This is a genomic window from Caballeronia arvi, from assembly GCF_001544695.2.
GTDB classification, from domain to species: domain Bacteria; phylum Pseudomonadota; class Gammaproteobacteria; order Burkholderiales; family Burkholderiaceae; genus Caballeronia; species Caballeronia arvi.
In genome coordinates, this window is record NZ_FCOM02000018.1 from 57,672 (window position 1) to 142,457 (window position 84,786).

Annotated in this window: 74 protein-coding genes, 1 tRNA gene, 1 rRNA gene and 1 pseudogene (1 of these 77 cut by a window edge); 26 read left to right on the forward strand and 51 right to left on the reverse strand. The window is 64.3% G+C overall.

Annotated elements, in window-relative coordinates; genetic code table 11:
- Window positions 1-1,393: the 3' portion of an amidohydrolase family protein gene (locus AWB74_RS20725; protein ID WP_235024638.1), read on the forward strand. It extends 140 nt beyond the left edge of the window; 1,393 of the gene's 1,533 nt are visible here — the last part of the coding sequence; the start codon falls outside the window, past its left edge; it ends in the stop codon at window positions 1,391-1,393.
- Between the two features lie 18 nt (window positions 1,394-1,411).
- Window positions 1,412-3,304, forward strand: a complete 1,893-nt coding sequence (locus tag AWB74_RS20730) for a S41 family peptidase (RefSeq protein ID WP_061148608.1) — start codon at window positions 1,412-1,414, stop codon at window positions 3,302-3,304.
- Between the two features lie 9 nt (window positions 3,305-3,313).
- On the opposite strand, the gene AWB74_RS20735 is transcribed toward AWB74_RS20730, so the two are convergent.
- Both AWB74_RS20735 and AWB74_RS20740 read right to left on the reverse strand, forming a co-directional pair.
- On the reverse strand, window positions 3,314-4,324 hold the full coding sequence (locus AWB74_RS20735; RefSeq protein WP_061148609.1) for a sulfate ABC transporter substrate-binding protein: 1,011 nt from the start codon (window positions 4,322-4,324) through the stop codon (window positions 3,314-3,316).
- A gap of 93 nt (window positions 4,325-4,417) precedes the next feature.
- The gene (locus AWB74_RS20740) at window positions 4,418-5,041 is read right to left on the reverse strand and encodes an RBBP9/YdeN family alpha/beta hydrolase (protein WP_061148678.1); all 624 of its coding nucleotides are present in this window, start codon (window positions 5,039-5,041) and stop codon (window positions 4,418-4,420) included.
- Between the two features lie 126 nt (window positions 5,042-5,167).
- On the opposite strand from AWB74_RS20740, the gene AWB74_RS20745 reads away from it, so the two are divergent.
- From AWB74_RS20745 to AWB74_RS20775, 7 genes are all read left to right on the forward strand, one after another.
- Window positions 5,168-5,953 (forward strand): GntR family transcriptional regulator, encoded by a 786-nt coding sequence (locus tag AWB74_RS20745; RefSeq protein WP_061148679.1) that lies wholly within the window; start codon window positions 5,168-5,170, stop codon window positions 5,951-5,953.
- Window positions 5,954-6,021: 68 nt separating this feature from the next.
- A complete protein-coding gene (locus AWB74_RS20750) occupies window positions 6,022-7,758 on the forward strand; it encodes a fumarate reductase/succinate dehydrogenase flavoprotein subunit (protein WP_061148610.1) in 1,737 nt (578 codons plus the stop codon).
- Between the two features lie 11 nt (window positions 7,759-7,769).
- On the forward strand, window positions 7,770-8,015 hold the full coding sequence (locus tag AWB74_RS20755; protein ID WP_061148611.1) for a 4Fe-4S dicluster domain-containing protein: 246 nt from the start codon (window positions 7,770-7,772) through the stop codon (window positions 8,013-8,015).
- Window positions 8,016-8,033: 18 nt separating this feature from the next.
- A complete protein-coding gene (locus AWB74_RS20760) occupies window positions 8,034-9,440 on the forward strand; it encodes an ABC transporter substrate-binding protein (protein WP_061148612.1) in 1,407 nt (468 codons plus the stop codon).
- A 7-nt stretch (window positions 9,441-9,447) separates the two neighbouring features.
- Window positions 9,448-10,263: an ABC transporter permease gene (locus tag AWB74_RS20765; RefSeq protein ID WP_061148613.1), complete on the forward strand. Its 816-nt coding sequence runs from the start codon at window positions 9,448-9,450 to the stop codon at window positions 10,261-10,263.
- A complete protein-coding gene (locus tag AWB74_RS20770) occupies window positions 10,260-11,090 on the forward strand; it encodes an ABC transporter ATP-binding protein (protein ID WP_061148680.1) in 831 nt (276 codons plus the stop codon). The genes AWB74_RS20765 and AWB74_RS20770 overlap by 4 nt, the downstream gene beginning before the upstream one ends.
- The gene (locus AWB74_RS20775; protein ID WP_061148614.1) at window positions 11,087-12,088 is read left to right on the forward strand and encodes a HEAT repeat domain-containing protein; all 1,002 of its coding nucleotides are present in this window, start codon (window positions 11,087-11,089) and stop codon (window positions 12,086-12,088) included. The genes AWB74_RS20770 and AWB74_RS20775 overlap by 4 nt, the downstream gene beginning before the upstream one ends.
- Here AWB74_RS20775 and AWB74_RS20780 read toward each other — a convergent pair.
- The 5 genes from AWB74_RS20780 to AWB74_RS20800 form a co-directional block, all read right to left on the reverse strand.
- Window positions 12,054-13,841, reverse strand: coding sequence for a RecQ family ATP-dependent DNA helicase (locus tag AWB74_RS20780; protein ID WP_061148615.1), 1,788 nt, complete (start codon window positions 13,839-13,841; stop codon window positions 12,054-12,056). The genes AWB74_RS20775 and AWB74_RS20780 overlap by 35 nt on opposite strands.
- Window positions 13,842-13,955: 114 nt before the next feature.
- Window positions 13,956-14,330 carry an FmdB family zinc ribbon protein gene (locus tag AWB74_RS20785; protein WP_327362181.1) on the reverse strand — a complete coding sequence of 125 codons (375 nt, stop codon included), beginning with the start codon at window positions 14,328-14,330 and terminating at the stop codon, window positions 13,956-13,958.
- A gap of 23 nt (window positions 14,331-14,353) precedes the next feature.
- Window positions 14,354-15,586 (reverse strand): formamidase, encoded by a 1,233-nt coding sequence (fmdA, locus tag AWB74_RS20790; protein ID WP_061148617.1) that lies wholly within the window; start codon window positions 15,584-15,586, stop codon window positions 14,354-14,356.
- Between the two features lie 61 nt (window positions 15,587-15,647).
- Complete coding sequence (locus AWB74_RS20795; RefSeq protein WP_061148681.1) at window positions 15,648-16,160, reverse strand: AmiS/UreI family transporter; 513 nt, start codon at window positions 16,158-16,160, stop codon at window positions 15,648-15,650.
- Between the two features lie 137 nt (window positions 16,161-16,297).
- On the reverse strand, window positions 16,298-17,446 hold the full coding sequence (locus tag AWB74_RS20800) for a helix-turn-helix transcriptional regulator (RefSeq protein ID WP_061148618.1): 1,149 nt from the start codon (window positions 17,444-17,446) through the stop codon (window positions 16,298-16,300).
- A gap of 209 nt (window positions 17,447-17,655) precedes the next feature.
- On the opposite strand from AWB74_RS20800, the gene AWB74_RS20805 reads away from it, so the two are divergent.
- A complete protein-coding gene (locus AWB74_RS20805; protein ID WP_061148619.1) occupies window positions 17,656-20,397 on the forward strand; it encodes an ATP-binding protein in 2,742 nt (913 codons plus the stop codon).
- On the forward strand, window positions 20,394-21,674 hold the full coding sequence (locus tag AWB74_RS46445; protein WP_061148620.1) for an EAL domain-containing protein: 1,281 nt from the start codon (window positions 20,394-20,396) through the stop codon (window positions 21,672-21,674). Before AWB74_RS20805 ends, AWB74_RS46445 begins: the two co-directional genes overlap by 4 nt.
- Before the next feature lies 1 nt (window position 21,675).
- Here the strand turns inward: AWB74_RS46445 and AWB74_RS20815 are convergent, their stop codons facing one another.
- From AWB74_RS20815 to AWB74_RS20825, 3 genes are all read right to left on the reverse strand, one after another.
- A complete protein-coding gene (locus tag AWB74_RS20815; protein WP_061148621.1) occupies window positions 21,676-22,407 on the reverse strand; it encodes an oxygen-binding di-iron domain-containing protein in 732 nt (243 codons plus the stop codon).
- Window positions 22,408-22,425: 18 nt separating this feature from the next.
- Entirely contained in the window at window positions 22,426-23,178 is a 753-nt protein-coding gene (locus AWB74_RS20820) for an SDR family oxidoreductase (RefSeq protein WP_061148622.1), read from the reverse strand.
- Between the two features lie 251 nt (window positions 23,179-23,429).
- Window positions 23,430-24,341 (reverse strand): CHAD domain-containing protein, encoded by a 912-nt coding sequence (locus AWB74_RS20825; RefSeq protein WP_061148623.1) that lies wholly within the window; start codon window positions 24,339-24,341, stop codon window positions 23,430-23,432.
- A 246-nt stretch (window positions 24,342-24,587) separates the two neighbouring features.
- Here AWB74_RS20825 and AWB74_RS20830 point away from each other — a divergent pair, with 246 nt between their 5' ends.
- Window positions 24,588-24,956, forward strand: coding sequence for an NUDIX hydrolase (locus AWB74_RS20830; protein ID WP_061148624.1), 369 nt, complete (start codon window positions 24,588-24,590; stop codon window positions 24,954-24,956).
- A gap of 3 nt (window positions 24,957-24,959) precedes the next feature.
- On the opposite strand, the gene AWB74_RS20835 is transcribed toward AWB74_RS20830, so the two are convergent.
- From AWB74_RS20835 to AWB74_RS20870, 8 genes are read right to left on the reverse strand one after another with little or no spacing between them, the layout of a single operon-like run.
- Window positions 24,960-25,874: a LysR family transcriptional regulator gene (locus AWB74_RS20835; protein WP_061148625.1), complete on the reverse strand. Its 915-nt coding sequence runs from the start codon at window positions 25,872-25,874 to the stop codon at window positions 24,960-24,962.
- 9 nt (window positions 25,875-25,883) lie between these two features.
- Window positions 25,884-26,219, reverse strand: coding sequence for a ferredoxin (fdxA, locus tag AWB74_RS20840; protein WP_061148626.1), 336 nt, complete (start codon window positions 26,217-26,219; stop codon window positions 25,884-25,886).
- Window positions 26,219-26,992: an enoyl-CoA hydratase-related protein gene (locus tag AWB74_RS20845; protein ID WP_061148627.1), complete on the reverse strand. Its 774-nt coding sequence runs from the start codon at window positions 26,990-26,992 to the stop codon at window positions 26,219-26,221. The genes fdxA and AWB74_RS20845 overlap by 1 nt, the downstream gene beginning before the upstream one ends.
- Window positions 26,989-28,158 carry a CaiB/BaiF CoA transferase family protein gene (locus AWB74_RS20850; RefSeq protein WP_200822006.1) on the reverse strand — a complete coding sequence of 390 codons (1,170 nt, stop codon included), beginning with the start codon at window positions 28,156-28,158 and terminating at the stop codon, window positions 26,989-26,991. The genes AWB74_RS20845 and AWB74_RS20850 overlap by 4 nt, the downstream gene beginning before the upstream one ends.
- Window positions 28,155-29,540 (reverse strand): FAD-dependent oxidoreductase, encoded by a 1,386-nt coding sequence (locus AWB74_RS20855; protein ID WP_061148628.1) that lies wholly within the window; start codon window positions 29,538-29,540, stop codon window positions 28,155-28,157. The genes AWB74_RS20850 and AWB74_RS20855 overlap by 4 nt, the downstream gene beginning before the upstream one ends.
- A gap of 37 nt (window positions 29,541-29,577) precedes the next feature.
- Window positions 29,578-30,417 (reverse strand): ABC transporter permease, encoded by an 840-nt coding sequence (locus AWB74_RS20860; protein WP_061148629.1) that lies wholly within the window; start codon window positions 30,415-30,417, stop codon window positions 29,578-29,580.
- On the reverse strand, window positions 30,417-31,250 hold the full coding sequence (locus tag AWB74_RS20865; RefSeq protein WP_061148630.1) for an ABC transporter ATP-binding protein: 834 nt from the start codon (window positions 31,248-31,250) through the stop codon (window positions 30,417-30,419). Before AWB74_RS20865 ends, AWB74_RS20860 begins: the two co-directional genes overlap by 1 nt.
- A 3-nt stretch (window positions 31,251-31,253) precedes the next feature.
- Window positions 31,254-32,282, reverse strand: a complete 1,029-nt coding sequence (locus tag AWB74_RS20870) for an ABC transporter substrate-binding protein (RefSeq protein WP_061148631.1) — start codon at window positions 32,280-32,282, stop codon at window positions 31,254-31,256.
- A gap of 431 nt (window positions 32,283-32,713) precedes the next feature.
- Between AWB74_RS20870 and AWB74_RS20875 the strand changes: the two genes are divergently transcribed.
- From AWB74_RS20875 to AWB74_RS20885, 3 genes are all read left to right on the forward strand, one after another.
- A complete protein-coding gene (locus AWB74_RS20875; protein WP_061148632.1) occupies window positions 32,714-33,841 on the forward strand; it encodes a porin in 1,128 nt (375 codons plus the stop codon).
- Window positions 33,842-33,961: 120 nt separating this feature from the next.
- Complete coding sequence (locus AWB74_RS20880; protein WP_061148633.1) at window positions 33,962-35,368, forward strand: sugar porter family MFS transporter; 1,407 nt, start codon at window positions 33,962-33,964, stop codon at window positions 35,366-35,368.
- A 111-nt stretch (window positions 35,369-35,479) separates the two neighbouring features.
- Window positions 35,480-36,355: a PTS sugar transporter subunit IIA gene (locus AWB74_RS20885; RefSeq protein ID WP_235024639.1), complete on the forward strand. Its 876-nt coding sequence runs from the start codon at window positions 35,480-35,482 to the stop codon at window positions 36,353-36,355.
- A 25-nt stretch (window positions 36,356-36,380) separates the two neighbouring features.
- On the opposite strand, the gene AWB74_RS20890 is transcribed toward AWB74_RS20885, so the two are convergent.
- The 9 genes from AWB74_RS20890 to AWB74_RS46450 form a co-directional block, all read right to left on the reverse strand.
- Window positions 36,381-36,713: a cupin domain-containing protein gene (locus tag AWB74_RS20890; RefSeq protein WP_061148634.1), complete on the reverse strand. Its 333-nt coding sequence runs from the start codon at window positions 36,711-36,713 to the stop codon at window positions 36,381-36,383.
- A 79-nt stretch (window positions 36,714-36,792) separates the two neighbouring features.
- Window positions 36,793-38,115: an MFS transporter gene (locus AWB74_RS20895; protein WP_235024640.1), complete on the reverse strand. Its 1,323-nt coding sequence runs from the start codon at window positions 38,113-38,115 to the stop codon at window positions 36,793-36,795.
- A 160-nt stretch (window positions 38,116-38,275) separates the two neighbouring features.
- Window positions 38,276-38,371, reverse strand: a tRNA-Sec gene (locus AWB74_RS20900).
- Window positions 38,372-38,445: 74 nt separating this feature from the next.
- Window positions 38,446-39,099 carry a DedA family protein gene (locus AWB74_RS20905; RefSeq protein WP_061148636.1) on the reverse strand — a complete coding sequence of 218 codons (654 nt, stop codon included), beginning with the start codon at window positions 39,097-39,099 and terminating at the stop codon, window positions 38,446-38,448.
- A 31-nt stretch (window positions 39,100-39,130) separates the two neighbouring features.
- The gene (locus AWB74_RS20910; protein WP_061148637.1) at window positions 39,131-41,134 is read right to left on the reverse strand and encodes a VTT domain-containing protein; all 2,004 of its coding nucleotides are present in this window, start codon (window positions 41,132-41,134) and stop codon (window positions 39,131-39,133) included.
- Between the two features lie 47 nt (window positions 41,135-41,181).
- Complete coding sequence (selB, locus tag AWB74_RS20915; RefSeq protein ID WP_061148638.1) at window positions 41,182-43,089, reverse strand: selenocysteine-specific translation elongation factor; 1,908 nt, start codon at window positions 43,087-43,089, stop codon at window positions 41,182-41,184.
- Window positions 43,086-44,522 carry an L-seryl-tRNA(Sec) selenium transferase gene (gene selA, locus AWB74_RS20920; protein ID WP_061148639.1) on the reverse strand — a complete coding sequence of 479 codons (1,437 nt, stop codon included), beginning with the start codon at window positions 44,520-44,522 and terminating at the stop codon, window positions 43,086-43,088. Before selA ends, selB begins: the two co-directional genes overlap by 4 nt.
- Window positions 44,519-45,493, reverse strand: coding sequence for a formate dehydrogenase accessory protein FdhE (gene fdhE / locus AWB74_RS20925; protein ID WP_061148640.1), 975 nt, complete (start codon window positions 45,491-45,493; stop codon window positions 44,519-44,521). Before fdhE ends, selA begins: the two co-directional genes overlap by 4 nt.
- Before the next feature lie 38 nt (window positions 45,494-45,531).
- On the reverse strand, window positions 45,532-45,678 hold the full coding sequence (locus AWB74_RS46450; protein WP_160110291.1) for a hypothetical protein: 147 nt from the start codon (window positions 45,676-45,678) through the stop codon (window positions 45,532-45,534).
- A gap of 26 nt (window positions 45,679-45,704) precedes the next feature.
- Here AWB74_RS46450 and AWB74_RS45710 point away from each other — a divergent pair, with 26 nt between their 5' ends.
- The gene (locus tag AWB74_RS45710) at window positions 45,705-45,965 is read left to right on the forward strand and encodes an AbrB/MazE/SpoVT family DNA-binding domain-containing protein (protein ID WP_143749287.1); all 261 of its coding nucleotides are present in this window, start codon (window positions 45,705-45,707) and stop codon (window positions 45,963-45,965) included.
- Between the two features lie 43 nt (window positions 45,966-46,008).
- Here AWB74_RS45710 and AWB74_RS20930 read toward each other — a convergent pair whose 3' ends face one another.
- The 3 genes from AWB74_RS20930 to fdnG are packed head-to-tail and all read right to left on the reverse strand — an operon-like array spanning window position 46,009 to window position 50,669.
- Window positions 46,009-46,659 (reverse strand): formate dehydrogenase subunit gamma, encoded by a 651-nt coding sequence (locus AWB74_RS20930; protein ID WP_061148641.1) that lies wholly within the window; start codon window positions 46,657-46,659, stop codon window positions 46,009-46,011.
- Entirely contained in the window at window positions 46,646-47,590 is a 945-nt protein-coding gene (gene fdxH, locus AWB74_RS20935; RefSeq protein ID WP_061148642.1) for a formate dehydrogenase subunit beta, read from the reverse strand. Before fdxH ends, AWB74_RS20930 begins: the two co-directional genes overlap by 14 nt.
- Window positions 47,591-47,600: 10 nt before the next feature.
- Window positions 47,601-50,669 (reverse strand): formate dehydrogenase-N subunit alpha, encoded by a 3,069-nt coding sequence (gene fdnG / locus AWB74_RS20940; protein ID WP_087039123.1) that lies wholly within the window; start codon window positions 50,667-50,669, stop codon window positions 47,601-47,603.
- A gap of 229 nt (window positions 50,670-50,898) precedes the next feature.
- On the opposite strand from fdnG, the gene AWB74_RS20945 reads away from it, so the two are divergent.
- A complete protein-coding gene (locus tag AWB74_RS20945; protein WP_061148645.1) occupies window positions 50,899-52,248 on the forward strand; it encodes a YhjD/YihY/BrkB family envelope integrity protein in 1,350 nt (449 codons plus the stop codon).
- Window positions 52,249-52,586: 338 nt separating this feature from the next.
- Window positions 52,587-53,747, forward strand: a complete 1,161-nt coding sequence (locus tag AWB74_RS20950; RefSeq protein ID WP_061148684.1) for a porin — start codon at window positions 52,587-52,589, stop codon at window positions 53,745-53,747.
- Window positions 53,748-53,857: 110 nt separating this feature from the next.
- Here the strand turns inward: AWB74_RS20950 and AWB74_RS20955 are convergent, their stop codons facing one another.
- The 4 genes from AWB74_RS20955 to AWB74_RS20970 form a co-directional block, all read right to left on the reverse strand.
- Complete coding sequence (locus AWB74_RS20955; RefSeq protein WP_061148685.1) at window positions 53,858-54,724, reverse strand: proteasome-type protease; 867 nt, start codon at window positions 54,722-54,724, stop codon at window positions 53,858-53,860.
- Between the two features lie 82 nt (window positions 54,725-54,806).
- A complete protein-coding gene (locus tag AWB74_RS20960) occupies window positions 54,807-55,577 on the reverse strand; it encodes a transglutaminase family protein (RefSeq protein ID WP_061148646.1) in 771 nt (256 codons plus the stop codon).
- Between the two features lie 3 nt (window positions 55,578-55,580).
- Window positions 55,581-56,534 (reverse strand): alpha-E domain-containing protein, encoded by a 954-nt coding sequence (locus AWB74_RS20965; RefSeq protein WP_061148647.1) that lies wholly within the window; start codon window positions 56,532-56,534, stop codon window positions 55,581-55,583.
- A gap of 1 nt (window position 56,535) precedes the next feature.
- The gene (locus tag AWB74_RS20970; RefSeq protein WP_061148686.1) at window positions 56,536-57,960 is read right to left on the reverse strand and encodes a circularly permuted type 2 ATP-grasp protein; all 1,425 of its coding nucleotides are present in this window, start codon (window positions 57,958-57,960) and stop codon (window positions 56,536-56,538) included.
- A gap of 139 nt (window positions 57,961-58,099) precedes the next feature.
- On the opposite strand from AWB74_RS20970, the gene AWB74_RS20975 reads away from it, so the two are divergent.
- On the forward strand, window positions 58,100-59,674 hold the full coding sequence (locus tag AWB74_RS20975; RefSeq protein WP_061148648.1) for a 3'-5' exonuclease family protein: 1,575 nt from the start codon (window positions 58,100-58,102) through the stop codon (window positions 59,672-59,674).
- A gap of 7 nt (window positions 59,675-59,681) precedes the next feature.
- Here AWB74_RS20975 and AWB74_RS20980 read toward each other — a convergent pair whose 3' ends face one another.
- Window positions 59,682-60,425 carry an SDR family oxidoreductase gene (locus AWB74_RS20980; protein ID WP_061148649.1) on the reverse strand — a complete coding sequence of 248 codons (744 nt, stop codon included), beginning with the start codon at window positions 60,423-60,425 and terminating at the stop codon, window positions 59,682-59,684.
- 122 nt (window positions 60,426-60,547) lie between these two features.
- Here AWB74_RS20980 and AWB74_RS20985 point away from each other — a divergent pair, with 122 nt between their 5' ends.
- Complete coding sequence (locus AWB74_RS20985) at window positions 60,548-61,444, forward strand: LysR family transcriptional regulator (RefSeq protein ID WP_061148650.1); 897 nt, start codon at window positions 60,548-60,550, stop codon at window positions 61,442-61,444.
- 112 nt (window positions 61,445-61,556) lie between these two features.
- Here the strand turns inward: AWB74_RS20985 and AWB74_RS20990 are convergent, their stop codons facing one another.
- From AWB74_RS20990 to AWB74_RS21000, 3 genes are all read right to left on the reverse strand, one after another.
- A complete protein-coding gene (locus AWB74_RS20990) occupies window positions 61,557-62,015 on the reverse strand; it encodes an HU family DNA-binding protein (RefSeq protein ID WP_061148651.1) in 459 nt (152 codons plus the stop codon).
- 198 nt (window positions 62,016-62,213) lie between these two features.
- Entirely contained in the window at window positions 62,214-62,981 is a 768-nt protein-coding gene (locus AWB74_RS20995) for an endonuclease/exonuclease/phosphatase family protein (RefSeq protein ID WP_061148652.1), read from the reverse strand.
- The gene (locus AWB74_RS21000) at window positions 62,978-65,260 is read right to left on the reverse strand and encodes a VTT domain-containing protein (protein WP_061148653.1); all 2,283 of its coding nucleotides are present in this window, start codon (window positions 65,258-65,260) and stop codon (window positions 62,978-62,980) included. The genes AWB74_RS20995 and AWB74_RS21000 overlap by 4 nt, the downstream gene beginning before the upstream one ends.
- A 118-nt stretch (window positions 65,261-65,378) precedes the next feature.
- On the opposite strand from AWB74_RS21000, the gene clcA reads away from it, so the two are divergent.
- The 5 genes from clcA to AWB74_RS21020 all read left to right on the forward strand — a co-directional run bounded on the left by clcA (window position 65,379) and on the right by AWB74_RS21020 (window position 69,437).
- A complete protein-coding gene (gene clcA, locus AWB74_RS21005; protein WP_061148654.1) occupies window positions 65,379-66,713 on the forward strand; it encodes a H(+)/Cl(-) exchange transporter ClcA in 1,335 nt (444 codons plus the stop codon).
- Between the two features lie 72 nt (window positions 66,714-66,785).
- On the forward strand, window positions 66,786-67,814 hold the full coding sequence (locus tag AWB74_RS21010) for an aldo/keto reductase (protein WP_061148655.1): 1,029 nt from the start codon (window positions 66,786-66,788) through the stop codon (window positions 67,812-67,814).
- Window positions 67,815-67,937: 123 nt separating this feature from the next.
- Window positions 67,938-68,552, forward strand: a complete 615-nt coding sequence (locus AWB74_RS21015) for a LysE family translocator (RefSeq protein WP_061148656.1) — start codon at window positions 67,938-67,940, stop codon at window positions 68,550-68,552.
- A 301-nt stretch (window positions 68,553-68,853) separates the two neighbouring features.
- Window positions 68,854-69,021 (forward strand): hypothetical protein, encoded by a 168-nt coding sequence (locus tag AWB74_RS46455; protein ID WP_160110294.1) that lies wholly within the window; start codon window positions 68,854-68,856, stop codon window positions 69,019-69,021.
- Between the two features lie 254 nt (window positions 69,022-69,275).
- Window positions 69,276-69,437: a DUF1328 family protein gene (locus AWB74_RS21020; protein WP_008352793.1), complete on the forward strand. Its 162-nt coding sequence runs from the start codon at window positions 69,276-69,278 to the stop codon at window positions 69,435-69,437.
- Window positions 69,438-69,498: 61 nt separating this feature from the next.
- Here the strand turns inward: AWB74_RS21020 and AWB74_RS21025 are convergent, their stop codons facing one another.
- The 8 genes from AWB74_RS21025 to AWB74_RS21060 form a co-directional block, all read right to left on the reverse strand.
- Window positions 69,499-70,617 (reverse strand): diguanylate cyclase, encoded by a 1,119-nt coding sequence (locus AWB74_RS21025; protein WP_096032025.1) that lies wholly within the window; start codon window positions 70,615-70,617, stop codon window positions 69,499-69,501.
- 34 nt (window positions 70,618-70,651) lie between these two features.
- Entirely contained in the window at window positions 70,652-71,635 is a 984-nt protein-coding gene (cheB, locus tag AWB74_RS21030) for a chemotaxis response regulator protein-glutamate methylesterase (RefSeq protein ID WP_061148657.1), read from the reverse strand.
- Window positions 71,632-73,902 carry a hybrid sensor histidine kinase/response regulator gene (locus AWB74_RS21035; RefSeq protein ID WP_061148658.1) on the reverse strand — a complete coding sequence of 757 codons (2,271 nt, stop codon included), beginning with the start codon at window positions 73,900-73,902 and terminating at the stop codon, window positions 71,632-71,634. Before AWB74_RS21035 ends, cheB begins: the two co-directional genes overlap by 4 nt.
- The gene (locus AWB74_RS21040; RefSeq protein WP_061148659.1) at window positions 73,899-74,594 is read right to left on the reverse strand and encodes a chemotaxis protein CheW; all 696 of its coding nucleotides are present in this window, start codon (window positions 74,592-74,594) and stop codon (window positions 73,899-73,901) included. The genes AWB74_RS21035 and AWB74_RS21040 overlap by 4 nt, the downstream gene beginning before the upstream one ends.
- Window positions 74,591-75,901 carry a CheR family methyltransferase gene (locus AWB74_RS21045; protein WP_061148660.1) on the reverse strand — a complete coding sequence of 437 codons (1,311 nt, stop codon included), beginning with the start codon at window positions 75,899-75,901 and terminating at the stop codon, window positions 74,591-74,593. Before AWB74_RS21045 ends, AWB74_RS21040 begins: the two co-directional genes overlap by 4 nt.
- A complete protein-coding gene (locus AWB74_RS21050; protein WP_061148661.1) occupies window positions 75,898-76,368 on the reverse strand; it encodes a chemotaxis protein CheW in 471 nt (156 codons plus the stop codon). Before AWB74_RS21050 ends, AWB74_RS21045 begins: the two co-directional genes overlap by 4 nt.
- A gap of 14 nt (window positions 76,369-76,382) precedes the next feature.
- Window positions 76,383-77,948, reverse strand: coding sequence for a methyl-accepting chemotaxis protein (locus AWB74_RS21055; RefSeq protein WP_407642454.1), 1,566 nt, complete (start codon window positions 77,946-77,948; stop codon window positions 76,383-76,385).
- A gap of 186 nt (window positions 77,949-78,134) precedes the next feature.
- Window positions 78,135-79,274 carry an MBL fold metallo-hydrolase gene (locus AWB74_RS21060; protein ID WP_061148663.1) on the reverse strand — a complete coding sequence of 380 codons (1,140 nt, stop codon included), beginning with the start codon at window positions 79,272-79,274 and terminating at the stop codon, window positions 78,135-78,137.
- Window positions 79,275-79,657: 383 nt separating this feature from the next.
- On the opposite strand from AWB74_RS21060, the gene AWB74_RS21065 reads away from it, so the two are divergent.
- On the forward strand, window positions 79,658-79,924 hold the full coding sequence (locus AWB74_RS21065) for a hypothetical protein (RefSeq protein ID WP_235024641.1): 267 nt from the start codon (window positions 79,658-79,660) through the stop codon (window positions 79,922-79,924).
- Window positions 79,925-79,951: 27 nt separating this feature from the next.
- Here AWB74_RS21065 and AWB74_RS21070 read toward each other — a convergent pair.
- The 5 genes and pseudogenes from AWB74_RS21070 to rrf form a co-directional block, all read right to left on the reverse strand.
- Window positions 79,952-80,718 (reverse strand): annotated as a pseudogene (locus tag AWB74_RS21070) (SDR family NAD(P)-dependent oxidoreductase).
- Between the two features lie 10 nt (window positions 80,719-80,728).
- Window positions 80,729-82,513 carry an IlvD/Edd family dehydratase gene (locus AWB74_RS21075; RefSeq protein WP_061148665.1) on the reverse strand — a complete coding sequence of 595 codons (1,785 nt, stop codon included), beginning with the start codon at window positions 82,511-82,513 and terminating at the stop codon, window positions 80,729-80,731.
- Window positions 82,514-82,593: 80 nt separating this feature from the next.
- A complete protein-coding gene (locus AWB74_RS21080; RefSeq protein ID WP_061148666.1) occupies window positions 82,594-83,634 on the reverse strand; it encodes a LacI family DNA-binding transcriptional regulator in 1,041 nt (346 codons plus the stop codon).
- Window positions 83,635-83,665: 31 nt separating this feature from the next.
- Complete coding sequence (locus tag AWB74_RS21085) at window positions 83,666-84,316, reverse strand: hypothetical protein (RefSeq protein WP_061148667.1); 651 nt, start codon at window positions 84,314-84,316, stop codon at window positions 83,666-83,668.
- Window positions 84,317-84,493: 177 nt separating this feature from the next.
- A 5S ribosomal RNA gene (rrf, locus tag AWB74_RS21090) occupies window positions 84,494-84,606 on the reverse strand.
- Window positions 84,607-84,786 lie beyond the last annotated feature (180 nt).

Below are 84,786 nucleotides of genomic sequence, written 5' to 3' on the forward strand. Positions count from 1 at the left end.
CTTCGACAAGGCGGCCAGAGTCGACGCGGGACACGACCTCGTGCTGCCCGGCTTCATCGATCTGCATAGTCATCTCGCCTACGCCACGCTGCCGCTCTGGACCGAGCCGGACCGGACCACGCCGTTTCTTCATCACGATTCGTGGCCGTCCGCGAGCACGTATGCCGCCGACATCACGTGGCCCGCTTACGCGTTCATCGAGGCCGCGCCCGAAGCGCTGCTCGCCTATGCCGAAGTGCGGGCGCTCATCGGCGGCACGACGAGCATTCAGGGCTCGCCGCCGAAAAACCGGCCGCTCGACGGCTGGATGGTGCGCAACGTCGAAGATGAAACGTTCGGCGGCGACATTGCATCGACGCGCGTGCTGGCTTCGACCCTGACGCTCAAGCCCGACGTGCTCGCGACGCGCGCCTCGCAAATGAAAGCAGGCGCGGGCTTCATCTATCACTGCGCCGAAGGCCAGTTGAACTCCATCGTCGCCGGCGAGTATCAGAGCGCGCGCAAATGCGGCTGTCTGCAAAAAGGCTTCGTCGCGATTCACACCAACGCGCTCGATCCCGGCGATTACGCCGCGTGGACCGATCCCGGCACCATCGTCTGGTCGCCCTTCTCGAATCTCTGGCTCTATGGCAGCACGACCGATGTGCCCGCCGCGCTCGCGCGAAAAATCCGCGTATGCGTCGGATCGGACTGGGGACCGTCGGGCACGCGCAACGTGCTCGGCGAGATCAAGGTCGCCGCGCTGGTCAGCAAGCGCCAAGGCTGGAAACTCACACCGTTCGATCTCGTACGCATGATCACCTGCAACCCCGGTGACGCGCTCGCCGGACCGTGGAACGTGCAGGCCGGACGCCTTGAGCCGGATGCGCTCGGCGATGTCGTGATCCTCTCGGCCCGCGCCGCCGCCGATCCGTTCGCGGCCGTGCTCGCCGCGACGGAAAAAGACGTGCGGCTCGTGGTCATCGGCGGGCGGGCGCTCTATGGAGACGCGAAGCCGATGAAGGCGGCGAAGGCCGCGTTTCCATCGAATCTGACGATAGCGGGAACGAAGCGCGTTTTGTCGATGACGCAGCTCGACGACCCTTCCGCGCCGTCGAGCTTCGCGCAGGTGCTCGCGCGTCTGAAACAGGTCCGCGACGATCCGAAGAAAGCGCTCGACGCCGCCGCGAACGCATCCGCCGAAGCCCGCATGGCGGGCGCCGCGCCGCGCTTGCGGCTCGCGCTCGACATGCCGCTCGGCAAGGTGCCGATAGGCGGTCTGCCGAAGAATCTCGGCGAGATCGTCGTGCCGCCGATCCAGCCGCTCGAACATGACGTAGCGTTCTTCGCGTCGATCGCCGGGCGCGGCTTTCATGGCGGCCTGCTCGACGGGCTCGGCAAGTTCTACGCGTGATATCGCGAGCGAATCATCATGGCGACCAGGACACCATCGTTATTGAAATCGCAGACGGGCGTGCTGCTCGCCGAACGCGCGGGGCTTCTCAAATCGCCGCACGCAAAGCTGCCGGCCGCATCCCGCGATCAGCTCGATGCCGCCGAGCGCGAAGTCGTCGTCGATGCGCTTCTCACCGCCATCGCCGGCGCGTACTGTCATCTGCATCAGAAGCGCGCGGGCTATGCCAACGATCCGGTGCAAGCGCTCGAACTGCTGCGCACGCACGCCGCCGACATGAGCGAGGCGGAGTTTCATATGATCGTGACCGGCATCATCGTCGATCTGCGCGACGCGCACACGCTCTATGCCGGGCCAACATCGCTCGCCGGCGCAGTCGCGCAATTGCCGTTTCTGGTCGAGCAATACGGTTCGACGGACGCGCCCTCGTTTCTCGTCACGAAGGTGGCGCACGGCAAGCTCATCGCGGACGCCGCGTTCCGGCCCGGCGTGCTGCTCGACACGTGGAACGGCATGCCGTTCGAGCGCGCGGTCGCGATCCACGCCGACCGCGAAACCGGCGGCCGTCCCGACGCGCGACTTGCCCGCGCGCTGGAATCGCTGACGTTCCGTTCCCTGCAATACGGCGCGCCGCCCGATGAACTGTGGGTCGAGATCGGCTTTCGCGACGGCCCCGGAAAGGCGCGGCGCGAAGTGCGCATTCCGTGGCGCATCGTCTGGCCGGGCCGGCCCGCAACGGGCGTGCGTCCCGGCGCACACACGGCGCTGCGCGTCGCGGTGAGCCCAGCTGGAGAACAGGTGCGGCGCGCAAAGAAGCTGATGTTCTCGGGCAAGGAATGGCGCGCCGAAAATCAGCGCGCGGAAATGGCGCGCGACGCGGGCTGGATCAAGACGCGCTTTCCCGACGCGCTGTCCGCGAGAACGTATGCGACGAAGGCGCTCGGCGAAGTCGGCTACCTGCGCATCTGGACGTTCGATGTCGGCGATCACGAAGCCTTCGTCGCCGAAGTCATCCGCCTCGTGGAGCAGTTGCCCGACACGGGCCTCATCGTCGATGTGCGCGGCAATCCCGGCGGCCTCATCTGGGCGGCGGAGCGTCTCCTGCAATTGTTCACGCCGAACAAGGTTGCGCCGACGCGCTTCAGCCTCGTCGCGACGCCGCTCACGCGCGCGATGGCGAAGAGCGCGTTCAACCGCATGGAGCTGGAGCCGTGGATCGCGTCGCTCGAATCGGCGATCTCGACCGGCGAGGCGTATTCGCAGGCGCTGCCGATCACCGATCCGTCGTGGTGCGACGATGTCGGTCAACGTTACGGTGGCCCGGTCGTCTGCGTCGCCGACGCCAACACGTATTCCTCCGGCGATCTCTTCTGCGCGGGCTTCGTCGACAACGAAATCGGCGCGCTCGTCTGCGTGGGCCAGGCGACCGGCGCGGGCGGCGCGAACGTATGGACGAGCCACGATCTCGCCGACGCGCTCGACGGCACCGACTTCGCGCTGCCGCGCCTGCCCGATGGCGTCAGCTTCACGATGGCGTTTCGCCGCGCGGTGCGTTCCGGTGACGCCGCCGGCGTGCCGATCGAAGACCTGGGCATCGCCGGCATTCCCTATGCGATGACCCGCCGCGATGTGCTCGACGGCAACGCCGATCTCATCGACTGGTGCGCGCAGTTGCTTTCCGGCGCGCCGTATTCGAGCCTGCATGTGGCGCTCGGCAAGTCCGGGCTCACGATCACGACGGCCGGTCTCGACGAGCTCGAACTGTATGTGGACGGCAGGCCCGCCGAAGCCGCGCGCGCGATGGGCGACGGCGTGCTGAAGCTGCCGCGCCCCGCCGCCGGCGCGATGCTCGAAGTCGTGTGCCGCAAGTCCGGCTTCGTGGCGCAGCGCCGCAGGATCGCGCTCGGTTGATGAAGAACGTCAGTTCTTGTCCGCGACGACCTGATCGAACGTGCCGCCATCGGCGAAATGCGTTTTTTGCGCCTGTTGCCAGCTACCGAACATCTGCTCCACGGTGAAGGTCTTCAGCGCCTTGAATTCGCCTGCATGCTTCGCGAGCACATTCGTGTTGCGCGGACGCAGATGATGCTGCGCGATGATCTCCTGCGCGGCGGGCGTGTACAGAAAGTCGAGATATGCCTGCGCTTCCTTGCGCGTGCCGCGCTTGTCCACCACCTTGTCGACGATCGACACCGGCGGCTCCGCGAGCAGGCTCACCGACGGATAGACCGCCTCGAAATCCTTCGCGCCCGGGCCCGCGCTCATCAATCCGACTTCGTTCTCGAACGTAACGAGCACGTCGCCGATGCCGCGCTGTGTGAAGGTCGTCGTCGCGCCTCGGCCGCCCGTATCGAGCACGGGCACGTTTTTGAAGATCGCTTTCTCGAAGTCCTGCGCCTGCGCATCGCTCGCGCCCTGCTGCTTCTTGTAGCCCCACGCGGCGAGATACGTATAGCGCCCGTTGCCCGAGGTCTTCGGATTCGCGATCACGACCTGCACGCCGGATCGCGCAAGATCGTTCCAGTCCTTGATCTGCTTCGGATTGCCCTTGTGGACGAGAAAGACCATCGTCGTCGTGTAGGGCGCGCTGGCATCGGGCAGACGGCTGCGCCAGTTCGCGGGCACGAGCTGACCGCGTTCGGCGAGCAGGTCGATGTCGTTGGGCTGGTTCATCGTCACGACATCGGCCTGAAGCCCTTGCGTGACCGACAACGCCTGCGCGCTCGATGCGCCATGCGACTGCCGCACCGCTACCGTCTCGCCCGTTTTCTTCTTGTAGTCCGCGACGAAAGCCGCGTCGATGTCCTTGTAGAGCTCGCGCGTCACGTCGTAGGACACGTTGAGCAGTGTCGCGTCCGCATGTGCAATGCTCGCCGATGCCGATGCGATGCTGAGCGCAACCGCGATAACCAGCTTGTTATGGACCGCCATTTTTTCTCCGTGACAGGGACAGGGTTTTGGAACCGCACAACAGACAAAGGCCGCCCGAGGGCGGCCATACATGCTTTTTATGAACCAGTGCAATCAGCCGTAAGCGCGTTGCGCCTCCTCTTCGTATTCAGGCGACGCACGGCGCGCGAGCGTTTCGACGAAATGCTTCGCGAGCGGCCAGGGTCCGAAACCCGCAGCCGTGTTGATATGCCCCGCCTTGCCGAGATTCACGAACGCGCTGTTCCAGCGCTGCGCGAGCGTGCGCGCTTCGTCGAGCGGCATCCACGGATCGGTCTCGCTGCCGACGACGAGCGAAAGCGTATCGAGCCTGCGCGCGCTGAACGCGCCCGCGAAACGGAACTTCGCCGGACTCGCGGGCGCGACGAACAGCACGCCCTTCACTTGCGCGGCCTGCGCGTGAAAGGCGCCCGCGTGCGAGAGCGCATGCGCGGTCGCGAGACATCCGAAGCTATGCGCCGCGATCACGACGGGACCGTCGATGCCCGCGATCACATCGCGCACAGCATCGCTCCAGATCGCCAGATTGGGCGTGTCCCAGGCTCGCTGTTCGACGCGCCGCGCGCCGGGCAGCTCGCGTTCCAGCCAGCTCTGCCAATGCGCGTCCTCGCTTCCGTACAGTCCGGGCACGGTCACGAGCGTCACCGACAAAGACGCCGACAACGACGACGTCACGTTCCCCACGCTGCGCTCACTCATCTTCGATCCTCGCTGCGACTCGAACTGGTCAGACTCCATTCTCGATGAGCGCGCGATCGCGGCTAACCAATATTTCGTCATTTGTTTATGGCGATGGGAGGCGAAGCGCATCGCTATAATCGCTCCATGCCGACCCGCCGCCCGACCGTCTCGCTCGACTCGCACGTTCCGCTCTACACGCAAATCAAGGACGTGCTGCGCACCGGCATTCTCGATGGCCGCTATCCGCCGATGAGCCGCATGCCGTCCGAAAGCGAGCTTCAGACGATGTTCGACGTCAGCCGCATCACGATCCGCCAGGCGCTCGGCGATCTGCAAAAGGAAGGGCTGATCTTCAAGGTTCACGGCAAGGGCTCGTTCGTGTCGCAGCCTAAGGCGTTTCAGAACGTGACGTCGTTGCAGGGGTTCGCCGAAGCGATGGCGGAAAGCGGGCACGAGATCGTGAATCGCGTCGTGCAACTGCGCTTCGTGCCCGCGCCCGCCGACGTCGCCGCACGGCTCGACGTTGAAGAAGGCTCGAGCGTCGCCGAGATTCATCGCGTGCGGCTGCTCAATCGCTCGCCCGTTTCCTATGAAGTGACCTTTCTGCCCGAAGCGATCGGCCGGCGTCTGAAGCGCGCGGATCTCGCCACGCGCGATATCTTCCTGATGCTCGAAAACGACTGCGCGGTACCGCTCGGCCATGCGGATCTCGCCATCGACGCCATCGCGGCCGCCTCGGAGATCGCCGCCGCGCTCGATGTGAAGAAAGGCGCACCGCTCTTGCGCATCGAGCGCCTCACGCATGATGCCGCGGGCAAGCCCATCGACTTCGAATATCTGTATTTCCGCGGCGATACGTTCCAGTACCGGCTGCGCATCGATCGCGAGCGCGTTATTCGAAGCAGGCACAAGCAAAGCAAAAACAATTGATTCCAACGCGGTTCGCACGCTTCTAGAATCTGGTCCTGACTTGTCATAACAAGTAGCGATTCCAGATCATGCAGACCCACGAACTCGAATACGACATCGTCGTCGTTGGCGGCGGCACGGCCGGCCCGATGGCTGCCATCAAGGCGAAACTGCGCGACCCGAAGCTGCGCGTGCTGCTCATCGACAAGGCGCACGTGAAGCGCAGCGGCGCGATCTCGATGGGGATGGACGGCCTGAACAACGCCATCATCCCCGGCCATGCGACGCCCGAGCAGTACACGAAGGAAATCACCGTGGCGAACGACGGCATCGTCAATCAGGCCACCGTCTATGCGTATGCGCGGCACAGCTTCAAGACCATCGAAGAGCTCGACCGCTGGGGCGTGAAGTTCGAGAAGGATCACACGGGCGACTATGCGGTGCGCAAGGTGCATCACATGGGCGCCTATGTCCTGCCGATGCCCGAAGGCCACGATGTGAAGAAGGTGCTCTATCGCCAGTTGAAGCGTGCGCGCGTGGAGATCACGAATCGCGTCGTCGCGACGCGTCTGCTCAATGCGCCGAACGGTGAAATAGCCGGCGTGATGGGCTTCGATTGCCGCACTGCCGACTTCTACGTGATCCGCGCGAAAGCCGTGATTCTCTGCTGCGGCGCGGCCGGACGTCTGGGCTTGCCGGCATCGGGCTATCTGATGGGCACCTACGAGAACCCGACCAACGCCGGCGACGGCTACGCGATGGCGTATCACGCGGGCGCGGAGCTCGCGAATCTCGAGTGCTTCCAGATCAATCCGCTCATCAAGGACTACAACGGCCCCGCATGCGCCTACGTGACGGGACCGCTCGGCGGCTATACGGCCAACGGCCGGGGCGAGCGCTTCATCGAATGCGATTACTGGAGCGGTCAGATGATGTGGGAGTTCTATCAGGAACTCCAGAGCGGCAACGGCCCGGTGTTTCTCAAGCTCGATCATCTCGCGGAGGAAACGATACAGACCATCGAGACCATCCTGCACACCAACGAGCGCCCGAGCCGCGGACGCTTTCACGCGCGGCGCGGCAACGACTATCGCACGCGCATGATCGAGATGCATATCTCGGAGATCGGCTTGTGCAGCGGCCACAGCGCATCGGGCGTATGGGTCGACGAGTACGCGCGCACCTCCGTGCAAGGCCTCTACGCAGCAGGCGACATGGCCGCCGTGCCGCACAACTACATGCTCGGCGCGTTCACGTATGGCTGGTTCGCCGGTGAAGATGCCGCCGCGCATGTCGCAGGCCGCGCGTTGCCCGCGCTCGATGTATCGCAGGTCGAACGCGAACGCGCCCGCGTTTTCGCGCCGCTGTCACGCGCGCATGGCCTGCCGCCCGCGCAGGTCGAATACAAGCTGCGCCGCTTCGTGAACGAGTATCTGCAGCCGCCGAAGGTCACGCGCCGCATGGAGATCGGCCTGCAACGCTTCGCCGAGATTCGCGAGGATGTCGAACATCTGGGCGCCGCCGATCCGCACGAGCTGATGCGTGCCGCCGAAGTCGCCGCGATTCTCGATTGCGCCGAGATGGCCGCGCGCGCGTCGCTGTATCGCACGGAGAGCCGCTGGGGGCTGTATCACCATCGCGTCGATCATCCCGAGCGCAACGACGACGAATGGTTCTGTCACACGCATCTGAAGAAGGATGATGCGGGACGCATGACCTCGTTCAAGAAAGCCGTGGAACCCTACGTGGTTCCCATCGACGAGTCCGAGCGCGGCGCGTATTCGCGTCTGCGCGTGGCTCGCGCATCGCAGCCGGTCGCTGCCTAGGAGAAGAAAACATGGCCCTCGTGCCCCGTGAAGCGCGCCTGCGCTCGAGCCTGCCCGTGATGATCGACGAAGACAAGTGCATCGCCGACAAGGGCTGTACCGTCTGTATCGACGTCTGTCCGATGGACCTGCTCGCGATCGATCCCGATACCGGCAAGGCCTTCATGAAGTTCGACGAATGCTGGTACTGCATGCCCTGCGAGCGCGACTGTCCGACCAATGCCGTGCATGTCGACATTCCCTATCTTCTTCGATGACGAGACAAGGATTCGCCCATGAAACGAACGCTCTTTATCGCGCTCGCGGCCGCGCTCTTCGCAGGCGCCGCGGAGGCGGACACGATCCGCATCGCCATCGGCACGCAGGACACGACGATCAACACCGCGGCGGGCGGCGCGCTGATCCGCGAGCTGCATCTGCTCGAAAAGTACCTGCCGCACGATGGCAAATACAAGGACGCGCAATACGACATCCAGTGGAAGAACTTCACGAGCGGCGCGCCGATCACGAATGAAATGGTCGCGGGCAAGCTCGACTTCGGCTCGATGGCGGACTTCCCCGGCGTGTTGAACGGCGTCGCGAACCAGAAGGCGGGCAAGTGCAGCATCTTCATCAGCGTGTTGTCGGGCAGCGTGCGGGGCAGCGGCAACGGCATCGTCGTGCCGACGGACTCGCCCGCGCAGTCCATCGCCGATCTCAAGGGCAAGACCATTTCGGTGCCGTTCGCGTCGACCTCGCACGGCATGCTGCTGCGCGCCGTCGCGGCGCAAGGCTGGGACCCGGAGCGCAACGTGAACATCGTCACGCAGGCGCCGGAAGTGGCCGGGCCCGCGTTGCAGACGCACAAGATCGACGCGCATGCGGACTTCGTGCCCTTCGCCGAGCTGTTTCCGTATCGCGGCTTCGCGCGCAAGATCTACGACGGCTCGCAGGCGGGTGCGGCGACGCTGCACGGCACGCTCGTCGAGAAGGACTATGCGCAGAAGTATCCGGAGATCGTCGTCGCTTATCTGCGCGCGGCGATCGAAGCGAATCGCCTGCTCACGGCGGAGCCCGAGGAATACAGCGAGCTGATCGCGAAGGTCACGGGCATCGAGCCTGAAGTCGATTATCTGTTTCATGGCCCGCTCGGTCTTCAGACGCGCGATCTCACGTGGACGCCCGAGTATCGCAAGGCTGTGCAGACCTCGTTCGACACGCTCAAGCTGCTCAAGCGCGCGGACGGCGATCTGAATGCGAACAGCTTCATCGACGACACGTATCTGCGCGCAGCCTTCAAGGCCGAACATCTCGACTACGAAGCGGCATTGCGCAACTATGCGCCGACGCCGCTCGTCGCGAACGACGCGCTGACCGGCAAGCCGATCGCGAAGACCGATCGCGTTGCGCAGATCTGGGTGCGCGGCGAGCCGAAAGTGCGCAGCTATGCGTCGCCGGAAGAAGCGGTGCGCGAGCTCGTCACGCTCGAACGCGATGGCCGGCAGGTGCGCGCGTTCTATGCGCAGGATCGCGAGAGCGGCATCAAGCTGCTCGGCAATCAGGCGTGGTTCGCGAAGACCGGCGACGGCCAGTTGAACGCGTTTCTGCTGAAGGATCGCGCGCAAGCCTGGGCGAACGCGCATGGCGGACAGGTGCTCGATTTCGCCGCCGTGCGCCAGCCCACCGCGCTCGCGAACCGCTGAGGCGAACATGGCGACGCTCGCTTATTCCACTCCATCGCTGCTTCGCTCGCGCGGCGCGCGCGCCGGCGTGCAGTGGGCGTCGCTCGCGCTGTGCCTTCTGCTCTGGCATCTCGCGACGACGTATCGCTGGAACCTCGGCATCGTCACCTTCGAGAACGTGCCGACGCCAGCCGATACACTCGCGGCCATCGTCGATCTTGCGCATTCGCCGAAGCTGATCTCCGATCTCGCGAGCAGCGTGCGGCGCATCGCGGCGGGTTATGTGGGCGCGGCCGTGAGCGGCGTGTTGCTCGGCCTCGCGATCGGACGTTCGCAATGGTCGCGTCTCGCGCTGCTCACGCCGCTCGAAGTGTTGCGGCCGATTCCCGCCGTCGCGTGGATTCCGCTCGCGATCCTGATGTTCCCATCCTCGGAAATGTCGATGATCTTCATCACCTTCACCGGCGCGTTCTTTCCGATCCTGCTCGGCACGATACACGGCGTCGAAGGCGTCGAGCCGCGGCTCGTGTCGTCGGCGCGCAGCCTGGGCGCGAGCCATCGCGTGATCCTGCGCGAAGTGATCCTGCCGGGCGCCGCGCCCGCGATCGTCACCGGTCTCGCGATCGGCATGGGCACGTCGTGGTTCTGTCTCGTCACCGCCGAGATGATCTCGGGGCAATTCGGCATCGGCTATTACACGTGGCAGTCGTACACGGTGCAGCGTTATCCCGATGTGGTCGTCGGCATGTTGCTGATCGGCCTGCTCGGCATGGGCAGCAGCGCGCTCGTGCGCATCGCCGGAAAGCGCCTCACGCCGTGGCTCGCCGCCGGGAGAAGCCGATGAGCGCGGGCCGCATCGATCTCGAAGCGCTCGGCATCGCACTGGGCGAAGGCGCGCACGCATTCACCGCCGTGCGCGATGTGAACGCGGTCATCGAACCGGGCGAGTTCGTGTGCGTGCTCGGTCCGTCGGGCTGCGGCAAGTCGACCTTGCTCGCGGCGCTGGCAGGCCACGTCGCTGCGAACGCGGGACGCGCGATGCTCGACGGCAAGCCGATCGGCGCACCGCATCCCGAGCGCGGCATGGTTTTTCAGCAGCACACGCTGCTGCCGTGGCGCAAGACGCTCGACAACGTCGCGTTCGGCCTCAAGATGCGCGGCGTGAGCAAGCGCGAGCGGCATCGCCGCGCACAGGCCCTGCTCGATCGCGTCGGGCTCGGCGCGTTCGCGGACCGTTATCCCGAGCAGCTATCGGGCGGCATGCAGCAGCGCGCGGAGATCGCGCGCGCGATGCTCAACGAGCCGCGCGTGCTGTTGATGGACGAGCCTTTCGGCGCACTCGATGCGCAAACGCGCGCAATGATGCAGGCGTTGCTGCTCGATGTATGGAGCGAGCATCGCCCGACTGTCGTGTTCGTCACGCATGACATCGACGAGGCGCTGTTTCTCGCGGACCGCATTCTCGTGATGAGCCAGAGCCCCGGCACCGTGCTCGAAGAACTGCGCGTGCCGTTCGCGCGTCCGCGCGAGCGCGACCTCGTCACGGAGCCCGCATTCGTCGCGTTGAAGCGGCGCTGTCTCGCGTTGCTTCGTCACCCGCAAGCGGGCGCATCGGTTACGTCGAGCGACGCGCCTGCGCGCATCGACATCACACGTTCGGTCTATTCATGACGCACACCCATCCTCGTTTCGATGACATCACCGACGACGCCCTCGCCGCGCGTCTTGCAGCGCGTTTGGCAGACAAGGACGCCGCCGTGCGCCGACTCGCCGTGATCGAAGCCGCCGATCTCGAAGACGAAGCATGGCTGCCTTTGCTCGCCGACGTGTTGCGCCACGACACCGATGCCGATGTGCGCCTGACCGCGGCGCAACGCCTGAGCGCATGGGACACGATCGAAGTCGTCGATGCGCTGTGCGCCGCGCTCGCCGACACCGATACGCCGACACGCGATGCCGCCGCCAATAGCCTCACTGCGCTGAAAGATCCCGCGGCAGGCGAACGCCTGTTGCCGCATCTCGCCGATGCCGATACGTTCGCACGCGCCGCGCTGTTGCGTGCGTTGCGCGAGCTGCGCCTGACGAATGCGGCCGGGCCTGCGCTCGCGGCTTTGTCGGATGCATCGCCCGAGGTGAGGCGCGAGGCCGTCGGCGTGCTGGGCTGGCTGCGTCATGCGAACGCGTTGCCGCAACTGACGCAACTCGCACGCGACGATGATTCCGCCGACGTGCGTCACGCCGCCGTCGGTGCACTCGGATTCGCCACCGACGACAGCGTGCTCGGCCCTTTGATCCACGCGCTATCCGATGACGAATGGCGCGTGCGCGAGGAAGCCGCGGCGACGCTGGGCAAGCTGCGTCTCGCGGCGTCGCGCGATGCGCTCGAAAGCGCGCTCGCCGACGACTACTGGCAAGTCACGCTGCAGGCGGCGCGCGCGCTCGGGCGTCTGCGCGATGCGGCGAGCACGCACGCCGTAGCGGAGTTATTGACGTTTCCGGTCAGCAACGTGCGCAAGGAAGCCGCGCTCGCGCTCGGCGAACTCGGCAATGCCGATGCGCTCGCCGTGCTCGAAGCCGCGCTCGGCGACGGCGATCCCGAAGTGCGCAAGGCCGCGCGCATCGCGATTGCGCAGATCAGCGAGCGGCACGCTTCACATAGCGGGCGATGAACGTGCGCGTGTCGTCGTCGGCGAAACGCACGGCGACGCGCTCGCCGCTGACCATTTCGACGACGCCTTCGCCATAGCGACGCACGCGCACGCGATCGCCCTGCGCGAACTCGGGCGCGTTGCGTTCGGGCGATGCCTTCGCCTTCTCGCGCAATTCACGCGGACTTTCGATCACCTCGGGCGGATGCACGCAGTTGTCACATACGCCGCATGCACCGCCGCCGAGTTCGTCGTCGGGCGCGCGGTAATCGACATCGCTCGCCTTCAACGGCGCCGATGCGCGCGCATCGTTCATGTCGTCGGCGAAGTAATCGAGCAGCATGCGCCAGCGGCATTGCGCGCTCTGCGCATACGCGATCATGCGTTCGAGCACCGCGCGGTCGCGTTCCGAACGTTCAGCATAGAGTTGCGATGCATCATCGAGCTTCGCGAACGTCGCATCGTCGACAACGAGCTTCATGCCGCCGCGCCGCGTGCGCCGTGTCATGCCGATATCGTTGAGCAGCGTGGCCGCCACACGCAGCTTGTTCGCGCCCACGTTCGGCAACGCTTCACGCAGACGCGCAAGCGGCTTCTCCAGCGTGCGGCCGCTGTCCTGCAACGCCAGCTCACGCACTTTCTCCGCGACGCGCATGATCGTTTCCGCGCTCGGATAGCGCCCGCTCATGAAAAACTGCTGCACCTGCCTGTCCTTCATTTCGAAGAGCAGCGTGCAGCGCGCAGGCTCGCCATCGCGTCCGGCGCGGCCTGCTTCCTGATAGTACGCATCGAGACTGCCCGGCATTTGCGCATGAATCACGAAGCGGATATCGGGCTTGTCGATGCCCATGCCGAACGCATTGGTCGCGACCATCACGCGCGCGCGATCCGCCATGAACGCATCCTGCGATTCCGACCGCGCACCCGACGACAACTTGCCGTGATAGCGCTCCGCCTCGACGCCCGCATCGACGAGCGCGGCATGCAGCGCTTCACATTCCGCGACGGTCGCGCAATACACGATGCCGCTGCCTGCTTCGTTCGTCGCTAGCTCGATCGCGCGCTTGCGCTTGTCGTCGGGATTGGTCGACTGCTCGACCGTGAAATGCAGATTGTCGCGATACACGCCCGTGTGAATGACGTGCGGATGCCGCATTTGCAGCTCACGCACGATATCGACGATGACGGCGGGCGTCGCCGTCGCGGTGAGTGCGAGCACGGGCGGGCGTCCGAGCGTCTTGATTGCGTGAATCAGCTCGACGTACGCGGGCCGGAAATCATGACCCCATTGCGAAATGCAGTGCGCCTCGTCGATGACCGCGAGCGCGATGGGCGGCATGTCCTTCGCGGTGAGCTCGGCGTTGAAGCTGGCATCGACGAGCCGTTCGGGCGTGACGAAGAGCATGCGGATTTCATGACGCGCGATCGCCTGCATGGCGTCGCGCTCCTCGCCCGCCGATAGCGCGCTGTTGAGCACGGCGGTCGCGACGCCTGCTTCGATCAGCTTCGTCGCCTGATCGCGCATCAGCGAGATGAGCGGCGACACGATGATCGTCATGCCGTCGAACTGCAGCGCGGGCAACTGATAGCACAGCGACTTGCCCGCGCCCGTGGGCATCACGGCGAGCGTGTCGTGGCCGTCGAGCACGCTGCGAATCACGTCCTCCTGTCCGGGGCGTAAATGCCCAAAGCCGAAGACCTTGCGCAGCGCGGTTTCGAGATCGTGATCGGGCAGCGTGCGCGATCGCGCGGGGATGGCGTGTGAGTCGTTCATGCGTGCCGGGAGCGAGTCGTCTGCCGGTCGCGGAGTGCGACCGATGCGCAAACGGCTTGAGCAAACGCCGTTCCAAGCGCGCCAACCTGTCCCGACGCGTGCTGCGCGGCGCTTCTAGTGGCTAATCATCCACGGACGCCCGCCCGGCGACTTCATCGAAGGTTTCGCCTGATCGCTTGTGGGACTACTCGGTCTGCAACAACTGCATCCCGGTCCGTGACGATAGCCAAGACTCTTCGAGCTCTTTGGCGCATGCGCGCTGCGTTCGTTCGTCGCGTACGCATCGCGCTGGGCTTGCGGCATCAGCGAGAGCATCGCCGTACACGTGATCGCCCGTATCGTCTGCATGCCGCATTCGGGACACATACACGGCAAGTCGCGATCCGCGATACTGCGCATCACGTCGAAGCTGCCGCACGATTCGCATTCGTATTGATAGATCGGCATTGCATTCGCACTCGAAAAAATGGCGCGATGCAAACATCGCATCGCGCCAGTCAAATTGCACGGAATCAGGCCTTGTCTTGCGAGAGCGGAATATCCACGCCGCCCTTCACGGCCTTCACCGGACCGTCCGCGTTCGGACGGATGTCGAAGTCGAAGATCTGCGTGGGCAGCCACAAGGTCGCGCATGCGTTCGGAATATCGACGACCCCGCTGATATGCCCCTGCACCGGCGCCGTCCCCAGAATCGAATACGCCTGCGCGCGCGTGTAGCCGAATTTCGTCAGATATTCGATCGCATTCAGGCACGCCTGCCGATACGCGATGTGCACGTCGAGATAATGCTGCTTGCCCTGCTCGTCGACGGAAATGCCTTCGAAGATCAGGTAGTCGTCATAGCGCGGCGTGATCGGGCTCGGCTTGAAGATCGGATTCTTGATGCCGTATTTCGCCATGCCGTCCTTGATGACGTTCACGCGCATGTGCACCCAACCCGCCATCTCGATCGCGCCGCAGAACGTGATTTCGCCATCGCCCTGACTGAAGTGCAGATCGCCGACGGACAGGCCCGCGCCATCCACATACACCGGGAAGAAGATCTTCGAGCCGCGCGACAGATCCTTGATGTCGCAATTGCCGCCATGCTCGCGCGGCGGCACCGTGCGCGCGCCTTCGGCAGCGGCCTTTTCGCGGGCGTTGCCGGTCATCTTGCCCATATGAGCGGTCGCGGCGAAAGGCGGATTCGCGAGCGGCGGCACGCGGTCGGGCTGCGTCGCGATGAAATCGACTTCGCGCTGATTCCACGTCGCGAGCAGCTTCGGATCGGGCAGGCAGCCGATGAGTCCCGGATGAATCAGCCCCGCGAACGAAACCTGCGGCACGTGGCGCGAGGTCGTATAAAGCCCGTGGAAATCCCAGATGGATTTCTGCGCGAGCGGGAAGTGATCGGTCAGAAAGCCGCCGCCGTTCTTCTTCGAGAAGAAGCCGTTGAAACCCCACTGGCTTTCCTGCTTCGCGCCGATATCGAGCAGGTCCACGACAAGCAGATCGCCGGGCGCCGCGCCATGCACGCCGACCGGTCCCGATAGAAAGTGGACGATCGACAGATCGATGTCGCGCACATCGTCCGCCGAATCGTTGTTCTTGATGAAGCCGCCGGTCCAATCGTAGGTTTCGAGAATGAAGTCGTCGCCGGGTTTGACCCATGCGGTCATCGGAATGTCGGGGTGCCAGCGGTTATGCACCTGCTCGTTGTCGAATGCGGACTGATTCAGGTCGACCTTGATGAGCGTTTCAGCCATGACGAATGTCTCCTTGTCGGATCAGGCCGGCTCGCATGCCGGCATAGGACAGCACTTCGATTCAGCTCAGCGTGCCGTTGAGCAAGAGGTAGCCGGGAAGCCAGCCGGTGACGATGCCCGCGATGACCGTGACCGCGCCCGTCAGCTTCACAATGGGGCGCTGCAGCGCGAGGAGCACGAAGAACAGCAGCCACAGGAACGCCCAGCCGAACCAGCACAGCGCGAACCATAAGGACCATGCGGAGTTCGCATGCGCGATCGAATCGATGCCGACGGGAATGATCGTGATCGCGACGAACAGGCTGAACCAGCCGAGCCCGCGGCCATCGGCGCCGTTATAGCGATTGATTGCTACCCAGAAGTACGTGAACGTGAAGAGCAAAGTGAGCGCGGCCGCCTTGATCGATGCAGCGTCCGCATCGGAGCCGAACGCGAGCTTCAGCGATGCGAGCAACGTGATCCCGCCCGCGAAGACATTGATGACCCATATCTCGCGATCACCGATCCTGCCCAGCAACCAGAGCCCGTTCAGAAACAGTACGGCGCCGACATAGAGCAAGCACAAACCCAGCATGGTGATCTCCTCATCGCGTTCGACGATTGGGACACGACTCATGATAGGGATGCACGGCAACGCGCGAATCCCCCAGCGCGAGGATTTTGATTCGCCCGACTGGGGTAGTCGGTCTCACCCAAATGGGTGAGGTTCGACTAGAGAGAAACGCAGATACGCCCGTGCAGATGCACGAGTTCCATCTGGCTATGGGTATCGGTCTTCTGGAAGATCTGCTTGAGATGACTGCGCGCGGTGTTCTCGGAGACGTGCAGTTCGCGTGCCGCGCTCGCGATGGAATGCCCCGTCACGATCAGCGAGCTCATGCGCGCCTGCGCCGGGCTGAGGCCGAATTGCCGCACGAATGCGCAATCGGCGTGATCGTCGTCAGAAGGCGCGTTGAGCGCCGTGACGATGGCGAGGCGGCGCGTCTCGCCGAGTTCCGCGCTGAACACGGAGCCCGCCGCGCGTATCGATATCACGCTCGGCTGCGATTGCCCCGGCGCCGAAAGCGAAAGCACCAGCGCGGCCTGTTCATCGGCATCGACGGATGCGTGCGTCGCGCGTGTGATGGCGTCCTGCAACACGCGATCGTCCGTGCTCGCGGCCGCGACGATGCGCCCGTCCTCGATGCGCAGGCCCGCCACGGATTCACACGCCCCTTGTGCGCCATCGCCGCCGAACACCATGCGCGCGTTCGAATCGACGAGCATCGCCGCGCGCGCATGCGTGTTCACGATGCGTCTGAGCGCGCGATTCATGTCGTCGGTTTCGCGCAGGCGCCAGCGCAGATCGAGCGCGAGCGTGAGATGCGGCAGCAGCGCGGCGAACGCGCTTCTTTCGCGCGGGCCGAAGCGAGGCTCGTCGGGACCGCGATGCAGGTCGAGGTAATAGACGAGCGTGTTGCGCCGCGCAATCACGCCGCACAGGCGGTGATAGAGACCATGCGGCAGCAACAGGCCGCGATAGAAGTCGGTCTTGACGAGCTCGCGATTGCTGAGCAGTTCATCGCCCGCCATCACGCGGCCTTCGCGATAGGCATCGCTCGAAAGAAACCACGGATTGCGCGATGCGTAATCGGAAAGCGCGGCGCACAGGCGCGGATCGCGCGGCGCGGAATAGAGCGCGAGGCCTTGACGCGTGGAAAAGCTATGACGCGCGAGCGCGGCCCAGCGCACGCGAAAGCGCTCGCGGATTTGCGCGAGCACACTGCACCAGGCGTCGTCGGAATCGCCCGCTGCATGAACGCGATAAACAAGGTCGTCGCTGGCGACAGGTGCCACGGCGCTCGCAAAAAGCGGCGTCATGTCTGCTCCAAGGCGAAAGATGAGGCGTCGGGAAAGATGTACAACGAAGTTCGTTTGCCAGTGTTCGCAGATGCGCACGCACGGTCAATCGGCACAAACCCGCTCCACATTGCGATCGAAGCATTCGCATCAATATTGCGGCGATGCAGCTTTCAGCTAATAATCGGATCGTCCTGTTCAATGGCTTGCGGACCCGGTGGCCGACCGTCATGCGAATCAAACGCGACTATCAATCCTGGGTGGCCAACGAAACACTCGAAGATTACGCGTTGCGTTACGCAGCCAGTTCTTATCGGCGCTGGTCGCCTTTCACGCTCGCCAATACCGCCATCGGCGGCATCTCTTTTCTTGCGCTCGAAGCCATCGGCGCGAGCATCACGCTGAGCTTCGGTTTTCATAACGCGTTTCCTGCGATTCTCGTCGTGTGCGCGCTGATCTTTCTCGTGAGCGTGCCGATCGCGTATTACTCGAGCGTTGCCAATGTCGATATCGATCTGCTCACGCGCGGCGCGGGCTTCGGCTATGTCGGATCGACGATCACGTCGCTGATCTATGCATCGTTCACGTTCATCTTCTTCGCGCTCGAAGCCGCGATACTCGCGCAGGCTCTGGAACTCGCGGCGGGCATCAATATCGTCATCGGTTATCTGCTGTCGTCGCTGCTGATCATTCCGCTCGTGTTCTTCGGCGTCACGCTGATCAACAAGCTGCAGAGATGGACGCAACCGCTGTGGGTGATTCTGCTCGTCGCGCCGTTCATTTTCATTCTTTGGCAGGACCCGGACGTGCTGCGGCGATGGGCCGCGTTTCCCGGTCTCGGCGCCACCGCCGAAGCGAGAGGCGGCAACATCGACGTGCTCTTGTTCGGCGCGGCCGCGGGTGTGCTGTTTTCGCTGATGGGACAGATCGGCGAGCAGGTCGATTATCTGCGCTTCCTGCCGGACCGCACCGCGCGCAACCGCTTGTCATGGTGGACCGCGATGCTCGCAGCCGGTCCCGGATGGATCGTCGTGGGCGGCCTCAAGCTCCTTGCGGGCAGTCTGCTCGCCGTGCTCGCGCTGCAGGATGGCGTGCCCGCCGTCGATGCCGTCGTGCCCGTGCACATGTACGTCACCGCTTACCGGCACGTGTTCGACAGTCCCGCGCTGGCGCTCGCGGTCGCGACCGTGTTCGTCGTGATCTCGCAGGTGAAGATCAACGTGACCAATGCGTATGCGGGCTCGCTCGCGTGGTCCAACGTGTTCGCGCGGCTCACGCACTATCATCCGGGGCGCGTCGTATGGCTCGTGTTCAACGTGATGATCGCGCTTCTGCTCACCTTGCTCGGCATCTTCAAGACGCTCGAAACCGTGCTGTCGGTGTATTCGAATCTCGTCATCGCGTGGCTCGGCGCGCTGGTCGCGGACCTCGTCGTATTGAAGCCGCTCGGGGTCAGCCCGCGGCGCATCGAGTTCAAGCGCGCGCATCTGTATCAGGTGAATCCCGTCGGTTGCGGCGCGATGCTGATTGCATCCGTCGTATCGACGTGCGCGTTCGCCGGATTGTTCGGCGATGTCGCGCGCGCCTATTCCGCGTTCATCGCGCTCTTTCTCGCGTTCGTCAGCGCGATCGCGATCGCCTATGCGACGGGCGGGCGCTATTACATCGCGCGCGCCGACGTGCAACATGCCGATGTACCGCGCACGCAGCTCGTGCGCTGCTGCATCTGCGAGCGCGACTACGAAGCCGCGGACATGGCGTGGTGCCCGTTCAATCAAGGCTCGATCTGCTCGCTGTGCTGCGGTCTCGACAATCATTGCCGCGATCGCTGCAAGATGCCGGTTGCATCGACCGCCGACGAGTTCGCGGAGCCGCCCGGGCCCAGCACGCTCGCGCCGCACTTCGGGCGGCGCATCGGCCGCTTCTTCGGCTTGTTCATCATCGCGTCGACGGCGACGGGCGCGGTGTTCCTGCTGTCGTATCGGCTGATCGAGATCGCCGACGTGATGGCGCGCGCGCAGATCGGCGACGTGCTGCTGCACACGTATGCGGCCACCTTGCCGCTGCTCGCGTTCGGCGCATGGTGGATCGTGCTCTCGCAGGAAAGCCGCGAGCTCACGCAGGCGGACCTGCTCCAGTCGCTGCATAACCTCGAAACGACCCGCAAGGAGCTCGTCGAATCGGAACGCATGGCGTCGCTCGGCGGACTCGTCGCGGGTGTCGCGCACGAGATCAACACGCCGGTGGGGATCGTCGTGAGCGCGGCATCGTATCTGCGCGACCGGACCGAATCCATCAGCGAGAGTCTGAAGCGTCAGGATCTCACCGAAGATGCGCTCGGCAGCTATCTGCGCGATGCAGGCCAATCGACGCGGCTCATGCTGTCCAACGCCGATCGCGCCGCGCGTCTCGTGCAGAGCTTCAAGCAGGTCGCCGTCGATCAGGTCAGCGAAGCGCGCCGCCAGTTCGATCTCGGCGAATATATCCGCGAGACCGTGCTGAGCGTCGAGCCGAAGCTGCGCGGCACGCGCGTGGCGCTGCGTATCGACTGTCCGCCCGGCATTCTGATGGATTCGTTTCCCGGACCGCTCGCACAAGTGCTGACCAACCTGATCCTCAACTCGCTCGTGCATGCGTTCGCGCCGGGCGAGGTCGGGCATATCGTGATCTCGGCGCGGCGCTCGGGCGATACACACGTCGTGCTCGAACATGAAGACGACGGCTGCGGCATTCCCGACGAACTGCATGAGCGCATCTTCGAGCCCTTCTTCACGACGCGGCGCGGCTCGGGCGGCAGCGGCCTCGGCCTGCATCTCGCCTATGCGCTCGTCACGCGCGCGCTCGACGGCACGCTCGCGGTCCGCAACGGCGCGCACGCCGGCAGCGTGTTCGTGCTCACGTTGCCGCGCGTCGCGCGCGCACACGAGGGCGCGATCCATGTCATACCGGGCGCACAGGGAGAACGACAATGACCGCGCCTTCATGGTTGCGCAGCGAAGCGGCGCGCGCCGAGCCATCGGGCACGCTCACGGGACCGCAGGCCCCGCCGTGGCACGTGCTGCTCGTCGACGACGCGCCCGAGATACACGAAGTCACCCGCCTCGTGCTCGCCGATGCCGCGTACTCGGGCAGGCCCGTCGAGCTTTCGAGCGCGCTTTCCGCCGCCGAAGCGCGCGCATATCTGGCCGCGCATTCGGGCACCGCGCTGATCCTGCTCGATGTCGTGATGGAAGCCGACGATGCCGGTCTCGAACTCGTGCGCCATATCCGCGACACGCTCGACGATCACGACGTGCAGATCATCCTGCGCACCGGGCAGCCCGGCATGGCGCCCGAGCGCGACGTCATCACGCGCTACGAGATCAACGGGTACTTCCTGAAGACCGAGCTGACCGCGCAAAAGCTGACGTCGGTCGTGGTGACGGGCTTGCGCACCTACGAGACGATCATGGCATTGCGCCGCGCTCAGACGCTTGCCATCGCGCCCGCGATCGACGACACCGATGCGCCGATCGATCGCGAACGTGAGCGCGCGTTGCGCACGGATCTCGAAGCGGCGCTTCGTGCGGACACGTGGATCGTGCATGCGTTGCCGCAGATCGATCTCGCATCGAATGCGCTCAGGGGTATCGAAATGCAGCCCGTGTGGGCGACGAAAGAAGGCGCGCTGTCGCCCGAACGGATCGCCGCGCTCACGGACGATGCCGCATTGCTGCTGGCGCTCGACAAGGCGATGCTGCACCGCGCCTGCATGCTCGCGCGCGAGTGCCACGACAGCGGCGAAGCGCCCGCGCCACGCATTTCGATGCCGCTCATGTCGAAGCATCTCGGCGACGAACCATTGATCGCGATGGTGCAGGCAGCGCTCGCCGAAGCGAACCTTCACGGCGACGCGCTCGATCTGCAGTTCAGCGGCGCCCTGCTCGACGCGCGACGCGAGGCCGCGCGCGCATTGCAGGCGCTGGGCGTATCGATCACGCTCGCGGACTTCGGTCTCGAACGCATCTCGCTTCCCGATCTTCAGGCACTGCGGCCGAATCGCATCAAGATTCACTCGAAGTTCGTCAGCGACGTCGCGCATCAGCACGAGCGCGCGGTCGTCGCACGCGCGATCGTCGCGCTCGCGCATACGCTCGGCGTCAGTGCGATCGCCGATGGCGTCGCGGACAGCGAAGACCTGCAGTTCTTCCGCTGGGAAGGCTGCGATCTCGGGCAAGGCGATGCGCTCGCGATTGCGCGGCGCGTGTGATTCATTGATGCACGCTCTGCGCCAGTGCGCGCAGGAGTGCCGCGCCGTCGCCGCTCCACGCGCTGCCGTGCATGCAGGCGAGCGTCGTCGGTTCGAGTGCGGCGAGGCGCTCGAACATCGCGTCGGCGTTTCGCGTATGCGAGAAGTAATCCATGCTAAGTCGGAACGATTCGCTCGGGCCCAGAATGTCGGAGGTGGTGAGCGGCGGCAACGTCGCGCCGCCCTGCGTAAAGAGATCGCCGCATAGCAGCGTGCTCGTGCGCTCTTCCATCAAAAAGCCGCATTCCCACGCGTGCGGAAGATGCGGCGTGTCGAACCATCGCACGGTGTGACGGCCGAGGCTCATGGCTTGCTCGTCGGCCAGCGCGACGGGCGCGCGATCCGCCAGATCGGTGATGGACACCATCGCCGCGATCGTGCCGCAGAGCGGCGCGGCATCCGGCGCGATGGCGAGCCACTCGTTGAGCGAACCGCATTCGTCCGCTTCGACATGCGAGAACGCGAGGTAGCGCAGCGTTGCCGGGTCCATGACGCTCGCGACCGCTTCACGCACCAGCGCGAACATCTTGCGCGGCCCGGTGTGGAACAGGAGCGGCGCGTCGTCGACGATCAGGTATTGATTGAATGAAAAGCCGCCCGCGTCGCCGGGCAGCATGACGGGCGTATTGATGCGATACACGCCATCGGCGATTTCCGCGACGTTCGTGCCGGACTGCGAGTTCGTGGTGATCATGGGCGTGTTCCGGTGGAGTCATGCCTTGCGCGAAAGCCGGAACCATTCGTCGAATCCGATGCGGCCGAGACGCGCGTCGCCGAGCGGCACGAGCGACTTTTCTTCGACGATACCGCCGAAGTAACGCGCCTGCGGATCGCGCACGACTTCGCGCTTGTCGCCGGCCGCCTTCAGATAGCGTGCGACGATTTCATCGAAAGGCGCGCGCTCCGGCCCCGCGATTTCGACGATGCCGTTATGCGGTTCTTCGAGCGCGATGCCAGCGACGAACGCGGCGACATCGTCGGCCGCGATGGGCTGGAACAGGCCCGGCGAAACCCGCACGGTGTTCCCTTGCGCGGCGGAATCCGCGATGCCGCCGAGGAATTCAAGGAACTGCGTCGAACGGATGATCGTGAACGGAATGCCGGACGCCTCGATCAGTTTTTCCTGCGCGACCTTGGCGCGGAAATAGCCGTTTTCGGGCGTGCGGTCGGTGCCGACGATCGACAGTGCGACATGATGCCGGACGCCCGCCTCCGCCTCGGCCGCGTGTAGGTTCCGGCCCGACGTTTCGAAGAACCGCAGCACGGCTTCGTCTTCGAATGACGGCGAATTGGCGAGGTCGATCACGACCTGCGCGCCGGCGAGACATTCCTTGAGTCCTTCGCCGGTGAGCGTGTTGACGCCGCTTTTCGGCGACGCAGCGATGACGTCATGCCCGGACTGACGCAGAATGGCCGCAGTCTTCGAACCGATCAGCCCGGTACCGCCGATGATAACGATCTTCATGATTGACCCTCCGTCGTCGATGGTTGAATGCACATCATCAAAACATAGACGTTCCACGGGAAAATGGAAAATCGAGTTGAAAGACGGCGGTAATTGGGGAGTCAACTACTGAAGCGATGCGATAAACACGAGGCGATTCAACCTGGCGATCGAATCCGGGAGACGATCACGACGACAATTATTCAAATCGATTTCTACAGCGCATTAGGCGACATCTACAAGATGGTCGACACGTGGGGGCCGACGTCCCCTCAAATAGCAATAGCCCGGACCCGCCGCGACGCCGCGCGCATACGTCTGCATTTCTGCTCCTCCAGCCATTGCAGCGATGCCTGCACGACTTCAGGCGGAACCGCGTTGAACGATGCACTGCGGATCAGGGTTTCGCTCGCGGCAATGTCGTTGAATTGCCCCAGCTTGTTCTGCACGGACGTCAGGTCCTTGATGGTGCGGCCGTGACCGCCTTTGATCACCGGCTGAAAGAACTCCAGCAGATATCGGAGTTTCTTGCCCGCCTTGCGGACATCGTGAAGATGTTCTTCGTGCGCCGTTTCATTGCGTGCTGCGCGCCTGCTGCGCTTTTGAAGCGCGCGCTGCGCGAGCCGGACTCTCTTTTCGGCGAACGCGCGAATGGGCAGATCGTTGCAACGCGAGTGCAGCGTGGATTGCGCGCGAAGCAGGACATCGTTCAGAAATGCCTCGACATCATCGCTCTTGATCATCGTCTGGCTATGCACCACCGCTTGTGCGCGCTTTTCGCGCGCAGCGTCCACGAGCAGTTCGATCGAGGCACCCGATTCCTGCGCGGCTTTCAGCAGATCGCCCGCAATGTCCCAGTCACGCGTTCCGCCTGCCACCGCAGCAAGACGCTTGAATTCCTCGATGGCTTGCGCCGTCGCTTCTTCTCCGAGGTAAGGGGAATACGCCCAATACAAGGCACGAAGCTTTCGGAATGCCACACGGAGTTGATGAAAACCCTCGGCATCGCTCGTACTGGATAGCTCTCTCGCTCTTTGCACTGCCTCGCTGACGACCGGCGTCGCCAGTGCCGAGAAAGTACTCGCGATGGAACTCGTTTTTGAAAGTGATGAACCAGCCGGCCGCCGGTCGATCTTGAAGAGTGTGGTTGGTCGCGGCAAGCGCCAGTCACCATCCATATCCATGTGGGCCTCTGGTCGGACGAGAAATGAGTTTTGCCCAGACCATAACATATTGGTCATCGTCCGCCCGTTCTATATGACGCTTTGATGAAACGCTTTCGGAGTGTGGCGCGTATGCCGCTTTTGATTTGCGACATCACCGCGCCACGGCTCTTCTGTATTAGCATATCCGGCTAATCAAGCACTGCCCGATACGCTGGCGCTCCGAGCGCGCCTCGAGAATACCTAGAACATAAGTGGGAGATCGGTTTGAAAAAACGCGCCACCGTGATCTGTCGCCGAGGCAAGCGAATTCTTCTGGTCGCACGCAGTCAGTCGAAATGGGCCTTGCCGGGCGGAATACTCAAGCGCGGAGAACAACTCACGGCCGCCGCGCTCCGGGAACTCAAGGAAGAAACGCGGCTCGCCGGAAAGTCGGCAAAATACCTGTTCGATTTCCGTGGCAAGCAAAAACATCATCACGTATTTGCCTGCGACATCCCTGATCGCGCCAAAGCTCGCCCGAGCAACGAGATAGCCAAGTGCCGCTGGGTTCATCTCGACGACATTGCCCGCCTCATGACCAGCGGGCCGACGACGGATATCGTGAAGCTCGTGAATCAGCGGCGCAGGAAATAGCCGTCAAAACTCCCGCAACGTCAGCTCGACGTGTTTCAGCCTGCGCACCATGCGCTCGACGAATTCGCCCGTCACGTGCGGCAGTGCGCGCTGATTGGGAATGATGATGCCGACCGTCAGTTCGTTGACGTTCTCGTCGTCGATGGGGCGCCACATCACATCGCCGCGCGAGAGTTCATCGAGAAACGCGAGCTTCGAAAAGAACGAAATGCCGCGCCCGGAAGCGATGAGCCGCTTGAGCAGCGTCGTCGAATTGCACGTGACGCTCGGCGCCAGCGATTCCCAGAAAGCCGGAAAGTCGTTGCTCGTCACGCCCTGTATCGGCGAGCGGCCTTCGAGGCGCAGGAACGCATGATGCCGGCATTCGTCGAACGTGATGCGCTCCTTCTTCGCGAGCGGATGCGACGACGCCATCACGACGCCCGGCGGCAAGGGCACTTCGGTCACGACATCGAGCCCGGCGGGCAGCTTCGTAATGTAGGTGATGCCTACATCGTATTCGCCGCTCAGCACGCGCATCGGAACGTCGTGCGGCGGCACGGCCGCGATCGAATACGTGACCGCCGGATACGCATCCGAAAACTCTTCGACCGTCGCCGGCAGAAAATCGACGAACAGCGAATCCATCGCCACCACGGATACGTGTCCCTTGCGCTCGCCCTTCAGTTCGTCGAGCTCGCTGCGCATCAGGTGGAAGTCGTTCAGCGTGCCGCGAATGTGCTGCAAGACGCGCTCGCCCGCCGCGTTGAGGCGAATGCCGCTGGGCAGGCGGTCGAAGAGTTCGGTGCCCATCTCCGATTCGAGCTTGAGTATCTGCCGGTTCACCGCGCTCGATGCGACATAGAGGTTCTGCGCGGCCTTGCGGATCGATCCGCACCGCGCGACCTCGACGAAATACCTCAATACGTTCGCGTGCATCTCCTGCCCTCAGTTCGGCACCCGCGCCGGCCATGACATGACCACGGGATGATCGAAGGCTACCTTGCCGACGTCCGATGCGCCACCCGGCGAACCTAGCGCGCTCACGTCCGCATCGAAGAACGCGCGATTCACCGCCGCAAACTCCGCTTCGGCTTGCGGCAGTTCCTCTTCGTGATAGATGGCCTCGGTCGGGCACACCGACACGCACACGCCGCAGTTGATGCATTCCTCCGGATGGATATACAGCGTGCGCCCGCCTTCGTAAATGCAATCGACCGGACAGCACTGCACGCAGGCGCCGTCCTTCACGTCGATGCAAGGCGATCCGATCACATAAGCCATCAGCGTCCCCTCCATTGCGGCTTGCGCTTCTCCTGAAACGCGCGCACGCCTTCATGCGCGTCGTCGGATTGCAGCGCGCTCACGAGCGCGGGCAGCCTCAACGCCTGCGCCTCGCTTGCCGAAAGCGTCGACGTGCGCCGCACGACCTGCTTGATCGCCTGCACCGAGAGCGGCGCACAGGCGAGCACACCGTCGACCCAGCGCTCGACCGCAGCGTCCAGTTCGGCGCGCGGCACGACTTCGTTGACGAGGCCCATCGCGAGCGCATCGCGTGCGGAGATGCGGCGGCCGGTCATCAGCATCGCCATGGCCTGTCGATACGGAATCTGCCGCTGCAGCAGCGTCATGCCGCCGTCGAGCGGCATGCGTCCGACGAGCGCCTCGGGCAAGCCGAAGCTCGCTTCCTCGCACGCGATGACGAGATCGCAGCCGAGCACCATCTCGAAGCCGCCGCCGAGCGCATAGCCGTTCACGCGGGCGATCACCGGCACGTTCAGCGTCTCGCGCAGCGCGATGCCGCCGAAGCCGCCGGGACGCGGCGCGGCCCAGTATTCGAGGCCGCTCATCGACGGGTTCTTCAGGTCCGCGCCGACGCAGAACGCGCGCTCGCCCTCGCCCGTCAGCACGACGACGCGCACGTCGCGGTTATGTTCGAGCTCGGCCCAGATGCGCTGCAACTCGCTTTCCGTTTGCAGGTCGACGGCGTTGAGCGCCTCGGGTCGCGCGAGCGTGACGGTGGCGACGTGTCGATCGATGACGAGGCGCACGCTCATACGGCCTCCGTCGTCGTGACGCCGAGAATTTCGACCGTATGTTGTCCGAGCCGCGGCGGCGCGCGGCGCAGCGTGACGGGCGCATTCGACAATTCGATCGGACTGCCTATCAAACGTACCGTCTGCCCTTCGCCATCGCCTGCCATGATGAGTCCGTTATGCAGCGTCTGCGGATCGACGAGCGCCTCGCGCAGATCGCGCACCGGCGCACACAGCAAGTCCTGTTCTTCGAGCCGCGCGAGCCAGAACTCGCGGCTGTCGCTCGCGAAGCGCTCGCGAAGGACGCGCTGCAATTCGGCCTTGTGCGCGAACTGCTGGTTCAGGTTGCAAAAGCGCGGATCGATGGACATGTCTTCGATCTGCAAGGCCGCGCAGATATCGCGCAGCGGATTCGCCTTGAATGCGCCGACCAGCACGAGCGGCCCGGTCGTCGTATCGAAGACGCCCGAGAGCGGCATCGCGGCCCAGTTCACTTCGGAGTCGGCCATCATGATCATCGCGGCTTCCTGCATCTGCATCGCGAGCATCGAGTTATAGAGCGACACGTTGACCTTTTGCCCCTCGCCCGTGCGTTCGCGATGCAGGAGCGCGAGCAGGATGCCCTGCACCATGTGCATGCCCGCCGAGTAATCCGCGAGCGCGGTCGGATAGACCGAGATGGGCAGCGATTCATCCGCGCGGCGCGCCATCACGCCGCTCATCGCCTGGGCGAGCACATCCTGACCGCCTTTGTGCGCATACGGACCGGTCTCGCCAAAGCCCGTGCCGACCGCATAGATGATGCGCGGATTCAGCGCGCGGCAGTCTTCGTAGCCAATGCCGAGCCGGTCCATGACGCCCGCGCGAAAATTGTTGACGACGACATCCGCGTCCGCGATCAGCGCCTTCAACGCTTCCATCTGCGATGCATCGCGCAGATCGAGCGCGACGCTGCGCTTGTTGCGATTCAGGCTGCAGAAGATCGGGTTATCGGCTCCCGCCACCGGCTCGAACGTCGAGCGGCTCAGATCGCCCGCGCCATGCCGCTCGACCTTGACGACATCCGCGCCGTAGTCGGCGAGCATCTGCGTGCAGACAGGGCCCATCATCACTTGCGTGAGATCGATCACGCGCACGCCAGTCAGTGGAAGCTCGTGTTTCTTCATCTTGTTCTCCGTGTTGCTCATGCTGCTTCTCTCGTTTGCACATGCATCGCGAGCGGCGGAATGTCTGCGTTGCGTCCGCTTTGATCGCCCGGGTCCGCGCCCTGCGCGCGCAGCGTTTTCTGCAGCGCGGGCACGTCGACGTCGCGCACACTCACGCCCGCGCTCAGCGCGAGCGCCGCCGCGACGCCTGCCGCCTCGCCCATCGCCATGCACGGCGGGATTTCGCGCGACATCTTCTGTGCCTGCGACGTCGCCGAATAATGGCGGCCCGCGACGAGCAGGTTGTCGATCTCCTTCGGCAGCAGCACGCGATACGGCATGTAGTAATCGCGGCCGCGCGCAATGCTGTCGGTAAAGCGCGTGCGTTGCGCGAGGTCTTCCTTCGTCATGACGTATTCGCCTTGCAGAAGGCGCGTCTGACGCACGCCGGTCTGCGGCGCGACATCGATCACGTAGCAGTTCTCGAAGCCCGGCAGCTTGTCGCGCGCGAACTCGACGACCGCATGAATGTGCTTGCGTCCCTGCATCTCGGCGCGCGTCAGGTCTTCGGGCTTGAGGCCGTCGAGACCGGCCATGTGCGGGCAGTTGCACCACACGACGCCCGGCAGCGGCGTCTTCAGCCACCAGTAGCCCCACGAGCCGCCGAGAATCCGCTTGATCTGACGATCGAGCGCGGCGAAGGCTTCCGGTTCTTCCGCTTCGAAGCGTTCGGCCGCTTCCGTATCGACGCCGCCGAGACGAAACACCGTCGTCGTGATGTAGCTGCCGCCGACATGCGGCACGCCCGCCGATGCGGCAACATCGAGATCGCCGGTTGCGTCGATGACGACATCGGCGAGAATCGCTTCGCGCCCGTTCTTGGTTTCGCAGATCACGCCCTTGACCTTGCCGTCCTCGACGAGCGTGCGCGAGAACCACGAATGCAGCCGCAGCTCGATGCCGAGCGACTCGACCATTTCGAGCGCGACGCGCTTCATCGCATCGGGATCGAAGGCCGCCGCGAAGCAGACCGGATGCGGGTTTTTCTGGCTATGAAAATCGAACGTGCCCCAGCGTCCCCAGCGGCGGTACGCAGCCGGATCGTCGCCCCATTCGTCCGCGCGCGGGAAGGTCGCCATCTTGCGCGCCGCCATGCGTTCGATGAAGGTCATGCACGTGCCGCGCACCGATATCTCTTGCAGATGGTTGTCCCACATGTCGTCGAGCACGAGCACCATGCCGCCCGATGCAAGACCGCCGAGATGGTTGTAGCGTTCGAGCAGGATCACCTGCGCACCGTTGCGCGCCGCCGCGAGCGCCGCCGACAACCCCGCCGGCCCGCCGCCGACCACGACGACATTGGCCTGCGCCGCCACGCGCACATCGCGTGCGGGTTCCTGAATCCAGTCGCTGATCATGTTCATTTCGTCTCCTGTGACGTTGGTTCGTGTCGTGTCGCGTTCAGCGGGCGCCTTCCGGCTGCCATTTGATGAGCCAGCGCTCCAGCGCCGCGATCACGAGAAAAAAGAAGCCCGAGAGCACGGCGCTCATGATGATCGCCGTATAGAGCAGCGCCGAATCGAAGGCATAGGTCGCCTGAATGATCATTGCGCCGATGCCTTCCGTCGCACCGATCCACTCGCCCACGACCGCGCCGATCACCGACATCGACGCCGCGATGCGCAAGGCCGAGAACAGATATGGCAGCGATGCATAGAGCCGCAGCTTGAAGAAGATCTCGCGCTTGCTGGCGGAGAGGACGTGCATCAGTTCCATCGCTTGCGGATTGACCGCTTCGAGACCGCGCACCATGTTCACGAGCGTCGGGAAGAAGCAGACGATCGCGGCGATGGTGATCTTCGGCTCCAGCCCGTTGCCCATGATGAGCACGAGAATCGGCGCCTTCGCGACGACCGGAATCGAGTTGATCATCACCGCGACCGGATAGAAGATGTCCTGCAGTGTCTTGTTGTGCACGAAGATCGTCGCGAGCACGATGGCCCCGAGATTGCCGAGCAAAAAGCCGAGCGATGCCTCGATGGCGGTCGGCACGAGGTTCTGCAGCAGCACGTCGCTCTTCGCGAACAGCGTTTCGAAGACGAGTGCCGGCGACGGCGCGATGAACGGCTTCACATGAAAGCCCGCGACCACTGCCCACCACGCGAAGATGAGGCTCGCGACGCCGAGCGCCGGCAACATGCGCGCACGCCACATCTGCTGACGACGGCGCGCGCGCCACGCCAGCGATTCCGCGTCCGGCAGGCTCGCCGGCACGTTCAGGTTCATTTCGGACGTAGCCATCAGCAGGTCTCCAGTACACGACGCAGATGCGCAGTGAGTTCGACGAATTCGCGCGTCTCGCGAATATCGAGCGTGCGGTCTTCGGGCAACTCGACCGGCACGATCTCTTTCACGCGTCCCGGATTCGCGGCGAGCATGAGCACGCGCTGGCCGAGGAACGCGGCTTCATAGATGCTGTGCGTGACGAAGAGCGTCGTGAGGCCGAGCTCCTTCCACACGCGGCGCAGTTCCTCGTTGAGTCGGTCGCGCGTGATTTCATCGAGCGCACCGAAGGGCTCGTCCATCAGCAATACTTTCGGGTCGCAGACGAGCGCGCGTGCAATCGCCACGCGCTGACGCATGCCGCCCGACATCTCGTGCGGATAGGCGTCCTCGCGTCCCTTGAGTCCGACGAGTTCGAGCAGCTCGCGCGGCGTCGCGCGGCCGGCGCGCGCCTTGCCTTGCGCGACTTCCAGCGGCAGAGCGACGTTCTGGAGCGCGGTGCGCCACGGCAGGAGCGCCGCGTCCTGAAACACGAAGCCGATATCCCGCCGTTCACGCGCGGCCTGCGGCGCCGAACCGAGCACGTTGATGCTGCCGCGGCTCGGCTTCACGAGATCCGCGACGACGCGCAGAAACGTCGACTTGCCGCAACCGGACGGTCCGAGCAGCGTGAGGAATTCGCCTTGCGCGATATCGAGGCTCAGCCCTTCGATCGCAGTGACGCTGCGGCGGTCGGTGAAAAAGCGCACGTTGATATCGCGGGCGCTGATCGCGCAATCGATGCCCTGCGGCAGCGCGAAGTGCGAACTCGCCCGCTCCGCGCGCGGCGGATTCAGAGTGGCAGCATGCATGGGTTACACCTTCAGGCGAGAGGAATGGGTGGCCTTGAGCACGTCGAGCGTCATGACGTCATCGACTTTCGGTTGCGCCGCGCGGAACTGGCCGAGCTGGCCGTACATTGCGATCTGCTCTTCCCAGACGCTCGCGTCCATCGCGCCCCAGCCTTGCGTCTGCGTGGTCTTGTCGAATGCGTAGGTCATCAGCGAATCGATCGCGACGCGTTCATCCGCGCGATTCAGGTTCGGATACGCCTTCACGAGCATGTCGACGGCCTGATCGCGATTCTGATTCGCGAACATCCAGCCGCGCGCGGTCGCGCGCAAAAAGCCCTGGACCGTTTCCGGATGCTCCTTCAGCATCGACGTCGTCGCGTAATACGGCAGCGCGTAGAGGCGCACGCCGGTATCCCACAGGCGCAGGTCGACGCGGTCCGCGCCGAGCGGCTTGAGCGCCGTCGTGTTGGTCTGCCAGCCGGTCACGGCATCGACCTGGCCCGAGACGAGCGGCATCATGTCCGCGCCGATCGGCACGATCTTCACCTGATTCTCGGGAATCTTGTGCTTCGCGAGCAGCGCGCGCAGCAGCACCATGCCCGTCGACTGAATGCCGATGCGCTTGCCGATCATGTCCTGCGGCGAGCGGATCGGCGCCTTCTTCAGCGAGAAGAACGTATACGGATGCTGCTGCAGCCCGACCGCGATGCACTTGATGGGCAGCCCTTCCGATACCGCCAGCATGATCGACGGGCTCGACGAGATTTCGCCCGCCTGGAAGCGTCCCGACGCGACGATCGCGACGCCGTCGATGTTCGGGCCGCCCGGCTGGATGCGAAAGTCGATGCCCTCCTTCTCGTAGTAGCCGAGCTGTTTCGCGACCACCTCGCCGACCTGATTGCCGCCCGGCACCCAGCCGAGCTGCATGTTCACGGTCGCGAGTCCGCCCGCGACCGCCCGCACCGACAGCAGCCCGCCGCCTGCCGCCAGCGCGCCGGCGCTGAGGGTGCGCAGCACGCGCCGCCGTCCCGCGTTTTCGATGATTGCCATCTTCGTCTCCGATGTTTTTCCGCGATGAGAATGCTGTCCGGCGTTTTTTTGGCTGATGGGTGATGCCGGTTGACCCCATTGTCGGCAGCCAAAAGCGTCCCCGCATAGCATCGTTTTTTGCGTGGAGTGATGCCGAAATTAGAGCGGGCGGGTATACCCGTGAGATGAAGCCCTTCGAAAAGGCGAGCGCGCCGCGTGCGGCTGCTGTGGACATGCGCGCTAAAAATTCGCTCGCTGGTGGCCAAATTCGGTGCTATCCAGCGTGTTTTTTGTTCCGCAAGAATGCATCGCAGCCGGGGCGTTTCGGTGTCGTCGATACATCGGACATCGGGTGAGACGCTGTCGGACGCCGGCAGCGGAAGCCATTCACATCGATTCGGCATCCTTAGTTATCGCCGTGTCTGCGTTCAAACTCAAATCACAGGAACACCATGAAACGACGTTTGCTGGTCATCGCTGCAAGCGCGCTGTGCATCCAGAGCGCGTTCGCTCAGAGCACCGTGACGCTCTATGGACTGGTTTCGACGGGCATCGTCTATGCGAACAATCAACGCGGCGCGGACAAGCAGGGGCACTCGACGTGGCAATTCGCGAGCGGCCCGATGCAGACGCCGCGCTGGGGCATCAAGGGCGCCGAAGATCTCGGCGGCGGCGTGAAGGCCATCTTCACGCTGGAGAACGGCTACAACATCGGCAACGGCACGCTGTCGCAAGGCGGGCGCGAGTTCGGGCGGCAGGCGTTCGTCGGGTTGTCGTCGAATACGCTCGGCACGATCACGTTCGGGCGTCAGTACGACGAGGCGGTCACGCTCTGCATGTTCGAATCGGCGTGCCAGTTCGCGGCGTACGGTACGCATATCGGCGACAACGACAACGTCTTCGATACCTTCCGCATCAACAACGCGGTCCAGTACAAGACGATCGACTACGGCGGCTTTCAGGCGGAAGCGCTGTACGGTTTCTCGAACAAGGCAGGCGGCTTCTCCGACAACAACGCATACAGCGCGGCGATGCAATACCGCAGAGGCCCGCTGTCGCTCGGGGCGGCGTTCCTGCTCGTGAACGAGCCGAACGATCCGAACAATACGAACGGCGCGGTGGTCGGCGATTACGGATTCACGTCGCCATTCGTCACCAATCCCGCGACGGGTTCGGGCGTGCGCCGGCAAATGATGTACGGCGCGGGCGGTGCGTATGCGATCGGCGCGGCGAACGTGTCGTTCCTGTACACGAATGCGCGCTTCGACTATCTCGATCAGTCGAGACTGACGTTGCAGAACTTCGAAGTCTCGCTCACGGACTACGTGCTTCCCGATCTGCTGCTCGGCGCCGCGTATATGTATACGACGGGCCAGTATCATCCGCAGGATTCGTCGCCCGCATGGCATCAGGTGAACGCCGGGCTGAACTATTTCCTCAGCAAGCGGACGGACCTTTTCCTTGTCGGCATCTATCAGCACGCCGCGAAGGACGCGCCGTACGCACAGATTTACACGCTGTCGCCATCGACGACGAAAACACAAGTCTCCGCCGTCGCCGGATTGCGGCATCGCTGGTAGCCCTGCGACGCGCTCATCCAGCGCTAATTCTTATCCTCGATCATGGACGCAGTGGGACGGTTGAGCTATAACACCCGGCCGCCAATGATTGGTATGAGAAAACCCCTGGAGACATCTCAAATGAGCGCTACCGCTGACAGCAGTGTCCTCACACACGCGAAATCCCGACGCTTCGGACTGTTCGTGTGCTTCATGGCAGCGCTCGCCGGGCTGCTTTTCGGCCTCGACATCGGCGTGATTTCAGGGGCGCTGCCCTTCATCGCGAAGCATTTCGTTCTGAGCGACCGCTCGCAGGAATGGATCGTCAGCTCGATGATGGTCGGCGCGGCGATCGGCGCGCTCGGCGCGGGCGCGCTGTCGTGGCGTCTCGGACGACGCTCCGCGCTCGCGCTGGCGGCGGTGCTGTTCATCGTCGGATCGCTGTGGTCCGGATTCGCGGGCAGCCCGGAACAGCTGATCGGCGCACGCCTGCTGCTCGGCCTTGCGGTCGGCATGGCGTCTTTCACGGCGCCGCTTTACCTCTCGGAAGTCGCGCCACGACAGGTTCGCGGGGCCATGATCTCCACGTATCAGTTGATGATCACCGTCGGCATTCTGGCGGCGTTCCTGTCGAACATCGGGCTTTCGTATGTGGCCGACTGGCGCTGGATGCTGGGCGTCATCGCGATTCCCGCCGCGTTCTTTCTCGCGGGCGTTCTCGCCCTTCCGGACAGCCCGCGCTGGCTGCTTCAGCGAAACCGCGCTGCCGAAGCGCGCGCCGTGCTGCAACGCCTCTATAACAATCCCGCCGATGTTCAGGCCGAACTCGATCAGGTCAACGAGGACAGCACGCGGCCCCAGCGTGGATGGAGCCTGCTGCGGGGGAATTCGAACTTTCGCCGTTCGGTGCTGCTCGGCGTGGTGCTCCAGGTCTTTCAGCAACTCACCGGCATCAACGTCGTGATGTACTACGCGCCGCGCATCTTCGAACTGGCCGGTTTCGGGACGCACGAGCAGCAACTCTGGGCGACTGTTATCGTCGGCCTCGTCAACGTGATTGCAACCTTTGGCGCTATCGCCTTCGTCGATCGTTGGGGCCGCAAGCCGATTCTCTATGCGGGCTGCGCGGTCATGGCGTTCGGTATGTGCTCGCTCGGCTTTCTCCTGCATGCCGGCGTCGCGGGTCTCACGGCACAGGTTCTGGCCGTCGCGTCACTGCTGCTTTTCATCGCCGGCTTCGCGATGTCCGCCGGCCCGCTCGTCTGGATTCTCTGCTCGGAGATCCAGCCTCAACAGGGACGCGACTTCGGCATCGCCGTGTCTACGCTGGTCAACTGGGTCGCCAACATGGCGGTCGCGGCCACGTTCCTCAGCTTGCTCTCCACGGTCGGCGAAGCGAATACCTTCGTGCTGTATGCGATCCTCAACGTCGTCTTCGCGATCGTCGTGTTCTTCTATGTGCCCGAGACGCGCGGTGTCTCACTCGAAAAGCTGGGTCGCGACCTGATGGCGGGCAAGCGACTGCGCGATCTGGGCAAAGGAAACTAGGGACGCTTCCAGCATCATCGCCACGTCAGCCGCGCAAATTTGCGCGGCTTTTTCGCTGGCTGCACTATCCTCAATGATGGCTTTCGCACGCTATTCGAAGGGGATGACATCGTGCACACGCTAGCGGACCTGATGAACCTGCTCGGGCTGTCCAGGGCTGTGCCGCATCGGAATCCGATGCCCGGAGGAAGCCGGCATGTCATGGTGCACGTAACCATCGATGCACAGCATGCGACGCCCTTGCGAAGATCGCTCGTGCGCGACTGCGCGGGCGAGCCGTGGACGATGCGCGTGACGCCGCTTCGCGACGCTCATCGGGTCCGGCTCACACTGATTCTGCCGAAGACGGCCATCGGCGGCGCCATTCAGCGCCTTGCGGATCTCGCGCCTTCGGCTCAGGTCAGCAGCCCGCTCGAAGTTCCTGACGCGCCATCCGATGCCTGGCGCAATCTGATGGACCGCAGCGTCCATCGCGGCGGCGACACGCACGAGCATCACGCGGACGTCGCATCGCCCCAGGGCACGCTCGCCAGTCTTTTGAGCGCGGATCACGTGCTGCTCGGCGCCGATGCCGCGAATCGCGATGCGCTCTTCGATCTGATCGGCGGCTTCATCGAACGACGTTATGGCATATCGGCACAAGCCGTCTCATCGTCTCTCGCATCGCGCGAGGCGCTCGGTTCGACGGCGCTGGGCGAAGGCGTGGCCGTTCCGCATGGACGGCTGGACGAAGCCCACGAGCCGATGGCGCTTTACATTCGCCCGACTTCGCCGATCTCGTTCTCCGCGCCCGATGGCAAGCCGGTCAGCGATGTGATCGCGCTCTTCGTGCCCGAGCGCGTGACGATGACGCATCTGCATCTGCTCGGTGAGATCGCCGAACATTTCTGCGATCAGCGCTTTCGCGACCTGCTTCACGAATGCAGCGACGCCGATGCCGTATGCCGTCTGTTTGTGCGGTCGTCCGCGAATCATCTTGCGCGCTGATCGTCGATCGATGAATCAGCGCGATTCAACGCTCGTGATAGATCGCGAGCCAGACGGTCGGCTCGTCGGCATGTGTCCACGCGACGCGATGCCGGCAGTGCGGTTCGATCAGCACGTAGTCGCCGGGACGCATATCGTGTCGCATCGAGCCTTCCTCGAATTCGAGCACGGCCGCACCCGACAGCAGCGCGACCCACTCCGCGCGCGAGTCGTCGTACCAGAACCCTTCGGGGCTCGCGTGTCCCATCGACACGATCCGCTCCACGTTCAGGCGCTGCCCCGTGACGAGCATGTCGATCCGCTCATCCACGCCGCGCTTCGCTTCGATGCTGAACAGGTTGCCTGTCTGTAATTGCATGGCTCGACCTCACGTGTTTCGAAACGGGCAGATCTCTGATGACCTCTGACACATCGTCCGCGGTCCAACGGCACGATGCTTAGCTTGCCTCCGTACTCGCCACCGGCGAGCGCGCGGACAGTCGGAGCGCGTGTCTTGCACTGAGCGCCAGCAACACGCACGACAGCGCGTTGAACAGGAACAGCCCGCTCGGACCGATCAGCGTCATCAGCGCCGAAGCCAATGCCGGGCCGGTCATGCCCCCGAGCGAAAACAGGACCAGCAGCATCGTCGATACCGCGACGCGCAGGTGCGACTCCGTCCGGTCCTGCACGTGCGACACGATGAGTCCGTACTGCGTGAACGTCACCGCGACATAAGCCAGCGTCGCGCACCATGTGACGATGCGAAAATCGAAGCAGAACAACACGATGCTCAGCACCGCCGAGACGGACGCTGTCCAGAGAACGAGACGCCGACGATCGATGCTGTCGGACAGGCGGCCCATCGGGAACTGCGGCAATAGCGCGCCAATGAGCGCGACGCCCATGAAGGTCGCGATTTCATGCGTCGAGAAGCCGGAACGCTGGAGATAAACCGGCATCAGTGCATAGAAGTTGCTGTAGATGAAGCCCGCAAGAATGCAGCCCGGCACGCCGAGCGGGGCCAGGGCCAGCATCTCCCGAAAGCTCTCTCCCCACGAGCGCGCGGGTACGCGGTCGAGGTTGGCGTCGCTAACCTTCACCGGCCAGCCTTCCATCAGCGTGACCGGCAGGACTGCCGCGGCGAAGAGCGCGGCGGCAATCGAGAACTGCTGCGCTCCGGAACCCGCCCCGACATTCAGCAGAAACTGGCCGCCGCCCACCGCGAGATAGTTGATGGCCGCGTACAGGCCGAAAACCTGGCCGCGCTTTTCGTTCTCGACCGTGCCGTTGAGCCAGCTTTCCACGGACGTGTACAGCGCCATGAATGCGATGCCCGTCAGCAGGCGCACGAAACCCAGCAGCCACGGCGACTGCACCGCGCCGAACGCGAGCGCGAGAATCGACGCGGCCGCCGAGAACGCGACGAAAGTCCGGTGCTGACCGATGCGATCGATGAGCTGCCGATTGACGACCGCGCCCAATATGAAGCCCGCGTAATAGCTCGACTGCATCAGACCGGTGAGAAACGTCGGATAACCCGATTCGATGATACGAAGCGGAATCAGCGTCTGAAACAATCCGTTGCCCGCGACGAGCAACGCAAGACCGAGGAGCAGCCCGGCCAGCGCACGCATCGTGCCCGGCGCGCCGGCGCGCGCTTCGTGGCCCGGATTGGCCGCGGCCGAATCGGGCCACGGCGGCGTTTTGCGCCCGAGGAGCGCCGCTTCGTTCAGCGGCCCGGTGCGTCCGACTGCCGACGGGTCGTGCTCGCCGTGCATTTCGGTCCCACGGGCCTCGCTTTCTCGCGCACGACCGTTTGTGTTTGCGCTCGTACTCGATTTCTCGTCTTCGAGATGTGACATGGCACCTTTGGGTTGACTATGGCCGCCCCATGATGACAGATGCCGCGGGTACCGCGTTCGAGTCTCTGAAAACTCATGGCGGAAGGCAGCCGGAGTCGAACCGACCAGAGAGTGTCTGACACCCCCTACCGGGTTTGAAGCCCGGCCGCACCACCGGATACGGATGCCTTCCTTCGCGACACGCGGTCACGCGCGCTCATGCCCGTTTGGGAAAGCGACCGGGCGTCCGATTATAACGACGCATCTTCATCCGCCGCCATCGCGCGGGCCGGGACCGGATGGACCCGACGGCCCCGGACGCGCACGCGGCTCCCGCCGCCGCATCAGCCGATAACAGCAATACAGCAAGGCCACCGCCGCGAGCAGATCGACGACCGTCGCGCCGTGCGATTCGAGCGCCAGCACCGCGAGATGCAGTTGCCGCTCGAAGAGCGCGCCGCCGAGCGTCCAGAACGACGCCCACGCGACGATGCCCGCCGTATCCCAGAAGAAAAATGCGAGCGCGGCGATCTGCGTCGTGCCCATCAGCGGCGGCGTGACAAGGCCAAGCCCCGGCACGAACTTCGACAACGCGACGATCGGCGCGCCGTGCCGCTCGAACAGGTCGCCCGCCGTGCGCATGCCGGTATCGACGGCATACGATCTGCGCGACAGCGCCGCGACGAGCCGCCGCCCGTAGACGCGCCCCGCCGCGAACCACACGCTGTCGCCGAGCAGCGCGCCGCACAGCGCCGCGAGCAACACGTGCGCAAAGGACAATCGTCCGGTCGCCACGACCGATCCGGCGAACACGAGCAACGGCGCGGACGGCACGGGCACGCCCAGCCGCGTCAACAGCACGTTCGCGAACACGGCCGCGCCGCCCCACTGCACGATCGCCGACGGCGGAATCTGGATCAAACGGCACCTCTCGATCGCTGGCTGCGGTGCTTCATTCGGGTTTCGATTCGACGAGCATCACCGGCACGCTCCCACACCCCGCGCTGCTCGCAATTTCGATGCCGCGCCACGGCGAACTCTCGCCGTGATCGATGACCATCGGATCGACACGCCTGTCCGGTCTCAGCACGTTGAAGGGCCAGGACGGACGCCGCAGGCGCTCGTGCACCACCGAGCCGAGCCAGATCGGCGCAGGCGCCGCGCCCGCGCGCTCGCGCACCGCGTAATGCGTCGGCCAGAAGCGCAGCACGTCGCGCTCGTCGGCGCCGTGTGCCGAGCGCGCGAACACCAGCGTCGACGGCTCGCCGTTGTTCAGGCGCGGCAGCGCGGGCAGCTCGATGGCGGGCGCGTTCGGCGACACCACCGACATCACGCTTTTCAGGCTCACATGCGATACCTCGGTCCAGCCGCGCGCGCTCAGTTGCGCGCGAATCTGCACGGGCGTCGCGGCCCATTGCACGGTGATCGGCTCACGGCGATCGCCTTCCATGCTCGAGCGGTAGCAGGAAAACGTGCGCCACACCGAATCCGTCCATTGAATCGGCGAGATGACGATGGTCGACGGCACCGCGCTGTGAGCCTCGGTTTCATCGACCAATTGCAGCGCGACGCTCGCGCAGATCACGGCGAGCACGGCAACCGGCATCAAAGGCCGGGGCTTCGGTTTGGCCGGATTGCGCCAGACCGCGGTGAGCGCGATCAGAAAAACCCACGCGGCGGCGAGCGCGGCGCTGCCGAGCGCATCGGAGATAGTGAAGCGGCCGAAGTACAGCCCCGCGAGGCCGACCGCCGTGACGATCGCCGATGTCGCCGTCGCGACGAACACGCCGGTCAGCATGCCGACGCGCCGCAGCAGGATGAACGCGAGAAAGCCGTAAATCACGACGGTCGCCGCGACATGGCTGCTCGGGAATTCGTGCTCCGTCGGCGCGAAGGAAACGAGGAGCGGCTCGTGCGCCGTGAAGCGGATCGCGACGACGAGCAACTGCGAGAACGCGATCGCCGCGAGCCAGTACGCGACCGTGCGCCAGCGCCGCTCGAAGCTCATCCACACGATGACCATCGCGCCGAGCGCGAGCAGCGTCTGCGTGCTGCCGAGCGTCCCGGCGGCATCGAGGATCGAATCGGTCCAGGTCGAACGGAACGATTGCAGCAGCCGGTAGATCGACACATCCACCTGCACGATCGACGCGCCGCGCGCGACGTTCGCGAGCACCGAGAAGAACAGGATCGCCGACGCGAGCAGCAGCACCGAAATGACGACGATGAGACCCGTCGCCGGATTGCCCGGATCGAGCGCGCGCGCCACGAGCCGCGCGGGCAGGCCGCGGCCCCGCAGCGCCCACGCGAGCAGCTTTTCGCGCGACACGATGGTCCAGCGCCTCGCGTGCGACACGATCACGCGCGTGAGATTGAACACGACCCAGACGATCGCGGTGACGATGATCAGGATCACGACGAGGCGGATCGACACCGCGCCCGCCAGTTCGATCGACGCGCCGAACACAACGCCCGGCAGGATATGCGTCGGCGCCCAGATGAGCGCGCTCAGGATATTGACCACGAGAAAGCGCGTGGCCGTCATGCCGGTGACGCCCGCGACGACCGGCACGACCGCGCGCATCGGCGCCACGAAGCGCGCGAGCACGACACTCTTCGCACCGTGTTTATCGAAGTATTTCTTGCCGGCGACGAGCGCGCCGGGATGCGCGCGAAACGGCCACATCTGCGCGATTCTGTCCGCGTAGCGCTGGCCGAACCAGAAGCTCGCGGCATCGCCGGCGATGGCGCCCGCGATCGCGCAGACGAACACCCAGCCGAGATTCAGCGCACCGGCGCCGACGAGCGCGCCTGCGATGAACATCGCCGTGCTGCCGGGCACGAACGTACCGATGAACGCGACCGATTCGAGAAACGACGCGAGCAAGACGACCGCGAGCGCCCACTCCGGGTGGCCCGACAAGAGGTGCAACAGCTGGAAGTAGGAATGCTCCATCGTGATCGGCAGGCGCAGGCGCGCAACGCATGGACGACGCGCAATCGTCAGACGGACTCGTGCCAGCGGCTATCGGCGCGCAGGAGGTGCAGGTCGCGGTGGAATCGAGTGTACCCAACGCGGTCGAAGAACTCCAAAATCTGTATCGCGCGTTTGCGGCCGAGCGCGCTGACATCGCGGAAAGCGGCCGCGCCGATCGCACCGCCCTGCGCGCCCGCCGCTTGCGCGACGAGTTGCGCAAGCGCGCCGATCGATGCGCGCGCGTAAAACAGATCGCGCACGACCTGAAAAACCTCGCCGCGCCGCGCGAGCTTCTTCAAAAGCCTGCGCATCTCGTCCTCGCCGACGCCGTGCGCGTTCGCCAGATCGCGCACCCACGGCGGATCGAAGCGGCCCGCTTCGAGCGATGCCAGCACCGCGCGAGCCAGCGCCTCTTCCTTTTCGTCGAGCGTCACCGCATGCGACGGCCTGTGCAGCCACGGCCCGCTCTTCGCGATCGATCCGCTCGCCACCGCGTCATCGACGAGCGCGCGCCACAACGCATCCGGCGCGAGCGGCGCGGCCATGCGGCGAAGGCGCGCGGCGTCGGGGCCTTGTTCGTCGGGAAAGCGTTCGTGAAAGGCGGCGAGCGCATCCGTCAGACGCGCTTTCATCGCATCCCAATGACGCGTTGCAATGTAAAGCGTGTCGTCGTGCGTCGATACCGCGCGCAAGCCTTCGGGCGACAAGGATCGGCCGCACAGATGCTCGATCAGCGAGCGTTGCAGGCCATACGGCGCCTGCTCGAACAGCGCATCGGCTCGGCCGGTGTCGAGCATGTCCGTGAGTGCATCGAGCCACGCGCGGCGCTGCGGCGTGCGGCGGCGTCGCGCGGGCGCGAACGGATCGAGCACGCGCCCGCCGCCGACAGTCCGGTTCGCCTGCGCATTGCGCACGATGAAGCGATCGCCGGGCAGCGCGCAAACAGGCGACTCGAAGACGAGCTGCACGCGCGCCGCGTGGCCCGCATCGAGCGTATCGGCTTCGAGCAGCGCGACATGCGCCACGCGATGCGTCGTGCCGAGATGCACGTGCAGCGGCGCCCAGTGCGTGAGCGTCAACTGCGCATCGGCCAGCAGGCTCAATTCGACATCGAGCCGCTCGGACGCGCGCGCAAGCCGTGCATCGACGATCCAGTCGCCGCGCGCGAGCGCATCCTTGTCGATGCCCGCGAGATTGAGCGCGCAACGCTCGCCCGCGCGGCCCGTCTGCGCCGCGCGATTCTGCGCGTGAATGCTGCGCACGCGCACGGGCTCGCCTGCGGACCCGCGCGGCGCGAGCGCGAGCATGTCGCCGACGTTCGCGCGCCCCGCGAACACCGTGCCCGTCGCGATCGTGCCCTGCCCGGTCAGCGTGAACACGCGGTCGACCGCGAGGCGGAAAAAACCGTCGTCCCGGCGCGTGCGCCAGTGCGCCGCGGCATCGTGCAAATGCGCGTTCAGTGCGACGACGCCCGCATCGCTTTCGCGCGTGGCGTCGGTGTCAAACAGGGGCGCATCGCGCAGCGGACCCTGCGCGAGCAGCGCCGCGATTTCGGCGTGGACGTCACGCACGCGCTGCGCATCGACGCGATCGCATTTCGTCACCGCGACTGCGCCGCGCGTCACGCCGAGCAGTTCGAGGATCGCGAGATGCTCGCGCGTTTGCGGCATCACGCCATCGTCGGCGGCGATCACGACGAGCGCGAAGTCGATGCCGCACGCGCCCGCCGTCATCGTATGCACGAGTTTTTCGTGGCCGGGCACGTCGATGAAGCCGAGCACGCCGCCGTCGCTCAACGGCACGTACGCGTAGCCCAGTTCGATGGAAATGCCGCGCGCCTTCTCTTCCTTCAGGCGATCCGTGTCGACGCCCGACAGCGCGCGCACGAGCGTCGTCTTGCCGTGATCGATGTGACCCGCCGTGCCGACGATCATTCGGGTGCGTCCAGTTGCGCGATGAACGCGGCTTCGTCGGCTTCTTCGAGGCAGCGCAGATCGAGCCGCAAGGCGTTATCCGCGATGCGTCCGAGCACCGGCCGCGGCAAGTCGCGCAGCCGCTTCTCGATGCGGTTCAGGTCGCCGCCCGCGCGCTTGACGCTCGACAGGCGCACGGCGAGTCCATAGCTCGGCAGGACATCGACGGGCAACGCGCCGCTGCCGATCTGGCTGAACATCGGCTCGGCGCTCACGGTGAACTTATCGCCGATCATGCGTTGCAGCGCGGGCTCGATGCGCTCGGCAGCGACGCGCATCGCATCGGCGGGACGCGTGAGCAGGCGCAAGGTTGTCAGCCGATCGGCCAGCGTCTCCGGCGTGCGATAGAGACGCAGCACCGCTTCGAGCGCCGCGAGCGTCAGCTTGCCGACGCGCAACGCGCGCTTCAGCGGATGCTTCTTGATCTTCGCGATGAGATCCTTGCGTCCGACGATCAAGCCCGCCTGCGGGCCGCCGAGCAACTTGTCGCCGCTGAAGGTGACGAGATCCGCGCCCGCCGCGACGGTCTCGCGCACCGTCGCTTCGCGCGGCAGGCCCCATTGCGCGAGATCGACGAGCGTGCCGCTGCCGAGATCCACCGCGACGGGCAGGCCGCGCGTCCTCGCGAGCAGCGCGAGTTCGGCGAGCGTCACTTCCTTCGTGAAGCCGCTCACCGCGTAGTTGCTGCAATGGACCTTCATCAGAAGCGCGGTCTTCGGGCCGATCGCTTCGTCATAGTCTTTCAGATGCGTGCGGTTCGTTGTGCCGACTTCGCGCAGCTTCGCGCCCGCTCGGCTCATGATGTCGGGAATGCGGAACGCGCCGCCGATCTCCACCAGTTCGCCGCGCGACACGATCACTTCCTTGCGCGATGCGAGCGCCGACAGCGTCAGCAAAACCGCCGCCGCGTTGTTGTTCACGATGGTCGCCGCCTGCGCGCCCGTCAGCTCGCAAATCAGGCCATTGACGAGATCGTCGCGATCGCCGCGCGCGCCGGTGTCGAGATCGAACTCGAGATTGGCGGGGCGCGTGAGCATCTCCGCGACCGCGCTCACGGCTTCGTCGGGCAACAGCGCGCGGCCGAGATTCGTATGCAGCACCGTGCCCGTCAGATTGAAGACGCTGCGCACCTTGCTTCGCGTGCGCTTCGCGAGCCCTGCGCCGACCGATTGTGCGAGCCGCGCATCGCTCAACGCTTCGACGGATGCGCGGCCCGCTTGCGCATCGGCGCGCCAGGCATCGAGCGTCGCGCGCAAGGTGTCGAGCGTCTGCGTGCGTCCGTAGGCGGCGATCACCGGCTCGAATTCCGCCGATGCCAAAACCCGCTCGACCGATGGCACGCGCGCCATCAATGCGCGCAGCTCGCCGCCGTCGTTTCCTGTGACGTCGCTCATCGATCTTCTTCCGATTGTTCGGGCCACAGCCACGGATTGGGCGCCGCGCGCCGATAGCCCGCATCGCCCATCAGGAGATCGAGCGTGAGGCTCGCGAGGTCATCCGCGTAGGGCTCGAAATCGTAGGCTTTGTCCTGATAGCCGATCTTGCGATACGTGCCGCATTCGTCGCACGACTCCGCCTTGAGCGGCGCGCTTTTCGCAGTCGCGGCTTTCTCGCCCTCGTTTTCGTCACCGCTGCCCATTGCGTGATACGCGATGCCTTTGGTCGAGTCGCAATTCGTGCACTTCGCGCGCACGACGTGGAGTTCCGTCGCACACAGCCCGCATTGCGCATAGCGATAGCCTTCGTAAGCGCCGCCCACGCGCACGATGCTCGCGACCGGCACCGAGCCGCAAACGGGGCATACGCCGGGCGCATCGAGATAGGGCACGTCCTTCGTGTCGATGCGGCTCGCGAGATCGGTCCACACGACCTGCAGCGCGGCCGCGATGAACGGCGCCGCGGCCGGATCGATCTCCGCGAAGCGCAGTGCGAGAATCGCGTCGGCCTGATTGTCGAGCGCGGCGGCGTCGGTGGCGCGCAGGCGGGCGACGAGTTGCGCGAGCGCGGGCGTCAGCGCGCCCGCGGCCTCGATGCCGTCGAGCAGCATGAAAAGCACGTCGCGCCAGGCGGGATCGCGCGTATCGGTTAGCGCGGGAATGATCGGCATCGAATGACGCTGATTCAGCTCGATGGATTCGCGCGAGGGCATCGGCGCGCTGAACCGGGCGAGCACGCGCTGCTGCGCATCGGCGAGCGCGGCCATCAGGCGCAGATAACCGGCGATGGGATTGCCCGCGTCGGCGAGTTGCAGAAGGCGTGCGGCGCGCGCGGCGAAGACCGTTGCGCGCTCGGGGCTGCGCAGACGCGGAATGGCCGATGGATCGAGCGATTCGATTCGCGCGGCTTCGACTATGCGTTGGACCACGGGAGGTTCCTCGCGGGGGGTGACTGAGCGTGAATAGGTCATGCAAGCGCAGGACTGATTCGCTCCGCTTCAATGACCGATACTGAGGCAATCAAGCATATATCAGCATATTGCTGCGTGCCTGAATCGATCAATCTGAACCTACCGCGCACGACGCGAACCTGACCATTGAGTTCCTTGTCCAATGCGTCGATCCAAGGAGATGACGCAGATGAAAATATTTGTTCAAAGTTTTGAAGATCACGTAGTGCTTTGCCTTCCACAATCGTTGCTTGAAAAGGCCCGACTTCAGATCGGCGATGCGTTGATCGTAGATGTACGACCCGAAGGTATCCTTCTAAGACCAACGCGACCGAAATATTCCTTGGAAGAACTCATCGCGAAGTGCGATTTGCATGCGCCGGCCCCTGACGGTGTAGATGAATGGATCAATGTGGGAACAATAGGTCACGAGCTTTCTCTCGCCCGGTGAGGATTGGCGAATCAGGCCCGAAAGCCTCTCATATCCATCACCCCTACTTCCCGATCACATCCCTGAACCACCGCGGATGATGCTTGCGCGCCCATCCATACGTGACCGTGCCGCGCACCATCGCACCGATCGATCCTTTCACCCATAGCCCCGCGTAGACGTGGATGATGATCGTCAGGATCAGCACGAATGCTGTCGCCGCATGCACGACCGACGCCAGGCGAATCACGGTAACCGGAAAGTAGAACGCGAAATACGCGCGCCACATCACGATGCCGCTCAGCAACAGCAGAATCAGGCTCACGAACATCACGAAGAAAACGAGCTTCTGCCCGGCGTTGTATTTGCCGATCGCCGGCAAGCGGTCTTCGCGATTGGCGAGCACGTCGTTCATCTGCTTCATCCACTGGACATCGCTCTTGTCCAGATAGTTGTGATGCCAGAAGCGCAGCGCGAGGATCATGAACGAGATGAACATCACGCAGCCGACGAACGGATGCAGGATGCGCGTCCACTGCCCGCCGCCGAATATCGCGTAAAGCCATGACATCGACGGATGAAACATCGCGAGCCCGGAGAGCGCCAGCAGCACGAACGTGATCGCCGTGATCCAGTGATTCGTGCGCTCGTTCGGCGTGTAGCGCACGATCAGACGATGACCCTTCACGTCACGCAGTTCGCTATCGTGTTTCATCGATACGCTCCTGTCCGCCTTCCCGGCGACGACGCACCTCTTCCGCTTCGCGGTGCGCTTCCACTTCGTCTTCCTCGCTGACTTCGTTCGGGCCGATACGCGTGTAATGGAAGAAGCCCACGAGCGCCGCAATGCCGATGCCGATCATCGCGAGCGGTTTCGTCACGCCCTTCCAGATCGACACGAGCGGACTGATGTGCGGGTCCTTCGCGAGACCGTGATACAGCTCGGGCTGATCCGCATGATGCAGCACGTACATCACATGCGTGCCGCCCACGCCCTGCGGATCGTACAGACCGGCATTGGCGAAACCGCGCTCCTTCAGATCGACGATGCGCTCCGCGGCCTGGTGCTGCATGTCCACTTTGGTGCCGAACATGATCGCGCCGGTCGGGCACGTCTTCACGCACGCGGGTTCCTGTCCGACCGCGACGCGATCCGAACACAACGTGCATTTGTACACGCGATGATCTTCCTTCGACAGACGCGGAATGTTGAACGGGCAACCGGTGATGCAGTATCCGCAGCCGATGCAGTTCTCCTCGTGAAAATCCACGATGCCGTTCGTGTATTGCACGATCGCGCCCGGCGAGGGACACGCCTTCAGACAGCCCGGGTCCTCGCAATGCATACAGCCGTCCTTGCGGATCAGCCATTCGAGATCGCCCTTCGGGTTCTCGTATTCGGTGAAGCGCATCACCGTCCACGAATGTTCCGTCAGGTCGCGCGGGTTGTCGTAGATGCCAGTCGTGTGACCGATATCGTCGCGCAGATCGTTCCATTCCATGCAGGCCGTCTGACACGCCTTGCAGCCGATGCACTTCGACACGTCGATGAGCTTCGCCACCGCGCCCGTCGCCGGCGTGCGTATCTGCGTCTGCGGCACGGTCGTCGCAGAAAGGCGCTTGATATCGAGCGATTGCAGAGCCATCTCGTCCTCCCTATGCCTTCTCGACCTTCACGAGGAACGACTTGAACTCCGGCGTCTGCGAGTTCCCGTCGCCTACGGAAGGCGTGAGTGTGTTGACGAGATAGCCCGGCTGCGCGAGGCCCTTGAAGCCCCAGTGCAGCGGCAGACCGACGGTATGCACCTTCTTGCCCTCTATGGTCAAAGGCTTGATGCGCTTGGTCACGAGCGCCACCGCGACGATATGCCCGCGATTGCTCGACACCTTCACGCGATCGCCCGCGACGACGCCCACTTCCTTCGCATGCTCCTCGCCGATCTCCACGAACTGCTGCGGCTGCACGATCGCGTTCAGGCGCGCATGCTTGGTCCAGTAGTGGAAGTGCTCGGTCAGGCGATACGTGGTCGCCGTGTCCGGGAACTTGTCGGCGGTGCCGAACGCGGCGCGATCGTCGGGAAACACGCGCGCGGCCGGATTGCTCGTCGCCATCTTGTTGTCCGGGAAGAACGGGTTATGGCCGAGCGGCGTCTCGAACGGCTCGTAGTGCGTCGGGAACGGCCCTTCGTTCATACCGTCGCGTGCAAAGAAACGCGCGACGCCCTCCGGATTCATGATGAACGGGCTCATGCCCTTGTCCGGCGCCTCGTCGACCTTGAAGTCGGGCACGTCCGAGCCCGTCCATGCGCGTCCGTTCCACGCGACGAGCTTTCTCGACGGATCGAACGGCTTGCCGTTCACATCGCACGATGCGCGGTTGTACAGCACGCGCCGGTTCGCCGGCCACGCCCACGCCCAGCCGAGCGTCTGGCCGATGCCCGTCGGGTCAGAGTTGTCGCGCCGGCCCATCTGGTTACCGTTCTGCGTCCACGAGCCGCAGAAGATCCAGCAGCCGCTTGCCGTCGAACCGTCGTCGCGCAACTGTGCGAAGCTCGACAACTGCTCGCCGCGCTTGACGAGCACTTTCGTCTGATCCGTCGGGTCGGTGACGTCGGCGAGCGCGCGGCCGTTGTATTCCATCGCGAGCTCTTCGGGCGTCGGGCTCTCCGGGTCCGCGTAGGGCCACGTCATCTTCAGGATCGGATCGGGATACTTGCCGCCCTTCTCCTGATACGCCTTTCTCATGCGCAGCCACAATCCCGACATGATCTCGAGATCGCTTTTCGCAGCACCCGGCGCCGCCGCGCCCTGCCAGTGCCATTGCAGCACGCGCGACGAACTCACGAGCGAGCCGCGTTCCTCGGCGAAACAGGTCGTCGGCAGGCGGAAGACTTCGGTCTGGATCTTCGATGAATCGACATCGTTGAACTCGCCGTGGTTCTTCCAGAACTCGGATGTCTCGGTGGCGAGCGGGTCCATGATGACGAGCCACTTCAGCTTCGACAGTCCCAGCCCGATCTTCGCCTTGTTCGGCGCGGCCGCGAGCGGATTGAAGCCCTGACAGATATAGCCGTTCATCTTGCCCGCGGCCATCAACTCGAACACCTGCAGCATGTCGTAGGACTTGTCGAGCTTGGGCAGATAGTCGTAGCCGAAGTTGTTATCGGCGCTCGCGTTGTCGCCCCACCACGACTTCATGAAGCTCACATAGAACGCGCGATAGTTCTTCCAGTAGCTCAATTGATTCGGCCGCAGCGGCTGCGACGCGCGCTTCTTGATGTACTCGTCGTAGTCCTGTTCGCCTTCCATCGGCAGGGTCATGTAGCCGGTCAGCAGATTCGACATCAAACCGAGATCCGTCAGACCCTGGATGTTCGAATGCCCGCGCAGCGCGTTCATGCCGCCGCCCGCGATGCCGATGTTGCCGAGCAGAAGTTGCACCATCGCGCCCGTGCGGATCATCTGCGCGCCGACCGAGTGATGCGTCCAGCCGAGCGCATAGAGGATCGTGCCCGCGCGATTCGGCGTGGCGGTCGATGCGAGCATCTCGCAGACCTTCAGGAACTTGTCGGTCGGCGTGCCGCAGACCTTCGTCACCATCTCCGGCGTATAGGCGGCGTAATGCTGCTTCAGAAGGTTGTAGACGCAGCGCGGGTCCTGCAGCGTCGGATCGGTCCTGACATAGCCGTCTTCGCCGCGTGCGTAATCCCAGCTCGACTTGTCGTACTTGCGATGCTCGGCGTCATAGCCCGAGAACACGCCGTCCTTGAACGCGAAATCTTCGCGCACGATGAACGACATGTCCGTGTAGTTCTTCACGTACTCGTGCTGGATCTTGTCGTTCGTAAGCAGATAATTGATGATGCCGCCCAGGAACGCGATGTCCGTGCCGGTGCGTATCGGCGCGTAGAAATCCGCGACCGATGCCGTGCGCGTGAAGCGCGGGTCCACGACGATGAGCCGCGCTTTCCGATGCGCCTTCGCTTCCGTCACCCACTTGAAGCCGCACGGATGTGCCTCGGCTGCATTGCCGCCCATCACGAGAATCACGTCCGCGTTCTTGATGTCGACCCAATGGTTCGTCATCGCGCCACGGCCAAACGTCGGGGCAAGACCTGCCACCGTCGGGCCATGTCAGACACGCGCCTGATTGTCGAATGCGAGCATCCCTAAACTGCGGACCGTCTTGTGCGTCAGATAGCCGACCTCGTTGCTGCCCGCCGACGCCGCCAGAAAACCCGTGGTCAGCCAGCGATTGACCTTCTTGCCGTCCTGCGTGGTCTCGACGAAGTTCGCGTCGCGATCTTCCTTCATCAGCACGGCGATGCGATCGAGCGCGTCGTCCCACGCAATCTCCTTCCACTCGCTCGACCCCGGCGCGCGATATTCCGGATACAGCAGCCGGCTCGGGCTATGAATGAAGTCGATGAGCGATGCGCCTTTCGGACAGAGCGTGCCGCGATTGACCGGATGGTCCGGGTCGCCCTCGATATGGATGATGCTCGCCTTGGCGTTCTTCGCGTTGTCGCCGAGGCCGTACATCAGGATGCCGCACCCGACTGAGCAGTACGGGCAGGTGTTACGCGTTTCCGTGGTGCGCGACAGTTTGTATTGCCGGACTTCGGCGAGCGCCGGTGCCGGAGAGAAGCCCATTGCCGCCAGGCTCGATCCGGCGAGCGTGCTCGCGGAAACCTTGAGGAACTGTCGCCGTGACATTTGGAGCATGATTGCCCTCGGCGCGTCTAGGTGGGGTGCTTAAAGTATATGGTGCTCGATGAAACACGACAGACAGATTGCAACCGGATTTGCACGGATGCGCCTTTCCTCCAGTCGCAAATCATGCGGCGTCGATTTAGCAAACCCCGCGCCCGATGCCTATCTGGAATGGAACGTGCTCGAACGCATGCACACTGCGGGGCATTCACGCTCCATTCATCGAACCCGAGAGGCCGTCATGAGTTCCGTGTCAACGCAGAAGATGGAAGCGGTCGTGAAGAAAGACGCTTCGTGGGCGCTCGGCGCGCTCAAGCAGTTCTCGGAAAACCGCTGCGCCGCGATGGCCGCGAGCATCGCGTTCTACTCGGCGTTCTCGCTCGCGCCGACGCTCGTCATGGTGATCGCCGTCGCGGGCTGGATCTTCGGACCGGAAGCCGCGCGCGGGCAGTTGTTTCATCAGGTGAACGGACTCATCGGCGATCAGGCGGCGGCGGGCGTGCAAAGCATCGTCGAGAACGCGCATCGCAGCAGCGGCACGGGCCTCGCCGCGATCATTTCCTTCGTGCTGCTGGCGGTCGGCGCGTCGGCGACGTTTTCATCGCTCAATACCGCGCTCAACATCGTCTGGCCGATATCCGGAGACGCGCGCTCCAGCATCATGACGATGGTGCGCGTGCGGCTCATCTCGTTCGGGCTCGTGCTCGGCGTCGCGTTCCTGCTGATCGTCTCCCTCGTGCTCGATACCGCGATTCAGGCGATCGGCATGTGGCTGTGGGCAGATTCACCGTTCGTGATCGTCGGCGATGTCGTGCAGCTCGTGGTCGGACTCGCGATTCTCACGGTCGCATTCGGCGCGCTGCTGAAGTTTCTGCCCGATGCGCCCGTGCAATGGCGCGATGCGCTCGTCGGCGGGCTCGTCGCCGCGCTGCTGTTTTCGGCCGGGAAAAAACTCTTCGCGCTGTATCTGACGCACGCGGGCACTGCGAGTGCGTTCGGCGCGGCGGGATCGCTCGCGGTGCTGCTCATGTGGCTGTATTTCTCCGCCGCCGTGCTGCTGCTCGGCGCGGAATTTTCAGCGGCGCGCGCGCGGATGCACGATCCGCGCGGCGCGTGGGGCCAGCAGAACAATGGCCGCGTACCGCCGGGAAGCCGCGCGAAAATCGGCTCGCTGCTGGCGGCATCGACGCGCACCGCCGTACCGGTGCAGGCCGCCGCGGCATCCACCGTCGCGCCGGTCACGCCCGCCGGCACGCGCCCGGACGCACCGGTCGCCGCGAGCGCGCGCCGCGCGATCGGTGAGCGGGCGCAGCGCGCGCAGCAGTTGACGGGGCAGGCGCGCAAGAAGGTGTCGGCCGTGGCGCGGGCGCTGGAGTTGTCGCGCAAGCTCGCGCGGGCGGAATCGACGGCCACGCGCGCCACCGCGATCGCGATGGTGGGCGCGAGCCGCAAGGCATCGCACGCGAACGCCGTGGTGCGGCGGCATCCGTGGCGTGCGGTGCTGCTCGCGGCGAGCGCGGGCATGGCGGTCGCCCTTCTTTCGCGCCGCAATGGCGCCCGTCACGACGACGATTCGATTTCACGAAGCTGAATAAAAATGAGTGAGGCTGAGTTTCGCGGGCTTTCGCCGCTGTCCGCCGAAAATGAAAAATCGCGCGCGGAAAACACCGTTTGTTATTTGAATCGACGGTAATCGGATTACGGTGCGGCAACGCACCTTTCGAATTTCGCTTTTGCGCGGAACTTTTCAAAACCCGTCTTGTCTCCCAAAATTCGCCGCCGGCCTGCCGGAAAACCTTGCTAGGCGGGCATCCACACCAAGTGTGTGTTTTTCGAGACAGTCTTTATTTTCCATTTCTAAAGTTACGAAACGTTGCGTTATTCTCTGCGCCGGCAACAACGATTTTAATCATTCGCGTGGAGAATTCGATGAAACGATTCGCACTGACGTCCCTCTCGCTGGCCCTGCTCGGCGCAGCTGGCGCGGCACAGGCACAAACGAGCGTGACGCTGTATGGCGTGATCGACGCAGGCCTCGGCTACGTTAGCCATGCCAACGCAAACGGCGACAAGCTCTTCGGCATGATCAACGGCAACCTGTCTGGCGACCGTTGGGGCTTGAAGGGTCAGGAAGACCTGGGCGGTGGCCTGAAGGCGATCTTCCAGTTGGAAAACGGCTTTGACGTCGGCACCGGTCGTCTCAACCAGGGCGGCCGCGAATTCGGCCGTCAGGCGTTCGTCGGTCTGTCGGGCAACCAGTGGGGCACGGTCACGCTGGGTCGCCAATACGACCCGCTCGTCGACATGGTTCAGGGCATCACGGCTGACAACTACTGGGGCGCGATCGTTGCGACGCCGGGTGACGTCGACAACTACGACAACTCGCTGCGCGTGTCGAACGCCGTCAAGTACGTTTCGCCGAACTTCGCCGGCTTCCAGGTCGAAGGCCTGTATGGCTTCAGCAACCTGGCTGGCACGACCGGCCAAGGTCAGACGTGGTCGGCTGCCGCGACGTACAACAACGGCCCGCTGGCAGTCGCAGGCGGCTACTTCTACGCGAACAACCCGACTGCTGGCCGTCTCACGACGGGCAACGGCTGGAACAGCCCGTCGTCGGACTCGCTGTTCAACAGCCCGATCAACGCTGCCTACTCGACGGCTTCCGCGATCGGCATCGCGCGCGGCGCGATCCAGTACTCGCTCGGTGCGTTCACGTTCGGCGGCTCGTACAGCAACGTGCAATACAAGACGGACGGCTCGTCGCTCCAAGGCTCGGAACACTTCAACGTCGGCAACGGCTTCGTGAACTTCCAGGTCACGCCGGCTCTGTTGACGGGTCTGGGCTATACGTACTCGAAGGCAGGCGGCGACACCTCGGCGACGTACCATCAGGTCAGCCTGGGCGCGGACTACTCGCTGTCGAAGCGCACCGACTTCTACGCTATTGCTGCTTACCAGCACGCCAGCGGCGATCAGCGTAACGCAGACGGCACGACCAACTCGGCGCAAGCCTCGGTCGGTTCGTACGGCTTCGAAAGCGGCCGCAGCCACCAGGAAATCGTCATCCTGGGCGTGCGTCACAAGTTCTAAAAACAACCGGCTGGCGCGGCACGCAAGTGCCGTGTCTTTCGGACAGCAGCACCCTGAACAGCCATCGGCTTGCCGATGGCTGTTTTTTTATGCGCGCTGCTGAATCGCGCCTATTGCTGCGGCGCGTTGCCGGTCGGATTCATGTCCTCGGCGAGCGTCTGAGCGGGCGCGTCCGGGCACGGCAGATCGCCGATGACGAGCCGCGGCACCGTGCTGCGCGTATCGCGCGGGCGCAGCGGCACGTTGTCGAGATCGGTCCACGACGGGTTCGGAATCTCGCCGAAAAGCTGCCGCAGACGCTCGCCCCAGGTCTTGTTGATCATCTGGTAGTACGCGCTGTCGTTGTCGAGCGTGGCGAAGCGCGTCACGCGCAGCGAGTCCTTCTCGTAGACCAGCAGGTCGAGCGGCAAGCCCACCGAGAGATTCGAGCGCAACGTCGAATCCATCGAAATGAGCGCGCATTTGGCGGCTTCGTCGAGCGGCGATGCCGGCGTGATCACGCGATCGATGATCGGCTTGCCGTACTTCGATTCGCCGATCTGAAAATACGGCGACACGCGCGTCGATTCGATGAAATTGCCCGCCGCGTAGATCATGAACATGCGCGGCGGCTGGCCGCAGATTTGTCCGCCGAGAATGAAGCTGCAATTGAAGTCGACGCTGAATTCCGCGAGCGACAACGCATCGCGACGATGCACCTCGCGCACCGCATCGCCGACGATGCGTGCGGCTTCCGCCATCGTCGGGACGCTGTAGAGCGTGGGCGCGTGAGGATCGGACGGCTCCGCGAACAGGTGCATCACCGCCTGCGTCAGCGCCAGATTGCCCGCCGCGAGCAGAACGATCACGCGCTCGCCCGGCTGTTCGAAAACAACCATCTTGCGCGCGGCGCTCACGTGGTCCACGCCGGCGTTGGTGCGCGTGTCGGCCAGGAACACGAGGCCCTCGTCCACGCACATGCCCACGCAATAAGTCATGTCGATCCTTCCTGAAGCAAGCAAACCCTCATTGTACTGAGCGCGTCCGCCCGTCGCATGCCCGATGCGCATGCCCGGTCTTTCATTGATCCGCCCGGGCGTCGATGTCGATGTGAACCGTCAGCGTCTCCTCCTTGCCGCCCACGCGTGCGCCGCGCACCGGCGCCGCCGCCTCGTAATCCCGCGCCACCGCGAGGCGGCAATGGCGCTCGCCCGCGAACGCGGCCTGCGTCGCGTCCACGGACACCCAGCCGTGTTCGATCCACACATCGGCCCAGGCGTGCGCGTCGCTATCGAGATAACCGCTCACGCAGCGCGCGGGCACGCCTCGCGCACGGCAGCACGCGAGCATCAGATGCGCGATATCGCGCGCGTCGCCGCAGCCGTTCGCCAGGGCCCGCGCCGCCGTTCCGGCCGACTCGTTGCGATACCGCACGCATTGCGCGATACGCTCCATCAGCGTGACGAGCGACGCCGCCGTATCGAGCGATGGAACACGTTCGACAAGCTCGCGGATCGCAGCATCGGGCGCGGTCAGCGGCGTCGCGCACGTGAAATGCTCGAGCGGAATCGGACCGGCTTCGTCGAAGAGCCGGCCATCGGCGAGGGCTTCGGTTTCCACTTCGCCCGTCACACTCACGTGCAGCTCGCTGTGCGGCTTCGTCAGCACGAGCGTGTGCAGCGCGTTGCCGTAGGCGTCGCGCGTGAGGTCGAGCTTGTCCGGCGCTTCGACGTGCCAGTGCCGCACGATCTGCGATGCGCCGCTCGCCGGGCTCACGCGAAACTGCTGGATCGAATACGTGACCCGCGCGGCGTAGCGATAACGAATGTCGTGGCGAATGGTGAGCAGCATGATTCACGCGATTGGCAACATGAGGAAGGTGTGCATTACGCGCAGGCCGAGTTCGTCGACGCGCTTCAAAAATTGCGTGAGCCACGCGTGCACGCCCGTTTCCAGAATCTGGCGGATGTCGGCATAGAGCACGTCGGCGCGCAGCTTGCCCGCGAAGCGCTCGCATTCCTTCGACGCATCCGTGCGCAGCTTCGCGAGCGTTTCGCAGACGCCATCGAGCGATGCGATCAGCGAGCGCGGCATCTGCTCGTTGAGAATCAGCAACTCGACGACGCGCGTGGGCGTCACCACATCGCGATACACCTTGCGATAGATCTCCAGCGCCGACACCGAACTCAGAATCGACGTCCAGTAATAAAAGTCTTCGAGCTGACGCGCGGCCTCGCGCGAGTTCGGCGTCGCATCGGCGAAGCGCACGTCGAGAATGCGCGCCGTATTGTCCGCGCGCTCCAGATACGCGCCGAGCTGCATGAAGAAGAACGCGTCGTCGCGCAGCGCCGTGCCCTGCATCACGCCGCGGCATAGATTCGCGCGGTACTTGACCCATTCAAAAAGCGCATCCGGGCTCGTTTCGAGCTCGCTGTTCGCGAGCCGCTGATTGAATTCGAGCCACGTGAAGTTGATCGTCTCCCAGCCGTCCGTCGTGAGCGTGCCGCGCACCGCCCGCGCGTTTTCGCGCGTCGCCTGCAGGCACGAGAGGATGCTCGACGGATTGCGCGCGTCCGCGGCCATGAAATGCAGCATGTCCTCACGCGAGCGCGAGCCGGGATGACGCTCGTCGAACCTGTCTTCCAGCTCCGAAATCTTCAGCACCGAGCGTTGCGTGCGCGCTTCCTGTTCGGGCGTCTGCGGCAGCAGCGCGCCCTGCATGTCGATGTCGAGCATGCGCGCAAGATTCTCCGCGCGCTCCATGTAGCGCGCCATCCAGAACAGGTGATCGGCTGTGCGGCTCAGCATGTCATTCGACCATCCATGTATCTTTCGTGCCTCCGCCCTGCGATGAATTGACGACGAGCGAGCCTTCGCGCAGCGCGACGCGCGTCAGGCCGCCCGCGCACATCGACACTTCGCGGCCGGAGAGCACGAACGGCCGCAAATCGATATGCCGCGGCGCGATGCCCGCATCGACGAAGGTCGGACATGCGGAGAGCGCGAGCGTCGGCTGGGCGATATAGCCTTCGGGCTTCGATATAAGCCGCGCGCGGAAGGCTTCGATTTCATCGTTCGTCGATGCCGGACCGACCAGCATGCCGTAGCCGCCCGCGCCGTGCACTTCCTTCACGACGAGCTCCGGCAGATGCGCGAGCGTGTAGGCGAGATCATCCGGCTTGCGGCATTGATAGGTCGGCACGTTATTCAGAATGGGCTTCTCGCCGAGATAGAACTCGATCATGCCGGGCACGAACGGATAGATCGATTTGTCATCGGCGATGCCGGTGCCCATCGCATTCGCGAGCGTCACGCGCCCCGCGCGATACGACGTCAAAAGTCCCGGAATGCCCAGCGTCGAATCCGCGCGAAAGGCGAGCGGATCGAGAAAGTCGTCATCGACGCGGCGGTAGATCACGTCCACGCGGCGCGGCCCGTGCGTCGTGCGCATGAAGACATAGTTGTCGTCGACGAAGAGATCCTTGCCTTCGACGAGCTCCACGCCCATTTGCTGCGCGAGAAACGTGTGCTCGAAATACGCTGAGTTGTACATGCCCGGCGTCAGCACGACGACCGTGGGATCGTCGACGCCTTCGGGCGCGATCGAGCGCAGCGTGTCCAGCAGCAGATCGGGATAATGCGCGACCGGCGCGACGCGGTTCTGCACGAAGAGCTCTGGAAAGAGCCGCATCATCATCTTGCGGTTTTCGAGCATGTACGAGACGCCCGAGGGCACGCGCAGATTGTCTTCGAGCACGTAGAACTCGCCCGCTTCTCCCGCGCGCACCACGTCGATGCCCGCGATATGCGCGTACACGTCGAGTGGCACGTCGACGTTCTGCATCTCCGGCCGATATTGCGCGTTCGTATAGACCTGCTCGGCCGGAATGCGCCCGGCGAGCACGATGTCGCCGTCGTGATAGATATCGTGCAGAAAGAGATTGAGCGCCTGCACGCGCTGACGCAGGCCGGCTTCGAGCACGCGCCATTCATCGCCGGGGATGATGCGCGGAATCATGTCGAAGGGAATGAGCCGCTCCGTGCCGGACGAGTCGCCGTCCACGCCGTTCACTCCGTTCACCGCGAACGTGATGCCCACGCGCCGGAACAGCACGTCCGCCTCGGCACGTTTGCGCGCGATGGTCTCGGCGCTCTGCATCGCGAGCCAGCGGGAAAACCGTGCGTAGTGGTTGCGCACGGTGTCGTCCTGACGCATTTCATCGTAGATCTGCATCATGTGCGTCCTTCGTTTTTCGACGCGTGTCCATTGCAGTATCGGACGAAAGTGCGTGACATGTGCCACTTTTTTCTCGCGCGTGAATGACGCTCGGGGTTTTCGCGCTAGACTTGCCGCTTGCGTTCAGCGTTTCATCATGTCCGAAGCCCCCCAAGACGAAAACGATTCCCTGGCCGATGCCCTGCTCGCAGGACTCGCGCGTCCCATCGTGTTCGTCGATCTGGAAACCACCGGCTCGAACGCGACCGAAGACCGCATCACCGAAATCGGCGTCGTGGAAGCGAGCACGGCGGGCATCGAACGATGGAGCGTGCTGGTCGATCCGGGTCTGCCGGTGCCGCCGTTCATCTCGCGCCTGACGGGCATCGAAGATGCGATGCTGCGCGGCCAGCCGACTTTCGAATCGCTTGCGCCCGCGCTGGTCGAACGACTGCACGGCAAGCTCTTCGTTGCGCACAACGCGCGCTTCGACTACGGCTTTCTGAAGAACGAATTCCGCCGCGCGGGCATCGCGTTTCGCGCGGATACGCTGTGCACGGTGCGGCTGTCGCGCGCGCTCTTTCCATCGGTCGAACGTCACGGGCTCGATGCGCTCATCGCACGCCTGAATCTCGCGCCCGAAGGACGCCATCGCGCGCTCGCCGACGCCGATCTCCTCTGGCAGTTCTGGCAGAAGATTCACACGTTGTATCCGCAAGATCTCGTCGATGCCGCCATCAAGACGCTCGTGCGGCGCGCGAGCCTGCCCGCCGCGCTGCCCGAAGGCGCGCTCGACGCGCTGCCGTCGTCGCCCGGCGTCTATCTCTTTCACGGCGACGACGACGTGCCGCTCTATGTCGGCAAGAGCATCAACCTGAAACAGCGCGTCGCGGCGCATTTTTCGGGCGATCACAGGCTTCAGAAGGACTTGTCGATCTCGCAGGCCATTCGTCGCATCGAAACCCGCGAGACGGTCGGAGAACTCGGCGCGCTGCTGCTCGAAGCGAAGCTCGTAAAGGATCTGAAGCCGACGCACAATCGCCTGCTCAAACGCGCATCGGGAACGTGCGCGTGGCAATGGCTGCCGGGCGCGAGCGCGCCGGCGCTCGTGAAGGCGAGCAGGCGCGATCTGTCGCGCGAGGAACATCTGTTTGGCGTGTTCGCATCGCGCGCAAAGGCGCTCGCGTTCATGCGTCATTGCGCCGATGAGCACAACCTCTGTCACGCGACGCTCGGCCTCGAAAAAGCGCCGCTGTCGCGTGGCCGCGGCTGTTTCGGCTATCAGGTGAAACGCTGCCTCGGATCGTGCGCGGGAATCGAAACGCTCACGGATCACGCGGCGCGCGCGCTCGATGCGCTGCAAAGCTCGCGGCTCGCGCGATGGCCGCACGAAGGGCCGATCGCGATTGCCGAGCGCGACGAAGCATCGGGCCGCGAGGCGTGGCATGTCATCGATCGATGGTGCTATATCGGCACGTGCGCGACGCGCGACGGCATCGCTTCATTGCTCGCCGATGCGCCCGACCTGCGGCCGTTCGATGCCGATGTCTACGGCCTGATCGCGAAGCGCCTTGCGTCGGGACAACTGACATGGATCGCGTGCGACGCGCGGCCGTCGTTTCATCTCGTCGTACAAGATGCGCCTTCGGTGAACGCCATCGTCACGCGGTCAATGAAACGCGCGACAAGGCACCGCGCGATTGCATCCGATCAATTCGCGCTGACGTTCTAGACACCGCTCAAGCAACGCCGCCGTTCGCGCGCAACACCTGTCCGTTGACCCAGGCCGCATCCGGTCCGACGAGAAACGCGACCACCGCCGCGATATCGTCCGGTTGACCGAGGCGTTCCAGCGGCGGCATCTTCGAGAATGCGGCGATCTGCTCGTCGGTCTTGCCATCGAGGAACAGCGACGTTGCAACCGGTCCCGGCGCAACCGCATTCACCGTGATGCCGCGCCCGCGCAACTCCTTCGCGAACACGTGCGTGAACGATTCGACAGCCGCCTTCGTCGCGTTATAGATCGCGTAGCCAGGCATGTTGAGCGCGAGCGTCGTGCTCGAAAAATTCACGATGCGCCCGCCGCCGTTCATGCGCGCCGCCGCTTCGCGCAGCGTGTTGAAGGTGCCGCGCACATTGATGTCGAACGTCTGATCGTAGAGCGCGTCGCTTGTGTCGGCCAGCGGCACGGTCTTCAGCACGCCCGCGTTGTTGACGAGCGCATCGACCTTGCCGAGCTCGTTCTCGACCGTCTCGAACATGCGGCGCACGTCATCCGCATTCGCGACGTCCGCTTTCACAGCAAGCGCGGCGCTGCCTGCTTCGTGCAACTCGGCAACGAGCGCATCCGCTTCCTTCGCGCTCGCCGCATAGTTCACCGCGACGGCAAAGCCGTCTTGCGCGAGACGCCGCGCGATCTGTGCGCCGATGCCGCGCGACGCACCCGTGACGATTGCAACGCGTTTCGTTTGGGTCTGACTCATGTCGTGCTCCTCAAAGTGGGCTGTTCGATGAGAAGCATGATGAATCATTCCGTTTCCGCGATCATCGCGTCTGGCTTAGTATCATCGTTCCAGTTGCTTCAACAATCGCAGAGCTGATTCCAATGGATCGATTCCAGGAAATGCAGGTGTTCGTGCGCATCGCGGAGCGGCGCAGCTTCACGCAGGCCGCCGACGATCTGCAGATTCCGCGCGCCACCGTCACCAATCTGATGAAGCGTCTGGAAGAACGGCTCGGCGCGCGCCTGCTCGAACGCACGACGCGCTCGGTGCGCCTCACGCACGATGGCGAAGCGCACTACCGTCGCTGCGTGCGTCTGATCGCGGATCTGGAGGAAGCCGAAGGCTCGTTCAGGCATGCCGAGCCGAAAGGTCTCTTGCGCGTGAATCTGCAAGGCACGCTCGCGCGACACTTCATCATGCCGGGACTGCCCGCGTTCCTTGAAAGCCATGCGCAAATCGAACTGCATATCGGCGAGGACGACAGACTCGTCGATCTCGTGCGTGAAGGCGTCGATTGCGTGCTGCGCGCGGGCACGTTGCAGGATTCGTCGATGATCGGCCGGCGCGTCGCGCTGCTTGAACAGGTGACGGTGGCGAGCCCTGCGTATCTGTCGCGCGAAGGCGTGCCGGACGATCTCGAAGCGCTCGCATCGCATCGCGCGGTGAACTATCTGTCGAGCGCGACGGGCCGCGTGCTGCCGCTGGAGTTCACGGTCGACGACGGCATCGAGAGCATCGAATTGCGCGCGACGGTCTCCGTGACGGGCGTCGAGCTCTATACGCAAGCCGCGCTCGCGGGACTCGGCATCGTTCAGGTGCCGCGTTATCACATCGACGATGCGCTCGCCGATGGCCGCCTGCAAGCCGTGCTTCCGAACCTTCCTCCACCGCCGATGCCGGTCTCCGTGCTCTATCCGCATAACCGTCAGCTCTCGGCGCGTGTGCGGGTTTTCGCGGATTGGTTGAGCGAAACTTTCGCCGGGCATAACGCGCGTTGATCAAATACGAAGCAAAAGAGGCCAGCTTCCCTATCAAGGGATAGCTGGCCTCTTTTTCATCGAGCTTCGATTCCGCCAACGAAACCGAAGCATGCAACGCTAACGAACCGACTTAAGCCGCTGCGTCCTTCAGCTTCTTCAGCGCGCGCGCCTTGATGCGAACGCTTGCCGGCTTCGCCGGGAACCAGCGCTCTTCACCCGTGAACGGGTCCTTGCCGAAGCGCTTCTTCTTTGCCGCCACGGCTTGCGCGGTGATCTTCAGAAGGCCCGACAGCGTGAATTCGCCTGCGCCCTTCTTGTGGATCGAGCCGAGGATGGTGTCTTCCAGCGCGACCAGCACGGCCTTCACCGCCTTCACGTCGACAGCCGCGCGCTCGGAGAGATGCGTCGCGAGCGATGCCTTGGTGAACGTATCCTTGATCGGCGAGGGAGCGCCCGTGGTCTTCTTCGCGGCTACCTTCTTTGCGGCAACCTTCGGTGCTGCTGCTTTCTTCGCCGGTGCGGCGGCGGTCTTCGCCGTGGCCTTCTTGGCCGGGGCTTTCTTGGCAGCGGTTTTAGCGGAAGTCGACATGTTTCTCCTACCTGTTTTTGGTCAGTGATGTTCGAATACGTCCGCACCGATGCGTTCGTATCACGCCGGATTCTACATAGACCAAGCGACTTCGTGCGAGTCTTTTGCGCTTTTATATCGTTTTTATAGGGGTTTTTCGTGGTGTCGCGCTGACAGATCATCGTCTTCGATACATCGACGGCGATGACGCGATGCGTTTTAGCCCTGCACAGAAGAGGTAAACGTGCGATGCGCGATATGAGCGATCAACGGATAGTGATCGGACGCGATGCGCGAAAGCCGTGTGCGATGCACGTCGACACGCATCAGACGCTCGCCCGGATGCACCCAGATGCGATCGAGCGCGAAGAGCGGATAGCGCGTCGGAAAGGTGCGCAACGCGCTCGCGCGATGAAAGTGCGTGACGAGCCGCCGCAACGTTCGACCATAAACGAACCACTCGTTGAGATCGCCGAGCAGGATGACGGGCAGCGCGGGCGTATCGAAGCTTTGCAGCACTTGCTCCACTTGCGCGCGCCTTTCGCTCGATGCGAGACCGAGATGCGTCGCGACCACGCGCCACACTTCGCCGCCGCAATCGATGTCGGCATCGAGCGCGCCGCGCGGCTCGCGGCTTCCGAACGAAAGGTCGAGCGTGCGCACCGCGCGCACCGGATAGCGCGTGAGCACCGCGTTGCCGTAACGCCGCTCGGGGCTGTCGAGCGTCGGGCCCGGCACGGCATGCAGGTTGGTCATGCGTTGCAGCATGTCGAGCACATCGGGCGAGCCGCTGCCGCCGAGCGGAACCTCCTGCAACGCAAAGATGTCCGCATCGATTTCGGCGAGCACTGCGCCGATGCGCTCCGGTGCAAACTTCCCGTCGATGCCTACCGCGCCGTGCAAGTTGTAAGTCGCGATGCGCAGCTCCTTCGCACGCGCGTAGCTCATGCCTTCCTGTTCGATGACGGCGTCAGGCATCGGCGTCATGAGTTGACCTCGTCGGGGCGCTCGTTCTTCGATTCGCACGGCATCGTGCCGCTTTCACGCAATGCGTTCGCGCGTTTCGCTTCATCGGTTGCGCGTGGCTTGTCGGCGTCGCTCGGCGCGCCTTCGTGCACCTCGTGACGATCCGCGCGGCCGAGAAAGCGCTGCAACAACAGCGATACACCGATCAGCGCCGCGCCGATGCCGATCAGCACCGCGAACGAGCCGACCGTCGGCCGATGCAGCGAAGCGACGAGCTGATGCGCGAACGCGACCGTCAGAACGATGCCCGGCCCCATGCCGAGCATCGTGCCGATCATGAAGTCGCGCATGCGGATATGCGATGCCCCCGCAACGAGGTTGACGATCGCAAACGGCGCGACCGGCAAGAGCCGCAACACCACGACCGCGACGATGCCGCGCTTGCCCACGCGCTCGGACAGCCGGTTCACGCGTGTGCCCGCGAGCTTGCGCACGGCATCGCGGCCGAGCCAGTTGCCGAGCGAATACGAGATGGCGGCCGCGATCGTCGTGCCGACGAACGCATAGACGCCGCTCCACGGCGCACCGAAGACGACGCCCGTCGTCGCGATGAGCAGCGTGATCGGTACAGCGCTCACGGCTGCGGTCACATAGGCGAGCAGGATCCAGAGCGGCGCGAAAGGCAGCGCTTCGATGCGCCGCGTCGCGTTCGTGAGCGACTTCAGGCTCACATAGTCGGCGAGCGGCGTCCAGTGCCACAGACCCGCGACGACCACGATCATCAGCGCGAGCGCGCCGAGCAGCGCGAAGCGTCCGATGAGCGGGCGCGTCTTTTCCGCGGGCACGAACTGATCGACGAGCTCGTCGGCGCCGATCGGCGTTTCGGGATCGATGAGCGCTTCGGGCGGAATCAACTGATCGAGTTCCGTCGACACTTGCGGGTCGAGCGGCACCAACGTGCGATGTTCGTCGCGCTCGCGCAAGAGCGCGGCAATCGCCGCGTTCATGCCGCCGCGCGCCTGACGTTCGCGCACGACGTCATCGATCGCACAGCCGAGATGCTCGGCGAGCAGCGTGTCACGCATCGTCGCCATCGCGCGGCGGATACGCGCATCGGCGCCCGCATCGATCGACACGTTGCATTCGCTGTCGAGCACCATCGAACGATTGTTCAGGTTGGCCGAGCCGACGATCAGCAATTCGTCGTCGACGATCATCAGCTTGCTGTGCACGTTGACGATCTCGTCGTCGAGCTTCGGCACGGTCGGGCACATCAGGCGATAACGTCCGTGCGTGTCCGCCTTCTTCAGCAGTTCGTGCAGGCGCGCGCGCAGCACGCCCATCGTCACTTCCTGCAACCATCCGCTTTGATTGCGCGGCACGACGATGGCGAGATCGGGGCCATCCTCGCGCGCGAGCGAATCGGCGAGTGCAGCGCCCACCGTACCCGACGTGAAGTATTGATTCTCGATGTAGATGCTGCGCCGCGCCCGCGCGATGGCGTCGAGATACTGTGTGCGGATCTGCTGCACGGGATCGCGGCCGAGATAGGCGGGTTCGGTCAGCGAGATCGCGATCTGCACGTCTTCGAGATCGACGCGTCGCGAAGGCGGCCACGGATCGTCGCGATTCTCCGCGCGATGCGCACGGATCGCGAGCCGCTTGCCGCATGCGCGCGCCCAGCGTTCGCGCGCAAGCAGCCCGATTTCGCGTGCGGCATCGCCGTCGAACATCGTGTGGACGTCGTGAAACGGCTGATAGCGCGCGCCGTTCGCATCGCGGCGCAGCGGCTCGTCGGGCGCATGCGCGTTCGTGTCCCAACGCGAGCGCGTGAGATCGAGACCGCCGACGAACGCAACGCGATCATCGATCACGACGAGCTTCTGATGTTGCGAGGCGCCCATCGGATGCTTGCCGTCCATCTGGAACGCGATGCGCCGGTTCGTGCGCCAGCCCATCTTGTAGACCGGCAGCCATTCGCGCTCGAATGCATAGAGCATCGCGAAGTCCCACGCGAGAATGTAGATGCGCAGACGGCGCCTGTTCGCTGTGACCGCGTGCAGGAAGTCGCCGAGCGCCTCCGGATAGCCATCGTCCGCGCCTTCGGGCGTAAGCTTCATGCGGCTGTCGATATCCCAGCCGAGAATGAACACGGTGCGTTCCGCGCGCGTGATCGCTTCACGCAGCACGCGGAAATAATCGGCGCCGTCGATGAGAAGACCGAAGCGCCGCGCGTGACGCACGCTCGCGCAATTGCGTCCCGGCTGGAAAAACGGCTCGTCGTGGTGTGCGTTGCTCATGTGCCTGGGAAGCACTCCGCGGCCAAATAACTTTCGTTTTGCAAGCACCATGCCCGCCGCCTGATGCTACGCTTCGTTGCACATGCCGATACACGCCGATTCCGGAGCGACATGCGCGATGAGCGATAACGAAGTCACCGAAGTGAACATCGAGAACGACGAACGCGCAGGGCTCGTTCCGCTCGCGGCGGCGTCGATCGTCGTCGGCGCCGTGACGGGCACGACGGGCGTGCTCTTTCGCTTCGCGCTCGAACGCGCCGATATCTGGCGCAACGCGTTCATCGCGTGGGGGCATGCTGGGCACGATGCGGCCATCGTGCTTGTGGTGCTCGCGGCGTCGGGCGCCGCCGCGCTCGCTGCGTGGCTCGTCGCACGCTTCGCGCCGATGGCGAGCGGCAGCGGCATTCCGCATGTCGAAGCGGTGCTGCATGGCAGATTGCCGCCCGCGCCGCTCATCCTCATTCCGATCAAGTTCGTGGGCGGCGTGCTCGCCATCGGCGCGGGGCTCGCGCTCGGCCGCGAAGGCCCGACGGTGCAGATGGGCGCATCGATCGCGCATGGGCTCGGCACGTTCTTCAGACGCAATGTCGTCGATTGCCGCGTGCTGCTCGCGGCGGGCGCGGGCGCGGGGCTTGCGACTGCTTTCAACGCGCCGATCGCGGGCGCTGTGTTCGTGCTCGAAGAACTCATGCGCCGTTTCGATACGCGCACAGCGGTTGCGGCGCTCGGCGCATCGGCGGGCGCGATCGCGATGGCGCGGCTCCTGCACGGCGATCTGCCCGACTTCCACCTGCCCGCGCAGCCGTTTCCCAGCTTCGCGATGACCGGCGCGCATCTGCTGCTCGGCGCGCTGCTGGGCCTGCTCGGCGCGCTCTATAGCCGCCTGATCGTCTGGACGCTTGATACCGCCGATGCGCTCGCGCCTCCCAGCTCGGTCAGGCATGCAACGATTCGCGCGGCCGTGGTCGGCGTGGGGATCGGCCTGCTCGCATGGTTCGCGCCGCAACTCGCCGGCGGCGGCGACGCGCTGACCGAACAAGCGCTGCTCGGCAGGGGCACGCTTCTGGGTGTGACGGCGATGTTCGCGTTGCGCTTCATCGTAGGCCCGCTATCGTATGCGGCGGGCACGCCCGGCGGCATCTTCGCGCCGATGCTCGCGCTCGGCGCGCAAACGGGTCTCGTGTTCGGCCGCGTGTGTCTCGACTGGTTCCCCGGCATGGCGCCCGCCACCGGCGACACGGGCACGTTCGCGGTGGTCGGCATGGCGGCGTTCTTCGTCGCGGTGGTGCGCGCGCCGGTCACGGGCATCGTGCTCGTCACGGAGATGACCGCGAGCTTCTCCTTGCTTCTGCCGATGCTCACTGCCTGCTTCACCGCGATGATCGTGCCGATGCTGCTGCGCGTGCCGCCGATCTACGACACGCTCGGCGAACGCGCGGCCAAACACCGCTAGCGTGTGCTCTGCATGCGCTGAGCCGTTGCGGTAGTCTCGTCGATGGACCGACTTCATCCACGAGGACAAGCAATGGAATATCGACATCTCGGCGCTTCGGGCTTCAGGGTTCCCGTCCTGAGTTTCGGCACCGGCACCTTCGGCGGCAAGGGCGACTTCTTCAAGGCTTGGGGCGAGACCGACGTGAGCGAAGCGCGCAAGCTCGTCGACATTTGTCTCGATGCGGGCGTCACGATGTTCGACACCGCCGACGTCTATTCGCGCGGCACATCGGAATCGATACTCGGCGAAGCGCTCAAGGGACGTCGCGACAAAGTCATCGTCTCGACCAAGGCCACGTTCCGTTTCGATCAGAACGACCCGAACGCGGTCGGCTCATCGCGCTTTCATCTCATCCGGGCCGTGAACGCGGCGCTCGAACGCCTGCAGACGGATTACATCGACTTGTTCCAGCTACACGGCTTCGATGCGAAAACGCCCGTCGAAGAGACGCTTTCCACGCTCGACGATCTCGTGCGCGCGGGCAAGATCCGCTATACGGGCGTGTCGAATTTTTCGGGCTGGCATCTGCAGAAATCGCTCGACGTGGCCGACCGCTATGGTTATCCGCGCCATGTCGCAAATCAGACGTACTACTCGCTCATCGGCCGCGATTACGAATGGGAGCTGATGCCGCTCGGACTCGATCAGGGCGTCGGCGCGATCGTGTGGAGCCCGCTCGGCTGGGGGCGTCTCACGGGCAAGATCCGTCGCGGCGCGCCGCTGCCCGAGACGAGCCGCCTGCATAAAACCGCCGACATGGGGCCGCCGGTGCCGGACGAGTATCTGTACCGCGTCGTGGATGCGCTCGATGCCATCGCGGAGGAAACCGGCAAGACGGTGCCGCAGATCGCGCTCAACTGGCTGCTGCAGCGTCCGACGGTTGCAACGGTCTTGATCGGCGCGCGAAACGAAGAGCAGCTTCGGCAAAACCTCGGTGCGGTCGGCTGGAATCTGACGCCCGAGCAGGTGAAGAAGCTCGACGAGGCGAGCACAGTGCGGCCGGCATATCCATACTGGCATCAGCAAGGTTTCGCCGAGCGGAATCCTTTCCCCGTCTGAGGAACATGTCGGGAGATTTCTCCCGAGACCGTACCGGAAACCTTCCCACAATCTGTATCGGTACTGTACCGGACCGCTCCCGTACACTTTGGCTCATCGAGTCCCTTTGTACCGGAGCGCGCCATGCCCATCGATCTTCTGAACGCCCTGCCCGCCGCCGCGCTCTTCGCGCTGGTGACGACGATCACGCCCGGCCCGAACAATACGATGCTGCTGGCCTCGGGTCTGAACTTCGGCCTGAAGCGCACGGTGCCGCACGTGCTCGGCATCAGCGTGGGCATGGCGATCCTGATGATCGCGGTGGGACTCGGGCTGGCGCAGGCCTTCGATCGCCTGCCGTGGCTGTATACCGCGCTGGAGGCGGCGAGCGTCGCGTATCTGCTTTATCTGGCGTGGAAGATCGGCACGTCGTCGTCGGTGCAGATGCGCGACGGCCAGGCGCGCCCGATGCGCTTTCACGAAGCGATCGCGTTCCAGTGGATCAATCCCAAAGCGTGGATGATGGTGCTCACCGCCGCGACGACCATTCATCTGCACGCGAGCCTCTCGCTGAATGCGGCGCTGATGGCGCTGGTGCTCGTCGTGATCGGATTGCCGTGCATCACGATGTGGGCGGCGTTCGGCATGTCGCTGCGGCGCTTTCTCGCGAACCCGCGCTGGCTGCGCGTCTTCAATATCACGATGGCCGCGCTGCTCGTGCTCTCGCTGTACCCGATCGTCGCCCATTTCTTTGCGTGATATGAGAATGGGGTAAAAGCGCGCTTTGGGCGAAAAGCGCGCACCCTCTTTGCCTCGACGCCCGACCGGTGCATACTGACCTTTCGCGCCGGCACGCAAAATCTGCCGTCCCGCTTGCAAGATTGGGACTGCGTTTCTTTCTCATCAACGATGTTCGTCCACCTTGCCGCCCGAACGGTCGCGTGATCCTTAAGCGATCCTTTAAGGCGGCGTTTTCAGCCCGGCGCGTACATGCCTTGCTAGTCCGTTGGTTCGCGCCGAATCGTCGGTGCGGCTTTGAAATCTGTCCAAGGAGTACGCCATGTCTGGAGCCAATCGCCCATCCGGTCCCGCCACGCGCAAATCCCTCGACCTGGCTGATCAGATCGAACGCGATGAATTGGAGAACAACCTGCCGGATGCGCTCAGCAACGTCGACGACGATGACGACGACGATGATTCCGACTCCGATCGCACACTAGGCCGTTAGCCTCGACAGCCGGGCCCGTCGCGCCGCTGGAGGCGCGATCCGCGACGCCGCAATGCCCGATGGGTTTGCGGCGTTTTTGCATGCAGTGCGCGGCCGATGCGTTGGGCACGGCCGTTGCTTTAAGCGACATGCCGCGCGGCGCACAGGCCATAAGCGAGACGATGTACGCGCGGTGAAAACCTGATGAGCGAAGCGGCGGCGGCATCAGTCCGCGTGCGAATCGATCGATCAACCGTTCCCCACGGGAGGGCTTCATGCTTCGTTACGCTGTCATCTTCTTCATCATCGCGATCATCGCGGCCGTCTTCGGCTTCGGCGGAATCGCAACGGGCGCGGCGGAAATCGCCAAGATTCTGTTCTTTATCTTTATCGTGATCTTTCTCGCGACGCTGCTGCTCGGGGTGTTCAGGCGATGAGGGATTGGTTGATGTAAAAACAAAACGCGCGGTTTCGAAGGCCGCGCGTTTTTGTATCGCTTCAAGTAATGATCACCCGATTCTTCCCATCCCTCTTCGCGCGATAAAGCGCGAGATCCGCCGCCTCGACGATCTGCTTCGACGCATCCTCGTGCATCGCCGTTTGCGTCGCGCCGCCGATGCTGATCGTCACGCGCCCGCTCGCCGAGCCGGTATGCGGCACGTTGAGCGATTCCACCGCGATGCGAATCTTCTCGCCGAGCAGGCGCAACCCCGGCGCCGACGTCGAGAGCAGCACCACCGCGAACTCCTCGCCGCCGAAGCGCGCCGCAAGATCGGTGGGACTGGCGAGACTCGATTCGATCGTATGCGCGATGAGCTTCAGGACGTCATCGCCGGCGACGTGGCCATAGGTATCGTTGTACGACTTGAAGTTATCGACATCGATCATCAGGAAGCCGATGGCCGCATGCTCGCGCACCGCACGGCGCCATTCCGCATTCAGGTAATCATCCAGACGACGACGGTTCGACAAACCCGTCAACCCGTCCGAGTGCGTCAGCCGCTGCAATTCCAGATTCGTTTCGAGCAGCTTCTGCTGCGACTGACGCAGCGCGCGATATGCCTCGTCGCGCTGCAACAGGTTCTGATACGAACGCGAGTGATAGCGCACGCGCGCGACGAGCTCGATCGTATCGGGCAGCTTCACCAGATAATCGTTCGCGCCCGCAGCAAACGCCGCGCTCTTGATGCGCGGCTCTTCCTTCGTCGAGAGCACGATGATCGGGATATCGCGCGTCGCCGGATGCTCGCGATACTGGCGCACGAGCGTCAGGCCATCGACGCCGGGCATCACGAGATCCTGCAGGATCACCGTGGGCCGGGTTTCCTGCGCGGTGCGCAGCGCCTCTTCAGGATTCGCGCAGTAATGCAGATCGACGTTCGGCTCGTCCGCGAGCGCGCGACGCAAAGCCTCCGCGATGATCGCCTGATCGTCCACGAGTAGGACCATCACCGGCAGCTCGGCGGCGGGCGGCGCGTTCAGCGCGGCCGCGAGCAGCTCGGACACGGCGCGCTCGTCCGCCATCGCACGCGTGCCCGCGCGCTCGATGCTCGCCGCGGCCGCTGCCGCCGCCCGTTTCGCGCGCTCGGCCAGCGGGTCGGGATGAGGAAATTCCATGAACGTGTCCTTGATCGATGATGGTTCGATGATGTCAGTCGAATGCCCTGGCGATCGCATCGGCGATACGCGGCAACGGCAGTATCGAGACGGCCGCATCGAGCGCGGCCGCGGCCTTCGGCATGCCGTAGACGGCGCTCGTCGCCTCGTCCTGCGCGATCGTGTGATACCCCTTCGCGCGCATCGCCTTCAGGCCGATCGCGCCGTCGCGGCCCATGCCGGTCAGCAGCACGCCCAGCGCGCGTCCCATCCAGCGCTCGGTCACGCTCTGAAAGAACACGTCGACGGAAGGCCGGTAAGGCAATTGCTCGGGATGCGCGGTGTAGCCGAGGCGCGCGGCATCGGCGAAATGCAGATGATCGTTGGTCGCGGCGAGCAGCACGACGCCGGGCGCGGGCTTGTCGCCTTCGCGCGCGACGCGCACCGGCAGCGCCGATTGCGCATCGAGCCACTGCGCCATGCCCTCGGCGAACGCGCGGTCCACATGCTGCACGATGACGGTCGCCGCGGCGAAGTCCTTCGGCAACGCGCCGAGCACGGTTGCGAGCGCCGACGGTCCGCCCGCCGATGCGCCGATCGCGACCAGACGCGCTGCGCTTTTGGGCGGAATCGACACGCCCGACGACGCAAGCCGCGCGCCGATCTGATCGATCTTCGCGATCAGCGCCGCCGCGCCGCGACGCGCATCGCTGCCCGCGAGCGCGGGTGTATCGACGGCGTCGAGCGCGCCCGCGCCCATCGCCTCATAGACGCGCCACGCGTTCGCGCCGACATCGACGGTCACGACGAGAATCGCGCACGGCGAGCGCGCCATGATGGTCCGCGACGCCTGCACGCCATCGACGTTCGGCATCACGAGATCCATCAGCACGACATCGGGCGTCTGCGCCGCGCAGTAGTCGATGGCCTGCTGGCCGTCGTGCGCGATCCAAGCGATCTCAAAGTCGGGCCGCGCCGCGAGCGCGCGCCTCAGCGCTTCGACGGCCAAAGGCACATCGTTGACGATGCCGATCTTCATGATCTTGCCTCGCCGATGAGATCGCGCACCGCGTCGATGAGCGCCTGATCGTGAAAGCTGCCTTTCGCGAGGTAATAGTCCGCGCCCGCATCGAGGCCGCGCTGACGGTCTTCCGCGCGATCCTTGTACGACACGATCATCACAGGCATTGCGCTCAAGTGCGCATCGCGCTTGATGAGCGTGACGAGCTCGATGCCATCGAGACGCGGCATGTCGATATCGGTGATGACGAGATCGAAATCCGCGCCGCGCACCGCGTTCCAGCCGTCCATGCCATCGACCGCGACGGACACGTCATAGCCGCGTGAGGCGAGCAGCTTGCGTTCGAGTTCGCGCACGGTCAGCGAGTCGTCGACGACGAGCACGCGCTTCGCGCTCACGACGCTCGCACGCGCCGCGCTCGCGCCCACGCGCCCGAGCTCGCCGCTGCCGACGAGCTTTTCGACGGAACGCAGCCAGTCGTCGGGATCGGCGATGAGCAGCGGATCGCCGTTCTCCATCAGCGCGCCCGCCGCGATGTTGCGCACCTTGCCGAGCCGCTTGTCGAGCGGCTGCACGACGAGCATGCGCTCTCCGAGAAAGCGATCCACGACGACGCCGTAACTCGCCGCGCCCTGCCCGATGACGACGACATTGAGCGCATCGCTCGCCGCTTCGAATGCGGCCGTCTGCAGGATCTGATGCGCGGTGACGAGGCCGACGCGCTTGCCATCGAACGAGAAATGCTGCTGGCCTTCGAGCGTATCGATGGCGCTCGCGGGCAGCACGAGCGTGCGCGCGACATGCGCGAGCGGCAGGCCGTAAGGCTCGCCCGCCACCTCGACGATCAGGCTGCGGATCACCGACAGGGTCAGCGGCAGTTGCAAGGTGAAGCGCGTGCCGGCGTGCGCTTCCTGCGTCACGCGCACGCTGCCGCGCACCTGCCGCACGACGTCCTGGACCGCATCGAGGCCGACGCCGCGGCCCGATACATCGGTGACGGCATCGCGCATCGTGAAGCCCGGCAGGAAGAGGAATTCGAGCAGCTCGGCTTCGGTGAGACGTGCGGCGGTCTCTTCGTTCGCGAGATGCTTGCGCACGACCGCGCGGCGCAGACCTTCGAGATCGACGCCCGCGCCATCGTCGGACACGCTGATGAAGAGCGAGCCCGCGCTATGACGCGCTTCGAGCGTGATCGTGCCGGTTTCGGGCTTGCCCAGCGCGCGGCGCAGCGACGGCTCCTCGATGCCGTGATCGACCGCGTTGCGCAACAGATGACCGAGCGGCGCGTCGAGCAGATCGAGAATGTCGCGGTCCACTTGCGTCGTCTCGCCCGCGATGACGAGGCGGATATCCTTGCCGAGCCCACGCGCGACATCGCGCACCATGCGCGCGAAGCCGCCGGTCGCATCGACGAAAGGACGCATGCGGCATGCGAGCGCTTCGTCGTAGATCTGCTGCGCGAGATGCGTCGAACGACGATCGAAGTTTTCCAACTCCGCGAGCCGCTCGCTCAGTTGTCGATGCGCTTCCGCCGTGAGACGGCGCACTTCGTCGAGCGAGGCGTGAGCGCGCGCATCGAGTTGTGTGGCGTTCGCTTCGGTCAGCGTTTCATGCAGACGGTCGAGCGCGCGGCTCGCGTCGTGCTGGATGCGTTTCACACGCAGCATCGATTGCGAAAATGGCTTCAGCCAGCGCGATTCGACCAGCGATTCGCCCGAATGACTCAGCAGGCGGTCGAGCGTGTCGGCACGCATGCGCAGCATGCGGGCGTCGTTTGTGCGTGACGGCGCTGCGGCTGGCTCGAGCGCTTCTTCTACCGGTGCCGCCAGCGTGAGTTCCTGCGAGAGATCGAGCGCTTCGAGCGCTACTTCGGGTACAACTTCCTTGCCTTCGAGACGCGCGTTGAGCGCTTCGACGAAGGTATCCACTTCGCGTTCGAGCGCCGTTTGTGCGTCGATGTCGCGCGCCTCGCCGATCTGCACGATCAGATCGACGCCGCGCAACAACATGTCGATATGCCCCGCATCGAGCACGACGCGCCCGTCCTGTGCCGCGACGAAGCAATCCTCCATCACATGCGCGAGCGTCACACCGACCGGCACGCCGACCACCCGCGCCGCGCCCTTCAGCGAATGCGCGGCGCGCATGCACGCTTCGAGCGTGACGGGATCGCGCGGCGCCCGTTCGAGCGCGATGAGGCCATCGGAAAGAATCTGCGCCTGGCCACGCGCCTCTTCCTGAAAGAGCTCGAGCAGCGATGCGCGGCCGGGATCGATGCTCGTCATGCGAGACTCCGGTTCAGGCTGTCGATGAGACGATCCGCGTCGAGCAGGCCGACGGTCGCGTCCTTGAATGCGGCGACCGCATGCGCGTGCGACGACAGGCGTTGCGCGAGCGTCGCGGGCACCGGCTGAAGTTGCGCGCGCGTGAAGCGATGCACGCCATCGACGGCATCGGCGGGAAAGGCGATCGGACCTTCGTGCTCGCCGTTGCCGCGCTGCATGACGATGAGACGCCCGAGTTCGCGGGCATCGATCGACGCACTTTTCAAGGCACTTTCGCTTGCTTCGATACCGAAAAGCCGCGCCAGCGACGCGCACACGATCAGCCGTCCGCGTACGTTCGCGACGCCCAGCACCGCGCGATGCCGCCGATGCGGCAGCGAATGCACCGGACGCAGTTGCGCCACTTGCGCGCAAACATTAGTTGGTAGTCCAATCCATTCGCCGCCGATGCGAAACACGAGGCAGGAGAGCGTGTCGGCTTCGCTGTCGTCGCGCCTGATATTCGACGATGTAACGATCGTCGTGCGCGCTTCGACGCGATCGAGCACGCGCGACGCGGCTTCATCGTGCGCCGGGCAATTGCGGCAATGCACGTAGCGTTCGAGCTTCGGGCACGACGCATCGCCACGCACGCCGATGCGGTTCCAGCAATCGTCGATATCGATCGTGATCTTGATGTCGCGGGCGTTCATCGCGCGCTCCCTGTGACGCGTTCCGCGCGCGCAAGCAACAGACGCGCGCCGCTTTCATCGCCGTCGAGCGAAAGGCATGCGGCGAGATGCGTGAGCGCTTCGCGATGCGCGGGATCGAGATACAGCGCGCGACGATAATGTCCGCGCGATTCATGCTGCTCGCCGCGCGCATCGGCGATGACGCCGAGCAGATAGTAGGCATCCGCGTTCGACGGATGCGCGCGCAGATAGTCGCGCGCGGCGAGCGCGGCGGCATCGAGCCGACCGGCATCGGCGAATGCGCGTGCCTCTGCGAGACTCTTCACCGGCTCGATTTGCACCGGCGCTGCTTCGCGCGGCTTCGCAACGACGGGCATCGCGCGAACGACAGGCGGCGCGCTCGCCCACGCGGGCAAGACGAACGGCGCTGGCGTCTTCACGGCGGGCATGCCTGGAACACCCGGCCACGTGCCATTGAAGACATTCGCGCTCGCACGCTCGGGCCGATTGAACGCGAACGCGAGCGGAATGTTCGCGGAACTCATGCCCTCGCGCATCAGAAGCCCCGTTTCCGCCGGACCGACGAACAGCGTGCCGCCTTGCGCGAGCAGTCCATCGAGCACGCGCAGCACGGCGCACTGCGTATCGCGATCGAAATAGATCAGCACGTTGCGGCACAGAATGAAATCGAAGTGCTCGAATGCGTGCGAGTCGAGTTGCAGCAGATTCGCCTGCGAAAAGCGCACGCTTTGCGCGACGGCGGGATCGAGCTGCCAACCGCCATCGGCTGCGCGGAAATGACGGTCGCGAAAATCGAGCGCGCGTCCGCGAAACGCGTTGCGCCCGTAATGCGCGCGTCGTGCGATGGCGAGCGCGCGCTCGCTCACATCGATCGCATCGATGGTGAAGCGATCGGCGGGCATGCCCGCTTCGATCAGCGCCATCGCGATCGTATAGGCTTCCTCGCCCGTCGAGCACGGCGCGCTCAGCACGCGAACGGGCTTCGCGGGACGTTCGTGCAGACGCACGCGCGCAAGACGCGCGAGCGCGGCAAAGGCTTCGGGATCGCGAAAGAACCATGTTTCCGGCACGACCACCGCTTCGATCAGCTCCTGCATGCGCGACGGGTCTTGCGTGACCGCGCGATAGTAATCGTCGAGCGTGCCGCCGTCCCGATCGCGCCACAGGGTGTAACGTTCGCGCACCGCGCGCGACACCGAATTCGCGCCGATCGACTCGGCATCGAGCCCGATCGTCCGATGCAGCAGTTCGATGAAGCGGCCGATGCCGGACGACTCGTCGGCGAAGGCACTCGGCAGCGCGCTCATGCCGCGCTCCCGGCGAAGAGCAGCGCCTGCACGTCATCGGGCAACAGATGCTCGATGCGCACCCATTGCAGCAGCCCGGAATCGTCGCGCGTGAGCGGGCCGAGATAGCGCGCGTGCGGTGTGTCGATGCCCGCGCCGCTGAACGAAGCGGCATCGAACGTGACCGTGCGCGTCGCCTGTTCGAGCAGAAGACCGAGCCGATGATGCGTCGTCACGCCCTCTTCGTCACGCCGCGCATAAGCGACGAGCGCGAGCCGCGTCGACAGCCTTTCATGCGAGGCACGCGCGAGCGCAAGCGCCGCGATGTCGATCACGGGCACGCTCGCGCCTTCGTAATCGAGCACGCCTGCGACCCATGCGGGCGCACCCGGCAGTGCCTTCAGCGGCGCGAGCGGCAACATGCGCTCGATCTGCGAGCTGTCGAGCAGATAGCGGTCGGAGCCGAGCGAGAACTGGACGAAGAGCATCGCGGCGCGCCTGTTTAAGCAGCCACCTTGAAGCGCGACACGCCCGTGCGCAAGCCGTTGGCGACATGCGTGAGGTCGTCGATTGCCTGCGTCGACTGGCGCAGCGATTCGGCCGTCTGCTGCGCGGCTTCCGACAGTTGCGACAGCGCCTGCGAAATCTGATCCGCGCCGGTGGCCTGCGTCTGCATGCCTTCGTTGATCATCGACACGCGCGGCGCGAGCGTCTGCACCTGATGGATGATCTGCGACAACTGCCCGCCCACCTGCTGCACGTCGAGCATGCCGCGGCGCACCTCCTCGGAGAACTTGTCCATGCCCATCACGCCCGCGGCGACGGCCGATTGAATCTCCTTCACCATCTGCTCGATATCGAACGTGGCGACGGCCGTCTGATCCGCGAGACGGCGAATCTCCGTCGCAACGACCGCGAAACCGCGCCCGTATTCACCTGCCTTCTCGGCTTCGATCGCCGCGTTCAGCGAGAGCAGATTGGTTTGATCCGCGACTTTCGTGATGGTTGCGACGACCTGATTGATGTTGCCCGCCTTCTCGTTCAGGATCGCGAGCTTGCCGTTCACCGAGCCCGCCGCTTCCATCACGAGGCGCATGGTTTCTTCCATGCGCGTGAGCCCCGCCTGACCGGTGCCCGCGAGCGTCGCCGATTGCTCCGCGACACCCGACACTTCGTTCATCGTGCGCACCAGATCGCGCGCGGTCGCGAAGATTTCACGCGATGTCGCGCCGATTTCCGTCGTCGTCGCGGCGGTTTCGCTGGCGGTGGCCTGCTGCTCGCGAGCGGTCGCGGCAATCTCCGACACCGATGTCGTCACCTGCACCGCCGATTTCTGCGCCTGGCTGACAAGACCCGTGAGTTCGTCGGTCATGCGGTTGAAGCCCGCTTCAAGCGTGCCGAATTCGTCGCGGCGTGCAAGCGCGAGGCGCTGCGTGAAGTCGCCGGTGCGCATCTTGTCGACGACATCGACCATGCGCAGCATCGGCACGGTGAGCGCCTTCATCAGCATGAAGCCGAGCACCGCCGCCGACGCGATCGCGGCCAGCATGATGACGATGAGCGTGATCTCCGACTTCTGCACCGAACCGCGGATGCTCTCGATCGACTTCGCGTTGAAGGTCTCGTTGTGATCGACGAGCGCGCGCGTCGCGGTCTGCCCCGCTTCCCATACCGGCGTGAGGCGCGTGTTGAACGTCGCGACGGCGGCGTCCTTCGAGCTCGCGAGCTCGCGCAGCGTCTGGTCCTGAATCGGGGCGTAGAGATCGCGCTGGCGCTTGAAATCGTTGAAGAGACGGCGGTCGTCTTCTTCGAAGATCGTGGGCACGTAGGTGTCCATCAGCTTGTCGAGGGTCGCGCGCGTTTCGGCGAGACGCTGCGTGTCGCGGCGCGTCTGCTCCGCGTCTTTGTCGATGAAGACGAGCCGCTGGGTGATCGTGTAGTGCTCGAACCACGCGGCGCGCATATCGTTCGACAGCGCGAAGCCGAGCATCGAATCGTCTTCGAGGCTCTTCGCTTCGCGGTCGATACCGCCGAGCAGCGTGTACGACAGTGCGGCCATGACGAGCATCAGCGAAAGAATGACGCCGAAGCTGGCCAGAATGCGATGGCGAATGGACAGTTGCTTCACGCGATGAGCCCTATCAGTGAATAAAGTCGATTGCGCAACGCGCGCAACCGCGAGCGCGCCCCGACGGTGAGGCGTCTCAATTGTAGGATGAATTTCGGCGCGTAGAAGCCGCGCTGCCAGTCCGTGTTATCGGCCGATTGTGGCCGCGCTTGAGTTCGGCATGTCGAGGTGAATCATTTCGCCGTATTTCAGCACGGTGAACGCGTCCGCGGGCAGGCCGGCGTTGCGCGCGGCCTCGGCGAGACGGCGCGGCGGCTCGTCGAGCGGCTCGTCGGTCAGTTCGAACGAACCCCAGTGAATGCCGATCGCTTTCTTCGCATGCACGTCTTCGAAGATGCGCACGGCTTCTTCCGGATCGACGTGCTGCGCGTGCATGAACCAGCGCGGATCGTAGGCGCCGATCGGAATCAGCGCGAGATCGAAACCGCCGAAGCGCGCGCCGATATCGCGGAAATCCGGCGAATAGCCGGTGTCGCCCGCGAACCAGAACGAATACGGATGCGCCGCGCCCGCCGGCGTCTTCACGACCCAGCCACCCCACAGCGTTTCCGCACGGTCGAACGGCGTGCGCGCGGACCAGTGCTGACTCGGAACGAACCAGATGTTCAGTCCCGCGGCGTGGGTTTCGTCGCTCCAGTCGAGCTCTTCGACGTTCGTCACGCCGATATCGTTCATCCACTTCCCGATGCCGAGCGGCACGAGAAAGCGCGGCGGGCCGCCCGCTTGCCGGTTGAGCGCCTCGATGCTCGGTTTGTCGAGATGGTCGTAGTGATTGTGCGAGATCAGGACGATATCGACATGCGGCAGCTCATCGATCGTGAGGCCGGGCGGCGTCTTGCGCTTGGGGCCCACGAACGAGAACGGCGAGGCGCGTTCGGAGAACACCGGATCGGTGAGGATGTTCACGCCGTCGAGCTGCACCAGCGCGCTCGCATGACCGATCCACGTGAGCGTATCGGCGGTGCGGTTCGCCTTGAGCCATGCGATATCCGGATGCGCCATCGGAAAGCGATAGCCATTCGCGGGCGGCTTCGGCAAGCCTTGCGTGAAGCGCTCCCAGCGCCACTTCAGAAACGATTCGCGCGGCAGGTGGCCGTAGTTGTTTTCGAAGCCCGATGTGGTGTGCTTCGCGTGATGCAGCGGTCGCGGCGGCTCTGGCTCCTGCAATTGCGTCGCGGGCGCGGCTTCTTCGCTTCGCGCGGGTGTGCCCGACGAGCAGCCGGCAAGCAACGCGAGCACGCATAGCGCGATGTGAGAGCGTCGCATGAGCGCATCGGCTGAAAAAGAAGACAAAAGGTGCATGTTTTGAGCAAAGGCATGCCGCATCGGGTCTTTGATTGTACGAAATGCACGCGAAAGCGTCTTTGCGCGATTTTTTCGCCGATGGTGCAAACGGGCGCCGCCGCGCCGCATAAGGCGAGTCAGACATTTGAGCGCTGGTCGGCCCACTTCTTGCATTGCCTCGCCCCGGCGCTGAAAAAGAATAAGTGCTGTCGAAAAACCAATCGCGACGCGCGCTCCTTGTTTCGATGCGGTCATCGCATTCGAGCACGTAGCACGCCAGCGTGACAGACGGGGGCTTCATGGGTAGCAGTCAAAGAGAACACGCAGTACGCACATTCAACCCGCAATTGCATACGATGCACGCGATGCTGGTATCGCGCTCCGCCTCGCACGTCGCGAGCGCCTTGCGACCCGAAGGCCGCGACGAGGCGCTAGCCGAAGGCATCGCCGAGGTCATCGCGCATTGCGGGCATGCCGGGCTGGGCCTCTTTCTCGCCGCGGTCTGGCATTGGCTCGATGAACGCGGTTACCACGAAGCGGCGGATGCCGTGCAGCATCACATCGAAAGCGGCACGATGCCGACGCTCAAGCCGACGACGAAGCTGTCGCGCCGGCGTGACGCGCGCATCTGAGCCGGACCGCTTGCGTTTCGTGACGCGTCAAGTACCGAACCACCCCGCATCGACGTAGTAGTCGCGCGCGGTGCAGCGTGCCGCATCGTCCGATGCAAGGAACAGCACCATGCGCGCGACGTGTTCCGGATCGATCCGTTCATGCAGGCATTGCTGCGCGATGAGCTTCGCCTCGCTGTCCGGCGACTGCCAGAGCTTCATCTGACGCGGCGTGCGTACGGCGCCGGGAATCACGGTGTTCACGCGAATCCGTGTTCGCCGAGCTCGCGTGCGAGGCCGCGCGTGAGTCCTTCGATCGCGGCCTTCGCGGTCATGTAGAGCGTCAGATCGGGCAGCGCGAGATGCCATGAAATCGAGCCCATGTTCACGATTGCGCCGCGCTTGCTCGTACGCATGCGCTTCGCCGCGGCCTGCGCGCAGAAGAACTGATGCCGCAGGTTCACGGCCATGCGCTCGTCCCAGTACGCGGCGCTCACGTTGTCCCAGTGATGACGGTCGTCGCTCGCGGCGTTGTTGACGAGCACGTCGATGGAACCGGCATCGTTCGCGATGTCATCGAAGACTTTGTCGATCGCGTCCGCATCGCGGAGATCGCAATGCAGAAACCGGGGCGCGTGCTTTTCTTTCGACAACGTCTGTTCGAGCTGGCGCGAATCGGCTTCGGCGACATCGATGAAAAACACGCGCGCGCCCTGCTTCGCGAATGCCTCGACGATCGCCGCGCCGATGCCGCTGCCGCCGCCCGTCACGACGACACGCTTGTCCGCAAGACTCGGATAGATGGCGTAGGACATGGCAGCTCGCTCAATGTGAATGGCGCGGATTGCCGCGCTCTTCGATCACCTTCAGATAGAGCGTTGCGGGTTCGAGGCAGCCGCCTGTCGATAGTTGCCCCACCGTCTGCCGATACAACTCCTGCCACGGCGTCTGCGCCACCGGCACGGCAAATGCCGATTGCGCGCGACGGCTTTCCAGCTCGGCTTCATCGAGCAGCACATTCACGCTGCGCGCGTTCAGGTCGACGCGAATCCTGTCGTTCGTGCGCAAAAGCGCGAGGCCACCGCCGACCGCCGCTTCCGGCGACATGTTCAGAATCGACGGGCTCGCGGACGTGCCGCTCTGCCTTCCGTCGCCCATGCAGGGCAGCGAGTCGATGCCGCGCTTGATGAGCTCGGCGGGCGGCGCCATGTTCACGACTTCCGCGCTGCCCGGATAGCCGACCGTGCCGCAACCGCGAATCACGAGAATGCAATGCTCGTCGATATCGAGCGCGGGATCGTCGATGCGTGCGTGATAGTCCTCGGGACCATCGAACAGGATCGCGCGCGCCTCGAAGGTGTTTTCCGCGCCAGGCTCGCTCAGATAGGTCTTCGTGAACGCTTCGCCGACGACCGACATCTTCATGATGGCGCTATCGAAGAAATTGCCCGACAACACCATGAAGCCCGCACTGTGTTTCAAGGGATCGTCCGCCGTGCGGATGACTTCGTGGTCGGCCGCGGGCGCGTCGCTCGCGATCTCGCCGATCGTGCGGCCCGATACGGTCAGGCACTCGCGCTTGATGAGCCCCGCTGCGTCGAGTTGCCTGATGACCGCAGGCACACCGCCCGCGCGATGAAAGCTCTCGCCGAGATACTCACCCGCGGGCATGCAGTTCACGATGAGCGGCACTTGCTCGCCATGACGCTGCCAGTCTTCGAGACTCAATTCGATGCCCATGTGCCGCGCAATGGCGATCAGATGCGGCGGACAGTTCGTCGATGCGCCGAGCGCGGACGCCACCACGATCGCGTTGATGAACGCATCGCGCGTCATGATGTGCGACGGCTTCACATCGTCACGCACCATATCGACGATGCGCTTGCCGGTCGCATACGCCATCTGTCCGCGCTCGCGATACGCGGCCGGAATGCTGGCGCACGTCGGCAGCGACATGCCGAGCGCTTCGGCGAGACTGTTCATCGAAAGCGCGGTGCCCATCGTGTTGCAGTGACCGATGGACGGCGACGAGGCGGTCGTCAGCCGCATGAAGCCTTCATAGTCGATTTGGCCCGCCGCAAGCAGATTGCGCGCATGCCAGATGACCGTGCCGGAGCCGACGCGCTTGCCTTCGTACCATCCGTCGAGCATCGGACCGCCCGAGAGCACGATCGCGGGCATGTCGACGGTGGCCGCCGCCATCAGACACGCGGGCGTGGTCTTGTCGCAACCGGTGGTGAGCACGACGCCATCAAGCGGAAAGCCATGCAGAATTTCGACGAGGCCGAGATACGCGAGATTGCGATCGAGCGCGGCGGTCGGCCGGCGGCTCTGTTCCGCGAGCGGATGCACGGGAAACTCCATCGGGATGCCGCCTGCATCGCGAATGCCGGCTTTCGTGCGCGCAGCGAGTTCGATGTGATGGCGATTGCACGGCGCGAGATCGCTGCCCGTCTGCGCAATGCCGATGATCGGCCGGCCCGACTGCAATTCCTCACGCGTGAGGCCATAGTTCATGAAGCGCTCGACGTAGAGCGCGGTCATGTCGGCGTGCGAGGGATCATCGAACCATTCCTGGCTGCGCAGGCGCTTCGGATTCTGTTGGGGCATGGGGTGTCTCCGTGTTTGATGGTACCGTTACCGGTAACATTCCGGTCGATATTAACACGCAATCGCCGCATTGCTTCGGCTCAGGCGCTTTCGCGCGGCACCACCGAATAGGCTACGCGCACGCGCTTGCCGGAGGGCCCGACGATGCCCTGTTCCCGCGCCTCCAGCGCGGCAAGCAAGGTCGCGCCGGTGCGCAGGCCGATGCCGTAGGCGTCGACGGAAATCGTCGTGATCGATGGCGTGCAGCACGCGGCGACTTCGAAATTGCCGAAGCCCGCAACGGCGATATCGTCCGGCACCGTCAGGCCGCGCCGGTGGCATTCCATTATCGCGCCGAACGCGGACATGTCGCTCACGCACATCACGGCTTGCGTGTCGGGCCAGGCGTCGAGCAGCGCGGCCATCGCCGGTCCGCCGTGACTCATCGTAATGGGAGAGTCGCCGAGACGAATGATGCGTTCGTCGTCGAGGCCGAGTGCTTTCATCTGTGCGCGGAAACCCTTCAGCCGATCCAGTCCGCGACGATCCAGCTCGCTCGCCCCGCCGATGAAACCGATGCGCTCGTAGCCGCGATCCGCGAGATAGCGCACCATCTCACGCGCCGCGCTGACGTTCGAGAAGCCGACGGCGGCGTCGATCGGATCGGAAGGCGCATCCCACATCTCCACGACAGGCACGCCCGAGCGGCGCAGCAGCGTGCGCGTCGCATCCGTATGACGTGATCCGGTCAGCGCGATGCAGCGCGGCTGATGACGCAGCATGGAGCGCACGAGCCGCTCCTCGCGGTCCAGATGGTAGTCCGTGTCGCCGATCAGCAGCTGCAGGCCATGCGGCTCCAGCGATGCGGAAAGCCCGCGCACGGTGTCGGAGAAGTTGGAACTCGCGAGCGACGGCACCAGCACGGCGACGAATTCCGAACGTCCGGACGATAACGCGCCCGCGGCGGCATCGGCGACGTAGCCGAGTTCGTCGATCGCCTTCTGCACGCGCTCACGCGTCGCCAGCGCGACGCTGTGGCCCGCGAGCACGCGCGATACTGTCATCTTCGAAACGCCGGCGAGACGCGCGACATCGGACATGCGCGGCGGGCCGGCGGAAGGATCGAAGGTGGATGTCGGCATGCGTTGGCTTTCGAAGCTGAGTCAGCGGTCTTCAGTCGACTCGGACCCAGCCGTCTTCGCGCTGTTCGAGGATGAGGTGGAGCTTGGCTTCGCCGGATTCGCGGTCGGCCGCGGTCACTTCGGGGAAAGCGCGTTTGATGTCGCGATCATCGGCCCACGGAGCCACGTTTTCGAGCTTGTACGTATAGGTGACGTCCGAGCGATGCGCGGTCGGATCGGGCTCCGTCCAGGCGACGACCTTGCCCAGTTTGACGTGCGCGTAGCAAAGCATCCATGCTCGCGGATCGTTCGTGGCGCTGGGATCACCGGCGGTCCTGGTCGTCTCCACCGCATACTTTTGCCCTTCGCCCGTCAGGCTGTATGCGATGCCGTTCTGTTTAGCGTTGGTGTTGGCGTTCGCCGGTGCCGTGGTCGCACGGGCGATGAGACCGCTTTTCTCGAGCGCGGCGAGTTGTTCGCGCAAGGCCGCGGACGAGTATTCGTTGAGGTCCCGGTTGCCATAGACCGACGGAAATGCGTACGGGCCTCGGCCGCTCCGATTCAGGCACAGCAAGCCGCGGTTGGTTTTCATGTCGGCGGAAATCGCGTCGCCCAGGCTGGACTCGCTTGCATCGTTCTTTTTACCGCAAGCCGCGACAAGCAACGCGGCACTGACGGCGGCAATCAACAGGCTCGTTCTCATATGCGCTCCGGGAAGGGTCGGCATGATGGGTACAACCTTTCGTTGCCATTTTACCGACAGAAACTGCGCAATCGGAGAAGGCATCGTGAGGGAATGAGCTTCTGTGATGCAAAGTGCGCGCCCGAACGCAAAAACCCCACCTTTTCGGGGTGGGGTTTTTGTTTTGCTGCATGAGGAGCCTGACGATTACCTACTTTCACACGGGAATCCGCACTATCATCGGCGTGGAGTCGTTTCACGGTCCTGTTCGGGATGGGAAGGGGTGGGACCGACTCGCTATGGTCATCAGGCATGACTTGTTGTTGCCTCGTCGTGTGACGCTGCAACCAATCTGGGAAGAAGCAGTATTGAATTCGGGTGGTGATCGTTGCACAACGACTCACTCAACCAGTACAAACACACTGGTTATAGGATCAAGCCTTACGGGCAATTAGTATCAGTTAGCTCAATGCATTACTGCACTTACACAC

Bases quoted from the DNA above. Each gene is read 5' to 3' on its own strand.
- AWB74_RS20760 (WP_061148612.1), top strand. From the start codon at position 8,034: ATGAAACGAACGCTCTTTATCGCGCTCGCGGCCGCGCTCTTCGCAGGC.
- AWB74_RS20785 (WP_327362181.1), bottom strand. From the start codon at position 14,330: ATGCGATGTTTGCATCGCGCCATTTTTTCGAGTGCGAATGCAATGCCG.
- AWB74_RS21060 (WP_061148663.1), bottom strand. From the start codon at position 79,274: ATGCGACGCTCTCACATCGCGCTATGCGTGCTCGCGTTGCTTGCCGGC.
- AWB74_RS21015 (WP_061148656.1), top strand. From the start codon at position 67,938: ATGCCCATCGATCTTCTGAACGCCCTGCCCGCCGCCGCGCTCTTCGCG.
- AWB74_RS20750 (WP_061148610.1), top strand. From the start codon at position 6,022: ATGCAGACCCACGAACTCGAATACGACATCGTCGTCGTTGGCGGCGGC.
- AWB74_RS20835 (WP_061148625.1), bottom strand. From the start codon at position 25,874: ATGCACGCGAACGTATTGAGGTATTTCGTCGAGGTCGCGCGGTGCGGA.
- AWB74_RS21055 (WP_407642454.1), bottom strand. From the start codon at position 77,948: ATGCTCGTCATGGCCGCACTGTCGTACACGCTGCTCGGCGGTATCGAC.
- AWB74_RS20895 (WP_235024640.1), bottom strand. From the start codon at position 38,115: ATGCACGGCGAGCACGACCCGTCGGCAGTCGGACGCACCGGGCCGCTG.
- AWB74_RS20820 (WP_061148622.1), bottom strand. From the start codon at position 23,178: ATGAAGATCGTTATCATCGGCGGTACCGGGCTGATCGGTTCGAAGACT.
- AWB74_RS20930 (WP_061148641.1), bottom strand. From the start codon at position 46,659: ATGAAACACGATAGCGAACTGCGTGACGTGAAGGGTCATCGTCTGATC.
- AWB74_RS20880 (WP_061148633.1), top strand. From the start codon at position 33,962: ATGAGCGCTACCGCTGACAGCAGTGTCCTCACACACGCGAAATCCCGA.
- AWB74_RS20910 (WP_061148637.1), bottom strand. From the start codon at position 41,134: ATGGAGCATTCCTACTTCCAGCTGTTGCACCTCTTGTCGGGCCACCCG.
- AWB74_RS20955 (WP_061148685.1), bottom strand. From the start codon at position 54,724: ATGACTTATTGCGTGGGCATGTGCGTGGACGAGGGCCTCGTGTTCCTG.
- AWB74_RS20770 (WP_061148680.1), top strand. From the start codon at position 10,260: ATGAGCGCGGGCCGCATCGATCTCGAAGCGCTCGGCATCGCACTGGGC.
- AWB74_RS20825 (WP_061148623.1), bottom strand. From the start codon at position 24,341: ATGGATATGGATGGTGACTGGCGCTTGCCGCGACCAACCACACTCTTC.
- AWB74_RS21000 (WP_061148653.1), bottom strand. From the start codon at position 65,260: ATGAGCAACGCACACCACGACGAGCCGTTTTTCCAGCCGGGACGCAAT.
- AWB74_RS20800 (WP_061148618.1), bottom strand. From the start codon at position 17,446: ATGACGCCGCTTTTTGCGAGCGCCGTGGCACCTGTCGCCAGCGACGAC.
- AWB74_RS21025 (WP_096032025.1), bottom strand. From the start codon at position 70,617: ATGGAATTTCCTCATCCCGACCCGCTGGCCGAGCGCGCGAAACGGGCG.
- AWB74_RS20765 (WP_061148613.1), top strand. From the start codon at position 9,448: ATGGCGACGCTCGCTTATTCCACTCCATCGCTGCTTCGCTCGCGCGGC.
- AWB74_RS20850 (WP_200822006.1), bottom strand. From the start codon at position 28,158: ATGAGCAACACGGAGAACAAGATGAAGAAACACGAGCTTCCACTGACT.
- AWB74_RS21035 (WP_061148658.1), bottom strand. From the start codon at position 73,902: ATGACGAGCATCGATCCCGGCCGCGCATCGCTGCTCGAGCTCTTTCAG.
- AWB74_RS20950 (WP_061148684.1), top strand. From the start codon at position 52,587: ATGAAACGATTCGCACTGACGTCCCTCTCGCTGGCCCTGCTCGGCGCA.
- AWB74_RS20965 (WP_061148647.1), bottom strand. From the start codon at position 56,534: ATGCTGAGCCGCACAGCCGATCACCTGTTCTGGATGGCGCGCTACATG.
- AWB74_RS21010 (WP_061148655.1), top strand. From the start codon at position 66,786: ATGGAATATCGACATCTCGGCGCTTCGGGCTTCAGGGTTCCCGTCCTG.
- AWB74_RS20995 (WP_061148652.1), bottom strand. From the start codon at position 62,981: ATGACGCCGATGCCTGACGCCGTCATCGAACAGGAAGGCATGAGCTAC.
- AWB74_RS20845 (WP_061148627.1), bottom strand. From the start codon at position 26,992: ATGAGCGTGCGCCTCGTCATCGATCGACACGTCGCCACCGTCACGCTC.
- clcA (WP_061148654.1), top strand. From the start codon at position 65,379: ATGAGCGATAACGAAGTCACCGAAGTGAACATCGAGAACGACGAACGC.
- selA (WP_061148639.1), bottom strand. From the start codon at position 44,522: ATGAGCGACGTCACAGGAAACGACGGCGGCGAGCTGCGCGCATTGATG.
- AWB74_RS46445 (WP_061148620.1), top strand. From the start codon at position 20,394: ATGACCGCGCCTTCATGGTTGCGCAGCGAAGCGGCGCGCGCCGAGCCA.
- AWB74_RS20730 (WP_061148608.1), top strand. From the start codon at position 1,412: ATGGCGACCAGGACACCATCGTTATTGAAATCGCAGACGGGCGTGCTG.
- AWB74_RS20945 (WP_061148645.1), top strand. From the start codon at position 50,899: ATGAGTTCCGTGTCAACGCAGAAGATGGAAGCGGTCGTGAAGAAAGAC.
- AWB74_RS20980 (WP_061148649.1), bottom strand. From the start codon at position 60,425: ATGAGTCAGACCCAAACGAAACGCGTTGCAATCGTCACGGGTGCGTCG.
- selB (WP_061148638.1), bottom strand. From the start codon at position 43,089: ATGATCGTCGGCACGGCGGGTCACATCGATCACGGCAAGACGACGCTC.
- AWB74_RS20970 (WP_061148686.1), bottom strand. From the start codon at position 57,960: ATGCAGATCTACGATGAAATGCGTCAGGACGACACCGTGCGCAACCAC.
- AWB74_RS20865 (WP_061148630.1), bottom strand. From the start codon at position 31,250: ATGCATGCTGCCACTCTGAATCCGCCGCGCGCGGAGCGGGCGAGTTCG.
- AWB74_RS20975 (WP_061148648.1), top strand. From the start codon at position 58,100: ATGTCCGAAGCCCCCCAAGACGAAAACGATTCCCTGGCCGATGCCCTG.
- AWB74_RS21045 (WP_061148660.1), bottom strand. From the start codon at position 75,901: ATGAGCGCGCTGCCGAGTGCCTTCGCCGACGAGTCGTCCGGCATCGGC.
- AWB74_RS20795 (WP_061148681.1), bottom strand. From the start codon at position 16,160: ATGCTGGGTTTGTGCTTGCTCTATGTCGGCGCCGTACTGTTTCTGAAC.
- cheB (WP_061148657.1), bottom strand. From the start codon at position 71,635: ATGAAGATCGGCATCGTCAACGATGTGCCTTTGGCCGTCGAAGCGCTG.
- AWB74_RS20890 (WP_061148634.1), bottom strand. From the start codon at position 36,713: ATGCAATTACAGACAGGCAACCTGTTCAGCATCGAAGCGAAGCGCGGC.
- AWB74_RS20755 (WP_061148611.1), top strand. From the start codon at position 7,770: ATGGCCCTCGTGCCCCGTGAAGCGCGCCTGCGCTCGAGCCTGCCCGTG.
- AWB74_RS20960 (WP_061148646.1), bottom strand. From the start codon at position 55,577: ATGCTGCTCACCATTCGCCACGACATTCGTTATCGCTACGCCGCGCGG.
- AWB74_RS46455 (WP_160110294.1), top strand. From the start codon at position 68,854: ATGTCTGGAGCCAATCGCCCATCCGGTCCCGCCACGCGCAAATCCCTC.
- AWB74_RS20875 (WP_061148632.1), top strand. From the start codon at position 32,714: ATGAAACGACGTTTGCTGGTCATCGCTGCAAGCGCGCTGTGCATCCAG.
- AWB74_RS20740 (WP_061148678.1), bottom strand. From the start codon at position 5,041: ATGAGTGAGCGCAGCGTGGGGAACGTGACGTCGTCGTTGTCGGCGTCT.
- AWB74_RS21075 (WP_061148665.1), bottom strand. From the start codon at position 82,513: ATGCCCCAACAGAATCCGAAGCGCCTGCGCAGCCAGGAATGGTTCGAT.
- AWB74_RS20745 (WP_061148679.1), top strand. From the start codon at position 5,168: ATGCCGACCCGCCGCCCGACCGTCTCGCTCGACTCGCACGTTCCGCTC.
- AWB74_RS20990 (WP_061148651.1), bottom strand. From the start codon at position 62,015: ATGTCGACTTCCGCTAAAACCGCTGCCAAGAAAGCCCCGGCCAAGAAG.
- AWB74_RS20985 (WP_061148650.1), top strand. From the start codon at position 60,548: ATGGATCGATTCCAGGAAATGCAGGTGTTCGTGCGCATCGCGGAGCGG.
- AWB74_RS21020 (WP_008352793.1), top strand. From the start codon at position 69,276: ATGCTTCGTTACGCTGTCATCTTCTTCATCATCGCGATCATCGCGGCC.
- AWB74_RS20735 (WP_061148609.1), bottom strand. From the start codon at position 4,324: ATGGCGGTCCATAACAAGCTGGTTATCGCGGTTGCGCTCAGCATCGCA.
- AWB74_RS21050 (WP_061148661.1), bottom strand. From the start codon at position 76,368: ATGCTCTTCGTCCAGTTCTCGCTCGGCTCCGACCGCTATCTGCTCGAC.
- AWB74_RS21040 (WP_061148659.1), bottom strand. From the start codon at position 74,594: ATGAACGCCCGCGACATCAAGATCACGATCGATATCGACGATTGCTGG.
- AWB74_RS20805 (WP_061148619.1), top strand. From the start codon at position 17,656: ATGCGAATCAAACGCGACTATCAATCCTGGGTGGCCAACGAAACACTC.
- AWB74_RS20860 (WP_061148629.1), bottom strand. From the start codon at position 30,417: ATGGCTACGTCCGAAATGAACCTGAACGTGCCGGCGAGCCTGCCGGAC.
- AWB74_RS20855 (WP_061148628.1), bottom strand. From the start codon at position 29,540: ATGAACATGATCAGCGACTGGATTCAGGAACCCGCACGCGATGTGCGC.
- fdxA (WP_061148626.1), bottom strand. From the start codon at position 26,219: ATGGCTTATGTGATCGGATCGCCTTGCATCGACGTGAAGGACGGCGCC.
- AWB74_RS21085 (WP_061148667.1), bottom strand. From the start codon at position 84,316: ATGAGAACGAGCCTGTTGATTGCCGCCGTCAGTGCCGCGTTGCTTGTC.
- AWB74_RS20780 (WP_061148615.1), bottom strand. From the start codon at position 13,841: ATGAACGACTCACACGCCATCCCCGCGCGATCGCGCACGCTGCCCGAT.
- AWB74_RS21080 (WP_061148666.1), bottom strand. From the start codon at position 83,634: ATGCCGACATCCACCTTCGATCCTTCCGCCGGCCCGCCGCGCATGTCC.
- AWB74_RS21065 (WP_235024641.1), top strand. From the start codon at position 79,658: ATGCTGGTATCGCGCTCCGCCTCGCACGTCGCGAGCGCCTTGCGACCC.
- fdxH (WP_061148642.1), bottom strand. From the start codon at position 47,590: ATGGCTCTGCAATCGCTCGATATCAAGCGCCTTTCTGCGACGACCGTG.
- AWB74_RS45710 (WP_143749287.1), top strand. From the start codon at position 45,705: ATGAAAATATTTGTTCAAAGTTTTGAAGATCACGTAGTGCTTTGCCTT.
- AWB74_RS20870 (WP_061148631.1), bottom strand. From the start codon at position 32,282: ATGGCAATCATCGAAAACGCGGGACGGCGGCGCGTGCTGCGCACCCTC.
- AWB74_RS20815 (WP_061148621.1), bottom strand. From the start codon at position 22,407: ATGATCACCACGAACTCGCAGTCCGGCACGAACGTCGCGGAAATCGCC.
- AWB74_RS20775 (WP_061148614.1), top strand. From the start codon at position 11,087: ATGACGCACACCCATCCTCGTTTCGATGACATCACCGACGACGCCCTC.
- fmdA (WP_061148617.1), bottom strand. From the start codon at position 15,586: ATGGCTGAAACGCTCATCAAGGTCGACCTGAATCAGTCCGCATTCGAC.